At 71.5% G+C, this 85,845-nt stretch carries 66 protein-coding genes, 1 pseudogene and 1 riboswitch; of the genes and pseudogenes, 47 read left to right on the top strand and 20 right to left on the bottom strand.

All coding sequences use genetic code 11. The features are described 5' to 3' along the window. Positions 1 to 182: 182 nt before the first annotated feature. The 5 genes from ACIRJR_RS35180 to ACIRJR_RS35160 all read right to left on the bottom strand — a co-directional run bounded on the left by ACIRJR_RS35180 (position 183) and on the right by ACIRJR_RS35160 (position 4,260). Positions 183 to 1,340 carry a cytochrome P450 gene (locus ACIRJR_RS35180; protein ID WP_403788521.1) on the bottom strand — a complete coding sequence of 386 codons (1,158 nt, stop codon included), beginning with the start codon at positions 1,338 to 1,340 and terminating at the stop codon, positions 183 to 185. A gap of 92 nt (positions 1,341 to 1,432) precedes the next feature. Beyond that, positions 1,433 to 1,678, bottom strand: coding sequence for a phosphopantetheine-binding protein (locus tag ACIRJR_RS35175; protein WP_403788519.1), 246 nt, complete (start codon positions 1,676 to 1,678; stop codon positions 1,433 to 1,435). After that, positions 1,675 to 2,376, bottom strand: a complete 702-nt coding sequence (locus ACIRJR_RS35170; protein WP_403788517.1) for a hypothetical protein — start codon at positions 2,374 to 2,376, stop codon at positions 1,675 to 1,677. The genes ACIRJR_RS35175 and ACIRJR_RS35170 overlap by 4 nt, the downstream gene beginning before the upstream one ends. 49 nt (positions 2,377 to 2,425) lie before the next feature. Beyond that, on the bottom strand, positions 2,426 to 2,695 hold the full coding sequence (locus ACIRJR_RS35165; RefSeq protein WP_403788515.1) for a phosphopantetheine-binding protein: 270 nt from the start codon (positions 2,693 to 2,695) through the stop codon (positions 2,426 to 2,428). Beyond that, on the bottom strand, positions 2,692 to 4,260 hold the full coding sequence (locus ACIRJR_RS35160; RefSeq protein WP_403788513.1) for an AMP-binding protein: 1,569 nt from the start codon (positions 4,258 to 4,260) through the stop codon (positions 2,692 to 2,694). Before ACIRJR_RS35160 ends, ACIRJR_RS35165 begins: the two co-directional genes overlap by 4 nt. 414 nt (positions 4,261 to 4,674) lie before the next feature. On the opposite strand from ACIRJR_RS35160, the gene ACIRJR_RS35155 reads away from it, so the two are divergent. Next, positions 4,675 to 5,652, top strand: a complete 978-nt coding sequence (locus ACIRJR_RS35155) for a ketoacyl-ACP synthase III family protein (RefSeq protein ID WP_403788511.1) — start codon at positions 4,675 to 4,677, stop codon at positions 5,650 to 5,652. Positions 5,653 to 5,735: 83 nt separating this feature from the next. On the opposite strand, the gene ACIRJR_RS35150 is transcribed toward ACIRJR_RS35155, so the two are convergent. The 4 genes from ACIRJR_RS35150 to ACIRJR_RS35135 all read right to left on the bottom strand — a co-directional run bounded on the left by ACIRJR_RS35150 (position 5,736) and on the right by ACIRJR_RS35135 (position 10,127). Continuing rightward, positions 5,736 to 6,494 (bottom strand): thioesterase II family protein, encoded by a 759-nt coding sequence (locus tag ACIRJR_RS35150; RefSeq protein ID WP_403788509.1) that lies wholly within the window; start codon positions 6,492 to 6,494, stop codon positions 5,736 to 5,738. 19 nt (positions 6,495 to 6,513) lie between these two features. Then, positions 6,514 to 7,800, bottom strand: coding sequence for an MFS transporter (locus ACIRJR_RS35145; RefSeq protein ID WP_403788507.1), 1,287 nt, complete (start codon positions 7,798 to 7,800; stop codon positions 6,514 to 6,516). Positions 7,801 to 7,915: 115 nt separating this feature from the next. Then, positions 7,916 to 9,178, bottom strand: a complete 1,263-nt coding sequence (ectB, locus tag ACIRJR_RS35140; RefSeq protein WP_403788505.1) for a diaminobutyrate--2-oxoglutarate transaminase — start codon at positions 9,176 to 9,178, stop codon at positions 7,916 to 7,918. Positions 9,179 to 9,227: 49 nt separating this feature from the next. Then, complete coding sequence (locus tag ACIRJR_RS35135; protein WP_403788503.1) at positions 9,228 to 10,127, bottom strand: cupin-like domain-containing protein; 900 nt, start codon at positions 10,125 to 10,127, stop codon at positions 9,228 to 9,230. Between the two features lie 516 nt (positions 10,128 to 10,643). Between ACIRJR_RS35135 and ACIRJR_RS35130 the strand changes: the two genes are divergently transcribed. From ACIRJR_RS35130 to ACIRJR_RS35085, 10 genes are all read left to right on the top strand, one after another. After that, a complete protein-coding gene (locus tag ACIRJR_RS35130) occupies positions 10,644 to 11,021 on the top strand; it encodes an MbtH family protein (protein WP_403788501.1) in 378 nt (125 codons plus the stop codon). Between the two features lie 119 nt (positions 11,022 to 11,140). Next, a complete protein-coding gene (locus tag ACIRJR_RS35125; RefSeq protein ID WP_403788499.1) occupies positions 11,141 to 12,724 on the top strand; it encodes a DUF885 family protein in 1,584 nt (527 codons plus the stop codon). Positions 12,725 to 12,733: 9 nt separating this feature from the next. Next, entirely contained in the window at positions 12,734 to 13,579 is an 846-nt protein-coding gene (locus ACIRJR_RS35120; protein WP_403788497.1) for a formylglycine-generating enzyme family protein, read from the top strand. 34 nt (positions 13,580 to 13,613) lie between these two features. Further along, entirely contained in the window at positions 13,614 to 14,564 is a 951-nt protein-coding gene (gene sbnA, locus ACIRJR_RS35115; RefSeq protein ID WP_403788495.1) for a 2,3-diaminopropionate biosynthesis protein SbnA, read from the top strand. A 2-nt stretch (positions 14,565 to 14,566) separates the two neighbouring features. Continuing rightward, the gene (locus ACIRJR_RS35110; RefSeq protein WP_403788493.1) at positions 14,567 to 15,751 is read left to right on the top strand and encodes a cytochrome P450; all 1,185 of its coding nucleotides are present in this window, start codon (positions 14,567 to 14,569) and stop codon (positions 15,749 to 15,751) included. Continuing rightward, positions 15,748 to 22,116 (top strand): amino acid adenylation domain-containing protein, encoded by a 6,369-nt coding sequence (locus ACIRJR_RS35105; protein WP_403788491.1) that lies wholly within the window; start codon positions 15,748 to 15,750, stop codon positions 22,114 to 22,116. Before ACIRJR_RS35110 ends, ACIRJR_RS35105 begins: the two co-directional genes overlap by 4 nt. 2 nt (positions 22,117 to 22,118) lie before the next feature. After that, positions 22,119 to 25,184: an amino acid adenylation domain-containing protein gene (locus ACIRJR_RS35100; protein ID WP_403788489.1), complete on the top strand. Its 3,066-nt coding sequence runs from the start codon at positions 22,119 to 22,121 to the stop codon at positions 25,182 to 25,184. 5 nt (positions 25,185 to 25,189) lie between these two features. Next, positions 25,190 to 25,453: a phosphopantetheine-binding protein gene (locus ACIRJR_RS35095; protein ID WP_403788487.1), complete on the top strand. Its 264-nt coding sequence runs from the start codon at positions 25,190 to 25,192 to the stop codon at positions 25,451 to 25,453. Then, positions 25,450 to 31,800: an amino acid adenylation domain-containing protein gene (locus tag ACIRJR_RS35090; protein WP_403788485.1), complete on the top strand. Its 6,351-nt coding sequence runs from the start codon at positions 25,450 to 25,452 to the stop codon at positions 31,798 to 31,800. The genes ACIRJR_RS35095 and ACIRJR_RS35090 overlap by 4 nt, the downstream gene beginning before the upstream one ends. Next, the gene (locus tag ACIRJR_RS35085) at positions 31,797 to 34,106 is read left to right on the top strand and encodes a penicillin acylase family protein (RefSeq protein WP_403788483.1); all 2,310 of its coding nucleotides are present in this window, start codon (positions 31,797 to 31,799) and stop codon (positions 34,104 to 34,106) included. Before ACIRJR_RS35090 ends, ACIRJR_RS35085 begins: the two co-directional genes overlap by 4 nt. Before the next feature lie 72 nt (positions 34,107 to 34,178). Here the strand turns inward: ACIRJR_RS35085 and ACIRJR_RS35080 are convergent, their stop codons facing one another. Then, positions 34,179 to 34,946, bottom strand: coding sequence for a thioesterase II family protein (locus tag ACIRJR_RS35080; protein ID WP_403788481.1), 768 nt, complete (start codon positions 34,944 to 34,946; stop codon positions 34,179 to 34,181). Between the two features lie 79 nt (positions 34,947 to 35,025). Between ACIRJR_RS35080 and ACIRJR_RS35075 the strand changes: the two genes are divergently transcribed. The 7 genes from ACIRJR_RS35075 (at position 35,026) to ACIRJR_RS35045 (ending at position 44,124) form a co-directional block, all read left to right on the top strand. After that, entirely contained in the window at positions 35,026 to 36,048 is a 1,023-nt protein-coding gene (locus ACIRJR_RS35075; protein ID WP_403788479.1) for an ornithine cyclodeaminase, read from the top strand. Between the two features lie 168 nt (positions 36,049 to 36,216). Next, positions 36,217 to 37,932 carry a DUF885 domain-containing protein gene (locus ACIRJR_RS35070; protein WP_403788477.1) on the top strand — a complete coding sequence of 572 codons (1,716 nt, stop codon included), beginning with the start codon at positions 36,217 to 36,219 and terminating at the stop codon, positions 37,930 to 37,932. A 115-nt stretch (positions 37,933 to 38,047) separates the two neighbouring features. Next, the gene (locus ACIRJR_RS35065) at positions 38,048 to 39,346 is read left to right on the top strand and encodes a trans-sulfuration enzyme family protein (RefSeq protein ID WP_403788475.1); all 1,299 of its coding nucleotides are present in this window, start codon (positions 38,048 to 38,050) and stop codon (positions 39,344 to 39,346) included. Between the two features lie 77 nt (positions 39,347 to 39,423). After that, entirely contained in the window at positions 39,424 to 40,284 is an 861-nt protein-coding gene (locus tag ACIRJR_RS35060; protein ID WP_403788473.1) for a hypothetical protein, read from the top strand. Positions 40,285 to 40,302: 18 nt separating this feature from the next. Then, positions 40,303 to 41,724, top strand: a complete 1,422-nt coding sequence (locus tag ACIRJR_RS35055; protein ID WP_403788471.1) for a lysine N(6)-hydroxylase/L-ornithine N(5)-oxygenase family protein — start codon at positions 40,303 to 40,305, stop codon at positions 41,722 to 41,724. Further along, complete coding sequence (locus tag ACIRJR_RS35050; protein WP_403788469.1) at positions 41,721 to 43,517, top strand: amino acid adenylation domain-containing protein; 1,797 nt, start codon at positions 41,721 to 41,723, stop codon at positions 43,515 to 43,517. The genes ACIRJR_RS35055 and ACIRJR_RS35050 overlap by 4 nt, the downstream gene beginning before the upstream one ends. Continuing rightward, the gene (locus ACIRJR_RS35045) at positions 43,510 to 44,124 is read left to right on the top strand and encodes a TOPRIM nucleotidyl transferase/hydrolase domain-containing protein (RefSeq protein WP_403788467.1); all 615 of its coding nucleotides are present in this window, start codon (positions 43,510 to 43,512) and stop codon (positions 44,122 to 44,124) included. Before ACIRJR_RS35050 ends, ACIRJR_RS35045 begins: the two co-directional genes overlap by 8 nt. A 291-nt stretch (positions 44,125 to 44,415) precedes the next feature. On the opposite strand, the gene ACIRJR_RS35040 is transcribed toward ACIRJR_RS35045, so the two are convergent. The 4 genes from ACIRJR_RS35040 to gcvT all read right to left on the bottom strand — a co-directional run bounded on the left by ACIRJR_RS35040 (position 44,416) and on the right by gcvT (position 48,832). Continuing rightward, complete coding sequence (locus tag ACIRJR_RS35040; protein WP_403788465.1) at positions 44,416 to 45,801, bottom strand: L-serine ammonia-lyase; 1,386 nt, start codon at positions 45,799 to 45,801, stop codon at positions 44,416 to 44,418. A gap of 156 nt (positions 45,802 to 45,957) precedes the next feature. After that, the gene (gene glyA, locus ACIRJR_RS35035; RefSeq protein ID WP_403788463.1) at positions 45,958 to 47,217 is read right to left on the bottom strand and encodes a serine hydroxymethyltransferase; all 1,260 of its coding nucleotides are present in this window, start codon (positions 47,215 to 47,217) and stop codon (positions 45,958 to 45,960) included. 19 nt (positions 47,218 to 47,236) lie between these two features. Next, positions 47,237 to 47,614, bottom strand: coding sequence for a glycine cleavage system protein GcvH (gcvH, locus tag ACIRJR_RS35030; protein WP_403788461.1), 378 nt, complete (start codon positions 47,612 to 47,614; stop codon positions 47,237 to 47,239). A 90-nt stretch (positions 47,615 to 47,704) separates the two neighbouring features. Next, positions 47,705 to 48,832: a glycine cleavage system aminomethyltransferase GcvT gene (gene gcvT, locus ACIRJR_RS35025; RefSeq protein WP_403788459.1), complete on the bottom strand. Its 1,128-nt coding sequence runs from the start codon at positions 48,830 to 48,832 to the stop codon at positions 47,705 to 47,707. Positions 48,833 to 48,999: 167 nt separating this feature from the next. Continuing rightward, a riboswitch (glycine riboswitch) is annotated at positions 49,000 to 49,097 on the bottom strand. A gap of 173 nt (positions 49,098 to 49,270) precedes the next feature. Between gcvT and ACIRJR_RS35020 the strand changes: the two genes are divergently transcribed. The 11 genes from ACIRJR_RS35020 to ACIRJR_RS34970 all read left to right on the top strand — a co-directional run bounded on the left by ACIRJR_RS35020 (position 49,271) and on the right by ACIRJR_RS34970 (position 61,218). Next, the gene (locus tag ACIRJR_RS35020) at positions 49,271 to 49,969 is read left to right on the top strand and encodes an AAA family ATPase (RefSeq protein ID WP_403788457.1); all 699 of its coding nucleotides are present in this window, start codon (positions 49,271 to 49,273) and stop codon (positions 49,967 to 49,969) included. Positions 49,970 to 50,206: 237 nt separating this feature from the next. Then, complete coding sequence (locus tag ACIRJR_RS35015) at positions 50,207 to 50,980, top strand: enhanced serine sensitivity protein SseB (protein WP_403788455.1); 774 nt, start codon at positions 50,207 to 50,209, stop codon at positions 50,978 to 50,980. A gap of 234 nt (positions 50,981 to 51,214) precedes the next feature. Then, the gene (locus ACIRJR_RS35010; protein WP_403788453.1) at positions 51,215 to 51,967 is read left to right on the top strand and encodes an enhanced serine sensitivity protein SseB C-terminal domain-containing protein; all 753 of its coding nucleotides are present in this window, start codon (positions 51,215 to 51,217) and stop codon (positions 51,965 to 51,967) included. A gap of 356 nt (positions 51,968 to 52,323) precedes the next feature. Further along, positions 52,324 to 53,316 carry an ABC transporter permease gene (locus ACIRJR_RS35005; protein WP_403788451.1) on the top strand — a complete coding sequence of 331 codons (993 nt, stop codon included), beginning with the start codon at positions 52,324 to 52,326 and terminating at the stop codon, positions 53,314 to 53,316. A gap of 44 nt (positions 53,317 to 53,360) precedes the next feature. Then, complete coding sequence (locus ACIRJR_RS35000; protein ID WP_403788449.1) at positions 53,361 to 55,121, top strand: ABC transporter substrate-binding protein; 1,761 nt, start codon at positions 53,361 to 53,363, stop codon at positions 55,119 to 55,121. A gap of 90 nt (positions 55,122 to 55,211) precedes the next feature. Further along, positions 55,212 to 56,201 (top strand): ABC transporter permease, encoded by a 990-nt coding sequence (locus ACIRJR_RS34995; RefSeq protein ID WP_403788447.1) that lies wholly within the window; start codon positions 55,212 to 55,214, stop codon positions 56,199 to 56,201. Further along, on the top strand, positions 56,198 to 57,283 hold the full coding sequence (locus tag ACIRJR_RS34990; RefSeq protein WP_403788445.1) for an ABC transporter ATP-binding protein: 1,086 nt from the start codon (positions 56,198 to 56,200) through the stop codon (positions 57,281 to 57,283). Before ACIRJR_RS34995 ends, ACIRJR_RS34990 begins: the two co-directional genes overlap by 4 nt. Next, positions 57,280 to 58,623, top strand: coding sequence for an ABC transporter ATP-binding protein (locus ACIRJR_RS34985; RefSeq protein WP_403788443.1), 1,344 nt, complete (start codon positions 57,280 to 57,282; stop codon positions 58,621 to 58,623). Before ACIRJR_RS34990 ends, ACIRJR_RS34985 begins: the two co-directional genes overlap by 4 nt. 18 nt (positions 58,624 to 58,641) lie before the next feature. Continuing rightward, a complete protein-coding gene (locus ACIRJR_RS34980) occupies positions 58,642 to 59,313 on the top strand; it encodes a trimeric intracellular cation channel family protein (protein WP_403788441.1) in 672 nt (223 codons plus the stop codon). 51 nt (positions 59,314 to 59,364) lie between these two features. Continuing rightward, on the top strand, positions 59,365 to 60,231 hold the full coding sequence (locus ACIRJR_RS34975; RefSeq protein ID WP_403788439.1) for a thioesterase family protein: 867 nt from the start codon (positions 59,365 to 59,367) through the stop codon (positions 60,229 to 60,231). 21 nt (positions 60,232 to 60,252) lie between these two features. Beyond that, on the top strand, positions 60,253 to 61,218 hold the full coding sequence (locus tag ACIRJR_RS34970) for a helix-turn-helix transcriptional regulator (protein WP_403788437.1): 966 nt from the start codon (positions 60,253 to 60,255) through the stop codon (positions 61,216 to 61,218). Here the strand turns inward: ACIRJR_RS34970 and ACIRJR_RS34965 are convergent. After that, positions 61,190 to 62,023, bottom strand: a complete 834-nt coding sequence (locus ACIRJR_RS34965) for an alpha/beta fold hydrolase (protein WP_403788435.1) — start codon at positions 62,021 to 62,023, stop codon at positions 61,190 to 61,192. The genes ACIRJR_RS34970 and ACIRJR_RS34965 overlap by 29 nt on opposite strands. A 10-nt stretch (positions 62,024 to 62,033) precedes the next feature. Next, the gene (locus ACIRJR_RS34960; protein ID WP_403788433.1) at positions 62,034 to 62,657 is read right to left on the bottom strand and encodes a TetR family transcriptional regulator; all 624 of its coding nucleotides are present in this window, start codon (positions 62,655 to 62,657) and stop codon (positions 62,034 to 62,036) included. Positions 62,658 to 62,761: 104 nt separating this feature from the next. Here ACIRJR_RS34960 and ACIRJR_RS34955 point away from each other — a divergent pair, with 104 nt between their 5' ends. Further along, positions 62,762 to 62,917, top strand: a complete 156-nt coding sequence (locus ACIRJR_RS34955) for a hypothetical protein (RefSeq protein ID WP_329233091.1) — start codon at positions 62,762 to 62,764, stop codon at positions 62,915 to 62,917. 16 nt (positions 62,918 to 62,933) lie between these two features. Continuing rightward, complete coding sequence (locus ACIRJR_RS34950) at positions 62,934 to 63,377, top strand: DUF4190 domain-containing protein (protein WP_403788431.1); 444 nt, start codon at positions 62,934 to 62,936, stop codon at positions 63,375 to 63,377. A gap of 37 nt (positions 63,378 to 63,414) precedes the next feature. Here the strand turns inward: ACIRJR_RS34950 and ACIRJR_RS34945 are convergent, their stop codons facing one another. Beyond that, positions 63,415 to 64,008, bottom strand: a complete 594-nt coding sequence (locus ACIRJR_RS34945; protein ID WP_403788429.1) for a TetR/AcrR family transcriptional regulator — start codon at positions 64,006 to 64,008, stop codon at positions 63,415 to 63,417. A 147-nt stretch (positions 64,009 to 64,155) separates the two neighbouring features. Here ACIRJR_RS34945 and ACIRJR_RS34940 point away from each other — a divergent pair, with 147 nt between their 5' ends. Together ACIRJR_RS34940 and ACIRJR_RS34935 are read left to right on the top strand one after the other, a co-directional pair. Continuing rightward, positions 64,156 to 65,982, top strand: a complete 1,827-nt coding sequence (locus tag ACIRJR_RS34940; protein ID WP_403788427.1) for a protein kinase — start codon at positions 64,156 to 64,158, stop codon at positions 65,980 to 65,982. Between the two features lie 117 nt (positions 65,983 to 66,099). Beyond that, positions 66,100 to 67,269 (top strand): cysteine desulfurase family protein, encoded by a 1,170-nt coding sequence (locus ACIRJR_RS34935; protein WP_403788425.1) that lies wholly within the window; start codon positions 66,100 to 66,102, stop codon positions 67,267 to 67,269. Here the strand turns inward: ACIRJR_RS34935 and ACIRJR_RS34930 are convergent. Then, positions 67,262 to 67,948, bottom strand: coding sequence for an N-acetylmuramoyl-L-alanine amidase (locus ACIRJR_RS34930; RefSeq protein WP_403788423.1), 687 nt, complete (start codon positions 67,946 to 67,948; stop codon positions 67,262 to 67,264). The genes ACIRJR_RS34935 and ACIRJR_RS34930 overlap by 8 nt on opposite strands. A gap of 61 nt (positions 67,949 to 68,009) precedes the next feature. Here ACIRJR_RS34930 and mnmA point away from each other — a divergent pair, with 61 nt between their 5' ends. Further along, positions 68,010 to 69,143 (top strand): tRNA 2-thiouridine(34) synthase MnmA, encoded by a 1,134-nt coding sequence (gene mnmA, locus ACIRJR_RS34925; RefSeq protein ID WP_403788421.1) that lies wholly within the window; start codon positions 68,010 to 68,012, stop codon positions 69,141 to 69,143. A gap of 224 nt (positions 69,144 to 69,367) precedes the next feature. Here mnmA and ACIRJR_RS34920 read toward each other — a convergent pair whose 3' ends face one another. Both ACIRJR_RS34920 and ACIRJR_RS34915 read right to left on the bottom strand, forming a co-directional pair. Next, on the bottom strand, positions 69,368 to 70,168 hold the full coding sequence (locus ACIRJR_RS34920; protein ID WP_403788419.1) for an alpha/beta fold hydrolase: 801 nt from the start codon (positions 70,166 to 70,168) through the stop codon (positions 69,368 to 69,370). A 62-nt stretch (positions 70,169 to 70,230) separates the two neighbouring features. Next, the gene (locus ACIRJR_RS34915) at positions 70,231 to 70,566 is read right to left on the bottom strand and encodes a DUF427 domain-containing protein (RefSeq protein WP_403788417.1); all 336 of its coding nucleotides are present in this window, start codon (positions 70,564 to 70,566) and stop codon (positions 70,231 to 70,233) included. Between the two features lie 65 nt (positions 70,567 to 70,631). Here ACIRJR_RS34915 and ACIRJR_RS34910 point away from each other — a divergent pair, with 65 nt between their 5' ends. From ACIRJR_RS34910 to ACIRJR_RS34850, 13 genes and pseudogenes are all read left to right on the top strand, one after another. Continuing rightward, positions 70,632 to 71,171 carry a TIGR00730 family Rossman fold protein gene (locus ACIRJR_RS34910; protein WP_403788415.1) on the top strand — a complete coding sequence of 180 codons (540 nt, stop codon included), beginning with the start codon at positions 70,632 to 70,634 and terminating at the stop codon, positions 71,169 to 71,171. A gap of 50 nt (positions 71,172 to 71,221) precedes the next feature. Then, on the top strand, positions 71,222 to 71,911 hold the full coding sequence (locus ACIRJR_RS34905; RefSeq protein WP_403788413.1) for an SDR family oxidoreductase: 690 nt from the start codon (positions 71,222 to 71,224) through the stop codon (positions 71,909 to 71,911). Between the two features lie 107 nt (positions 71,912 to 72,018). After that, the gene (locus tag ACIRJR_RS34900; RefSeq protein ID WP_403788411.1) at positions 72,019 to 73,044 is read left to right on the top strand and encodes a methionine synthase; all 1,026 of its coding nucleotides are present in this window, start codon (positions 72,019 to 72,021) and stop codon (positions 73,042 to 73,044) included. Between the two features lie 39 nt (positions 73,045 to 73,083). Next, positions 73,084 to 75,279, top strand: a complete 2,196-nt coding sequence (gene ligA / locus ACIRJR_RS34895) for an NAD-dependent DNA ligase LigA (RefSeq protein ID WP_403788409.1) — start codon at positions 73,084 to 73,086, stop codon at positions 75,277 to 75,279. Between the two features lie 316 nt (positions 75,280 to 75,595). Next, entirely contained in the window at positions 75,596 to 77,731 is a 2,136-nt protein-coding gene (locus ACIRJR_RS34890; protein ID WP_403788407.1) for a putative bifunctional diguanylate cyclase/phosphodiesterase, read from the top strand. Positions 77,732 to 77,968: 237 nt separating this feature from the next. Beyond that, a complete protein-coding gene (gatC, locus tag ACIRJR_RS34885) occupies positions 77,969 to 78,265 on the top strand; it encodes an Asp-tRNA(Asn)/Glu-tRNA(Gln) amidotransferase subunit GatC (protein ID WP_014153935.1) in 297 nt (98 codons plus the stop codon). A 5-nt stretch (positions 78,266 to 78,270) separates the two neighbouring features. Further along, positions 78,271 to 79,773, top strand: a complete 1,503-nt coding sequence (gene gatA, locus ACIRJR_RS34880; RefSeq protein WP_403788405.1) for an Asp-tRNA(Asn)/Glu-tRNA(Gln) amidotransferase subunit GatA — start codon at positions 78,271 to 78,273, stop codon at positions 79,771 to 79,773. 5 nt (positions 79,774 to 79,778) lie between these two features. Further along, entirely contained in the window at positions 79,779 to 80,012 is a 234-nt protein-coding gene (locus tag ACIRJR_RS34875) for a hypothetical protein (protein ID WP_329239023.1), read from the top strand. Between the two features lie 16 nt (positions 80,013 to 80,028). Next, entirely contained in the window at positions 80,029 to 81,537 is a 1,509-nt protein-coding gene (gatB, locus tag ACIRJR_RS34870; protein WP_403788403.1) for an Asp-tRNA(Asn)/Glu-tRNA(Gln) amidotransferase subunit GatB, read from the top strand. 185 nt (positions 81,538 to 81,722) lie between these two features. Beyond that, positions 81,723 to 83,834: a phosphocholine-specific phospholipase C gene (locus ACIRJR_RS34865; protein WP_403788401.1), complete on the top strand. Its 2,112-nt coding sequence runs from the start codon at positions 81,723 to 81,725 to the stop codon at positions 83,832 to 83,834. A 125-nt stretch (positions 83,835 to 83,959) separates the two neighbouring features. Then, a pseudogene (locus ACIRJR_RS34860) lies at positions 83,960 to 84,383 on the top strand (MMPL family transporter); the annotation flags it as partial. Beyond that, entirely contained in the window at positions 84,361 to 84,915 is a 555-nt protein-coding gene (locus ACIRJR_RS34855; RefSeq protein WP_403788399.1) for a GNAT family N-acetyltransferase, read from the top strand. The pseudogene ACIRJR_RS34860 and the gene ACIRJR_RS34855, both read left to right, overlap by 23 nt. A 50-nt stretch (positions 84,916 to 84,965) precedes the next feature. Further along, positions 84,966 to 85,628: a hypothetical protein gene (locus ACIRJR_RS34850; protein ID WP_403788397.1), complete on the top strand. Its 663-nt coding sequence runs from the start codon at positions 84,966 to 84,968 to the stop codon at positions 85,626 to 85,628. Positions 85,629 to 85,845 lie beyond the last annotated feature (217 nt).

The raw sequence follows: 85,845 nt of genomic DNA, 5'->3' as shown, positions 1-85,845 counted from the left end.
AGGAACCCCTCGCCTTCACCAAGGCGTTCGGCACCTTCGGGTAGCCGGGCTCCCCTCGACCACCACCGCGACGCGGGGGCCCCCCCCCCCCCCCCCCCCCCCCCCCCCCCCCCGCCGGCGGCCCCCCCCCCCCCCCCCCCCCCCCCCCCCCCCCCCCCCCACACCTCTGTCCGTATCGCGGGTCAGACGGGAGAGATCTCCACGGGCAGCGAGCGCATGCCGTTGACCGCCCAGGTGGAGTGCCACACAGGCCGGCTCGCGAGCGTCAGCGACACCCCGGAGCGGGTCAGTTCCGTGAGCAGCGCCCGCAGCAGCACGCGTACCAGGGCGGCGCCCAGGCAGAAGTGCATGCCGCCGCCGAGGGACAGGTGCGGGTTGGGGCTGCGGGACAGGACCAGCTCCCCGGATCGGTCGAAGACGGTGGCGTCCCGGTTGGCGGAGGGGATCCACACCGCCACCGCGTCCCCGGCCCGGATCGTGGTTCCCGCCAGTTCGGTGTCGTGTACCGCGGTGCGCATCACATGTGTGGCCGGTGCGGTCCAGCGCAGCAGTTCGTCCACCGCGGAGCTGTAGTCCACCCGTCCCTCGCGCAGCTCCGCCCACGCCGCCGGGTGCTCGATCAGAGCCAACAGGCCGCCGTTCAACGCGTGCTGAACGGTCTGGCTCGCGGCCACCACGATGTTGTCGCAGGTCAGGACGATCTCCTCGTCCGACAGGGGAAGGCCGTCCGCCCGCGCTGCGAGCAGGGTGTCGATCAGATTGCGGCCGGCTGCGCCCCGCGTCGTGCCGAGCGCCCCCAGGAAGTAGGTCATCACATCGTGGTGCCCGAAGGAATCGTGTTCCGCATCGTCCACGGAGCGGCGCGTGGCATCGAGGATCAGGGGTATGTCCTCCACCGGTATGCCGAGGATCTCGGCCTGCACCGCGAGCGGGAACCTCGCGGCCACCTCGGTGGCGAAGTCGCCTCCGCCCTGCGAGCACAGACCCGTCAGGAGCGAGCGGGCCACCTCGTGGGCCAGCGCGCTCAGCCCCTCCACGGCACGGGGTGTGAACATCCGGGCAACGGCCCGGCGCAGATCCGTGTGGCGCGGCGGATCGGTGAGGACCGGCATTCTGCCGGCGCCGGGGTAGGGAGCGGCGTTGTCGTCCGCGCGCAGCAGCGCCCCGCGGGTGGAGGTGAATGTCTTCCAGTCGTGCAGCACCTGCTTGCCCGCCGTGTGGCCGACCACGGCCCAGTGCTCCGCGCCGGTCCGCGCCACCTGGTGGTGTACGGGACCAGCCTCGCGCATGGCCCGCCAGACCTCGTGCGGATTTCCCTCCGAGTACAGCGCTGGATCCAACAGATCGACCGTCAACGAAACGGACAAGGCTGCCCCCTGCTTTCGATGGCCCGGAAAAACTCGTGGTGGTGTGCGGAGCGGCTCACACCGGGTCAGGCACGCTGGACGACCCCGGGTTCATGGCCCAGGGCGGCGGTGAAGTCACCGAAGCGGGAATTGTCGAACAGCACCTTCACCGAGATCGAGGTTCCCTGGCGGCCGTTGATGGTCGCGATGATGCGCAGTGCGGCGAACGAGGTACCGCCCGCATCGAAGAATTCGGTGTCGTCGTCGACGACGGTGTCGAGCACTTCTTCCCAGACCGTCCGCACCGCGGACCGCAGGTCATCGCCGGTCATATGTGTTGCCTCCTCATCACCGTGGCCAGGAACGACGCAGTGCCGCTCCTCGCCGCTTCGTGGGCCGTGAGACCGGCCCGGTCACTGTCGATACGCAGGGTGGTCAGCTGCCCCGAGGGGAGCCAGCCGTGGTGGTCGGAATGTTCGCGGGAGAGGACCTGCAGCATGGGCCCGACCGGCCCGTCGGGCAGTGCGCCCCGTGCCGCGAGCAGGTAGGAGAGATACGAAAGGTGCTGCCGGACGAAGTGCGCCGCCGGTTCGGCGATCACGTCACCGCTCAGCCCTTGGGCTCGCAGTGCCGTGTCGACGCGCCGTTTCAGGTCCGCGCGCACGGAGTCGAGGAACTGCATCGGTTCGGAGGGCAGTTCATCGAACGGCAGTGGTTCCTCGGAGCCCCCCGGCACCTGGGCGACCGCGTCGGCATAGGCGCGCGCGATGTCGTCGTCGGTGGCGGGCATCGGATCGAAGAGGACCAGGGGGTTCGGCCGTGCGGACCGGTGGGCGAGGTGCACCGCGATCGCCGAGGCGGCGCAGTACGCCAGGATCGGCTCGGGACCGACGTCGAGCCGGGCCGCGTACGCGGGGCCGGTTCCCTCGACCGGCAGGGGGTCGTCGAGCAGACCGACCATGCCGTCAAGGCCCAGCGCGGTGACCGGCGCCTCCGGCCGGCGCCCCGGATAGTCCAGGATCCTCAGCAACGTCCGTGTCCTTCCAGCTCCTCGGCGGTCATCGCCGCCTTGCGTGACCTCACCGGACCCGCTCGTCCGCCAGCCGGGCCACGTGACCCGCGAAGTCCGCAAGCACCGGGTGATCGAGGAGGAGCTGGGCGGGGACGTCGATGTCCCACTCGCGGCGCACCGAGGCGGTCACGAGCACCGCCTGGAAGGAGTCGCCGCCCGCGGCGAAGAAGTCGTGGTCCGCCGCGGTGACCTCGATGCACAGTGCGGCCGACCAGATCTCGGCGATGCGTCGCCGGTAGGGCGTGGTGGCGTCGTCCAGGGCCGGTTCGGCCGTCATCGTCCACCTCCGGGCGTCAGGGACCGCGCGACCGAGCTGCGGTCGATCTTGCCGCTCGGGGTGTGGGGCAGTCCGGGGATCACGGTCACCGAGGCGGGCACCGAGGCCTCCGGTAGCAGTTCGGCCAGCGCCGCGCGCAGGTCGCCGGGTTCGGTCTCGCCGGGGTGCAGGGTGACGGCGGCCCGCAGCTGTCGCGAACCGGGGACCGGTTCGACGGCTGTGCAGACCGCGGTGGCGACGCCGGGCTGCCGCATCAGGCAGGCCTCGATCTCGAGGAGGTTGACGCGTACACCGCGGATCTTGACGTCGTGGTCCAGACGGTTGAGGAACTGCACGAGACCGTCCTCGACGCGCACCAGATCGCCGGTGCGGAACGCGCGGGTGTGTCCCTGGGGAGTACGCGCGACGGTGACGAAGCGCTCGGCGTTCAGTTCGGGCCGGTCGAGGTAGCCCAGGGAGACCGGGGCACCGGCCACCAGCAGTTCACCGGTGGCCGGGGACTCCGCGTCACCGGGGTCCACCAGCAGCTCGCAGCCCGGAAGCGGCAGGCCGATGGGCGGCACAAGCGGCCATTCGGCGGGGTCGTGGGGCAGCGTCCAGGCTGTCACCACGTGGGTTTCGGACGGACCGTAGTGGTTGTTGAGCCTGGCCCGGGGGAGCGCCGTGAACAGCGCCTTGATCGGCGGTGTGCACAGCAGCTGTTCGCCCGCCGTGTTCACCTCCAACAGCGAGAGCCCGAGGTCGCCGTCGTGCGCCGAGGCCGCCACGGCCAGCATGTGCAGGGCGACGTAGGGAAGGAAGAGCCGCTCCACGGCTTGGTCCGCCAGCCACTTCAGCAGGGTGAACGGATCGCGTCGCAGCGACTCGGGGGCGATGACGAGGGTGCCGCCGTCGCACAAGGTGCCCAGGATCTCCTGGAAGCTCACGTCGAAGTTCAGGGGAGCGAACTGTGCGGTCCGCAGTGCCGGCCGGACGGAGTCGCCGCGCTGCCAGGCCACCAGGGGGTCAAGGCAACTGTGCTGAATCGACACGCCCTTGGGCAGGCCGGTCGACCCGGAGGTGTAGATGACGTAGACCGGGAGGTCCGGCCGGCAGGCCACCGGCCGGAAGCCGTCGCCGCCGGCCCCGGCAGCGTCCTCGATGGCGAGGGTCGTGATCCCGCCTGCCATCACCGGCGAGGGACCGTCGTGCAGCAGCAGGCTCGCGCCGCTGTCACGCAGCATGAAGTCGAGGCGGCGCACCGGGTAGGACGCGTCCAGCGGCACACAGGTGGCGCCGACGGCGATGGTGGCCAGCAGAGCTGTGATGGTGGGTGCGCCGCGCGCGCCTGTCACCGCGACCCGGCTGCCCGGACCGATGCCGTGGCGGCCGAGGGATGCCGCGAGCGCGCCGATCCGGTCCCACAGTTCCTCGTACGTCAGCCGGGTCGCCCCGTCGATCACGGCGAGCCGTCCGGGCCGCCGTTCCACCGCACGGACCAGTCCGTCGAGCAGGCACCCCGGTTCCGCGGCACCGCCCCACAGCGTCAGTGGTCGTGCTGTATCCGCCTGCTCTGCTTGGCACATGTGGACTCCCAACGTGCGACGGCTGCCGTTGCCGTCGTCGAGGCTGTTCGTGGCGGTCCGCTCGCGGATCGCGAGGACCTCTTCCCTGACTGAGTCTCAGCTCTGCCGCCCGGGCGGCACGCGGCCCGTTCCGCACGCCCTCCGGCCGGAGGGGACGGGGGAGGGGCACCCGGGGCGCGGTGGGACCGGCTCCCGTTCCCGGCGTGGTCCGTCGCGGGATCGTACCTCCGGGCCCACCGCCCGGTGAAGGCGCGCACGACGAGCGTGAACACCGCGCGGGCGGACGCGCTCCGCCGGTGCCGGACGGACGTTGCCGGGGCGGGACGCGCGCCATTACGGTCGCAGCCGATCACGCCCAGAACCACCACCCTGATGACTTCCGGAGGCTGTTTCGTGCGTTGGGACGATGTGTATGTGCGGTCCTGTGCTGTGGTCCTGGGGGAGCGCGAGTCGGTGGCGGACGCCGTGGCCGCCGGCCGGTACGACCCCGCCGTCCGTGAGGCGCACGGCTACGCGTCGATAGCGGTCGCGAGCGGTGGTTGCGCCGCGGACATGGCTGTCGAGGCCGCGCGGAAGGCTCTTACCCGGTCCCCCGCCGACCCGGCCGAGATCGGCCTGTTCGTCCACGCCTACGTGGACGAACAGGGCCCGGAGGGAGTGGCCGAACCGGCTTCCTACGTCCAGGGCATGGCCCACGACGGCCGGGCTCGGGCCTTCGGACTGCGGCAGGGATGCAACGGGGCGCTCGCGGCGCTGGAGGTCGGCGCGATGTACGTCTCCGCCGGCCGTGCGGCGGTACTGACCTCGGCGGACAAGTACGCGAGAGAGGGGGACCGGTACCGCGACGACCAGGGCGCGGTGGCCGCCGACGGGGCAACCGCCATGGTGGTGGGCGGCGGGAGCGGCGTTGCACGGCTGCTCGCCACCGAGATCGTGGGGGACGGCAGGTTCAGCGGGCTCACCGGACTCGACGCCGCCCGGTTCGAGGATCGCCGCGCGTACCTCCGTGCGCAGCGTGCACGGGTCATGTCGATGATGCAGACGATGACCGAGGCGAAGCGTGACTGTGTGCGGGGCGCGCTCGCGGACGCCGGTCTCGAGGCCGGCGACATCAAGCACTGGCTTCTCCCCTACACCGGACGTTTTCTGGTCGACGAAGACTTTCTCGCCGAGTTCGGAATCGACGAGAAGTGCACGACCTGGGAGCTGGGGCGCACCGTCGGTCACCTCATCAGTGGCGGCGACTCGTTCGTCGGACTGACCCACCTGCTGGAGACGACGGCCGTCGAGGCGGGCGACCGGGTCGTCATGCTGGGCGACTCCACCGGGTTCAGCTTCGGCTGCGCCGTTCTGGAGGTCCTGGCCCGGCCGGCGTGGCAGGCCGACGGCTGACGCCGGCCGGTCCGGGCACGCCGGCCCATGACGAAGCACCCCCTCACCGCGCTCGGCGGACGAGGGGGTGCTTCGTCGTGGTGTCAGCCCGCACGCAGCGGCCCGATCGCCGCGACACGATCCGTGATGACCGTGCCGACCTCGCCCCACTGGCCGTCGAGGTAGAAGTGCTTGCCGGTGAACACCCGCAGGCCGAACAGGCCGGCGGTGTGGCGTGCCCACCCACGGGCGTCGTCGATGGACACCACCGGGTCGTCGTCCCCGGTCAGCGACATGACGGGACAGGCCAGCACCGAGTCGTCGCGTCGGTGGGTCCGCAGCATCCGGTAGTCCGCGCGCAGCGCCGACAGCACCAGAGCACGCATTTCCGCGTTGTCCAGCAATCTCATGTCGGTGCCGTTCAGCAGGGCGAGGTCCGCCATCAACTCCTCGTCGTTCCGCGGGCGCGTGTGCGGGGGAAGCGGCAGGCCCGGTGGCCGCGCTCCGGACGCGAACAGCGTCAGCGGCGCGATTCCCTCAGCCTCCAGGCACTTGGCCACTTGGAAGCCCAGCAGCGCGCCCATGCTGTGTCCGAACAGCACCACCGGCCGGTCCGCCACCCGGCGCACCGCGTCGAGCGTGCGCTCGGTCAACTCCGTGAAGTCGGTGACGTACCGTTCGCTGACGCGGTCCATCCGCCCGGGATACTGCACGGCCAGCAGCTCGGCCGCGGAAGACAGCGCCGCAGCCAGGGGTCTGAAGTAGTTCGCCGACCCCCCGGCGTGCGGGAGGCATATCACCCGCACCGCCGCGTCGGGCGCCGTCCCGAACCGGCGGATCCATTCGCCTTGTCCCTTGACCATGACTCCTCGTTCGGTCGGCTCACGCACTGGTGAGCTGGGGGACGGCCGGTCCGGTGATCTTTCCGTCGGGAGCACGCCGGACCGCGCGGATGCCGGGCACCAGCGGGGTGAGGCCGCACGGGACGACGATCATCACCGTGGCGATCAGCAGAGCCTCGGCCTGACCCGCCTGGGCGGCCAGTGGGCCCACCAGAGCAAGGCCCAGCGGCGCGGCGACGGTGGAGATGAGCCAGTCGTAGGACTCGACCCGGGACATCACCTCGACGGGGATCAGCTGCTGCATCGACGCCTGCCACAGGGCGTCGAGGAACAGCGTTGACGCACCGCTGACGAAGGCCGACCCGACCACGCACCACAGCGGCATCGGCACGGCCAGCGCCAACAGGGGCAGCGCGGTCAGGACCAGCGCGAGGTTACCGACGACCAGAGGGCGGCGCGGCTCCAGCTTCAGTGCGACGAACCCGCCCGTCAGGGCGCCGGCCGCGAAGCCCGACACGACGATGCCCCAGGCGGACGGCCCGCCGAGGGACTCGTTCGCGATCGCCGGGCCGAGCACGTAGTAGGCCGCGACCGCGAGGTTCTGCAGCATGTGGACGATCATGTTGAGCCAGAGCCACCGCCGGACGGACAGCTCGCGCCACCCGGTGCCCAGATCGCGCCAGAACGTCTCGGCTGCGGGAAGGGTGCGCGGTGCCAGCCGCAGCATCCCCAGCGAGACGGCGCTCACAATGAACGTGACGGCGTCGGCCGCCAGGACCAGGCCCGGTCCCCACCAGGCGATCACCACGCCGGCCAGCGCCGGGCTCAGAACCGTGGAGGCGCTGATGCAGAACGACATCAGCGCGTTGCCGCGCTGGAGTTGTTCCGCGGGCACGATCTCCGCCATCAGCCCTCTGGACGCCGGGCCGAAGAACGCCTGGGCGCCACCGAAGATCGCGGCGCCGACGGCCAGATGCCACACCCTGGCCGTGTCGGTAACCAGGAGAGCCGCCAGCGCCAGCTGCGCGGCCGCGCGGATCAGGTCGGACGACAGCATCAGGACCTGGCGGCGCAGTCTGTCCGCCCACACCCCGCCGATCAGCGAGAAGACGACCTGCGTAAGGACCTGCGCGGTCATGACCAGCCCGATGTCGGTCACCGAGCCGTCCACCGCCAGCACAGCGAAGATCAGCGCCACCTTGGTCATCCCGCCCCCGGCGGCCGAGACGGCCTGTCCGATCCACAGGATGCGGAACTCCCGTATGCGGAGCGGCTCCAGAGCGCGGGTCCGGGCGAGACGTTTGCTGTCGCTCCCGCTCTGTGTCATCAGCGTGCCTCCCGTCGGGCCGGCACGTGCCGCTGGCAGCGAGCGGGATCGATGCGCGGTGGGTTCACAAGCGGATTCCTGTCTGAGATCGCTGTCGTGCCGACAGCCGGAACGGTCATGATCGTGCTCGAGCAGTCCGCCCGGCGACCGCGCGCACGGACTGTTCGAGGATGGAGAGCCCCTCGTCGAGTTCGGCGTCGGAGGCGGTGAGCGGCGGCAGCAGCTTGACCACCTCGTCCCGCGGACCGGCGGTCTCCACCAGCAGGCCCCGTGCGAACGCCTCGTCGGCGACCTCGTCGGCCAGTCCCTCCCCGACCACCAGGCCCTGGATGAGGCCGCGGCCGCGGGTGGACATGCCGAGACCGGGGTGTGCCTGCGCGATGTCGTGGAGGGCGTTCGACGTCCACTCGCCCCTGGCGCGCGTCGACTTCTCGAGCGCGTCGTCCCGCCAGTAGGCGGACAGCGCAGCCGTGGCGGTGACGAACGCCGGGTTCACACCGCGAAACGTGCCGCTGTGGGCACCCGGCTGCCACACGTCCAGCTCCGGCCGGACCAGGGTGAGCGCGAGCGGCAGCCCGTATCCGCCGATCGACTTCGAGAGGCAGATCAGGTCCGGCACGATGCCCGCGTCCTCGAAGCTGAAGAACGGGCCGGTCCGGCCGCAGCCGGCCTGGATGTCGTCGACGATGAGCAGGATCTCGTGCCGGTGACACAGGTCCGCGAGTGCGCGCAGCCACTCGGTGCTCGCCACGTTCACCCCGCCCTCGGCCTGCACGGTCTCCACGATCACCGCGGCCGGCCGGTCCAGCCCGCTGCCCGGGTTGGCCAGGAGCTGCGCCAGGAAGTCCGGCCCGGACCGGCCGTCCTGGCCGTCGAACGGCACCGGGGTGGCGCCGGTCAGCGGTATCCCGGCGGCCCGGCGGTGGGCGGGGTTGCCCGTGACCGCGAGTGCGCCGAGCGTCGCCCCGTGGAACGAGTTGGTGAAATGCACGACCTCGCTGCGGCCGGTGACCGTGCGGGCCAGCTTCAGAGCCGCCTCGACGGCGTTGGCGCCCCCCGGACCCGGGAAGATCACTTTGTGGTCCAGGCCCCGTGGCCGCAGCACGACCTCGACGAGCGTGTCGAGCAGGTCGTGCCGTGCGGTGGTGAACATGTCGAGCGCGTGGGTGACGCCGTCGTTGCCGATGTAGTCGAGCAGCGCCCGCTTGAGCACCGGGTTGTTGTGGCCGTAGTTCAGCGAACCGGCTCCGGCGAAGAAGTCGAGCCAGCTTCGTCCTTCATCGGTGTGCAGGCGGCTGCCGGTCGCGCGGGAGAAGACGACCGGCCAACGCCTGCTGTAGGAACGCACGTTCGACTCGTGCTGATCGAAGATGCTCATGGAAGCCCTTCTGTGTACGAGGAGTGGCGCGACCGGGGGCCGGCCCTTGTCAGGAGATGTAGGAGTAGTACGAGCGCAGGCCCGGCATGAGCAGACCGCGCGGCAGCCCGGCTACGACCCCGAGCGCGAACAGCGAGTTGTACCGCAGGTTCCTCAGTGGCATGCCTTCGCGCACCGCGGCGACGCCGCGCAGGGCGCTGGCCCGGTCGTGCCAGTCGATGTTGAACGAGATCGACGCTCCCGGGGAGATCACCTTGTGCAGGGTCCCGGGTGGCATGTAGAAGACGTCGCCCGCCTCGACGTCGCACGTCAGTACCGTCGCGTCGCGGAAGTGCGGATACCGGTCGAGGTCGGGGTCCTCCGGGTCGACCGCGGCCCAACGCCAGTTGTAGGTGTAGCACTTGCCGCGCTCGGCGTCGGCCACCATGACGAACCGCTTGGATCCCTGGACCTGGAAGAACAGGTTGTGGGTGAGCAGGGTGTCGAAGTGCAGCGGAGTCACCGCGCGCGCGGGTCCGACGAAGAACTGCGTGAACTTCCACCACTGGTCGCGGAAGAACGCCGGGAAGTAGTCGACGGGGAACGGTTCAAGGTCGCGCCGAAGCTCCGGAAGCATGGAGAGCAGCGGTACGTCGTGCAGATAGCCGGGGGGATCGCCGGCGTCGCCCCCCTGGGCGACCGATGCCTCCCACTCGGCGAGTTGACGGGCGTAGTCGCCGAGCCGGACGACGGCGGTGCGGCCTGTGGAGACCGTGCCCACCTTGACGCGTACCCGCTGCTCGGGGGCCACCGTGCCGAGGTGGGCAGCCGACCAAGTGGACACCGCGGGCATGTGTACGGCCGCGCCACGCATCACCACCGGCCTGCGCCCCATGTACGTGGAGCGGAACTCCTCCGGGCTCAGCTCGGTCCGCACATCCACGGGTACCGGTGGGGCCGTCGTTGTCACTGACATCTCCTATTCGTCGTCCTGGCAGGGGCCGCCGGCACCCGTGCGGGCGCCGTGGCGACCGGAGTCCGCGCCGGCCGCTGTCCAAGTGAGGCGCGGCATCGGTCGAACAGAGGCAGGACCGCCGCTCGGGGACGCCCCGTGTTCGGGCGGACCGCTTGGACGGCTTCCGCGCGGCTCGTAACCTTCCGGATCGGGGAGCGCGAGTTCGGTCGTGGCGGTTACTCCAGCTCCTTTTCCAGAGCCTGACGGAGTACCTGTACCGAGGGGCGAGCATTCCCACGCCCGGTCATATGGTCAAGGGAAACCGGGTGTGCCCCACCGGTTGAGCACCCAACCATTTTCCGTTTCTTGACACTGTTAATCGGCCTGACCTAGCTTCCATCCGGTGGAACTTGCGAGAATGAATCTCTCGCCTGATCAAATGGACGTCAGCCGAATGTCCGACAGCATCTCCCGCAGGCAGCACATCCCGCCAATCCCTCACCGGGGCCGACAGTAGGGGACCTCTATCCGATGTTTGACGACGAGAACACCCAGTACCTCGTGGTGATAAATGGCGAGGAGCAGTACTCGATATGGCCGGCGGTTCGTGACCTGCCGAATGGCTGGGCTTCGGTGGGAGACCCCCGCCCCCGCCGGGAATGCCTCGATCACATCGAAAGAGTGTGGACCGACATGCGACCGAAGAGCGTGCGCAAGGCCCTCGAAAACTCCGGATCTCTCACTGCACAGGGAAGTCGAATGGTACTCTCGCAACTGGTTGACGCCGACGATCTCAAGGCTATGTCGCCCGAGGAACTCCGTAATATGCTGGCCAACCTCGACGACGACGTGATCTACGGCGACGACGGGAACATCATCGAGCCCAACCCGGGTAACGGGGCGGCATAGCCGGAATATCCGGCTCGAATTCCGTGACGCACGTACGCGTCCCTCCTCCGCACGTCACCGGCCCACTGTTCTCCGAGAAAAGTGACATGACGTCTGCTGCCCTGAATTCCGTTTCTGCTGTGGTCGACCACATCTTTGAGCGCTATCCGCAGGTGGCTCGGCGGGCGGGCCGTCACGATTTCGACGCCCGGCTGCCGGCCGTACTGCCCGACGCGCTCTGCGATGTGGACCGCCTGCTGACGGCGGTCCGTGCGCAGCTCGACATCCTGCCCGAGAATGCGGATCCGGAGGTGCGGGCGGACCTCGGTACGGCGATGCGGGTACTCACCGACGAGCGGTTCCGCATCGCCGAGCTCGGCCGGCCTCACCGCGGGCCGGAGCTGTGGCTGGCCGAAGCCGACGTCCACGGGTACCTGCGGGGCGACTACGCGCCGCTCGACGAACGCGTCGGGGCGCTGTCCCGCCATCTCGCGGGGCTGCCGGACTTCCTTGCCGCAGCGGAGAGGACGTTCGGCGACACCCTGCCCGCGGGCGAGCGGATCAGCGGGATCGAGAACGCCAGGTCCCGCGCGGCGTCGGTGGCGAACCTCGCCGCCCAACTCGTCGCGGTCCGGCCGGAGGTAGCCGGCGACTCACTGCTGCGGCTGGCCGACGCGGCCCGCGTCGCGTTCCTGGGCTTCGCGGACGCCGTCGCGGCCACCCGGCCGATCCGGGCGGTCCACGGTCCCGAGCGACTCGCCGCCTACCTGGAGGCGGCCGAGGGGATCGACATCCCGGTGGAGGAACTGCTCGCCGAGGCCGAGGCCGAGGTGCGCCGCCTGGTCGCCCGCCTCGACGCGCTCGCCGCACGACTGGGGGTGAGCTGCAGGGAGGAGGCGTACGGACTCATGAACGCGCGGCTGCCCGCCGGACCGGTGGTCACCGCGCTGTCGGGGATCATCGAGCGGCTGCGGGAGTTCTGGGCCGAGCAGGACGTCGTGACCCTCACCAACCGGTACGGTCTCGACATCCGTCCCGCCCGCGACGCCGCCACCTCCGCCGCGGTCGTCTTCGACCACGCCGGTGTGCTCGAACCGGTGCCGCAGCCTCACGTGCTGCACGTTCCCGAGCCGCGGGACCCCGCCGCACTGCGCGACTATCTCAACGAGCCGATGCTCGAGATGATCGCCGTGCACGAGGCCGTGCCCGGCCACTACCTGCACTACGAAGCCACTCCTCGGCAGGCCGGCGTGATCCGCAGGTGTGTGCCGTGGTTCCCGGGGACCACCGAGGGATGGGCCCACTATGCGGAGGAGTTGGCGATCGAGCGCGGCCTCGCCGAAGGCCGCCCGCTCGTCGAGGTCGCCGCTCTGCGCCACGCGCTGGAGGCTGCCACCCGCCTGCTGGTGTTCCTCTCCCTCCACTCCGGACGCCGGAAGTTCGGAGCGGCCGCCGCCGAGGCCGCCACGCTGTGCGCGTGGTCACCCGAGCGAGCCGGCCGTGAGGTGCTGGCCGTGGTCGCGAACCCCGCCGGCGCCATGTACACCCTCGGCAAACTCCACATCCGGCGCTGGCGCGAGAGGGCCGGCGTGAGTGATTCGGCCGCCGAACTGAAGTCCTTCCACGACCGGTTGCTGCGCTGCGGCAGCGCGCCCCTGTCCGCCGTATGGCGCTATTACCTCGACGGCCGGCTCGTTCCGGCCGCCTCCACCACCACGACATAAGGAGAATCCGTGACTCAGCTGACGGCTGAACCGACCCTCGCCGAGGCACTCCCCGCGGACTACTGGGTCACCATTCCCGCCGGCCCCTTCACGATGGGCTCCGACGAGCTGCGGGAGGACGGCAAGCCACGCGCCGCCGCGCCGGAGCACCACGTCGAGGTGGCCGAGTTCCGCATGGCCAAGTACCCCGTGACCGTGGCCGAGTTCCGCCGCTTCGTCGAGGCGACCGGCCATGTGACCGACGCGGAGAAGAAGGGCAGGAGCTGGGTCTGGATCGGCGACCCCAGCGTCGTCGTCCCCGACCAGGACTACCTGTGGAAGAACATCGACGGCGCGTCCTGGCGCACCCCCCACGGCCCGGAGTCCACCCTGGAGGGCAAGGACGACCACCCGGTCACCCACGTCAGCTCCCTCGACGTCGCCGCCTACTGCGCGTGGTCCGGTACGCGGCTGCCGACCGAGGCCGAGTGGGAGAAGGCCACCCGCGGCACCGACGGCCGCCGTTACGCCTGGGGCGACGAGGAGCCCACCGCCGAGCACTGCAACCACACCATGAACGTGGCCGACACCACCCCCGTCGACGCCTACCCACAGTCGGCCGGGCCGTACGGCGTCGTGGACCTTACCGGCAACGTCTGGGAGATCACCGCCAGCGCCTTCCACCACTACCCGTACGACGCGAGCAAGCCCGGTCGCGTCATCAAGACGAAGGAGGGAGAGGTCGAGCTGGGCGTGATTCGCGGTGGTTCGTTCTACAACAACTGCGACCCCCGCGGCTGCCTGGCATGGGTGCGGATCTACAACCTGCCCGACTACAGCTGCTACGACATGGGCTTCCGTGTCTGCGCGCGTTGACCAAGGACGCACAGACAGGCAGCTGCTCGCCCGAGTGGAAACGCTCCTGGACGATCTGCCCAGGACCCCGGTCGTGCGGCTGCCGCACCCGGGCCTCCAGCTCTACGCCAAGATGGAGCTGGAGAACCGGACGGGCAGTGCGAAGGACCGGGCCGCGATCTGGATCCTGCGCGAAGCGGTGCGGCGCGGCGATATCACCCGCACCACGACCGTGGTCGAGTCGTCGTCCGGCAACTTCGCCCTCGCCCTGGCCTCGTTCCTGAACGAACTGGGCGTGCCGTTCGTACCGGTGCTGGACCCGAACGTGAACGCGGCCACCGAGCGGACGCTGCGGAGGCTGTGCGCGCGAGTGGAAAAGGTCACCGAGCCCGACGGCACCGGCGGCTATCTGCTGAGCCGGCTCGCACGGGTCAGCCGGCTGCGCGCGGAACTCCCGGACGTGTACTGGCCGAACCAGTACGCCAACGCGGACGGCGCGCACGGTCACTACGAGCTGACGGCGCGGGAGTTGCTCGAGGACGTCGGCCGGATCGACTACCTCTTCGTGGGTGTCGGCACCGGCGCGACCATCAGCGGGCTTTCGCGCCGGCTCGGCGAGGAGCACCCGGACGCCACCGTGGTCGCCGTCGACGTCGAGGGCTCGGCCATCTTCGGCGCCCCGGCGGCCCGCCGGCGCATCCCGGGCATCGGCTCCAGCATCCGGCCCCCTCTGATCGACGGCGCGTGGATCGGGCAGGTGGTTGTGCTGTCCGAGCGGGACGAAGTGACGGGCTGCCGGAACCTGCTGCGCGATCACGGGATCTACGCGGGCGGCTCCACCGGCTGCGTCTACGCCGCGATCACGCGCTACTTCGACGGACACGAAGGCCCGGAGCCGGTAGTGGCATTCCTGTGCGCCGACAGCGGCAACCCGTACGCCGACACGGTCTACGCGGATCAGTGGGTCGCCGACCATCTCACACCGGCAGCAACCGAGGGAGCATGAGCGTGACGACGAGCACGTGGACGCCGCCACCCGCCGACGAGGCCGCGCTGACCGACTGGCTGCGTGTCCGCGACCCGGTCACCCGGGCCCCGGGAACCGGCGGATGGCACGTCTTCGGCCACCCCGAGGTCAAGGAGGTGCTCGCCGACCACGGCTCGTTCTCCAACGCCGTGGTGCGGCCGGTGCCCGAGGACTCGCCGATGCGCCTCTACCGCACCGGCAACCTGACCTGGATGGACCCGCCCCGGCACCGCAACCTGCGGGGCCTGGTGAGTCAGGCGTTCACCCCCCGGTGGGCCGCCGAGCTCGAACCGATGATCCGCGAGACCGTCGAGACCTTCCTGGCAGGCCTGCGCGGCCGCGACGAAGTGGCCTTCGTACGGGACTTCGCCTCACCGGTCGTGGCCACGGTCATCGCCCGCATGCTCGGCGTACCCGAGAAGGGACAGCGGCTCTTCCAGGAGTGGTCGAGGAGTCTGCTGGCGCTCGCCGACCCGAGTGCCGAGGGCAACGGGCTGCAGAAGGTGCTCTCCCTCACCCAGGTCGCCGAGGCGTATCTGCACCAGTTCGTCGCCAAGCGGCGTGCCGCGCCCACCGACGACCTGACCAGCAAGCTCATCGCGGCGGAGATCGAAGGCGAATGTCTCGGCGACGACGAGACCGCCGGGCTGATCGCACTTCTGATGTCCACCGGCCAGGCCGCGACAATCACCCTCGTGAACGCGATGATCGTCCTCGGCCGCCACCCCGAGGCCGTCGCCACGCTGAGGGCCCGGCCGGACCTGCTCGACTCGGCCATCGGAGAGGTCATGCGCTACCGCTCGGAGACCACCCGAGTGGAACGCAGGACCGTCCGGGACACCGTGATCGGCGGACACGTGATCCCGGCCGGCGAATCGGTGTCGGTCTGGATCGCGGCCGCCAACCGGGACCCGCGGGTCTTCAGCGACCCCCATATTTTCGACATCGAGCGCACGACCAGTCCGCACATCGCCTTCGGGCACGGCATCCACTACTGCCTGGGCGCACCGCTGGCGCGCCTGGAGATCCGCATCGCCTTGCGTGCACTGCTCGACTCCACCCTTGACTTCACGGTCGACCCGGCGGGCACCCGCCTGCTCGACCCACGTCTCATGTTCGGCGCGAGTGAGGCGACCATCCGGTTCGCGTGGAAGGAAATGCAATGAAGGGGTACGTCCCGGGCGGGCTGGTCGCACGGCTCGCCGCACACGCGCAGGAGTCGACCGGCAAGCCGGCGCTGTCCATCGCGTCGCTCGGCGGCGGCCCACGCGTCGATCTGACCTACGGACAGCTGTGGGGCCGCTCGCTCGCGGTGGCCCGCGCCCTTACCGAGCGGGTACGGCCCGGCTCGCGCGTGCTGCTGCTGTTCCCCACCGCACCTGAGTTCGCCCCCGCCTTCCTCGGCTGTCTGGCCGCGGGGGTGATCGCCGTGCCCGTGCCGCTGCCGGTCGACGACGGCACCCGGCGCCGCGTGCTGAACGTGGCCAGGGACTGTGATGTCTCGCTCGTTGTCTCGCTGTCGTTCGTCCGGGATCTTGCTCTGGCCGGGGAGGACGCGGAACTGCGGGCTTTCGCCGAGGCCCAGGAGTGGCTGCTCGCCGATCTGATCGAGCCCGACACCGCCGACGACGGCGCGGACCTGCCGACGGCGGCCGCCGACGACGTCGCCTTTCTCCAGTACACGTCCGGCTCCACCAGTACCCCCCGCGGTGTGGTCGTGACCCACGGCGCGCTGATGCACAACGAGGCGGCCATCCAGCGGTCGTTCGGCGTCACGCCGGACTCCACGATTGTCAGCTGGCTGCCCCTGCACCACGACATGGGTCTCATCGGCGCGATGCTGCAGCCCCTCCACACCGGCGCCAAGGGCGTCGTCCTCGATCCGTTGTCGTTCATCCGACGCCCCGCGAGCTGGCTGGAGACCATCAGCGCCGAGGGAGCCGACATCAGCGGCGGCCCGAACTTCGCCTACGACCTGTGCGTGCGCAAGGTCACCGAGGAGGAGAAGGCCGGGCTCGACCTGTCCCGCTGGCGCGTCGCGTTCAACGGTGCCGCCCAGGTCTACCCCCGAACCCTGCGCGCCTTCACCGAAGCGTTCCGCGACACCGGGTTCCGCTCCTCGGCGCATCTGCCCTGCTACGGCCTGGCCGAATCGACGCTGCTGGTCACGACCGTGGCCCCGGCCGTCTCCCGGACCTTCGCGGACGGCCGGGAGCTGACCGCCTACCGGCTGCCCGACCACGCCGACGTGCGGATCATCGCCCAGGACGGCGACACCACGCTCGACGCCGGCCAGGTCGGCGAGATCGCCGTCGCGAGCGACAGCAACGGCGACGGCTACTGGGGCGGGAAGAGCTTCGGGACTCATCTGCGCACCGGTGACCTCGGCTTCCGCGACAACGACGAACTGTTCGTGGTGGGCCGTGCCAAGGACCTCATCGTCCAGCGCGGCCGAAACATCTACCCCGAGGACCTGGAGGCCGACGCGGGCACCTGCCACCCCGAGGTCCGGCCCGGGCGCTGCGCCGTCTTCGGCGTCGACCACGACGGCGACGAAGCGGTCGTGGTCTGCCAGGAGGTCGGCGCCCGCACCCCGGCCGCGCGGTACGCGGAGATCGCCACCCGGATCCGCGCCACCCTGTCGCGCGTCCACGGCGTCACCGCCCGCACAGTCCTGATCGTGCCACCCGGCACCATCACCAAGACCTCCAGTGGCAAGGTCCAGCGCTACGCGGCCCGCCGGCGCCACCTCGACGCCGTACTGCCGGTCCTGCACGACGACACGCTGGACGGACGCGCCTCCTCGCTCACGAACCTGCTGACGGGCCACTCCCTGACCGATGCGCTGCGCCTGCACATCGGATCCCTGCTCGGTCTCGCGCAGCCCCCGTCGGCCGACGCCGCCCTCGCCGACCTCGGCGCCGACTCGCTGACCGCGGTCCGTCTGCGGCACGACCTGGAAGAGGCGCTCGGCGTCGTCCTGCCGCCCACCGTCGCGCTGCGCGCGGAGTCCATCGACCGGCTCTCCGCCGCGGCCTCGGCCGCCGCGACCTCGCCGGCGGCCCCCGCCGTCGCGGCCGACGGTGTCGACAGCTATGTGCTCACCCCGTCCCAGCGCGCCGTGTGGTTCCTGCACCGGGCGGTGCCGGACAGCGGCGACTACAACGTCACGCGCGCCTTCCGGGTCACCGGGACCGTCGACGCCGGGGCCTTCCGCGCGGCACTGCGCGCCGTGGCCACCCGCCATCCGAGCCTGCGTCTGGTCATCACCACGCATGACGGCGCCCCGCACGCGGACGTGCGCGACACCTGCGCTCCGGAGGTCGAGGTCACAGACGGGCGCGGCTGGACCGACGAGCGGACCGCAGCCTGGTACCGCGACATCGCGACCCGTCCGTTCGACCTCGGCGCCGGCACCCCGCTGCGCGCAGCGCTGCTGCGGCGGGCGGACGACTGGCTGTTCGCGCTGTCCCTGCACCACATCGTGTGCGACGTGTCGTCCTTCGCGATCGTCGTCGCCGACCTGGCGGCCGCGCTGCGCGGCGAGCACGCCGACCCCCACCCGCTGCCGGCCCCCGTCGCGCCCGTCGAGCACGGTGACTTCTGGCGGTCCGAGCTCGACGGCGAACTGCCCACCCTCACCCTGCCCGACCTCGGCCGTCCCCGGGCCGGAGCGCCCCGTGAGTCCCTGGCTTTCCAGGTACCCGGTACCCGGCTGACCCAGTACGCCCGCGAGCACGGACTGACGCTGCACAACCTCCTGCTCGCCGCGTACCAGGACCTGCTGCACCGGCTGTCGGGCCAGCCCGACCTCATCGTCGGCGTGCCCACCGCCGGCCGCACGGACCGGTCGCTGGCCGGATGGGTCGGCCACCTGGTCAATGTGGTCCCCGTGCGCTCCACCCACCGTCCGGAGACGCCGTTCGACGAGTTCGCCGCAGCGACTCACCGCCACGTCCTCGACGTGCTGGACCACGCGGACACGCCGCTGTCCGACATCGTGCGGCTGGTCAACCCCGACCGGGACACCGCCACGGCCACGGTCTTCCAGGCCATGTTCACCTGCTACACGGCTTCGCTGCCCGGCGCGGCCGGCATTGTGACGGGAGACGAGCACGCGGAGCTGGCGGCGGGCGCCGTCGTCCTGCACGGCCATGCGGTCCCCGACCACACCACGCAGTCCGACCTCGGGTTGAACGTGGCCGTCCGCGACGACGTGCTGGACTTCCAGCTGCAGTACGACCCCGCATCGGTCTCCCGGCACCAGGCCGAGCTGGTGGCCAGGACCCTGCCGGTGCTGCTCGCCGGCGTCGGCGCGGGGACGCCGGGCCCGCTGCCCCTGCTCGCCGAGGACGAGGCCGCCGCGCTGATCGCCCGTGGGACCGGCCCCGGCGTGCCGCGCCCGGGGAACTACCTCGACTCCTTCGAGGCCTGGGTCGACCGCGCTCCCCACAGCATCGCCGTCGACGACGGACGGGTCCGGCTGACCTACGCCGAGCTGGACGCCCGTGCGAACCACGCGGCCGAGCGGCTGCGGGCCGCCGGCGTGGCCACCGACCGTACCGTCGTGATGAGCGCCGACCGATCCGCCGACTACCTGGTTGCCCTGGTCGCCCTGCACAAGGCCGACGGCGCCTACGTGCCGATCAGTCCGCGCGAAGCGCCCCGGCGGGCCGAGGCGATGGTCGACTCCGTCGGCCCCGCCGTCATCGTCGCCGGACCCTCGGGCCGCCATCTGTTCGGCGACCGGGAGGTGTTCGATCTCGCCGAGCTGGTGTCGGGCGCCACCGGCGTCCGGCCGCCGCGCCTCTGCCACGACCACGCCACCTCGACGATCATCCACACCTCCGGGTCCACGGGTGTGCCCAAGGCCGCCGTCTCCACCAACTACGGCGTCACCAACCACATGTGGCAGATGGTCGAGCAGTTCGGGCTCACCGAGCACGACTGTGTGGCGCAGACCGCCCCGGTCTCCTTCGACATCTCCGTATGGCAGTTGCTCACTCCGCTGATGACCGGCGGTCGCGTACGGGTCGTGCCCGAACCGGACTCGCAGTCCCCCGCGAGCCTGCTGAAGGCCGTCGTCGACGGCGGTGTGACCATGCTGGAGCTGGTGCCCTCCAACATGATGGCGCTGCTCGACGCGGGCTTCGCCGCGACGCCCGGCGCCCTGCGGGTGATGCTGTCCACGGGCGAGAGCCTCACCCACGACGTGCTGCGTCGCTGGACACGGGAGTTGCCCGGCATCCCGGTGTTCAACGCCTACGGTCCCGCCGAGTGCACCGACGACGTCACCGCCGGATTGTGCGCGGCCGGCCCCGGCGCGCCGATGACCACCGCGGTCGGCCGTCCGCTCGCCAACACCACCGTGCATGTCCTCGACGAGCACCTGCGGCCGGTGCCGCCCGGTGTGGTCGGCCTGCTGCACATCGGCGGCGGCGCGGTCGGCCGCGGCTACCGCGGGAACCCGAGGCGGACCGCCGAGATGTTCGTGCCGGACCCGTACGCGCCCGCCCCCGGCGGTCGGCTCTACCGCACCGGCGACCTCGGCCGCGTCAACGCCGACGGTGATCTGGAGTTCCTCGGCCGCGCCGACACCCAGATCAAGATCCGCGGCCAGCGGATCGAGGTCGGCGAGGTCGAGACCGCGCTGCGCCGGTGCCCCGGCGCCGTCGAGGCCGCGGTGAAGGTCCACCATGGGCCCGCGGGAGCCGCGCTCGTCGGGTACGTGTCCCGTCCCGGCGGGCCGCAGGGCCCTGCGACGGTGCTGGGCCCGGACGAGGACGAACACTTCCGCGCCCTCCTCGCCGACCTGCTGCCCCGGCACATGATCCCCACGATCATCGCCGAGTTCGGCCGACTGCCCCGGTCCAAGAACGGGAAGGTGGACTACCGGTCGCTGTCGTTCACCGCGCCTGCGGCCACGTCGACCACGGCAGACCTGGACGACCCGCTCGCCGCGGCCGTCCGGAACCTGTGGGCGGACCTGCTGGGACTCGACGCCATGGGCTGGGACGACAGCTTCTTCCAGCTCGGCGGCCATTCACTGCTCGCGCTCGCCATGATCGACCGGGTCAACGCCCTGCTCGACGTGCGGATGGTGGTCGATGTCGTCTTTGCCCACCCGCGGCTGCGGGACTTCGTCGGAGCCGTGCGCGCGGCCGACCCGGCCACCGCCGACCGGGTGCGGGACCGGGTTCCCGCGGACCCGTCGCGACCGGTGCCCGCCAGCGCCGCACAGCAGCGCTTCTGGTTCCTGCGCGAGATCGACCCCGACGCACCCACGTACAACATGCCGGGCGTGCTGCGGATGCGCGGGGACCTGGACGCGGACGCATTGGAGGCGGCGCTGCGCGAGACCCTGGCCGCGCACCCGGTGCTGCGGGCCGGGTTCGCCACCGCCGACGGCGAACTCACCTGGACCGCCCGCCCGCTCGAGGAGTTCGAGCTCGGCCGCATGGACCTGCGGGGCCCGGTGGCCGAGCTGGGTGACGAGGTCTTCGACCGACTCGTCGAGGACGAGGCCGCGGTCGTGGCCGACCTGCGCCGGGAGCTGCCGTTCCGTGCGCTGCTCGCACGGCTCGGGGAACGGGACTGGGGCCTGTTCGTCAACGTCGACCACATCGTGTGCGACGGCTGGTCCGTCGCGGTGTTCCTGAGCGAGCTGGCCGACAGCTACGACGGGCGGCGGCCTGCGGCGGCCGACTACGGATTCGCGGACTACTGCCTCGACGAGCGAGCCTGGCGGGACGGGCGCGACCGCGGTGAGACCGCGGCCCTGTGGCGGGACGTGGCCGCCCGTCCGGCCAGGCGGTCCGCACTGCCTGAGCGGGCCGTGCCGGCAGGGCCCGACGAAGCGCCGTCCGCCGGACACCGCGATGCCTTCGACGCGGACCTCGGCGCGACGGTGCGCGATCTCGCCGTCCGTACCCACACCACCCCGTACATGGTGTTCGCGACCGCGCTGGCCGCCCTCACTCACAGCGGGACGGACGAGCGTGAGCAGATCATGCTCGGCACCCTGATCGCCCAGCGCGACCGGCCCGAGTGGCGCCGGATCGTCGGCCCGCTGCTGAACGTCTCGGTGCTGGCCGTCGACCTGGCCCCGGCCGACTCACCGGACCAGGCGCTGGCCGCGGTCCGAGCGGGCGCCCTGCGGGCCTACCGATCGGCGCACGTGCCCTTCCAGGACCTGGCGCCGCTCCTCGCACCGGCCGACGGCGGTGACGGATCGCCGTTCGACGTGATGCTCGTGATGCAGCCGCCTTCCCGGCCCCTCGAACTGACCGGTCTCGACGTGACGGCGACCGATCTGGACATCGCCGCGGCCCCGTACCCGCTGCTGATCGACATCGAGGAGCGGGACGGCGGCTACCGGGTGACCTACCGCTACCGGACCGACCGGTTCGACGCAGCAGGCATCGAAGACCTGGCCCGTCGGCTGCGTGCCACGGTGCGCGCGCTGGCCGGTGCCGACGCGGCGTCCCTGGCCGAGCTGCTTCCCGTACGCGACCTGGTGGAGAGGACCTGATCATGACCGATCCGATCGCGAGCCCCGTGCTCACCCGGTTTGCCTCGTCGCGGCACGAGCGGCCCGAGGCCCCCGCCGTGGTGGCCGACGGCGTCACCCACACGTACGCGGAACTGGACGCCCTGGCCCGGCGGCACGCCGAGGCGCTGCGGGCAGCCGGCGCCGGGCGGGAGACCGTGGTGGCGCTGGTCGCGGACCGCGGCCCCGGGTACGTCGCGATGATGCTCGGCGTCCTGCTCGCCGGCGCGGCCTTCGTCCCGGTGGAGCCGAGCGTGCCGGTGCGGCGCGCCCGCCGGATGTGCGCCGACGCCACGGTACGGGCGCTCCTCGTCGAGCCGGGGCACGAAGCGTTCGCCGCCGAGGTCGTGGCCGGGCTCGACCCCCGGCCGAGTGTCCTCCTTGCCGCCACGGAGCCCGGCGGGCCGGATCCCCGTACGGCCCGGGAGACGGTGCGGCCGCGCGACGGCCTCGCGTACGTGATCTTCACGTCCGGGTCCACCGGTACGCCCAAGGGCGCGATGGTCGCGGACGGCGGCATGGACAACCACCTGGCGGCCAAGATCGCGGACCTGGGGCTCGGCCCGGCCGACGTCGTCGGACTCACCGCGCCGCTGTCCTTCGACATCTCCGTGTGGCAGACCCTCGTCGCGCTCACCGTCGGCGCACGGACCGCGGTGGCCGCGCCCCGCGACATCTCCGAGCCGGCCGAGCTCGTGGCGTGGGTCCGCCGGCACGGAGTGACCGTACTGGAGATCGTGCCGTCCTTCCTCGCCGTGCTCACCGCACAGCTCGACGACGATCTGCGTGCCGGGCTGTCCTCGCTGCGGTGCCTCGTCGCCACCGGGGAGGCACTCCCGGGCGCGGTCGCCCAACGCTGGTACGAGCACTGCCCGGACATCCCGATCGTCAACGCCTACGGCCCCACCGAGTGCTCCGACGACGTCACCCACCACGTGGTGACCGCCGCCGAGAGCGCTGCCCGGTCCTGGCCGTCGATCGGCCGGGAAGTGCTCAACACCCGGCTGTTCGTGGTCGACGCGGAGGGCCACGAGGTGCCGGACGGCACCGAGGGTGAACTCCTGGTCGGTGGCCGCGGGGTCGGGCGCGGCTACATCGGCGACCCGGTACGCACCGCGCTGACCTTCGTCCCCGACGGACTGTCCGGGGCGCCCGGCGCACGGCTGTATCGCACCGCCGACCGCGTGAGCCGTGCCGTCGACGGCACCATCGACTTCCACGGCCGCCGCGACCGGCAGGTCAAGATCCGCGGCCACCGCGTCGAGTTGGGCGATGCCGAGGCCGAGCTGCTGCGGGTGCCCGGCGTCCGGTCGGCCGCCTGTGTGTTCACCGGAGGGCGGCTGCGCGCCTTCGTGACGATGGACGCCCCGACCGACGTGGCCACTGCCGTGCGCGCATCCGCCCCGCACTACCTTGTCCCGCACGAGGTGACCGTGCTGGAGCGGCTGCCCGTGAACACCTCGGGGAAGACCGACCACCGGGCACTTGCGGTCCTGTGCGCCGACGATCCCGCCGCGGACACCGGCGCGGCCATCGCCCAGGAGCTCGACCTCGACGCGGCCCGCGAACTGGTGGCCGAAACACTCGGCGTGGCCGTGACAGGCCCGGACGAGGACTTCTTCACCGCGGGCGGCGACTCGCTCCTCGCGATGACCCTGGTCGCGGGTGCCCGCGCCCGGTTCGGCGCGGAGGGCACATCGCTGCGGGCGTTCCTGTCCCGGCCGACCCCACGAGGTCTCCTCGCCGCTGTGGAGGCCGCGGAACCGGTGACCCGTGGCGAGGAACCGCGCGCTGTGGGCGCCGTGTCCTCCGGACAGGAACGGCTGTGGTTCTTCGAGCAGTTGCACCGCCGCAAGGCGCCCAATCTGCTGATGCTCTCCCTCGACCTGTACGGCCCGCTCGACGAGGAAGCGCTTCAGCACGCGCTGGCAGCCGTCGTCGCCCGGCACGAGCCGCTGCGCACCGCCTTCACCCAGGAGCGCGGCGTCCCGAAGGCCGTTTTGCGGCCCGCTGCCACGTTCCTCCTGGAGCCGGGCACCGCGGACGGGTTCGAGATCTCCGCCCGCACCCCCGAACCACCGCTGGCGCAGGCCCGGCTGGAGCGGATCGCCGACGACCACCACGTCCTCGCGATCGCCCTGCACCACTTGATCGCCGACGGCTGGTCCCTGGAGGTGCTCAAGCGGGACATCGCCGAGTACTACGAGCGGGCCCTGGCGGGCGACACCAGGGTGTCCCTGCCCCGCACCGCGTTCTCGCACTACGTCGCCGCCGAACGCGCCTGGCTGGAGAGCCCCGACGCCGAGGAGTGCACGCGGTACTGGACCGGGGAGCTGGCGGGTGCCCCCGGCGCTCTCGACCTGCCGCTCGACCGGCCCCGGCCGGCCAAACCGACCTTCGAGACCGACCACACGGTCACCCTCCTCTCGGCGGACGACACCAAGGCGCTCGCCGAGACGGCCCGGGCCCACGGCGCCACGCCGTTCATGGCCGTGCTCGCCGCCTCGTACGTCGTGCTGCGCGAGGCGACCGCGACCACCGACCTGGTGCTGGGCATCGACTCGGTGAACCGCTCGTGGCCGGGCAGCGAGGAGCTTGTCGGCACGTTCGTCAACCAGCTCCCGGTACGGCTCGCGCCCGGCGCGGCACCGTCCTTCGGCGACCTGCTGGACCTGGCCCGGCGGCAGGTGCTCGGCGCGCAGGAGCACGACCGGCTCCCCTTCCACACGATGGTCGCGGCGGTGAACCCGCCGCGCCGCCCGGGCCGGTTCCCGCTGTTCCAGGTGAAGGTCACGCACCAGAGCGCGTGGCGCACCGGGATGCGGATCGGGGCCCTGCGGATCGAGCCGCGCGAGCTGGCCGACCCCGTGATGGACCTCGACTTGATGATCGACGTCTCCGGCGAGAACGACCGGCTCCGGCTGGAACTCCTGTTCTGGCCGGAGACGCTCGACTCCGCGACCGTCGCGGCCTGGGCGCGGGCGATGGCCGACGTGCTGCGCGCCGGCGCGGCCCAGCCCGATGCGGTACTGACTTTCGGCGAAAGGTGATGAAGGTGTCGACACAGAATCAGGTCGCCGCGGTCTGGCGAGAGTTGCTCGAGAGGGAGACGGTCGCCGTCGACCAGGACTTCTTCGAACTGGGCGGCCACTCGATGCTGGCGGTGCAGGTGCTCTACCGGCTCACCGAGGTGACCGGTGTCGAGCTGGCGCTCGAGGACTTCTTCGAGCTGGGCACGGTCGAGGAGGTCGCCGCCGAGCTGGACCGCCTGCGCACCGACCGCCGCTCCGCCGAGCCGGTCTTCGAGGGGGAGCTGTGAGCGCGCGGGACGTGCTGAGTCGCCTGGACGACCTCGGCGTGACCCTGAGCCTCGTCGACGACCGGCTCCGGTACCGCGGCCGGGGCGAGGAACTGTCCGCCGAGCTGCTGGCGCAGATGAAGCTGCACCGGGAGGACCTCATCGGTCTCGTCGGCCGACGCGAGGGACTGACCTGGCCCCCCGCTTCGGGCGCGGACACCGGCCCGCTGACGGCCGCTCAGCGCTCGTTGTGGGCCACCGCGTACTTCGCCGAGGACGGCACCTACAACCTGTGCGGGGCGCTGCGCCTGCACGGCCCGCTCGACCAGGACGCGTTCGTCACGGCGCTGCGTGACCTGCACGAGCGGCACCCGTCGCTGCGCACCGTCTTCCCGGTGACAGACGGCGAACCCCGGCAGAGGGTCCTGTCGTCGGTGGAACCCCCGCTGACCGTGGCCGGCGCGGCGGACCTGGAGGCCTGCCTGGCCGAGTGCGCGCGCCTCGCCGACCTGCCCCTGCCCATGGACACGGCCCCGCCGGTGCTCATGCGTCTGTTCCGGCTCGCGCCGCAGGACCACGTCTTCTTCTTCGTCCTCCACCACGTGATCGCCGACGGCACGTCGTTCGGCCCGCTCCTCGACGATCTCGCCCGCTGCTACGGCAGCCGGATCGCGCGGCAGCGGCCGCCCGCCCCCGCCGGGGACGTCGCCATGGCCGACTACGCCCGCTGGGAGGCCGAGCGGGTCGCCCACGCCGATCTCACCTCCGCCCGCCGGTACTGGCGGGAGACGTTCGACGACGCGGAGCTGAGCGGCCTTCCGCTGCCTCCGCTGCTCGACGGGGCCGCCGCCGGGCGCGGCCACGCCCACCGCGTGGTCGTCCCGGCCGGCGCCACTGCCGCGGTGCGGCAGATCGCCGAACGGACCCGCTCCGGCGTCTTCACCGTGGTCACCACCGCCGTCGCGGTCGCGCTGTCCCGCTACACCGGGCGCGAGGACCTGGTGGTCGGCATGCCCGTCTCGCGGCGCGACCGCACCGGCCTTGAGCGGGTCGTGGGCCTGCTGCTCGACATGGTCCCGGTCCGGCTCGATGCCGGCCACGCCCCCTTCGCCGACCTTGTGCGGCGGACCCGGACGGCCGTCCTCGGCGGTGTCCGGCACGCGCCCGTACCCGAGGACGTCCCCGCCGCCCGGTCCGCGTTCAACGTCATCGTCACCGACCTCGGCACCGCGCTGCCCGCGCCCGACTTCCCCGGCCTGGCGATCGAGCATGTCGAGGTGGCACAGGTCGGCGCCAAGTACGGGCTGAACTTTCTGGTCCGCGACGAAGGCGAGACCCTCACGCTGTACGTCGAGGCGGATCGCCGGGCCGTGGCCGACGCGGACGTCGAGGCGATCGCGAGCACCGTCCTCGCGGTGCTGGCCGCCGCCGGCGCCGACCCGGACGCCCCGGGCACCGCGCTCGCCGCCGGAACCTTCGGTGCCGCCGCCCCCGGCGCGCTCGCCGCGCCCGCCCGGCAGCCGCACGCCGGCGAATCGCTGACCGGCCGCCTCGCCGCGACGGCCCGTTCCCGGCCGGACGCGATCGCGGTGAGCGCACCCGAGGGCGAGCTGACGTACGCGCACCTGTGGGCGCGGATCGAAGCGACCGCGGAGGGCCTGCGGGCGCGCGGGATCGGCGCCGGGGACGTGGTGGCCGTCTCGCTGCCGCGAGGCCTTGATCTCGTCGTCGCGATCATCGGCGTGATGGCTTCGGGGGGTGCCGGCCTCGTGCTGCACGAGTCCTGGCCGACGGCGCGTGTGACCGACATCCTCACCGACTCCGGCGCCCGCCTCACCATCACCGATGACGCGACGGTGCCCGGGGAGCGGGCCGCCCCCGCCGAACTAGCGGTCCCGGCGGCCCGGACGCGGCTCGCCCACGTACCCGCCCATGCCGTGGCCTATGTGATCTACACCTCCGGTTCCACGGGCCGCCCCAAGGGTGTAAGGGTCACCCATCGGAACGTGCTGAGCCTGCTCGACGCGACCGCCGACGGCTACGGACTCGGCCCCGACGACGTGTGGACCCTCTTCCACGCCTGTTCGTTCGACGTGTCGATGTACGAGATGTTCGGCTGCCTCGTGCACGGCGGCAGGCTCGTCGTGGTGCCGCGCCTGACGACGTGGGAGCCGGAGGAGTTCGCCGAGCTGTGCGCGCGCGAGCGGGTGACCGTGCTCAGCCAGACCCCGTCCGCGCTGACCGTCATGCTGCCCGCGCTCGCCGCGCGGCCCGACTCCACCGAGCATCTGCGGTACGTCCTGTTCGCCGGCGAGGCGCTGGACCGGCGGCTGGTCGAGCGCTGGTACGAGGAGGTCGGGCACCGCGCCGAACTGGTCAACATGTACGGGATCACAGAGACGACGGTGCACGCGTCGTGGCGCAGGCTGCGGCCCGAGGACACCCGGACGGCGGAGTCCGACATCGGCACGCCGCTGCCCGGTACCGCGCTGCACGTGCTGAACGACGACGGAGTACCGGTCGCCGACCGGTGTGTCGGCGAGATCTACGTCGGCGGTCCGCAGGTCAGCGACGGCTACCTCGGAAGACCCCGGGAGACGGCCCTGCGGTTCCTGCCCGACCCGTTCACCCCTGTCCCGGGCGCCCGGATGTACCGCTCCGGCGACCTCGCCCGACGCAACGGGACCACCCTGGCCTACCTCGGCCGCCGCGACCAGCAGGTACAGGTCAACGGCTTCCGGGTGGAACTCGCCGAGATCGAGGCGGCACTCTGCACACGGCCCGGAATCGCCGCGGCCGGTGTCGCGGTCGGCACGGACGACAGCGGTGCGCACCTTGTGGCCGTCGTGGTTCCCGAGGCGGGTGCCACGCCCGAACCGGCGAAGCTGCTGGCCGCGGTGCGCTCGACGCTGCCCCGCTACATGGTCCCTCGAACCGTCGTGGTGGTCGACAACCTGCCCCTTACCCACAACGGCAAGCTCGACCGGCGGGCCGTGGTCGCCGCCGCAGCCACCGCCCCGGTGCCCGGGTGCGTGCCGTCGGCGCCGGGTGACACCGCTCCGGCCGATCCGTCCGAGGCGCTGCTGCTCGACGTGTTTCGCGATGTGCTCATGGATCCGTCCGTCACCACCGGTACCGACTTCTTCGACGTCGGCGGCGACTCCATGCGGGCGATCCGCGTGGTGGGCCTCGCCAAGAACCGGGGCCTGGACCTGACGGTGAGGGACGTGTACGCCGCGCCGACGGTCGCCGCCCTCGCGCCGCTCGCCGGAACCGGGGGAGCGGAACGGACCGTCCGCGAGCCGTTCTCGGGCCTGCCCGCCGGTGGCGTCTTCCCACCGGACGTCGTCGACGCCTATCCGATGACCGCTCTGCAGTCGGGGATGGTGTACCACCAGGAGATGACGCCGGACGCCCGCGTGTACCACATCATGCTGAGCTACCGGGTGCGCGGCGTACTGGACCCGGGGGCCTTCCGGGCGGCCGCGCAGGCCGTCACCGACGCTCATCCGGTGCTGCGCACCAGCTTCGACCTGGCCGGCGAGCTGGGACCTGTGCAGCGGGTGCACACCGGTATCGAGGTGCCGTTCGTGTTCGAGGACCTGACCGGGCTCGATGCCGAGGGTCAGGAGGAGCGCATCCGGCAGGTCGTGGCGCGCGAGACCGCCGAGGACTTCGACCTGTCCCGGCCGGGCTTGTTCCGGCTCGTGGGAATCGCCACGTCCGCGACCGACTACCAGCTGATCTTCACCCACAACCACGTCATCCTCGACGGCTGGTCGGTGAACGTCTTCTTCGAGGACCTGCACGCCCGGTACCTCGAACTGCTCGACGCGGCGGGTACGGTGACACCGCGGCCGGTTCCGCCCGCCGGCTTCGGCGACTACGTGGCCCTGGAACAGCGGGCGCTCGCCGATGAGGAGAACCAGAGGTTCTGGGCCGGACGTACCGCGGGCCGGACCCGGCTGATCGCACCGGAGCGGTCGGGCACGCCCGTGATGCGACAGTTCCACGTGGATCTTGCGGGCCGCCTCGACGATCTGCGGGCCGTCGCCGGCCGGCTCGGTGTGCCGGTGAAGACCCTGTTGAGCGCCGCGCACCTGCGGGTCGTGTCCTGGCTGACCGGCTCCGACGAGGTGACCACGAGCATGGTGTTCGGCTGCCGGCCCGAGATCTCCGACGCCGACCGCGTGCTCGGTCTCTTCCTCAACCAGCTTCCCCTGCGGGTCGCGCTGGGCGAGCAGTCGTGGGCGCAGCTCGCGGCAGGCTTGCACGAGGAGGAGCGGGAGATGATGCAGCACCGCTGGTACCCGAACGCGGCGATCCAGACCGCGCACGGCGCGGAGCCTCTGTTCGACTCCAGCTTCAACTTCACCGACTACCACGACACCCGCCGGATGATCGGTGCCGGCGGACTGGAGCTGTTGGACTCGCAGGAGCTGGAGTCCACGCATTACACGTACAGCTCCGCTTACACCGTCGACGTCCGCACCCAGGAGTTGCGGCTGCTGATGGAGTACGACGCGGCGGCGCTCCCGGAGAGCACGATGGTCCTCGCGGCCGAGGCGCACCGCAGGTCGCTGGCCGCGATCGTCGAGGACGCCGGGCAGCCCTTCCGCGCGACGCCGCTGCCGGGCATCGCCGACCTGGCACGTCTGCTGGCCCCCGGCGCCGCCGACGAGGCCGGGTCCCCCGCGCGGGCGCTCGCCCCGCTCGTGCCCAGTGTCCCCGTCACTGCCCCCGTCACCACCCCGGCGGGCACCCCGAAGCCCGTCCGCGCTGCGGTGGAGGCCGAAGTCCGCGCGATCTGGGCCGAGGTCCTGGGCATCGCGGACATCGACGCGGAGACGCCGTTCTTCGACGCGGGCGGCGACTCGCTGACCGCCATGCAGGTGGTCAGCCGGCTCCGGGCCCGCCACGGCGCACTGTCGATGCGCGCCTTCATGGCCGAGCCCACGATCGCGGGCGTGGCGAGAGCCCTGGGGGGCGGCACGGCCCCGACGACGCCGGCCACGGCACCCGCGGCCGCCGGGCCCGCGTCCCGCCACCCGCTCTCCCGCGCCCAGCGCCAGATGTGGGACGTGGCCGGCCGGCTCCCCGGCATCGGACTGTTCGCCATGGCGGGTGCGCTGCACGCCGAGGGGCCCCTCGACATCGCGCTCCTGGAGCGGACCTTCGCTGAACTGGCGGCCCGTCACGAGGCGCTGCGCACCCGCTTCGAGGACACTGGCGACGGCCCGGTCCAGGTGGTCGAATCCCAGGTCACGATCCGGATCGACATCGAGGACCACACGGCCGACGGGCATCCGGCCCGTCAGTGCGAGCAGCGCATGGCCGCCGCCGCCCGAACGGCGCTCCCTCTCGACCGGGCTCCGCTCCTGCGCGTGGTCGTGCACCGGATCGGCGAGGACCAGCACGTCGTCTTCGTGAATGTGCACCACATCGTGTGCGACGGCCGGTCGCTCTCGGTGCTGCTGTCCGAAGCCGCCCGGATCTATCGCGAGATCGCCGCCGACGGCGCACCCGCGCCCCGGCCGGTTCCCCGCGGCAGTGGCGCCCTCGCCAGGGACCGGGCCCACTGGCTCACAACCGACGAGGGCACGCGCCAGCGCCAGTTCTGGCGCGACCGGCTCGCCCCGCCGTTCCCCGCGTTCGCCGACGGCCCCGGCAGCCGCTTCGCCGAGCTGAACACCCAGGCCTCGTTCGTGCAGCGGCTGCGGTCGGCAGTCACCCGGACGACGCTCTCCGCCGATGACGTACGGACGGTGCGCGCCGCGGCCCGCGCCCACAGCATGACCGACTTCATGCTGGTGCTCGGCGCCTACGCCACGACGCTGCGACAGTGGAGCGGCCGGGAGGACATCCGCATCGCCACCATGCTCGCCAATCGCGTCGAGCCGGGCATGGACGAGGTCGTCGGGCTCGTCACCAACACCGTCGTCCTGCGGATGCGGCTGGACGACACTGATCCGGTCGCGGTCGGGAGGCAGGCCCGAGAGGTCTGTATCGACGCCTTCGACAACCAGGAACTTCCGTTCGAGGAGGTGCTCGCCGACCTGCGGGACCGGTGCCCCGACGAGGGGCCGGTGTTCGAGGCGGTGCTCGTCGGACAGGAGGAGGTTGCCACCGTCGCGCCCGACGAGGGCCTCGTCTTCACTCCCTACGCACCCGGCCGCGACGTGCTGGGCGCCCAGGTCGTGGCCACCGAGTCCGGCTTCGTCCTCGGGCTCGTGCCCGCCGGCGACACCCTGGTGCTCGAACTACGCTTCAAGCCCGCGAGCACGCCGAAGGAGCTGGCCGCCGAACTGCTCCACGCGATCACGACCGCCGTGCAGGACGCCGCCACCGCCCTGCTGGAGACCTCGTGACCTGCCCGGCGCACCGTCCGCGCCTGCGCCGCCTGTGGCGGCTGCCGACAGTCCGGGTGGTGGGCGCGGCGGGCCCGGCCTCTGTGCTGCTCGCCGTCGTGCTCTTCCCGTGGCCCTGGGCGTCGGCGGCCGTGCTCGTCGCGGGCGCGGCCGGCATCGCCGGTTATCTGCATCGCAACTGGGGCCGGGTCGCAGTTGAGCGGCGGTTGCTGCGCGCCCTGAGGGACTCGGCCCCGCGCTGCCCCGGTGACATCGAGGTGCCCACGCTGACCGCGCCGGTGCAGGTCGAGTGCGGTGGCGACGGTGTCACACGGATCACCGCGCGGACCTACCACGACGCGATCCGCGCCCTCGGCTACGCGATGGGCCGTGACCGCGGATTCCAGCTCGACCTCGTGCGCCGGACCGGGGGCGGCAGGCTCTCGGAGGTGTGGGGCAGGACGGCGCTGCCGGTGGACACCGTGTACCGCCGCCTCGGGCTCGACACCGCCGCCCGGGTCGCGGCCGAGCAGCTCGCCGAGCCCGAGCGGGAACTGCTGACAGCGTTCGCCGACGGGGTCAACGCTGCCTACGCGCACGACACCCCGTTCGAGTGCAGCTTCCTGTCGTACCAGCCGCAGCCGTGGCGGGTGGAGGACAGCGTTCTCACCTCGCTCGTGCTGTCGCATTCGCTGTCCTGGAACGAGGACGCCAAGCGGGCGGAGGCGGTCGTGCGCCGCGCGCTGCCCGCACCCGTCGCCGAGTTCCTGCTGCCTGGCGGGAGCGCCGCGGGCCCGCCCCCCGGCCTGGCACGTCACCGCGCCGAGCAGGTCACCGACGACCTCCTCGCCCTGGACAGCGCCATTCCAGGCTCCAACTGCTGGATCGCGCCCGGGGACGACGGGCCACTGCTCGCCAACGACCTGCACCTGGCCCTCGGCGTGCCCAATGTCCTGTACGAGGTCGACCTCGCGTGGCCCGGCACCCGCCTGCGCGGCCTGGCCAGCCCGGGCCTGCCGGTGGTCTTGTCGGGCACCAACGGACGGATCGCCTGGGGTGTCACGAACCTCACTGCCGACGTGCTCGACCTCGTGCCGGTCGAGGAACAGGACCTGCGGACGCGGACGGAGGAGATCCGCATCCGCGGCCGCGGGCCGGTCACCGTGGACGTCACCACCGTCGGCACGATGCCGGTCGCGCCCGACGCGCTGAGCGGGGAGAAGGTCGCCGTCCGCTGGGCGGGGCACGATCCGCGCGCCGCAGACCTGCGGTTCCAGCGGCTCGCCCACGCCTGTGACGTCGACGAGGCCGTCGCGGTCCTCGACGACGCCCACGGGGTCGCGCTCAACGTGCTCGTCACGGACCGGAACCGGCTGACGCACGTGGCGACGGGGCTGCTGCCCCGCCGCCCGGCCGGCAGCCCGCGCGGCGAACCGGCCGACGGCCACCTCACCGGTAAGGAGCGCCCCCGGATCGTCGAACCCGCCGACGGTGTCCTCGTCTCGGCGAACGACGGCGCCCTGCCCGAGGACGAGTTCCGGATCGGCCTCGACCTGGACCCGGGCCATCGTGCGCGCCGCATTCGCGCGGTCCTCGGCGCGGCCGAGCGGCACGACGCGGCGGGTATGCGCGCGCTCCAGCACGACGTCACGGCCGCTCTCTACCTGCCCTACCGGGACCTGGCGGTCTCCGCGCTCCAGCGCGGTGATCCGGTCCGGGCCCTGCTCGCGGAGTGGGACGGCACCGCGGCGACCGGCTCGCGTGCGTTCGGTGTCCTCGTGCGCCTGCGCGACATCCTGGCCCGGCGCGTCCTCGCCCCCTACGTGGTGGTCTGCCGCGAGCACGAAGCCTCGTTCCGTTTCCCGTTCCGGGACTACGACCGTCCCGTGCTCGCGATCCTCGGCGCCCGTGATCCGGCACTCCTGCCCGCCGGGACCAGCGACGTGGACGGCTTCGTCGCCGACTGCGTGCGGGCGGCGCTGCCCGCACGTCCGCAGAAATGGGGCCGGCTGAACAGGGTCGGCTTCCGGCATCCCCTCACCGCACTCGCGCCGTGGGCGGACGGGCTGCTGGGCATCCGCCCCCGCGCACAGGCCGGAACGTTGCACACCGTGCGCACCGCCGTGCCGGGCTTCGGCGCGGCCGGCCGGGTCGTGGTCACGGTGGACGACGTCGTCACCGCCGAATTGCCCGCCGGTCAGTCGGGGCATCCGCTGAGCCGGCACTACGCGGACCGCCACGCAGGGTGGGCGAGCCCGGTGCCGCTGCGGACACGGGCCCGCCGGACCGGCTGCCACCATGCGCTGCGGCCTCTGGAGAGCCGCTGAGGTGGCCGGCGGATAAGAGCGTGTGGGCGGCGTGGGACACCCGCCGCCCGCGGCCCGACCGGCCACCCACTCCTACTCGGACGGGCTCCCGGCCACCGGACCGAGGTCCCGACGGATCTCGGCGAGCAGGGCCTCGGGCGCGGAGAGGAACGCGAAGTGGTCGCCGCTCAGCTCGACGGACCGGCAGTCGACCGACACGTCCGGCCAGCCGTCCATGAGCTTCGTGGGAATCTCGGTGTCCTCGGACCAGCCGATCGCCGTGATCCCCGAATGGACGATGATCCGGCCGGGGGAGTACCGCCGGTTCGCCTCCAGATCGTCGGCGAGGACCGTCAGGCCCATCTCGACGAGCGGGCCACTCGGCTCACCACCGAGCGCGGTGATGATGCGGCCCAGTTCGGCACGGAGCCCGTCGCGGCCGAGCGCGAAAAGCCGGCTGTACGGCCCGTCGTGCGGCGCAACCTGTCCCGAGACGAAGATCCGCTGGGGCAACGGGAGCCCGACCGCGGCGAGTTGCCGGGCCACCTCGACCCCGGGAAGCGCCCCTCCGCAGTGCCCGAAGAACGCGAAGGGCCGGTCCAGATAAGGCCGCAGGTACTCGACGAGGTCCCGCGCCATGTTCTCGTACGTGCCGTAGTGCGGCTCGGCGATCCGGTTCTGCCGGGCCGGCGGCTGGATCAGACAGACGTCGATCGCCCCGATGCGCCGAGGCCACGCCTGGTACATCGAGGCGCCGCACCCCGAGTAGGGAAACAGGAAGAGCCGGGCCGCTGCGTCCGGGTCCGGGGTGCGCAGGAGCCAGCGCGGAGGCTTCTTGGTGCGAGGTCGCGGAGATGTCATGCGGGCGACCGTAAGGGAGCCCGTCCGAGCCCCTCAAGGGGCGCAAGTTCCCATGTTCCGAAACGAGAGGAAGCAGTCCATGCGAGCCGAACCCAGACCTCTGCGGTACCTCGACGGCGCCACCGTCAGGTCGCTGTGCGCGGAGATCGACCCGCTCACCGCGGTCACCGAGGCCTTCCTCGGAGTGCGCGCGCACCGGTCCGGCGTGGCGGCCGAGGCGGCGCTGCGCTGGCAGGCCCCCGACGGAGCCGCGGCCCGCAGCCTGGTCCTGCCCGCCTGGCACGAGGGCGCGTACGGATGCAAGGTCATCAACGCCAGCCTGGGCAATCCGGACCGGGGCCTGCCGCGTGCCGCCGGTCTGATCCTGCTCTTCGACAGCGAAACGGCCGAACCGGTCTCCGTCATGGAGGGCGCGCACATCAGTGCGCTGCGCACCGCGGCCGTCTCCGTCGCCGCGCTGCGCGCCGTCCGCCCGCTGTCCACCGTGGACCGGGTGGCCCTGCTGGGGTCCGGCGTACAGGCACGCACGCACCTGGGTCTGCTCGCGGCGCACGGCGCGGTGAAGTCGGTCAGCGTCTTCGACCTGTCGCCGGCCAGAAGCCGGGCATTCGCCGAGGACCTGCGCACATCGCTGCCCCAGATCGAGTTCGAGATCGCGGCCGACCCCGAATCGGCGGTCCGTTCGGCCCCGGTCACCCTCGCCTGCACGACGACCACGACCCCCTACGTCCCGCTGGCCTGGCTGCCGGAGGGTTCCGTCTTCGTCAACGTGTCCCTCGACGACGCCGCCGAGGACGTACTCCTTGGCGTGGAGCACCTGTTCGTCGACGACTGGCACCTCGTCAGCGAGGACGACACCCGCCTCCTGGGCCGCCTCGCCGGTGCCGGGCGGGCCACCGGTCCGGGGACGGAGGCGCCGGGGGCCCGGCAGGTCGACGCTGACCTCGCCACACTGCTGGCGGGCGCCTACGAGCGCCCGATCACCTCCACCGACCGTACGGTGATCAACCCCTTCGGCATGGGCGTCCACGACGTGGCTCTCGCGACCCGCGTCCACTCCCTCGCCCGTGACAAGGGCGCCGGAATGCTCCTGCCCCGCTGACCACCGCGTTCAATCCGGCCTTCATTGACCGGCCGATCGGGCCGGGCCAGTCTGTTTCCCGGCGGTGCGGCGCACCGCGTTTTCCAAGGCCGTTGCGTGGTCCACGGCGAATCGCCGTGCTCCCGGACAGTGCCGATGACCGAACGATTCAGGGTGGGGTGGAGACACATGGGCGACGACATGTCTGCCGGCTCCCGTGCGGTGCGCGAGGTGGCGGATGCCTACGTCACGCAGCTCGCCCGGGTGGAGCCGGGCATCGCCACGTGGCTGGGGGTTCCGCAGGGCCGGGGCGAGATGCCCGACCTCTCGCCGCAGGGCCGGGCCCGCATGGACGATGTGTTCCGCACGTCCCTGCGTGATCTGGACCGGGCGGAGCGGGCCGCGGCCGGCGCCCTGTCGCCCGAGGAGCGACGGTGCGGGCGCCTGCTGCGCGAGCGCCTGGAGGCCGACCTGGCCATCAGTGTCGACGACGAGTACCTGCGGGAGATCGTCAATGTCTTCGGCCTGCAGCAGCGCGTCCAGGACATCTTCCAGCTGATGCCGACGAAGACCGCGGACGACTGGACCGCGGTCGCGCGCCGGATGAGTCTCGTCCCGCGGATGCTCGACGGCTTCCGCGAGTCCCTGGCCCAGGGTCTGGAGAAGCGCACCTTCGTCGCGGCCCCGCGACAGATCCTGGTCATCGCCGACCAGCTCGACGCCTGGAGCCGCGACTGCGACGGCCGAGGCTGGTACGCGGGTTTCTGCGAGGCCGCCGACGTGCCGCCGGCACTGCGGGCCGAACTCGACACCGCGGCCCGCAACGCCGCGGCGGCACTGTCCGGACTGCGGGACTGGCTGCGCGCCGACCATCTGCCCGCGACCGAGGGCCGCCCCGACGGCGTGGGCGCCGACCGGTACCGCACCTGGGCGCGGTTCTGGACGGGCGCCACGCTCGATCTGCGGGAGACCTATGCCTGGGCGTGGGAGGAGTACCGAAGAATCCGGGCCGAGATGCGGGCCGAGGCCGCGTCCGTGCTGCCGGGGGCCACCGCCGTCGAGGCGATGCGCCATCTCGACCTCAACAGCGAGGCCGTGGAAGGGGTGGAACCGGTGCGGCTGCGCCTGCAGGCCTGGATGGACCAGGCGATCGACGACCTCGACGGCACCTACTTCGATCTGGCCCCTCCCGTGCGCGTGGTGGAAGCCGCCATCGCGCCGACGGGCACCGGCTCGGCCGCCTACTACACCCCGCCGAGCGTCGACTTCACGCGCCCCGGCCGTACCTGGCTGCCCACCCAGGGCCGTACGCGCTTCCCCCTGTGGAACCTTCGCAGTGTCTGGTACCACGAGGGCGTACCGGGCCACCATCTGCAACTCGCCCAGTGGCGGCATCTGGGAACCGAGCTATCGACGTACCAGTCGGCCCTCGCCAGCATCGACGCCTGTACCGAGGGCTGGGCCATGTACGCGGAACGACTGATGGACGAGCTCGGCCACCTGCGCACCCCAGGCGAGCGCCTGGGCTTCCTCGACTGGCAGATGCTGCGCGCCGTGCGGGTCCTGGTCGACATCGGGGTGCACCTGTCCCTGGACATCCCGAAGGACGCGCCGGTCTCCGCGGGACAGAGCTGGACCCCCGGCCTCGCGCGGGAGTTCCTCGCCGCCCACAGCGGACAGTCCGCCGAATACCTCGACAGCGAGGTCAACCGCTACCTCGGCCTGCCCGGCCAGGCGATCTCCTACAAGCTCGGGGAGAAGGCCTGGATGGACGGCCGGACCGCGGCCGCGGCGGCCCACGCGGAGCGCGGAGGAAAGCTGGACCTGAAGTCCTGGCACTCGGCCGCGCTGTCGCTCGGTCCGCTCGGTCTCGACGACCTCCAGGACGAGCTGGCCCGGCTCTAGGCCGCGCCCGCGAAAACCCTCCTGCCCCGCAGACCACCAGTTCACCGCAGCACTGTGACGGAAAGGAAACAACCGTGAGCAACGGGCCGACGCGGGTGGAAGACGAGGCGCTGTTGTGACGGGCGCCCGATTCACGACCCTGGCCGTCAGCGGCGCCTACGACCATGCGGAGTCGGCCCACCACCTCGGTGCGCTGAGCGAGCCCGCGCACCTGGCCACTGCGCAGAGTTTCCCGTCGATGGAGGCGATGCTCGCCGCCACCGCAGAGGACGGCGATGGCTGGGTGTACACGCGGCGGGGCAACCCGACTGTCCGCATCCTGGAGCACACCGTGGCGGCCCTGGAGGGATACCGGGTCGACGCCTCGGTGAGCGCCGCGCTTACCGCGACCGGGATGGGCGCGATCACCCTGGCCACGATGCCGCTGTTGTCCGCGGCCGCCGGTGACAGGCCCAACATCGTGGCGTCGCCGCAGTGTTACGGCTCCACCACCATGGTCTTCGACAAGCGGTACGGGCAGGAACGCGGAGTCGATGTGCGCTGGGTCGACGACCCGCTGACGATGGGGGACTGGGCCCGGCACATCGACGAGCGGACCCGGTTCCTCTACGCGGAGGTGCCGTCGAACCCGACGGTCCAGCTCGTGGACATCCCCGCGCTGTCGGAGCTGGCCCGGGCGGCGGGGGTCCCGCTCATCGTCGACGCGACCCTCGCCACGCCCGCCCTGCTCCGTCCGCTGGCGCTCGGCGCGGACATCGTGGTGCACTCGCTCACCAAGGCGGCAGGCGCCAGCGGCCGGAGCATGGGCGGAGCGGTGATCGCCCGGCACGGTCTGGAGCTGCGTGGCCAGCCCGCGGAGCTCTCGGCGGACTACGCGGGACACCTGCGCCGCGGTCCGCTGCGGGACATGGGCGCGGTCATCAGCCCGTTCAACGCGTGGACGATCCTCGCCGACATCCGGGAGCTGCGCGGCCGGGTGGACGTCATGTCCCGCACCGCGCTCGAGGTCGCACGCCATCTCGAGGGCCACGCCGGCGTCGTCGAGGTCTTCCACCCCGGACTCGAGAGCCACCGGTCGAACCACATCGCCAAGCGCGACATGTGGCTGGTCGACAGCGAACTGGACGGGGGAGAGGCGGAGAACCGGTTCGGTTTCCTTCTCTGTTTCCGCCCGGCCGGCGGCGTCCGGGCCGCCCACGAGGTGATGGACCGGCTCGCGCTCGTCTGGCGGGCGAACAACCTCGGCCAGGTCAGGAGCACGGCCACGATCCCCGGCGCCACCACACACAAGCAGGCCGCGGACGCCGACCCGGCCCGGGTTCCGGTGCCGCCGGACATGGTCAGGCTGAGCATCGGCATGGAGCACTTGGACGACATCGTCGCCGATCTCGACCAAGCGCTCCGAGCGCCGTGAGATCCCGTGACACCCCTGACGGACCCCATGGCTCCGGCCGTTTGCCGGGCCGAGCTGGCAGTAAGGAGACAGTGGAATTGGACGCTGCGTTGACCTCTGTGTACAAGACCCGGCTGGCGCTGATATCGCCGCCGCGCACCGGGTCGACCGCCGTGGCGCGGCTGCTGTGGCAGCACCCGGCGGTGACCCACCATTGCCACGAACCCTTCGAGGCCTGCTACTGGGGCGACCAGGGTCCGGAATCCGTCGAGAGCATCCTGGCCAACCCCATGGAAGTCGCGTCCGGCCGCCGGGTCGCGCTGGCTGACGTGCCGCACGGCGGCGGCCTGTTGATGAAGGAGATGAGTTTCCAGCTCAGCGAGGCCCAGTTCGGGCAGCTCGTCGGGCTCGCCACGGCCGCGCCGGTCTTCGTGATCTGCGACCCCCGTCTGTCTACCACCTCCCGGCTGCGGATCGTGCGCCAGCTCAACGGCGCGGAGACCTTCCCGGTCTTCGAGAGCGGCTGGCAGTCGCTGCGCGAGCAGATGGAGCAGTGCCGGTCACGGGGCGTCCCGTACGTGCTCGTCGACTCCGACGACCTGCGGGCCGACCCTGCCGGACTCACGGCCGCTCTGATGGCGGCGCTCGGGTTGCCCCCGGTCGTCGGTCTCGAGAGCTGGGCCCCTCGCCCCGGCTTGCAACTGGTCTCGCCCGAGGTGGGCGCCCTGATGAGCGACGTCCGCAAGGGGGACGACCCCTTCTACCGCAAGGTCCTGGGCAGCAGCGGAATTCAGCCCCGGGCCGAGGTCCGCTGGGAGCGAGAGGAAGAGATCATCGCCGCCGCCGGCCTCGCGGGCGACGTGGCGAAGTGGCGCTACTGGTACGAGGAGATGCGGGCGGACCCGGCACTGATCGTCGGCCGGTCCGCGGAACGGGAGAACAATGCTGACGCGGGATGACGCAATCCGAGGTGCCGCATGACTGATCGATCCGACGTCCAGGCGACCGCGCCGACCTCCGAACCCGTGGATGTGCTCGGTGTCGGGTTCGGACCCGCGAACCTGTCGCTCGCCATCGCGCTCCAGGAGGAGCAGCCGGGTACGCGCGCCTTCTTCCTGGAAGCCGCGGCCCACCCGGTGTGGCAGGGAGGGTTGCTGCTGGACGGTTCCAACATGCAGAACCATCCCAATCGGGACCTCGTCACCCTGCGCAACCCGCGCAGTCGTTACAGCTTCATCAACTACCTCTTCGAACAGGGCAGGCTCATCGAGCACTTGAACCTGCCCCTGGAGTTCCCGCTGCGCAAGGAGTACGCGCAGTACATCGACTGGGTCACCCGGCAGTTCCGGCCACAGGTCGCGTTCGGCGCGCGGGCGACGGACGTCGCCGTGTCCGGGACCGGCGGCACCGCGGAGTACGTGGTGACGTGCGCGGACGGGTCGCAGCACCGGGCCCGGTCGCTGGTGGTGGGCACCGGCCGAACCCCGTTCGTCCCCGAGCCATTCACGGGTCTGGCCAGCCCCCGGGTGTGCCACCTCACCCGCTACCTGCACACCGTGCGCGAGCTGACCGGCGAGCCCCCGCGGTCGATCGCCGTCATCGGCGGCAGCCAGAGCGCCGTCGAGATCGTCCTCGATCTCGCCCACCGCTTCCCGCACGCGAAAATCGTCAACTACGTGCGGAAATTCGGGCTGCGGCTCAAGGACACCAGCCCGTTCAGCGAGGAGGGCTTCTTCCCCTCGTTCACGGACTACTACTACCGGGCGGACCGGGCGAGCAAGCGCGAGCTCGACGCGTACATGCGGCCCACCAACTATTCGTCGGCCGACGCCGACGTCCTGCACCATCTGTACGCGCTCATGTACGAGCAGCGCCTGGACGGCGACCAGCGGGTGTTCGTCCGCGGCAACAGCGCGATCAGGACCGCCGAACCGGTCGGGACCGGAGTGCGCCTCGAGGTGGAGGAGGTGCACACCAGGGAGGTGTCGACGGACCAGGCGGACCTGGTGATCCTCGCGACCGGATTCCGCGACCTCGGACCGGGAGAGCACCAGGAGCCGTATCCGGCGCTGCTGGCCGGCGTGATCGACCGCTTCCAGGTCGACGACGACGGCCATCTGGTCGTCGAGCCGGACTACCGGCTGCGGTCCCACACCGACAGCACACCGCCGCTGTTCCTCAACGGACTGTGCGAATCGAGTCACGGCATCGGTGACGCGGGGTCGTTCAGTCTGCTGTCGCTGCGTGCCGAGACCATCCTGAACGGTCTCAGGAAGGCGGGTGGGACGGCTCCTGCACCGGACGTGGAAGCGTATGCGTGGGAAACCGAGGCCTTCGACCTCGCCGGCTCCCCGGAGCGGCAGCTCGAAGCGGCGTTCGACAAGGGGAGCATCCGATGACCATCGACAACTGGCGGAGCGCGAGCATCACGGATCTGTTCGACGAACAGGTGCGCCTTCGCCCTGAGGCGATCGCTCTGCGCTTCGACGGCGTCAACATGAGCTACGCGGAACTCGACCGGCGGGCCGATCTGCTGGCCCGGCAGCTGCGCGGGCTCGGCGTCGGCACGGAGAGCGTGGTCGGCCTGTTCGTGGAGCGCTCGTTCGAGATGGTCGTCGCGCTCGTCGGCATCCTGAAGGCGGGCGGCGCCTATCTGCCCGTGCACCAGAACGAGCCCCCCGAGCGGTTCCGGTACATGCTCGAACAGGCGCAGGCACGCGTCCTGCTCACCCACGACCGGCTGAGCGACCGCGTGCCCGAGATCGACGGCACCGTGGTCAACCTCGACCACCCGTGGCAGACGGACCCCGCCCCGGGACCGATCACCCCCGGCACCGGCCCCGACAACCTGGCCTACATCTGCTACACCTCCGGATCGACCGGCATGCCGAAGGGCGTGGCCGTACGGCACAGTGGGGTGGTGCGGCTGGTGCAGGACGGCGACTACGCCTCGCTGACCGCGGACGAGACATTCCTGCAGTTCTGCTCGCTGCGCTTCGACCCCTCCGCCTTCGAGATCTGGGGCTCCCTGCTCAACGGCGCCAAGCTGGTCGTCTATCCGCCGGGCACGGTGGCGATGCACGAGCTGGCCGCGTTCCTGGAACAGGAGCGGATCACCACGCTGTGGCTGACCACGGGCCTGTTCCACCGGCTGGTCGACGACCACCTCGACAGCATGGCAGGACTGCGCCAGATGCTCGGCGGCGGAGAACCGCTGTCCCCTCTGCACATGAACTCTCTCCGCGAGGCCTACCCGGAGCTGTTGATCGTCAACGGCTACGGCCCCACCGAGGACACCTGCTTCACGTCCTGTCACGTCATCGACGACCGCATCGGTGACAGCGTCCCGATCGGACGCGCCGTCACCGACACCCGCCTGTACGTCCTGGACGAGAACCTGGAGCGGGTCCCCGAGGGCGAGTGGGGTCTGCTGTACACCGGCGGCAGCGGTGTGGCCCGCGGTTATGTGGGCCGCCCGGCGCTCACCGCCGAGAAGTTCGTGCCCGACCCGTTCGTCCCCGGCGAGCGGATGTACAGCATCGGCGACATGGTCCGTCTCGACGCCCGCAGTGCGCTGGAGTTCCGCGGACGCATCGACGATCAGGTCAAGGTCGACGGCTACCGCATCGAACCCGGTGAGGTCGCGGCGGCCCTGTCCGGGCTGCCGGATCTGAAGGAGGCCGTCGTACTGGCCCGGGAGGACGTCGTGCCCGGACGGAAGATCCTGGTGGCGTACGTCGTGCCGAGCGGCTCCGCCGAGGGGCTGGTGCCGAGGTTGCGGCTGGCCCTGCACCACAGACTGCCCCGGTACATGCACCCGTCCGTCATCGTGGTCATGGAGGAGTTCCCGCTCACGCTGGGCTCGAAGACGGACCGGCGGGCGCTGCCGGCCCCCGCCCATCTGCCGCGGACCGTGACCACGTCGTTCGCGGCCCCGCGTACTCCCACCGAGGAGTTGCTGGCGGACCTGGTGGCCGACGCGCTCGTCCTCCAGGAGGTCGGTATCGACGACGAGTTCTTCGAGATGGGCGGCAACTCGCTGTCGGGCATGGATCTCCTCGCCCGGATCAGGACCCTCCTGCACGTGGACCTGCCGGCGGCGGAGTTCTTCGACGACGCTACGGTGGCCGGACTTGCGGAGCTGGTCGAGCGGCATACCGTCAGAGCACGAATGGATGTGTCTGTTGGCTGATATGAGGTCCTTCCGGGACGCGATCACCTCGTGGGCGTGGGGCGGTCCCGCCGCCCCGGCGTACGAGCTCGCCACGCTGCTGCCCGTCCGCGGGATCGTTCTGGTGGAAGGGCCGAGCGATGTCGCCGCGGTCGACGCGCTGGCGCACGGCTACGGCCGGGACCTGGCGGAGGAGGAGATCTGCGTCCTGGCGATGGGCGGCGCCATGAACGTGGCCCGCTTCGTCGACCGCGCCGGACCCAAGGGCCTGAACGTGCAGCTGACGGGTCTGTGCGACGAGGGGGAACGCGGCTACTTCGCCCGCGCCTGGGCGCGGGCCGGGCTGGAACCGGACTTCTTCGTGTGCGATGTGGACCTGGAGGACGAGCTCATCCGCGCTCTCGGGGTGGAACAGGTGACGGAGCTCGTCCGGCAGCAGGGCGACCTGCGCCCGCTGCTCACCTTCCAGTCCCAGCCCGCCCAGCGGGAGCGCAGCACGCACCAGCAGCTGCGCCGGTTCATCGGGACCAAGAAGGGCCGGAAGATCCATTACGGCACGGTGCTGGTCGAGGCGCTCCCGCACGAGCTCGTGCCCCCGCCGCTGCGGGACCTGATCGACTTCGTCTGAGGCAGGGGGCGGTACCCGCTGCGGTCCTTGCGCCCCACAGGCGGCCGGGGGGGGGCATGCGGACCTCGGTCAGAATCGGCGGCTCCTCAGGAGCGACCTCACCGCGCTGAACCTGGCCTGTTCGCCCAGCCGCAAGGGCGCCTGGCCGGCCCGGGAGGCAGCCCTGCACCCCCCCAGGAACGAGGCAAAGGAGAGATGGCCCAGGGAGGCTCCAGGGACTTTCCGCCGCGTAGGCAGGGAAGGCCCTGACAGCGCTGGAAGATACAAACGCACTGGTCAGGGCCCGTCCGCCTAGCACTCGATGATGTTCACCGCGAGCCCGCCCCGCGCCGTCTCCTTGTACTTGACGGACATGTCCGCCCCGGTGTCCTTCATGGTCTTGATGACCTTGTCCAGGGAGACCTTGTGGCTGCCGTCGCCCCGCAGCGCCATCTTCGCCGCCGTGACCGCCTTCACCGCCGCCATGCCGTTGCGCTCGATGCACGGGATCTGGACGAGGCCGCCCACCGGGTCGCAGGTCAGGCCCAGGTTGTGCTCCATGCCGATCTCGGCGGCGTTCTCCACCTGCTCGGGGGAGCCGCCCAGGACCTCGGCCAGGGCGCCGGCGGCCATGGAGCAGGCGGAGCCCACCTCGCCCTGGCAGCCGACCTCGGCGCCGGAGATGGAGGCGTTCTCCTTGAAGAGCATGCCGATGGCGCCGGCGGCGAGCAGGAAGCGGACGACGCCGTCCTCCTTCTCGGCATCGGTGCAGCCGTCCGCGGCGAAGTTCAGCCAGTAGTGGAGGACGGCGGGGATGATGCCCGCCGCGCCGTTGGTCGGAGCGGTGACGACGCGGCCCCCGGCCGCGTTCTCCTCGTTGACGGCCATCGCGTAGAGGGTGATCCACTCCATCGCGTGCGCCAGGGGGGCGCCCTCGGCGCGCAGCTGCCTCGCCGAGTTCGCGGCGCGGCGGCGCACCTTCAGGCCACCCGGCAGGATGCCCTCGCGGGACATGCCGCGCGCGATGCAGGCCTCCATGACGCGCCAGATCTCCAGGAGGCCGGTGCGGATCTCGTCCTCCGCGCGCCAGGCCTTCTCGTTCTCCAGCATGAGGGAGGAGATGGACAGGCCTGTCTCGCGGGCGAGGCGCAGCAGCTCGTCACCGGTGCGGAAGGGGTGCCTGAGGACGGTGTCGTCCGGGATGATCGGGTCCTCGCCGGCGACGGCGTCCTCGTCGACGACGAAGCCGCCGCCCACGGAGTAGTAGGTCTTCTCCAGCAGCGGGGCGCCGTCGCGGTCGTACGCGAGGACCGTCATCCCGTTGGCGTGGTAGGGCAGGGCCTTGCGCCGGTGCAGGACCAGCTGCTCGTCGGCGTCGAAGGGGATCTCGTGCACGCCGAGCAGACTGATGCGTCCCGTGGAGCGGATCTCCTCGACGCGGGCGTCCGCGCCCTCGACGTCGACCGTGCGGGGCGACTCGCCCTCCAGGCCGAGCAGCACGGCCTTGGGCGTGCCGTGGCCGTGGCCCGTCGCTCCGAGAGAGCCGTAGAGCTCGGCCCGTATCGAGGCGGTGTGGGCCAGCAGGCCCTCGTTCTTGAGGCGGCGGGCGAACATGCGGGCCGCGCGCATCGGGCCGACCGTGTGGGAACTGGACGGGCCGATACCGACCGAGAAGAGGTCGAAGACCGAGAGGGCCACGGGAGTACTCCTAAGGCGTTGGTGGACGTCGTTGTCCGCCGGGTGGTGCGGGGACGGGCCGGTGGGCCCGGGTACGCGGGGCAAAGGGGTGGGGGCACCGCGCACACCCTGTTCAGTGTGCGCGGTGCCCCCACCCGGCGTGCAAATCGTGGGTGACTACTTGACGCCGGGGTACAGCGGGAACTTCTCGGCCAGCGCGGCCACGCGGGCCTTGAGGGCCTCGGCGTCGTACGCGGGCTTCAGCGCTGCCGCGATGATCTCGGCGACCTCGGTGAAGTCCTCGGCCTGGAAGCCACGGGTGGCCAGGGCGGGCGTACCGATGCGCAGGCCCGAGGTGACCATCGGGGGCCGCGGGTCGTTCGGGATGGCGTTCCGGTTGACCGTGATGCCCAGCTCGTGGAGCCGGTCCTCGGCCTGCTGGCCGTCCAGCTCCGAGTTGCGCAGGTCGACGAGGACCAGGTGGACGTCCGTACCGCCGGAGAGGACGGAGACACCCACCTCGGTGACGTCCGGCTGCACCAGGCGCTCGGCGAGGACGCGGGCGCCGTCCAGGGTGCGCTGCTGGCGCTCCTTGAACTCCTCGGTCGCCGCGACCTTGAAGGAGACGGCCTTGGCCGCGATCACGTGCTCCAGCGGACCGCCCTGCTGACCGGGGAAGACCGCGGAGTTGATCTTCTTGGCGAGCTCCTGCGTCGACAGGATGACGCCGCCGCGCGGGCCGCCGAGGGTCTTGTGCGTGGTGGTCGTGACGACGTGGGCGTGCGGCACCGGGTTGGGGTGCAGACCCGCGGCGACCAGGCCGGCGAAGTGCGCCATGTCGACCATCAGGTACGCGCCGACCTCGTCCGCGATGCGGCGGAAGGCGGCGAAGTCCAGCTGGCGGGGGTAGGCGGACCAGCCGGCCACGATGAGCTTCGGCTTCGACTCCTTGGCCAGGCGCTCGACCTCGGCCATGTCCACGACACCGGTGTCGTCGACGTGGTACGGGACCACGTTGTAGAGCTTGCCGGAGAAGTTGATCTTCATGCCGTGGGTCAGGTGACCGCCGTGGGCCAGGTTCAGACCCATGATCGTGTCGCCCGGCTTCAGCAGCGCGAACATCGCGGCGGCGTTGGCCTGCGCACCCGAGTGCGGCTGGACGTTCGCGGCCTCGGCGCCGAAGAGTGCCTTGATGCGGTCGATCGCGATCTGCTCGACCACGTCGACGTGCTCACAGCCACCGTAGTAGCGGCGGCCGGGGTAGCCCTCGGCGTACTTGTTGGTGAGGACGGAGCCCTGCGCCTCCATGACCGCGACCGGAGCGAAGTTCTCCGAGGCGATCATCTCGAGGGTGGACTGCTGACGGTGGAGCTCGGCGTCGACGGCGGCGGCGACGTCCGGGTCCAGCTCGTGGAGGGAGGAGTTGAGAAGCGACATCAGTTAAGTCCCTAAGGTCTCAGTTGCCGGAGAACGCGGTGTACCCGTCGGCGGAGAGAAGGTCGTCCGGCTCCTCCGCGACGCGCACCTTGAACAGCCAGCCGCCCTCGAAGGGAGCGGAGTTCACCAGCGACGGGTCGTCCACGACGTCCTGGTTGGCCGCGGTCACCTCGCCGGTCACCGGCGAGTACAGGTCGCTGACCGACTTGGTCGACTCCAGCTCACCGCAGGTCTCGCCCGCGGTCACCGTGTCACCGACCTCCGGGAGCTGGGCGTAGACGACGTCACCGAGCGCGTTGGCCGCGAACTCGGTGATACCGACCGTGGCCACGCCGTCCTCGAGGGCCGACAGCCACTCGTGCTCCTTGCTGTACCGCAGCTGCTGGGGGTTGCTCATGACCTGAATTCTCCTGTACGCGGGGGAGTGCTGATGAACGGTGGTCTTACGGTGTGAGACACGACTGCGTCACGTGCGCGGCGCGCCGTGTCACTTCCGGCGCTTGTAGAAGGGCAGCGCCACGACCTCGTACGGCTCGTGCGTGCCCCGGATGTCGACCCCGACACCCTCGGTGCCGGGCGCGGCGTGCGCCGCGTCCACGTAGGCCATGGCGATCGGCTTGCCCAGGGTGGGCGACGGCGCGCCGGAGGTGACCTCACCCACGACCTCCCCGCCGACGACGACCGGGAAGCCCGCCCGCGGGACCCGGCGGCCCTCGGCCACCAGGCCGACGAGCTTGCGGGGCGGCGCGGTCTCCGCCCGCTCCGCCGCGGCGGTCAGCGCCTCGCGGCCCACGAAGTCGCCCTCCTTCTCGAACTTCACGACCCTGCCCAGCCCCGCGTCGAAGGGGGTCAGCGAGGTGGTCAGCTCATGGCCGTACAGCGGCATGCCCGCCTCCAGGCGGAGCGTGTCGCGGCAGGAGAGCCCGCAGGGGATCAGCCCGTACGGCGCGCCCGCCTCGGTCAGGGCCCTCCACAGCTGCTCGGCGTGGGCGGGGGCGACGAAGAGCTCGAAGCCGTCCTCGCCGGTGTAGCCGGTACGGGCGATGAGCGCGGGGACACCCGCGACGGTTCCGGGGAGACCCGCGTAGTACTTCAGTCCGTCCAGGTCGGCGTCGGTGACCGACTTCAGTACGGCCGGGGAGTCGGGGCCCTGGACGGCGAGCAGCGCGTACGCCTCGCGGTCGTCCCGCACCTCGGCGTCGAAGCCGCCGGCGCGCTCGGAGAGGGTGTCGAGGACGAGCTGGGCGTTGCCCGCGTTGGCGACGACCATGTACTCGCTGTCGTCCAGGCGGTAGACGATCAGGTCGTCCAGGATCCCGCCGTCCTCCGCGACGATCATCGTGTAGCGGGCCCGCCCCACGCCCACGGTGGCGATGTTGCCGACCAGTGCGTAGCTCAGGAAGACCGCGGCCTGCGGTCCGGTGACGGTGATCTCGCCCATGTGCGACAGGTCGAAGAGTCCGGCCCGGGTGCGTACGGCGTTGTGCTCGTCGCGCTCGCTGGCGTAACGCAGCGGCATGTCCCAGCCGGCGAAGTCGGTCATGGTCGCGCCCAGGGACCGATGCAGGGCATCGAGGGCGGTGCGGCGGGGGGCGGCGCTCGGGGCAGTGCTCATGGACATGGCTCCAGGGCATGACGACAGGGGGTGGTTCCCTCCCCATCTGTCATCGGAACCTGAGAGGTTCGCCGAGAGTCCCTGAACGGGTCCCGACGGATTCGGTCCCGCCGGGGTCGGCTTGCACCTTGGGTGGAGCCGCGCAGCGGCCCGCTTTTCAGATCTGCCTCATCCACGCGGTACGGGGCCTGAGAGATTCAAGGGAGGAACTTGCTCCTTCGGCGCCCGGTGCACACGGTGACCGGGACTCTCCCGCGCGGATTCAAACGGCCGGTATGCAGTTGGCGGGGTCATCATCGCACGCATTGGGGGAGAGTGGGGCGTCCTCGTCCGTTCGGGCGCCGGGAGCGACACGTACGGGCGGAAGCGGTTGTGCCGCATTACCTTTTCTTTACACTTCTTGGGCAGGTCAGTGGGTGAATCGGCAGGGGGAAGACGATGACGTTGCAGCGCTACGCGAGCACCGCGGGGGCGGCACGCGGTGCGATGCCCCGGCAGCCGGGCGCGCCCGCCCGCGAGCTGACGGCGGGGTGCGCGCCGGTGGTGCGTGACCTGCGGGGCGAGGGCGGGCGCGGGACGCGTGGGCTGGACTTCGCCGCCGGTGACGTGGTGGTGGTGTCCGGGCTGCCCGGCAGCGGGAAGTCGACGCTGATCCGCCGGGCCGTCCAGGAGCACGCCATCGACTCCCAGGACACCAGGGACCGCTGGGCGGCCGTCCTGCCCGGCTTACTCCCCTACGCGCTCTACCGCCCCCTGGTGCGCGTCGCGCACTACGCCGGGCTGTGGCGGGCCCTCAGGTCCGGCGGCTCCGTCGTCGTGCACGACTGCGGCACGCAGGCGTGGGTGCGGCGATGGCTGGCGCGCGAGGCCCGGCGCCGGGGCAGCACCCTCCATCTCGTCCTGCTCGACGTCACCCCCCGGGTCGCCCGGCAGGGGCAGCGGGAGCGAGGGCGCGGAGTCTCCGGGTACGCCTTCGCCCGGCACCGGCGTGCGGTGGGCCGGCTGCTCCGCGACACCGAGAGCGGCCTGCTGCCGCCGGGGTGCGCCTCGGCGGTCCTGCTCGACCGCGAGACGGCCGCCGCGATCGACCGGATCTCCTTCCCGGAGTTCCCCGAGGCGCGCCTGCCGCAGGAGTAGGGCTCCCGGGGCGGGCTGCCGAGGGGGAGCGTGCCGCACGGTTCCCGGATGTGCGGAAGGCGGGAATCCGGGCGTCACCGTTCGCATACGCACAGTTCGCGCCGGGCCGGCCGGCTGTCCGGAATCTGGACGGCACGGTGGGCATGTGCCCCGCTCCCGCCTGCGGCAGTGCCTTCGCGGCGCGGGCCGGTCTAAGGTTTCTGCCGCACAGCATGGCGAGAAAGGGACACAGACACCGTGGACATTCCGGCTCAGGCACAGGCCCCGTATCCGTCCGGGGGATGGCCGGCCAACGAGCTCGAAGAGGTGCTCAGCGCCTCGCTCGGCGTGCCCGGCTCGGGCGGGCGGCTCGTGGAGGTGCTCGGCCGCAGCCAGGTCTGGGTGCCGCTGCCGAACGGCGGCGGGCCCGACAGCGTCGGCCTCGACCTGCCGACCCTCGACATCGAGGGCGGTGCCTACGTCCCCGTCTTCAGCTCCGAGGCGCAGTTCCTCCAGTGCGTCGGCTCCCATCTCTCCTTCACCGTCGCGCCCGCGCGCGAGTTCGCCCGCGGGCTCCCGCCGCAGCTCGGCATCGCGGTCAACCCGGGCGGCGCGGTCGGGATACCCCTGCCGCCGCCGGCCGTCGCCGAACTCTGCCGGGCAGGGCGTACACCGCTCGACGGTCCGGCGAGCGGTGGCCGGGTGCGGCTCCACGAGCCGGACTGGAAGGAGGATCCGGTCGACTTCCTCTCCGCGGTGTCCGCCGAATTCCGGGCGACCGGCCTGGTGAGCACCGCGCGCAGGGCGCTGGCCAGCGTCGAGGGCGACAGCCCCGCTCTCTTCGTCGGTGTCGAACTGGCCGTCATGGACGCCGCGGCCCAGGGGGTTCTGCTGGACGCGCTGGGCCGTGCGCTGGGCCGGGTCCAGGTGCCCTGGCCGGTCAATCTCCTCCTGCTCGACGTGGCGCAGGACCCGGTCGGCGACTGGATGCTCGGGAAGGTGCGCCCGTTCTACCGGCGCGAGGGGCTCTGAGAGCGGAACCCCCACCGCCACGTGGCGTCAAGCCGGTGTCAACGGCGGCGCATAAGCTGGTTGGATGACGAGACCGCCCCGTGTGCCCGGGAGCGGTGGCACAGCACCGTGAGGCATGCGGGAACAGCGGATCGAAGAGGGGCGGGACCCAGGGTGAGTGCGTCAGGCATGGGGGCGGCCGACGGGGTATCCCCTGCTGGATCGGGACCGGGAGCACGCGGAGAGGTCGAGCACGTGCTGCGCCAGGTGACCCCCGGGCGGCTCGACGCCTACGAGGCGCTGCTGCGGTCCCTGGCGGACGGCCAGGTCTGGATGCTGCTCTGGCACGGCACGGCGGGCTCCCCCGACGCCCAGTACGGCAACATGGAGGTCGGCGGCCTGGGTTACGCCCCGTGCGTGACCTCAGCCCAGGAACTCGCGGCGAGCGGCTGGAACAGGGCCCACGAGGTCACCACCGGCCGCGACATCGCCCGCGCGCTCTTCCCCGACCGCTGGGGGATCTGGCTCAACCCGCACGCCCCCGACGGCGGTGTGGGCATCCCCTGGCTGGACCTGCGCCGTATCGCCACGGGCCTCGACCGGATGCCCGCGGGGCCGCTTCGGCTCTCCGAACCCGCCGTCGAGATCCCGCAGTTCTACGCGCTGCTGTCGCAGAACGCCCACCGGACCCCCGCCGTCCGCGCCCTGCGGCGCGCCTGGGTGCAGCCCGCGCTCGGGGTCCCGTACCTGGCGATCGGCCTGGACCTGTACGACACCGGCCGGCCGTCCGTCGACGCCGTCCGCGCGATGATGCAGCAGTCGATCGGCGTGGTCCCCGACGGCCTGCCGGTCTCCACGGTCTCGATGTCCGACGAGTACGACCCGGTCGCGATGTGGCTGCACGCCAACGCCCGGCCGTTCTACGACCGTGAGGCGCACGCCCCGGCGCCCGCCGCACCCGGCTACGGCTACCCCCCGGCCACCGGCCAGGCACCGCGCGCCTACTGAGGCGACGTCAGCCGGTGCCGGGAGCGCCGGGGTAATTGGGTACCTGTTCCACGCTGTTGGGCGTCATGTCCGCTATAGCGGATTAGCGACCGAGAGGTCCGCTCAGCAAGCACGGTTGTCCGGATAACGGAAGCCCCTTGGCAGCATCACGTTTGAGCAAACATTCCCCGTCAGGTCTGGCGGGTGATCGCAAAGTGGTTGAAGACTCACTACAGCAGGTGCTCCATGCCCGGCGTATCCCTCCTTCAAACAGGGTTCGCCGGTCGCGCACCGCCACATGAACCACATGTTGAAACGAGCCGCTACAGCGGCGGTCACAGGCCGGTCACCGTCGGCCGAGAGGGGTCCCCAGCGCAATGACGGCACCGATCGAGACCACCGGGGCGGACGCGCGGCCCGAAACGGTGCTGGAAGGCGCCGGACGCAAGGAGATCGAGGGCCGCTCGCTCGGCCGCATCGCCTGGACGCGCTTCAAGCGGGACAAGGCCGCGATGGCCGGTGGCATCGTTGTCGTGCTGCTGATCCTCACCGCGGTGCTGTCCAAGCCGCTGCAGTCCCTCCTCGGGCTCGACCCCAACGCGTTCAACCAGAGCCTGGTGGACCCGGTCCTGCTGGCGCCCAAGGGCGACTTCGGCGGGATCAGCTGGGACCACCCGCTCGGTGTCGAGCCGCAGACCGGACGCGACATCCTCGCGCGCATCCTCGAAGGCTCCTGGGTCTCCCTCGTGGTGGCCGTCGGTTCCACGCTCCTGTCCGTCGTCATCGGTGTCGTCATGGGTGTCGTGGCCGGCTTCTACGGCGGCTGGGTGGACAGCTTCATCAGCCGCCTGATGGACACCTTCCTCGCCTTCCCGCTGCTGCTCTTCGCGATCTCCATCTCCGCCTCCCTCCAGGGTGAAGCGTTCGGGATGGAAGGACTCACCCTGCGGATCGCGGTCCTGATCTTCGTGATCGGCTTCTTCAGCTGGCCCTACATCGGCCGTATCGTCCGGGCGCAGACCCTGTCCCTGCGCGAGCGGGAGTTCGTCGAGGCCGCCAAGTCGCTCGGCGCACGCGGCCCGTTCATCCTCTTCCGCGAGCTGCTGCCGAATCTCATCGCGCCGATCCTGGTCTACGCGACACTGCTGATCCCCACGAACATCCTCTTCGAGGCATCCCTGTCCTTCCTCGGCGTGGGTATCGCGCCGCCGCAGGCGTCCTGGGGCGGCATGCTCACGCAGGCGGTCGACCTCTACGAGGTGGACCCGATGTTCATGGTCATCCCCGGCATGGCGATCTTCCTCACCGTGCTGGCCTTCAATCTGCTGGGGGACGGGCTGCGTGACGCACTCGACCCTCGTGGCAAGTAATCGCGGCAGTGCCGCACCGGACTAGCGAGGGGGCTTTCCTCAGCATGCAGAACAGAAAGACAGCAGCGGCCATAGCCGTGGCCGTGGCGGTATCGCTCGGCGCATCGGCGTGCAGCAGCAGCGACTCGGGCGGTGACAGCAACGGCGGTGGGGGCAACGCCAAGGCGGACGCCGCGCTGTCGAGCATCGTCAACGCCTCCGACAAGAAGGGGGGGACGGTCACGTACGAGCACTCCAGTGGCCCGGACTCCCTGGACCCGGGCAACACGTACTACGGCTGGGTGCAGAACTTCTCCCGCCTGTACGCCCGTTCCCTGGTGACCTTCAAGCCGGCCGCCGGCAAGGAGAGCCTGGAGGTCGTCCCCGACCTCGCCACGGGCCTCGGCAAGGCCAGTGACGACGCCAAGACCTGGACCTACACGATCCGCAAGGGCGTGAAGTTCGAGGACGGCACCGAGATCACCTCGAAGGACGTCAAGTACGCCGTCGAGCGCTCCAACTTCGCGCCGGAGGCACTGTCCAACGGCCCGACGTACTTCAAGGCGTACCTCGAGGGCGGCGACAAGTACAAGGGTCCGTACAAGGACAAGTCGGCCGAGGGCCTCAAGTCCATCGAGACGCCGGACGACTACACGGTCGTCTTCAAGCTGAACAAGCCGTTCGCGGACATGGACTACCTGGCCGCGTTCTCGCAGACCGCGCCGATCCAGCAGAAGGCCGACACGGGCGCCAGCTACGTCCAGAAGATGGTCTCCTCGGGTCCGTACAAGTTCTCGGCGTACGACGAGAGCAAGGGCGCGACGCTCGTCCGGAACCCGGAGTGGGACCCGAAGACGGACCCGATCCGCAAGGCGCTCCCGGACAAGATCGAGCTGAAGCTCAACGTCAACCCGACCACGGTCGACGACCACCTCCTCAACGACGTGAGCACCGCTGACGTCGCGGGCACGGGTCTGCAGTCCAAGACCCAGCCCAAGGTCCTGGTCAAGGCCGCGGAGAAGGCGAAGACGGACAACCCGTACGCCGGTGCCCTGCAGTACATGGCGCTGAACGTCAACGTGAAGCCGTTCGACAACATCGAGTGCCGCAAGGCCGTTCAGTACGCGGTCGACAAGCAGAGCCTGATCGACTCGATCGGTGGCTCGGTCAAGGGCGACCCGGCCACCACGGTCATCCCGCCGACCGTCGCCGGATACAAGAAGTTCGACCTGTACCCGACCGAGGGCAGCAAGGGCGACGCCGCGAAGGCCAAGGAGCACCTCACCAAGTGCGGTAAGCCCAACGGCTTCAAGACCACGCTGACGGCCCGCTCGGACCGTCCCGACGAGATCACCGCCGCCACGCAGCTCCAGGGCAGCCTGAAGGCGATCGGCATCACCGCCGAGATCAAGCAGTTCCCGGCGGACAAGTACTTCACCGACTTCGCCGGTGTCCCCGAGTGGGTCCACAAGAACAACGCGGGCATGATGATGATGCAGTGGGGCGCCGACTGGCCGACCGGCTTCGGCTTCCTCGACCAGATCGTCAACGGCTCGGCCATCAAGCCCTCGGGCGGCACGAACCTGATGGAGCTCGACGACAAGGGTGTCAACGAGGCCCTCATCAAGGGCATCGGCACGGTCGACACCACCGAGCGCAACGCCGCCTGGGGCGAGGTCGACCAGAAGGTCATGGAGAACGCCTCCCTCGTTCCGCTGGTCTACCGCAAGAACCTGCTCTACCGCCCGGACTCCGCGGCGAACGTCACGGTCACGGACGCGTACCTCGGCATGTACGACTACGTGTTGATGACCTCGACCAAGTAACACCTGTTCCTCGACAGCATCCCCTGAAAGGCAGGTGAAGGCGCCGGGCCGGCGGGCGTACCCCGTCCGCCCGCCCGGCGCCGCACGGCTGTGGCTGCGTACATCATTCGACGCGTATTCGCCGCGGTGTTGCTGCTGCTGGTGGTCAGCGCAGTCACGTTCGCGATCTTCTTCCTCGTTCCCCGGCTCGGCGGCCAGACCGTCGACTCGATGGCCGCCCAGTACGTCGGGAAGAGTCCCGACCCCGACGTCATCGCCGCGGTCAAGAAGAACCTGGGGCTCGACCAGCCCCTCTATCTGCAGTACTGGCACTTCGTCAAGGCCATCGTCGTCGGCGCCGAATACCAGTTCGGTCCCGAGCCGGTCACCTGTCACGCGCCGTGCTTCGGCTACTCCTTCAAGACCCACACCGAGATCTGGCCGCAGATCATCGACCGCATCCCGGTCACGCTGTCGCTGGCCGTCGGCGCGGCCGTCCTCTGGGTGATCTCCGGTGTCGCGACCGGCGTGGTCTCCGCCCTGAAGCGGGGATCGGTCTTCGACCGCCTCTCGATGGGCGTGGCCCTCGCGGGTGTCTCGCTGCCGATGTTCTTCACCGGCCTCGCCGTGCTGGCGCTGTTCGGCAACGGTGACTACGTGCCCTTCACCCAGAACCCTGCCGAGTGGGCCGGGGCCCTGGTGCTCCCCTGGTGCACGCTCGCCCTCCTGTACTCGGCGCTCTACGCCCGGCTCACCCGCGCGGGGATGCTGGAGACGATGAGCGAGGACTACATCAGAACCGCCCGGGCGAAGGGGCTCAAGGAGCGCAAGGTCGTCGTCAAGCACGGACTCCGCGCTGCGCTCACCCCCCTCATCACCATCTTCGGCATGGACTTCGCGCTGCTGCTCGGCGGCGCCGTCATCACCGAACGTGTCTTCTCCTTCCAGGGCATGGGTGCCATGGCCATCGAAGGTGTGACCAAGGCCGACCTGCCCAAGGTGATGGGCGTGACGCTCGTCGCCGCCTTCTTCATCGTCATCTGCAACCTGCTGGTGGACCTCGTGTACGCCGCGATCGACCCCCGGGTGAGGCTCTCATGAGCGACGCAATCAAGAAGGACTCCCCGGTGGCGGACGTTCCGGCCCCGCGGTCGGGCGACGACGGGCACTTCCTGTCCGTACGCGACCTCAGCGTCCACTTCGACACCGACGACGGTCTGGTCAAGTCCGTCGACGGCGTCAGCTTCGACCTGAAGGCCGGCCAGACGCTCGGCATCGTCGGCGAGTCCGGCTCCGGCAAGTCCGTGACCTCTCTGGGGATCATGGGTCTGCACACCTCGGAGCGGGCCCGGATCGGCGGGGAGATCTGGCTCGACGGCGAGGAGCTCATCGGCGCCGGTCCCGAGCGCGTACGGCAGCTGCGGGGCCAGAAGATGGCCATGATCTTCCAGGACCCGCTGTCGGCCATGCACCCCTACTACAGCATCGGCGCACAGATCGTCGAAGCCCACCGGGTGCACAACAAGGTCGACAGGAAGACCGCGAAGAAGCGCGCGGTCGAGATGCTCGACCGCGTCGGGATCCCCGAGCCGCACCGCCGCTACGAGGACTACCCGCACCAGTTCTCCGGCGGCATGCGCCAGCGCGCCATGATCGCGATGGCGCTGGTCAACAACCCGCAGCTGCTGATCGCGGACGAGCCGACGACCGCCCTCGACGTCACCGTCCAGGCGCAGATCCTCGACCTCATCCGCGATCTCCAGAAGGAGTTCGGCTCCGCGGTGGTCATGATCACCCACGACCTCGGCGTCGTCGCCGAGATCGCGGACCACCTGCTCGTGATGTACGCGGGACGCTGCATCGAGCGCGGCAGCGCCGAGAAGGTCTTCTACGAGCCCCAGCACCCCTACACCTGGGGGCTGCTCGGCTCGATGCCGCGCATCGACCGGGAGCAGACCGAGCGGCTGATCCCCGTCAAGGGCTCGCCGCCCAGCCTCATCAACGTCCCGTCGGGCTGCGCCTTCCACCCGCGTTGCCCGTACGCCGACGTCCCGAAGGACAACATCACCCGCACCGAGCGTCCTGAGCTGCAACTGGTCAGCGACGGGCACTACTCCGCGTGCCACATGTCGCGTGAGCAGCGCGACCGGATCTGGACCGAAGAGATTGCGCCGAAGCTGTGACTGATCTGAACGAGAAGACTCCCGCGTCTCCCGCGGCGGGGTCGGAAGGGTCCGGGTCCGAGCCGCTCCTCAAGGTCGAAGGCCTGGTCAAGCACTTCCCGATCACCAAGGGTGTGCTGAGGCGCAAGGTAGGGGCGGTCAGGGCCGTGGACGGGCTCACCTTCGACGTGCGCCCCGGGGAGACCCTGGGCGTCGTCGGCGAGTCCGGCTGCGGCAAGTCGACCATGGGGCGGCTGGTGACCCGTCTGCTGGAACCGACCGGCGGCACGGTCGAGTTCCAGGGGCGCGACATCACGCACATGTCCGCGGGACGGCTCCGGCCGATGCGCCGCGACATCCAGATGATCTTCCAGGACCCGTACGGCTCGCTCAACCCGCGCCACACGGTCGGCGGGATCGTCGGCACCCCCTTCCGGCTCCAGGGCGTGAAGCCCGAGGACGGCGTGAAGGCGGAGGTGCAGCGGCTGCTGGAGCTGGTGGGGCTCAACCCCGAGCACTACAACCGCTATCCGCACGAGTTCTCCGGCGGCCAGCGTCAGCGCATCGGGATCGCCCGGGCCCTCGCGCTGAAGCCGAAGCTGGTCGTCGCGGACGAGCCGGTCTCGGCGCTGGACGTGTCGATCCAGGCGCAGGTGGTGAACCTGCTGGACGACCTCCAGGAGGAGCTCGGCCTCACGTACATGATCATCGCGCACGACCTGTCGGTCATCCGCCACGTCTCTGACCGGATCGCGGTCATGTACCTGGGCAAGATCGTCGAACTGGCCGACCGCAACTCGCTGTACGAGGCGCCGATGCACCCGTACACGAAGGCGCTCATGTCCGCGGTGCCGGTTCCGGACCCGCGCCGGCGCGGTGCGAAGAGCGACCGCATCCTGCTCAAGGGTGACGTGCCGTCGCCGATCTCGCCGCCCAGCGGCTGCCGCTTCCACACCCGGTGCTGGAAGGCGACGCAGGTCTGCAAGACCACCGAGCCGCCGCTGCTCCAGCTGAAGACCGGGCACCAGGTGGCGTGCCATCACCCGGAGAACGGGGAGGACCAGGCGCCGGGCGACGCGCCGCTCGTCGCGGACGTCATCACGGTGAAGTCGACCGGTGCCGCGGAGCAGGCGGGGAAGTCCGCCGGGCCCGTGGAGCCGGAGGCCGCTGGGGAGCCCGCCGCGTCGGGTGAGGCCGCCGGGCCGGTGGAGCCCGTCGCGCCGGGCGAGGCCGATGACGCACCCGCGACGGAGTCGGCGGCGGCCGAGGCGCCGGAGCAGCCCGCCGGGTCCGCCGCCGACGAGGACGACAGGGCCGCCGCCGCACCGTCCGCGACCGCGGAGGACGAGCCGAAGAGGTAGTACCGGCACAATTGCCCGGTGCTCACCGAACTCTTCACCCCCTCCGTCCAGCACGCGCTCGACATCGTGGGAATCTTCGTCTTCGCGATCTCGGGCGCCCTGCTCGCCGTACGCAAGAACTTCGATGTCTTCGGCATCGCGGTCCTCGCGGAGGTGACGGCGCTGGGCGGAGGGATCTTCCGTGACGTGATGATCGGCGCGATCCCTCCGGCGGCCTTCACCGACCTCGGCTACTTCCTCCCCCCGCTGGTCGCCGCCGGCCTGGTCTTCTTCCTGCATCCGCACGTGGAGCGCATCCAGGTCGGCGTCAACGTCTTCGACGCGGCGGGCCTGGGGCTCTTCTGTGTGTCCGGCACGATCAAGGCGTACGAGTACGGCCTCGGCCTCACCTCCTCGGCCGCCCTCGGGCTGGCCACCGCGGTCGGCGGCGGTGTGCTGCGCGACGTCCTGGCCAACGAGGTGCCCTCGCTGCTGCGCTGGGACCGCGACCTGTACGCCGTGCCCGCGATCGTCGGAGCCACGATGGTCGTCCTCTGCATCCGGTTCGACGTCCTCAACGCCTACACCAGCGGCACCGCCGTGATCACCGGGTTCGTCCTGCGGCTGCTGGCCATGCGCTTCCACTGGCGGGCCCCGCGCGCCTACAACAGGCGGTCCGCCACCGAGGAGGAGAGCCCCGTCGTCATCTGACGGCAGCAAAAAGCTACCGCTCAGTAATGCGATCGGTGTACCGTGCATGCCATGGCACAGGCAGCAGCGCAGGAGTCGCGCGCAGTACAGGCGACCATCGGTGACAGCGAGTTCGACCGCGACACCGCCGTCACGCTCCGGGAGGAGGGCGTCTACGACGCGGAACTCTCCGCGGGCTGGACGATCATCCGCGCCGTCAACGGCGGCTATCTGCTGGCCATGCTGGGCCGCGCGCTCGGTGAGGCGCTCCCGCACTCCGACCCCTTCTCCGTCTCGGCCCACTACCTCACGGCCTCCGTGCCCGGCCCCGCCGTGATCCGCACCCAGGTCGTCCGCACCGGCCGCACCCTCTCCACCGGCGAGGCCTCGCTCTTCCAGTTCGCGGAGGACGGCTCGGAGATCGAGCGCATCCGGGTGCTGGCCACCTACGGTGAGCTGGACGGTCTGACCGGCGAGATCCGTACGACCGCCCGGCCGCCGGCCATCCCGCCCCTGGACCAGTGCCTCGGGACGAGCGACGGCACGGCGCCGATCCCCGGCAGCTCCGCCATCACCGAGCGGCTCGACATCAAGCTCGACCCTGCGACGGTCGGCTGGGCCGTCGGTGCCCCCTCGGGCAAGGGCGAGATGCGGGGCTGGTTCGGGCTCGCGGACGGCCGCGACGCGGACCCGCTCTCCCTGCTGCTGACCGTCGACGCCCTGCCGCCGACCTCCTTCGAGCTGGGGCTGAAGGGCTGGACGCCCACCATCGAGCTCACCACGCACATCCGCTGCCGTCCCGCCCCCGGGCCACTGCGCGTCTCCATCACCACCCGCAATCTCGCGGGCGGCTTCCTGGAGGAGGACGCGGACGTCTGGGACAGCGCCGACCGCCTCGTCGCCCAGTCCCGCCAGCTGGCCCGCGCCCCCCGGGGCTGACCCCCGCGCCATGATGGTGCGGTGAAGTCCGACCGGCTGCTCTCCGTCCTGCTGCTGCTCCAGACCCGCGGCCTGGTGCCCGCCGGTGACCTGGCCGAGCGCCTCGAAGTCTCCGTACGCACCATCTACCGGGACGTCGAGGCGCTCTCGGCCTCCGGCGTGCCCGTCTACGCGGAACGCGGGCGGAACGGCGGGATCGCACTGCTGCCGGGATTCCGTACGGACGTCACCGGGCTCACCGCCGACGAGGCGCGCTCCCTGTTCGTCCTCGCCGCACAGGGGGTCCACTCGGCACTCGGACTGGACGCCGCTCTGGGGTCGGCGCTGCGCAAGGTGATGGCCGCCCTCCCGGCCCCGCACCGCCCCGCCGCCGAACAGACCGGCCGCCGCATCCTGGTGGACCCGGTCCGCTGGATGAGCGGACCGCAGGACGCCGTCGACGTGGGCGAGCTGCACGACGCGGTCTTCGCCGACCGGAGGCTGGTGCTCCACTACCGGCACAGCGGTACGGACACCCCGCGTGCCTACACCGTCGATCCGTACGGCCTCGTCGTGAAGGCGGGCGTCTGGTACCTGACCGCCGACCTGGACGGTGAACCCCGGCTCTTCCGCGCGGACCGGGTGGAGCGGGCGGTCCTCACCGGGGAGCCCGTGGTGCGCAGGGAAGGCGTGGAGCCCGCCGGCGTCTGGGAGGAGCTGCGCCGTCAGGTCGAGGACCGGCAGGGGGACGTGCGGCTCCGGGTACGCGTCCACCGCTCCAGGCTGGACCTCTTCGTGCGTCTCCACGCGGGGGTGCTGACCGGCCGCCCGGAGCCGGAGCCGGCGGGGGAGTGGCTGCTCGCCGGGCTGGCCGTGCCCGAGCTCGGGTGGGTGCGTTCCCTGCTCTCGTTCGGCCCGGACCTCGAAGTGCTGTCGCCCCCGGAGGCCCGCCGCCTGCTCGTCGAAGCCGCCACCGCGGTCACGGAGCTGTACGCAGGAAACGGGTGAGCGCCGCGGTGAGCTCGGCGGGAGCGTCCTCCTGCACGAGGTGCCCGGCCCCCTCGATCAGCCGCAGCTCGGCGCCCGGGATCATCCCGGCCAGCTCATGGCCGCGGGCGACCGGGATCCAGGTGTCTTCCGTGCCCCAGCAGACGAGCACCGGCAGATCCAGCTCCCCGTACCGGTGCTGGATCTCGTCGGTGAACCGCTGGTCGTTCTGGGCGATCTGCCGGTAGAACGCGGGCTGCCCGGTTTCGGTGCACCAGGGGGCGACCAGGCGGTCCAGTACCGCCGGATGCAGGCCCGGGTGGCTGGCCGAGCCGACGTACTCGGTCACCAGTGCGCGGTGCAGGCCGGGCGGCAGCTCGCCGAAGACCTCGGCGCTGCCGCCCAGCAGCCGGTAGGCGGGAGACCCCCACGGAGCCAGTGCCACCGGGTCGACGAGGGCCAGGCGCCGGTAGCGGGCGCCGTGCAGGAGGTGGGCGCGCAGGGCGACGCATCCCCCGAAGTCGTGGGCCGCCACGGCTGGTTCATCCAGCCCCCAGTGGCCGAGGAGCTCGGTGAGCACCCGGGCCTGGGCGCGCAGCGACACGTCCTGGCCGGTGTACTGCGCGGAGGCGCCGTAGCCCGGCAGGTCCCAGACGTGGACCCGGTGGTCCTGCGCCAGCCCCCGGGCGATACCGCGCCAGACGTACGAGGAGAAGGGTGTGCCGTGCACCAGGACGACGGGCGGGGCGCCCTCGGGGCCGAGTGCGGCCCAGCGCACCTCGCCCGTGGGGCCGGCGAAGGTCCGGTCCAGCGTCCAGTCGCTCATGGACACGACCCTACGGCGTGTCCAGCCAGTGGGTCCGTCCCAGAGTGACCAGGCGCAGCCGGCGCCGCGCCATCCGGACGACCTCCCGCTCGCCCTCCGGTCCCGCGTCCAGCAGTGCCGACGCGGTGAGGACCATGTGGTCGACGTACAGCCCGCCCAGCATCAGCAGGTCCTCCGGGTCCCAGCCCGCCGACTCCGGCTCCGCGCCGAGGACGTGGGCGACCTCTTCGGCGAAGCCGTGCAGCTGGGCGGTGATGGCTTCGCGGACCCGGCGGACGCCGCCGTGCTGCTCGCGGGCGATGAAGCGGAAGTGGGCCGGCTGCGCCGTGACATGACGGGCTATCAGTTCGACGCTCCGGTCGAGCCGCTCCTCGCTGTCCCCGGTGTCGGCGAGGATCGCGCCGATCATGCCGTGCAGGCTCCCCAGGGTCTCCTCGACGAGCGCCACGCCCAGGGCCGCCGTGCCGTCGAAGTGCCGGTAGAAGGAGGTCGGCGTCATCCCCACCGCGCGTGTCACCTCACGCAGGCCCAGGCTGCTCAGGCTCTGATGCTCCAGCAGCTCCAGCGCCGCGTCGAGCAGCGCCTGGCGCGTCTTCAGCTTCTGGGCCTGGCGGACGCCTGTGGTGTGACTCATGCCATTCAGTAAACAACCGTTCTCCGAGTCCTGGAAGGGGTACGGGGTCTAGACTCGTTAGTCAGTGAACAGTCGTGCTCTCAAAGCTCGCAGAAAGGCCGGACATGTTCGTGCTCGTCGCCGCCCTGCTCCTGCTGGGGGTCGTCCTCGGAGCGGTCGCGCATCTCCCGCTCCCCGTGGCCCTGGCCGCCGCCGCCGTGATCGGTCTCTGGCTGGCGGTCTTCGGCGCCCGTGAGCGCCTCGCCCGCCGCACCCGCTGAGGAAGGAGTCCACGTCATGGCATTCACCACCGCTCGCACCGCTCCGCGTGACACCCGATCCGCCGACGCCGCTCCCGCGGGCCCGTCGCGCGTCGACCGGTCGTCCGGGGGGCAGTCGTCGACCCGTCAGCCGTCCACCGGCCAGTCGGCTTCACGACCGGCCTCCCGACCGGCCTCCCGACCGGCTTCCGGACCGGCCTCCCGACCGGCTTCCGGATCGGCTTCCCGAGAGGCCGACGGGCTCGCCGTCGCCTCGTTCGTGCTCGGGCTGCTCGGCCTCCTGGTGATGAACATCGTGCTCGGGCCGGTCGCCATCGTCATGGCGCTGCTGGCCCTCGCCCGCTCCACCGCCCGCCGCGGCCGAGCCCTGCTCGGGCTGTGCCTCGGAATCGCCGACCTGGTCGTCCTCGCCGTGCTGGTCACGGCCAACGGCACGGTCTCCTGGAGCCTCGCCGGCTGAGTGCGCCCCGGGCCGAGCGGTTCGCTCGGGACCGGGGTCACGCCCGGACCGACCGCCAGATCCGCTCCGGCAGGAGGCGAGCCGCCTCGTCGAGGTCGACGTCGTCGATGCCCGACAGCGACCGGCGGGCGACGGCGACCACAGGGCCCAGGACCAGGGACTCGATCAACGGCAGCGGAAGAGGGGCCAGCTCCCCGGACTCCACATGCAGCCGGATCCAGCCGCCCATGTCGGAGACCCTTGCCTCCTGGGCGTCGCGGAGTTCCTTGCCCTGGGCCATGCCCTTGCGGTCGGAGAGCGGGGAGTGCAGCAGCAGGGCGGGGCCCGCGTGCTCCTGGACGAAGGTCAGGTAGGCCTCCACGGCGGCGGCGATTCCCGCACGCGCGCCGTCGGCACCCCGCAGGGCCTCGGCCAGCCCGCCGAGCAGCCGGTCCAGCCAGCGGTGGCTGAGGGCACCGACGAGGCCGTCGAGGCTGCCGAAGTGGTGGTAGAGGCTGCCCAGGCTGACACCGCTGGCCCGGATGACCGCGTTGACCGTGAGGCCCTGCTCGCCCGACGCGACGAACACGCGCAGTGCGGCGTCCAGGAGCAGGTCCGACGTGACTTCGCCGCGGTGCTGCTTGGGGCTCATCGGGTGACCGTCCCTGTGGTTCGTGAGGCGGGGCTCTTCCGCGGTGAACATCTAGAGCATTTTTCTAGAAAGTGCCTCCGCCTCAAGTATCCACTGGCCAGACTGCCCGTGGTACGGATCGGTGTGTCACGGGGAGACGGTGCGGGCGTGTTGGATCTGGCAGGTAGTGGGGCCAAGCCGCTGGACGTGGAGGATCCACGGCAGATCGGAGGGATCCCTCTCGCGGGCCGGCTCGGCTCCGGGGGGATGGGGCGGGTCTATCTCGGGGTCCATGAGGGACGCTATGTCGCCGTCAAGCAGGTGCTGCCCTCGATCGCGGGCGAGGACCAGGACTTCGTCCGCCGCTTCGGGCACGAGCTGGACAACCTCTCCCGGCTGCCGGCGGAGGCCACCGCACCTCTGCTGGCCAGTGACCGCGACGCGAGGCCCCCGTGGCTGGCGACCGCGTACGTTCCCGGGCTCACCCTGAGCAAGGCCCTCGAGCTGAACCGGGGGCCACTGGACGCGGGCACCCTGTGGCTGCTGATGCGCGAAGCCGCCGCGGGACTGGTTACCGTGCACGAACTGGGCATGGTGCACCGGGACCTCAAGCCCTCCAACGTCATGCTGACGGTCGAGGGAGCCACGGTCATCGACTTCGGCGTCGCCCGCGCCACCGATCAGAGCCAGCTGACCAGAAGCGGCATGGTGGTCGGCACGCCCGCCTACATGGCCCCCGAACAAGCGACGACGAGGCGGGACCTGAGCGGGGCGGCGGACGTGTTCGCCCTGGGGTCGGTCATCGCGTACGCGGCCAGCGGCACACCTCCCTTCGGAGAGGAGTCCGGCCCTGCCGTGCTCTACCGCATCGTGCACGAGGAGCCCGACCTGGGGGCGCTGCGGGAGCTGGACCCCGGTCTCGCCGACGTCGTCGCGGACTGTCTCGCCAAGGACCCCGAGGCCAGGCCGACCGCCGCCGGGCTGCTTCGGCGTGCCACGGAGCACGGGCCGTTCACGGCCCCCCTGTGGCCGGAGTCCATCAACGGGGACCTCGCTGAGAAGGCCGCCTTCGCGGCCCGTGTCCAGGAGATCGAGCTCCCGCCGCCCGTGTCCGTGGAGACGATGGGACCGGGGCGGAAGCCGCGCCCGGAGCCCCGCGAACGGCGGCGGCGCACCCGCGTGTTCTTCGCCGTCGTGCCCGTCGTGGTGGCCGTGGGCGGAGCGACACTCGCCGTCCAGCTGCTGCCCTACACCTTCGGCGCGGACGAGCGCGTCGCCACCGGGCCGTCGGTCTCCGCCACGGCTCCGGCCGCGCCCGGCGCTTCCTCCGCCGGCGCGAGCCCGTCCGGCTCGGCGTCGCCGGGGGAGTCGCCGAAGGCCAAGGAGAAGGGGGAGCAGGGCAAGGGCGGGGACAAGAAGCCCGACGGCACGTCCGAGCCGGTGCCGGAAGCCGGGGGCGGCCCCGGGGACGCCTCCGACTCGTCGGGCGGCTCCGGCGCGTCGGGCGGTTCCAGCGGGTCCGGATCCTCCAGCGGGTCCGGCACTTCCGGAGGATCCGACGGATCCAGTGGCTCCGGCGGTTCCAGCAGCTCCGGCGGGTCCAGTGCCACCGGGGGGTCCGGCTCCGGAGGAACCGCGCCCTCCGGTAACCACCGCTATCGCAACGGCGGGAACGGCAAATGTCTCGCCGCCCCGTTCAACGGCTACCCGAGCACCGGCACCTGCGACGGCTCGGGCACCGTCTGGAGCGTCCGGAGTGTGTCCGGCGGATCCTTCCAGCTCGTCCATGAGTCGGGCAGGTCGTGCCTCAGCGCCGGCGCCGGAGGCATCCTGCTGCTCTCGAGCAACGAGGACGCCTCACGCCAGTGGCGAGCGGGGTCGGGCGGCACCTTCGTGAGCGTCGGCACGGGCGGCTGCCTCGGAACGGGGAACGGCGGCGGCCTCCTGGCGAGCAGCTGCTCGGGAGCGACGGCGCAGCGCTGGACAGCCGTCTGAGCGCCGGTGGGGCCCTCGCCCGCGGCCTCCTCCGCCCTGCCGCGGACGGGGGGCCCGCTGCGCCGAGCGACGCGGGCGGCACGCGCCGCTCCACGGGCTCGTAGAATCGTCACCACCATGGCTTACCTCGACCACGCCGCGACCACGCCGATGCTTCCGGAGGCGATCGCGGCGATGACCGCGCAGCTCGCCGTCACCGGCAACGCGTCCTCCCTGCACGCTGCCGGGCGCCGGGCCCGCCGTACCGTCGAGGAGTCCAGAGAGACCCTCGCCGACGCGCTCGGCGCGCGCCCCAGCGAGGTGGTCCTGACCTCCGGCGGCACCGAGGCCGACAACCTCGCGGTGAAGGGGCTCTACTGGGCGCGCCGGGACGCCGACGCCCGGCGCACCCGCGTCCTCGCCAGCCCCGTGGAGCACCACGCGGTCCTCGACGCCGTGGACTGGCTGGCCGAGCACGAGGGCGCCACCGTCGAGTACCTCCCGGTCGACGCGTACGGCCGGGTGCACCCGGAGGCGCTGCGCGAGGCGCTCGCCCGCAACCCCGACGACGTGGCCCTGGCCACCGTGATGTGGGCCAACAACGAGATCGGCACCATCATGCCGATACGTGAACTGGCGGAAGTCGCAAACGAGTTCGGTGTCCCCATGCACGCCGACGCGGTGCAGGCGTTCGGGCAGCTGCAAGTCGACTTCGCCGGCTCCGGGCTGGCCGCGATGACGGTGAGCGCGCACAAGACAGGCGGCCCGTTCGGCATCGGGGCGCTGCTGCTCGGGCGCGACCACACCCCCGTACCGGTCCTGCACGGCGGAGGACAGGAGCGGCACGTGCGCTCCGGCACCCTCGACGTACCCGCGGTGGCCGCGTTCGCCGTGGCGGGGCAGCACGCCGCCGACGGGCGGGAGAGCTTCGCCCGTGAGATCGGCGCGCTCAGGGACGAGCTGGCCGCAGCCGTCCTGAAGGCCGTCCCCGACGCCCTCCTCGGCGGCGACCCCGCCCCCGGCGGGCGGCTGCCCGCCAACGCCCACTTCACCTTCCCCGGGTGCGAGGGGGACTCCCTCCTTCTGCTGCTCGACGCCCAGGGCATCGAGTGCTCCACCGGATCGGCGTGCACCGCGGGCATCGCGCAGCCCAGTCATGTCCTGCTGGCCACCGGCACCGACCCCGCCCTGGCACGCGGCACACTGCGCTTCTCTCTCGGCCACACCTCGACCGCACAGGACGTCCAGGACGTCGCACGGGCGATCGGTCCGGCCGTCGAACGGGCCAGGACGGCGGGGCTCAGCTAGCGAGCGACCCGGCCGTGGACGCCGCGCGCACCAGCTTCATGTAGCGGGGCCAGTCCCAGTGCGGTCCGGGATCGGTGTGGTCCGTCCCGGGCACCTCGATGTGCCCGATGATGTGCTCGCGGTCCACCGGGATCCCGTACCGCTTGCATATCGACGCCGTCAGCCGCGCGGACGACTCGTACATCTCGTCGGTGAAGTCCTGCGGGCGGTCGACGAACCCCTCGTGCTCGATACCGACGCTGCGCTCGTTGAACGAGCGGTTGCCCGCGTGGTACGCCACGTCGAGCTCACGGATCATCTGGGTCACCCGGCCGTTCTGCCGCACGATGTAGTGCGTCGCCGCCCGGTGCGCCGGGTCCTGGAAGACCTTGACCGCGCTCGCGTAGCTGCCCTGGGTGACATGGACGATCACCCGGTCCACGCCGTAGTCGTCGGGGCGGTCGGCACGGCGCCAGTTCCCCTCGGAGGCCGCGATCCACCGGGCCGGGGTGTAGTCCAGCTCACCCGCCTCGCGCGGCTTCTCCACGCCCGGCACCCGCCACCAGACGCGCCGGATCTCCTCCGCGGCCAGCACGGCCGTGCCCGCCGCCGCGACACCGCCGCCGATGAGCAGCGACCGCCGGCTGATGCCGTGACCAGGAGTTCTACCCGCTCCACCGGCACTCCCGTTGTTCCCCATGTGCTCCTCAACGCTTATCGGCGAGCATTCCGTTCCCGGCGCCCCGTACTCTGGTGAAGCTATGACTGAGACCTCCCAGCGCCCCCTCCGTGTGCTCGCCGCCATGTCGGGCGGAGTCGACTCCGCCGTCGCGGCGGCCCGAGCCGCCGAGGCAGGCCACGACGTGACCGGTGTGCACCTCGCCCTCTCCGCGAACCCCCAGTCCTTCCGTACGGGCGCCCGCGGCTGTTGCACCATCGAGGACTCCCGGGACGCCCGCCGCGCGGCGGACGTCATCGGCATCCCGTTCTACGTCTGGGACCTCGCGGAACGCTTCCGTGAGGACGTCGTGGACGACTTCGTCGCGGAGTACGAGGCCGGGCGCACGCCCAACCCCTGCCTGCGCTGCAACGAGAAGATCAAGTTCGCCGCGCTGCTCGACAAGGCGCTGGCGCTCGGCTTCGACGCGGTGTGCACCGGCCACTACGCCACCGTCGTGCTGAACGACGACGGCACCCGGGAGATGCACCGCGCCTCGGACATGGCCAAGGACCAGAGCTACGTCCTCGGTGTCCTGGACGAGAAGCAGCTCGCCCACGCCATGTTCCCGCTCGGCGACACCCTCACCACCAAGGACGAGATCCGGGCCGAGGCCGAGCGCCGGGGCCTGGCGGTCGCCAAGAAGCCCGACAGCCACGACATCTGCTTCATCGCCGACGGCGACACCCAGGGCTTCCTGGCCGGCCGCCTCGGCGGCCCCGCCGAGGGCGACATCCTCGACGAGTCGGGCGAGAAGGTCGGCACCCACGAGGGCGCCTTCGGCTTCACCATCGGCCAGCGCAAGGGACTGCGGATCGGCCACCCCGCCCCCGACGGCAAGCCGCGCTACGTCCTGGACATCTCCCCGGTGAACAACACGGTGACGGTGGGCCCGGTGGAAGCCCTCGACGTCACCGCCCTGACCGCCATCAGGCCCCGCTGGTGCGGCACCCCGCCGTCCGGCCCCGGCACGTACACCGCCCAGCTCCGTGCCCACGGCGGCGAGACCGAGGTGAGCGCGGAACTGCTCGACGGAACACTCCACGTCACCTTCACCGAGCCGGTCCGCGGCGTCGCCCCGGGCCAGGCGGTCGTGCTCTACGACGGGACGCGGGTCGTCGGGTCCGCCACGATCGCTACGACGGTCCGCCGGGAGAAGGCGTCGGCCACGGGCTGACGCGCGGACGTGGCAGGGGCCGCGTCACAGGCGCCGGGTGCGGATCGTCCGCATGCGGTGTACGTGAGACGGGGCCGGCTCGTGAGCGCTTCCCGCCCACCAGGCGATCGCGCCGCGCCCCGTCGCCATGAACCCTCGGCCCGGAGCAGTCCGGTGCACCGGCTTCGGCCGGGAATCGCCCCGCCGCGCGTCCGACCCCTGTACGGACGCGGCGGCGAGGCGGCTCAGGACGCCCGGCCGGCGAACACGTCCCTGGCGAAGAAGTCCGCGAGCACCGGCGCGATCGCGTGCGGGGCCAGCTCGCGGGTCTGACCGGTCAGGGTGCGGTGCCTCGCCCGGGGGATCGCGGCGGCGAGGGCGAGAGTCGTCTCGTGCGCCTGTGGCGTGCTGAAACCGCCGGTCACCACCAGGGTGCGCGCCGTGACGGAGGCCAGCCGCCCGGTCGGGACCGAACCGTCGCCCAGCAGGGCGTCGTCGTAGGCGAGGGTGTGGGCCAGCGCCTCGAGGCCGGGCCAGAGCGGGGCCCTGCGCATGCGGGCGATCATCGCCTCAGGGACCCCCGTCCGCGACAGGTACAGCTCGACGGCGCCGCCCCGGTCACCCGCCGCCAGCAGCCGGTGCAGCGAGGCGGTGCACCGGGACTTGTACAGGAGGCCGGCGGGGCCCGGGGTGTACGGCGGTTCGTAGACCGCCAGGAGGTCCACCGGCAGCCCCGCCGCGTGCGCCTCCAGAGCCAGGGCCCCGCCCGACAGCATCCCGAACAGCGAGACGCGCTCACCCGTCGCGGCCGCGACCGCCGCCAGGTCCTCGATCTCGCGGCGGAGCGAGTACGGCCCGCCGTCCCCGCTCGCCCCGCGCCCGCGGCGGTCGTACGTGACGACCGTGAAGCGCGGGGCCAGCAGAGCGGCCAGCGGCGCTCCGTCGGCCGCGGTGCTCAGAGCCCCGCCGACGAGGATCACCGGCGGCCCGTCGCCGCGGCGGCGGTACGCGATCGACGTGCCGTCACGGGAGAGAGTCTTGTCCATGTGAGGGTGGACCGCCGTACGCCGCGAAACTCATCGCATCGGCGTGAGAATGTTTTTGACGGTCAGTCGGGGACGAGTTCCGTGGAGTAGAAGCAGAAGTGCCCCTTGATCGCGGCGACCTGTTCCTTGGGCTCCGGGTACGCCCAGACGAGGTCCGCCGCCCCAGGCAGCGACCAGTACGACGCGTCGCCCTTGAACGGACAGTGCGTACGGGTGTCCGAAGGCGTCAGCAGCTCCGTACGGACGTCCTCGGGCGGCAGGTAGTAGCGGTCGGGGCAGCCCGTCTCGCGCAGCACCAGCGGGCGGCGGCTCTCCGCGAGCACCTGCCCGTCGTGCACCGCGCGCACGTGCACGGCGGCCTGTCCGACGGTGATCGTGTGTCCTGTGAGAGAGGTCATACAGGGTTCAGCCGTGGCGCGGGCCGCTTTCTTCCCGTGTCCGCGACCCGCCGTACGGTGTCCGTATGAACATCTGCGTCTTCCTCTCCGCCGCCGACCTCGACGACCGCTACACCGTGCCCGCCCGTGAATTCGCCGAACTGCTGGGCAGGGCCGGGCACACCCTCGTCTGGGGAGGGTCGGAGAGCGGCCTCATGAAGGTCGTCGCCGACGGTGTCCAGGAGTCCGGCGGGCGGCTCGTCGGGGTGTCGGTGGACTTCCTGGCCGCCAAGGCGCGGACGAACGCGGACGAGATGGTGATCGCCAAGGACCTGGCCGAGCGCAAGGCGCTGCTCCTGGAGAAGTCCGACGCCATCGTGATCATGGTGGGCGGCACGGGCACGCTCGACGAGGCGACGGAGATCCTGGAGCTCAAGAAGCACGGCAAGCACACCAAGCCCGTCGTCCTGCTGAACACCGCCGGCTTCTACGACGGCCTGCACCAGCAGTTCCTGCGCATGGAGGACGAGGGCTTCCTCCCGCTTCCGCTCACCGAGCTGGTCTTCTTCGCCAAGGACGGCGTCGGCGCGCTCGCCCACATCGAGGAGTCGGCCGGCCTGCAGTGAGGCGGGACCGGCGGTGAGGCGGACACCCGCGGTGGTGCGAGCATGAGGGCATGCCTACTCATCTCATCACCGGCGCCGGTTCCGGCATCGGCGCGGCCGTCGCGCGCCGCCTGCTGGAGCGCGGCGACGAGCTCGTGCTGCTGGCCCGCGACGCCGGACGCGCCAAGGAACTGGCCGCGCTGCACCCCGGCGCCCGCACCCTCGTGGGCGATCTCGGCAACCCCGACCGGCTCTCCTGGGCCTTCGGGCAGCAGACCATGCCCGACCGCCTCGACTCGCTGCTGCACATCGCGGGCGTCGTCGAGCTCGGCACGATCGGGGACCTCACCCCCAAGGCCTGGCACTTCCAGCTGAACGCCAACCTGGTCTCCCCGGCCGAGCTGACGCGTCTGCTGCTGCCGCAACTGCGTGTCGCCCAGGGCCAGGTCGTCTTCGTGAACTCCGGCGCGGGACTCGCCGCGCACGCCGAATGGGGCGCGTACGCGGCGAGCAAGCACGGGCTCAAGGCGCTCGCCGACTCGCTGCGCCACGAGGAGCACGGCAACGGGGTCAGGGTCACCTCCGTCTATCCCGGCCGCACCGCCAGCCCCATGCAGGCCAAGGTCCACCAGCAGGAGGGCAAGGAGTACGACGCCTCGCGCTGGATCGACCCTGAGTCGGTGGCCACCACGATCCTGCTCGCGCTCGATCTGCCCCGGGACGCCGAGATCAACGACCTGACGGTCCGCCCCGGCCGCTGATCCCGTCGGCCCGTCGGCCCGGTGGCCCGTCCCGGACGCCGGGCCGGCCGGCCCTACGCCGCCCCCGGCGGCCGGGACCCCGTGCCCCGGGACCGTAGGCTTTCCGCGTGAGCGAGAAGAGCGGGTTCAGCGCGAGTGCAGCCACCGGGATCGGGTCCATGCCGGGAGGAGACGCCCGGGAGGCGGCGAAGACCGTCACCGGGTCCTTCGCGGACGGCCAGGGCATGCCGTATCTGGCGGAGCTGCCCGCGCGAGGCCCCGGCGCGGACATGATCGGGCGCACCGTCGGCCTGCTCACCGAGATGTACGGCCACGTCGAGCCCAGCGGCTGGCGGATCAGCGACCGCCCCGGCCGCGACACCCGCCGGGCCCGCTCCTGGCTCGGCGAGGACCTCGACGCGCTGGAGGAGTTCACCCAGGGCTACGAGGGGCTCCTCAAGGTCCAGGCCGTCGGGCCGTGGACCCTGGCCTCCGGGCTGGAACTGCGGGGCGGCGAGGCCATGCTCGGCGACCCCGGGGCCTGCCGCGACCTGGCGGGCTCGCTGGCGGAGGGGCTGCGCTCCCACCTGGCCGATGTGCGGCGCAGGGTCCCGGGCGCGGAGGTCGTCCTCCAGCTCGACGAACCCTCCCTGACCGCCGTACTGCTGGGGCGGGTCAGGTCGGCGAGCGGCTACCGCACCTACCGCGCCGTGGACCGCCAGATCGTCGAGGGGACGCTGCGCGACCTCCTCGCCGTCAACGGAGAGGGGCTCAAGGCCGTCCACTCGTGTGCCCCCGAGGTGCCCTTCGCGCTGCTGCGCCGTGCCGGGGCGGACGCGGTCTCCTTCGACTTCTCCCTGCTCACCGAGCGTGAGGAGGAGGCGATCGGGGAAGCCGTCGAAGGCGGCACCCAGCTCTTCCTCGGCGTGGTTCCCGGCACCGACGCCGCCTCGACCGCATTGTCGGACCCGGGCGGTAGCGTCAAGGAGGTCAGGACGTTGTGGAGCAGGCTGGGGCTGAATCCGGGGACTCTCAGCGAGTCCGTCGTGATCACCCCGTCCTGCGGGCTGGCGGGAGCGTCACCCGCGTACGCGCGCGCCGCGCTCGCCCACTGCGCCCGGGCGGCGAAGTCGCTCGCGGACAACCCTGAGTAACGGGTCGCGGAGTCAACAGGGCAACGGGAGGAACAGGCGATGGCCGGCGAACAGCAGGCGCAGCAGCTGACCGGAGTGCCGGCGGAGGTGCGGGAACAGCACGCGCTCCTCGCCGAGCAGATCGAGGAGCACCGCTTCCGGTACTACGTGAAGGACCAGCCGGTCGTCGACGACGCCGAGTTCGACCGGCAGATGCGCGCGCTGGAGGCGATCGAGGACGACCACCCCGAGCTGCGTACCCCCGACTCGCCGACACAGAAGGTGGCGGGGCCCTACACCACGGAATTCACCTCCGTCGAGCACCGTGAGCGCCTGCTCTCGCTGGACAACGCCTTCGACGACGAGGAGCTCGCCGCCTGGGCCGAGCGGGTGGCCAAGGACGTGGGCAGGGGCGGATACCACTTCCTGTGCGAGCTCAAGGTGGACGGCCTCGCCGTCAACCTCACCTACGAGCACGGCAGGCTGACCCGCGCGGCGACCCGCGGCGACGGCCGGGCGGGGGAGGACATCACCCCCAACGTCCGTACGATCGCGGAGATCCCGCTCCGCCTCAAGGGCGACCGCGTTCCCGAACTGGTCGAGATCCGGGGCGAGGTCTTCTTCCCCATGGAGGCCTTCGAAGGGCTCAACGCCCGGCTGGTCGAGGCGGGCGACAAGCCCTTCGCCAACCCGCGCAACGCGGCGGCGGGATCGCTGCGGCAGAAGGATCCCAAGGTCACCGCCACCCGCCCGCTCCACATGGTGGTGCACGGCATCGGCGCCCGCGAGGGCTTCGACATCGACCGGCTCTCCCAGGCGTACGACCTCCTGAAGGAGTGGGGCCTGCCGACCGCCAGGCACAACAAGGTGGTCCGGTCCCTCGACGAGGTGCGGGAGTTCATCGCCTGGTTCGGTGAGAACCGCCAGTCCGTCGAGCACGAGATCGACGGCGTCGTCATCAAGCTCGACGAGATCCCGCTCCAGGGAAGGCTGGGCTCGACCTCGCGCGCGCCCCGCTGGGCGATCGCCTGGAAGTACGCCCCGCAGGAGGTCAACACCAAGCTGGTCAACATCCGGGTCGGCGTGGGACGCACCGGCCGGGTCACGCCCTACGCCCAGGTCGAGCCCGTCGAGGTGGCGGGCTCGGAGGTCGAGTTCGCCACCCTGCACAACCAGAACGTGGTGAAGGCCAAGGGGGTACTCATCGGCGACACGGTGGTGCTCCGCAAGGCGGGAGACGTCATCCCGGAGATCCTCGGGCCGGTCGTCGACCTGCGCGACGGCGGCGAGCGGGAGTTCGTCATGCCGTCCGAATGCCCCGAGTGCGGGACGGCACTGCGCCCCATGAAAGAGGGCGACATCGACCTCCGCTGTCCCAACGCCCGTTCCTGCCCGGCCCAGTTGCGGGAGCGTCTGGCCTACCTCGCAGGCCGCAAGTGCCTGGACATCGACCACTTCGGGTATGTGGCCGCCGCAGCCCTCACCAAGCCGCTGGAGCCCGCCGAGCCGCCCCTGCTGGACGAGGGGGACCTCTTCGGGCTGACGGTGGAGCAGCTGCTGCCGATCCGCGCGTACGTCCTGGACACGGACAGCGGACTTCCCAAGCGCGACCCGAAGACGGGCGAGGAGAAGATCGCCACGGTCTTCGCCAACCAGCAGGGTGAACCCAGGAAGAACGCCCTCGGCATGCTGGAGGGCATCGCGGCGGCCAGGCAGGCCCCGCTCGCCCGGATCCTCACCGGGCTGTCGATCCGCCACGTGGGTCCGGTGGCCGCCGTCGAACTGGCCCGGCAGTTCCGGTCCGTCGACCGGATCGACGAGGCGTCCGAGGAGGAGCTGGCCGCCGCGGACGGGGTGGGGCCCATCATCGCCGCCTCGGTCAAGCAGTGGTTCGCCGAGGACTGGCACCGCGAGATCCTGCGCAAGTGGCGGGAGGCCGGGGTCCGGATGGAGGACGAGGGCGCGGGCGAGGACGAGGGGCCGCGACCGCTGGAGGGGCTCACCGTCGTGGTCACCGGCACGCTGACGGCGCACACCAGGGACGGAGCCAAGGACGCGCTCCAGAACCTCGGGGCCAAGGTCACCGGATCCGTCTCGAAGAAGACCTCGTTCGTGGTGGTGGGCGACAACCCGGGCTCCAAGTACGACAAGGCGATGCAGCTGAAGGTGCCCGTCCTCGACGAAGGGGGTTTCGCCGTGCTGCTGGAGGAGGGGCCGGACGCGGCCAGGGAGGCCGCTGTTCCTCCCGAGGCCTGATCGAGGCGCGATCGAGACGCCGGGCGGTGCGTGGCGGCTGCCGGGAGGGGAAGTAAGCGGACGAGGCGGACGGGAGCGGGGTCCGGGGGCCCGTCCCGGCCCGCGGACATCACCCGTTCGGCGCATATCAGACCGACCGGGGTGTCAGGTCCGCATTCGGGCAAGACCTGTAGAGCGCTGCCCGTGGCGGCCCTCGGCGGCCTACTGTTGAACGAGCACCTGCTGTGCCCGGCCGCGTGGTGGGATTTGGGTCGTGGTGGCATGGGAGCGGGGGCCACCGTGGGACATCGGCACCGCCGGCTGTGAGAGGGACGGAATGAAACCGACCGAGAGCGCCGCAACGGTGTCGCGGCTGCAAGGTTTCGCGGGCCTCACGTCAAAAGTGGGCGCCGTCGTCGTGGCGGTCGCCACGGTGCAGCTCGCGACCGGGTTCTACCGGACGGTCGACGACGGCCACGCGCTCTTCCCCGCCGGCACCGCGGGCTGGTCGCTCGCCGTGCTCACCGGGATCATCGTCGGGCACCTCGTCGCGCTCGGGCGCGACCGCTGGTGGGGCGGCACCGGCTCCGGTGCCGCCCTCACCCTCGCCGTGCTGCTCCTCTACGGCTGGGTGGCCGCCGGACTCGTCAGCCTCGTCGTCGTGGTGCTCGTCGGCACGGCCAGGCGCCACCGGTGGTGGCAGGGACTGCTGCACGGGGCGGTGGACATACTCGGCATAGGGGCGGCCGCGCTCGTCCTCTCCGCCTTCGGCGACGTGCCGACGGTCGAGACGCCCTGGCGGCCACTCCACTGGGGCATCGGCGCCGTACCGGAAGTGCTGCTCGCCGCCGGTACGTACCTCCTCGTCACCCGTGTCCTGCTCTGGTACGCCAGGGCCTCCCAGGGCGGCGGGCTGCCGACGATCGCCCGTACCGCGCTGCTGCGCCAGGGCCTCGTGGCCGTCGCCCTGCTCGGTATCGCCCCGCTGATCTGTGTGGTGGCCTCGGCCATGCCCGTGCTGCTGCCGCTCTTCGCCGTCCCGCTGATCGCCCTGGACTCCACGCTCTGGATCGCCCGGGCCAGGGCCGAGGAGCAACTGCGGGACCCGCTGACCGGCCTGCCCAACCGTCAGTGGCTCCTGGAGAGGACGTGGACGGCCCTGGAGGAGGCCGACAGTACCGGCACCCGCTCCGCCCTCGTCCTCATCGACCTCGACCGCTTCCGGGCCGTCAACGACACCCTCGGCCACCTCGCCGGGGACCGGCTCCTCCTCCAGATCGCGGAGCGGCTGCGGCTCGCCCTGCCGCGTGGCGCGGAGGCCGCACGGCTGGGAGGCGACGAGTTCGCCGTGCTGCTGCCGACGGCGGACTCGACCACCAGCGCCCAGCGAGTCGCCCGCCACCTGGTCGCCGCGCTCTCCTCGCCCCTCGACCTCGACGGTCTGACCCTCGTGCTGGAGGCGAGCGCGGGCGTAGCCGTGCACCCCGACCACGCGCTGGACGCCGAAGGGCTGCTCAGACGGGCGGACGTGGCCATGTACCAGGCCAAGCGCGACCGTACGGGCGTGGAGGTGTACGAGTCGAAGCGGGACAGCAACACCCCGGACCGGCTCGGTCTGCTCGGTGACCTGCGCCGCGCCCTGGACGCCCGGGAGGTGGAGCTCCACTACCAGCCGAAGGTCCGCTTCGACGGTCAGGTGGCCGGCCTCGAAGCGCTCGTGCGCTGGGTGCATCCCGAGCGCGGCCGGGTCCCTCCGGACGAGTTCATCGCGATCGCGGAGTCCTCCGGGCTGATGCCGCACCTCACCGAGTACGTGCTGGAGACGGCGCTGGCGCAGGTGGCCCGGTGGCGGTCGCAGGGACTGTTCGTCCCCGTCGCGGTCAACGTCTCGCCGCGCGACGTCCACACCCCCGGCTTCGCGGGCAGTGTCGCGGCCCGCCTCGCCCGGCACGGGGTTCCGGCCGGTGCGCTGCAGCTGGAGATAACCGAGCACGTCCTGCTGGAGGACCCGCAGCGGGCCGCCGACACCCTGGCCGGACTGACCGCGCACGGGGTGAAGATGTCCCTCGACGACTTCGGCACCGGTTACTCCTCCCTGGTGCATCTGCGGAAGCTCCCGGTCAGCGAGCTCAAGATCGACCGCTCCTTCGTGGCACGGCTCGCCGTGGACAACGAGGACGCGGAGATCGTCCGCTGCACCATCGACCTGGCCCACTCGCTCGGGCTGATCGTCGTCGCCGAGGGCGTCGAGGACGACGAGACCTGGGAGCGGCTGCGAGACCTGCACTGTGACGCGGTGCAGGGATGGCTCGTCGCCGCGGCGATGCCGCCGCAGGAGACGACGGCCTGGCTGCGGGCCCGGGGCGAGCACGGGTGGCGGCGCCCTTCGGAGCTGCAGGCCCCGGCCGCGGCGCCCGCACTGGAACACAGACCCGCCGGGCGCGCCCTGAACCCGGGCCCGGCCACGGCCTGAACGCGTCCAGGCCGTGGCCCGATGGCCCCTGGGCCACGGCGGTGCGGGTGTGCGTCGGGTTGCCTGAGCACGTACGAGCGGGTGGCCCGAGTGCGTGCGAGCCGTGCCCCGAGTGCGTGCGAGTCGTGGCCGTTTTGTCCTCAATCGGCGAGCGGGCTCCCTCCGCCCGCCGCCGAGGCCTCCGGAGACCCCATAGGATTGGGCCAAAACCACACACCAACCCCTGAGGATCGCTGCATGCCTGGCATCACGCGCGAGGAGGTCGCCCACCTCGCCCGGCTGGCGCGTCTGGAGCTGAAGGGCGAAGAGCTCGAGCACTTCGCCGGTCAGCTCGACGACATCATCGGCGCGGTCGCCCGCGTCTCCGAGGTCGCCGACCAAGACGTACCGCCGACCTCCCACCCGCTGCCGCTGACGAACGTCATGCGCGCGGACGAGGTCCGTCCGTCGCTCACCCCCGAGCAGGCGCTCTCCGGCGCCCCGGCCCAGGAGCAGCAGCGTTTCAAGGTGCCGCAGATCCTGGGGGAGGACTAACAGCCATGACGGACATCAGCACCATCATCAAGCTCACCGCGGCCCAGACCGCCGCGAAGATCGCCTCCGGCGAGCTGACGGCCGTCGAGGTCACCGAGGCCCACCTGGCCCGGATCGACGCCGTCGACGAGAAGGTCCACGCCTTCCTGCACGTCGACCGTGAGGGCGCGCTCGCGCAGGCCCGCGCCGTCGACGCCAAGCGGGAGGCGGGCGAGAAGCTCGGCCCGCTGGCAGGCGTCCCGCTCGCGCTGAAGGACATCTTCACCACCCAGGACATGCCGACCACCGTCGGTTCCAAGATCCTGGAGGGGTGGGTCCCGCCGTACGACGCGACCCTCACCACGAAGCTGAGGGCGGCCGACGTCGTCATTCTCGGCAAGACCAACATGGACGAGTTCGCCATGGGGTCCTCCACCGAGAACAGCGCCTACGGCCCGACCGGCAACCCCTGGGACCTCACCCGCATCCCGGGCGGCTCCGGCGGAGGCTCCGCCGCCGCGCTCGCCTCCTTCGAGGCACCGCTGGCCATCGGCACGGACACGGGCGGCTCCATCCGCCAGCCCGCCGCCGTCACCGGCACCGTCGGCGTCAAGCCGACCTACGGCGGCGTCTCGCGCTACGGCATGGTCGCCTTCTCCTCCTCCCTCGACCAGGGCGGCCCCTGCGCCCGTACGGTCCTGGACGCGGCGCTGCTGCACGAGGCGATCGCCGGACATGACCCGATGGACTCGACGTCCATCGACGCACCGGTCCCGCCGGTCGTCGAGGCCGCGCGCAACGGCTCCGTCCAGGGCATGCGCGTCGGTGTCGTCAAGCAGTTCGCGGGCGAGGGCTACCAGGCCGGCGTCGTCCAGCGGTTCAACGAGTCCGTCGAGCTGCTGAAGTCCCTCGGCGCCACGGTCGTCGAGCTGGACTGCCCGTCCTTCGACCTCGCGCTCTCCGCGTACTACCTGATCGCGCCGTCCGAGTGCTCCTCGAACCTCGCCCGGTTCGACGCCATGCGCTACGGGCTGCGGGTCGGCGACGACGGCACGCGCTCCGCCGAGGACGTCACCGCCCTCACCCGTGAGGCCGGCTTCGGCGACGAGGTCAAGCGCCGCATCATCCTCGGCACGTACGCGCTCAGCTCCGGCTACTACGACGCGTACTACGGCTCGGCGCAGAAGGTCCGCACCCTCATCACGCAGGACTTCGAGAAGGCGTTCGAGCAGGTGGACGTCATCGTCTCGCCGACGACGCCCACCACCGCCTTCCCGATCGGCGAGCGCGCCGACGACCCGATGGCGATGTACCTCGCGGACCTGTGCACCATTCCGACCAACCTCGCCGGCAACTCCGCCATGTCGCTGCCCTGCGGCCTGGCCCCGGAGGACGGCCTGCCGGTCGGGCTGCAGATCATCGCCCCCGCCATGAAGGACGACCGGCTGTACAAGGTCGGAGCCGCCGTCGAGGCCGCCTTCGTGGAAAGGTGGGGACACCCGCTGCTTGAGGAGGCTCCGTCACTGTGAGTGCAATGACCAAGAAGGCCAAGAACTTCAAGAAGTCCAAGTCCGGCGTGTACCTGTCGCTCGGCACCACCGCCTTCGGCGCGCTGAGCGTCGCGAAGCAGGCCAAGCTCGCCCGGTCGGAGAACGACACCCTCCGGCTGATCGACGCCGCCGTCTCGGCCGCGGCGATCGTCACCGGTCTGGCGATCCTCTACCGCGAACTCAAGCGTCTCGGCGACGACGACGTCCTGCTGGGCTGAGAGGGAAAGTTTCACCGTGACTGTCATTGACCTGGAGTCGTACGAGGACGCCCTCGCGACGTACGACCCCGTCATGGGCCTTGAGGTCCATGTCGAGCTCGGCACCAAGACCAAGATGTTCTGCGGGTGCTCCACCGAGCTCAAGCAGGGCGCCAACTCGCAGACCTGTCCGGTCTGCCTCGGACTGCCGGGCGCGCTCCCGGTCGTCAACGAGATCGGCGTCGAGTCCGCCATCAAGATCGGGCTCGCGCTGAACTGTGAGATCGCCGAGTGGTGCCGGTTCGCCCGGAAGAACTACTTCTATCCGGACATGCCGAAGAACTTCCAGACCTCCCAGTACGACGAGCCGATCGCCTTCGACGGCTATCTGGACGTCCAGCTGGAGGACGGGGAGATCTTCCGCGTGCAGATCGAGCGCGCCCACATGGAGGAGGACACCGGCAAGTCGACTCACGTCGGCGGAGCCACCGGCCGCATCCACGGCGCCTCCCACTCGCTGCTCGACTACAACCGTGCGGGCATCCCCCTCATCGAGATCGTCACCAAGCCGATCGAGGGGGCCGGCGCACGCGCCCCGGAGGTCGCCAAGGCGTACGTCGCCGAGCTCCGCGAGCTGATCAAGGCGCTCGGCGTCTCGGAGGCCCGCATGGAGATGGGCCAGATGCGCTGCGACGTCAACCTGTCGCTGCGTCCCAACGGCACCGAGACCTTCGGTACGCGCTCCGAGACGAAGAACGTCAACTCGCTGCGCTCCGTCGAGCGGGCCGCCCGCTTCGAGATCCAGCGCCACGCCGCGGTGCTGAACTCCGGCGGGACGATCGTGCAGGAGACCCGGCACTTCCACGAGGAGGACGGCTCCACCACGGCCGGCCGCATCAAGGACAACGCCGAGGACTACCGCTACTTCCCCGAGCCGGACCTGGTTCCGGTCGCCCCTTCGCGTGACTGGGTCGAGGAGCTCCGCAAGGGCCTTCCCGAGCTGCCCCGGCTGCGCCGTAAGCGGCTGAAGGAGGAGTGGGGTGTCAACGAGCACGACATGCAGTCCATCCTCAACGCCGGCGCGGTCGACCTGATCGTCGCCACGACGGACGCGGGGGCCCCCTCCGACCAGGCCCGCAAGTGGTGGATGGGCGAACTCGCCCGGAACGCCAACGAGACGGGCCGCAGCCTGGACGAGCTGCCGGTCACCCCGGCGCAGGTCGCCCGGGTGGCGGAGCTCGTCGCCTCCGGCGACCTCAACGACAAGCTGGCGCGCCAGGTCCTCGAGGGCGTCCTCGCGGGCGAGGGCGACCCGGACACCGTCGTCGAGAAGCGCGGCCTGAAGGTCGTCTCCGACGAGGGCGCCCTGGGCACGGCCGTCGACGAGGCCATCGCGGCCAACGCGGCGATCGCCGACAAGATCCGCGGCGGCAAGGTCGCCGCGGCCGGCGCGCTGGTCGGGGCGGTCATGAAGGCCACCCGGGGCCAGGCGGACGCGGCGCGCGTGCGCGAGCTGATCCTGGAGAAGCTCGGCGTCGAGGGCTGACGTCCGGCACGCCCGAGGGGCGGTGCACCCGTTGTCCGGGTGCACCGCCCCTCGCGTGTCACCCTCCGGTCGGCGGGTTCCGTGCCGGGCCGGCCCGACGTTCACCGCCAGGCCCCGCCGAGGTCTTCCCGCAGCCATCCGGCCTGACTAGTTTCCCGCCGTAGACACGGAATCGGGAGGCTCACTTGACCACGGACATGTCACGACGGCGGCTCTTCGCACTCGGTGGCGGTGCGCTCGGCGCCGCAGCGGCGGGATCGTTCCTCCCGCCGTCGCTCCAGGCGGCCCTCGCCGCGGGGCCCGTCGGCGGGAAGACCGGTGGTAAAGGGCTGGACGCCGTCGAGCACGTGGTGATCCTCATGCAGGAGAACCGTTCCTTCGACCACTACTTCGGGACACTGCGCGGGGTGCGCGGATTCGCCGACCGCAATGCGATCGAACTCCCCTCGGGAACGCCCGTCTTCGAGCAGCCCGGACCCCTGGGGACCACCGTGCTGCCCTTCCCCGTACGCGCGGCCGCCGAGACCCAGCAGAAGGACCTGCAGTACATCGGGGCCCTCGACCACTCCTGGAACGGCGGCGCCAAGGCGTGGGCCGGCGGCTGGATGAACGGATGGATCACCGCGAAGTCGGCCGCGACCATGGCCTACTACGACCGCCGGGACATCCCGCTGCACTACGAACTCGCCGACACCTTCACGGTCTGCGACGCCTACCACTCCTCGATCCACACCTCCACCAGTCCGAACCGCAACCACCTGTGGAGCGGCAGGACGGGCGAGGAGGCCGACGGCAGGCGGGCCGTGGGCAACGACGCCTACGACGAGGGAACCCACCCCGGATACGACTGGGGCACCTACGCCGAACGGCTGGAGAAGGCCGGGCGGAGCTGGAAGACCTACACCGAGTGGGAGAACTTCACCGACAACCAGATCGAGTTCTTCACCACCTTCAAGGCGATCGCCCGCAAGGCGCTGGTGAGGACCGGCGGGCACACCTACATGGAGTCCTTCTACGCGGCGGTCCGCGACGCGGACGAAACGGACGAGCGCGAGCGGCTGCTCGGCCTGCTCGACGAAGGCGTCGCCAGCCTGACACCGGCCGAGCGCAGCCTGTTCGAGCGCGGGCTCCGCCGGGTCCCGACGGGAACGCTCGCCGACGAGTTCGCCGAGGACGTGGCGGCGGGGACACTGCCCGAGGTCTCCTACCTGGTCCCCTCGGCCGTCGACTCGGAGCATCCGAGCGTCTCGTCACCGGTGCACAGCGCGACGATCGTCTACAAGATCCTGGACGCGCTCGGCCGGCACCCCGACGTCTGGCGCCGCACGGTCGTCCTCATCACCTACGACGAGAACGACGGCTTCTTCGACCACGTGCCGCCGCCGGTCGCCCCCGCCGAGGTCACCGAGGAGCAGTGGGAGGGCAAGCCGACCGGGCTCGGAGTACGGGTGCCCCTGCTCGTCGTCTCGCCCTGGACCGTCGGCGGACACGTCTGTTCCGAGGTCTTCGACCACACCTCCGTGATCCGCCTCCTGGAGCGCTGGACGGGGGTGAAGGAGCCCAACATCGGTGACTGGCGGCGCCGGGTCACCGGTGACCTCACCTCCGCCTTCGACTTCACCCGCGCACGGCGGCGGCCGGAGACCGAGCCCCCGGCCGCGATCCCACCCTTCGGCGGACGCTGGCAGCCGAAGCCGCCCGCCGTCCAGCACATGCCCGTCCAGGAACCGGGGAGCCGCCCCGCCAGGCCCCTGCCCTACCAGCCCGACGCGCAGGCGAAGCGCGTGGAGGGGGAGCTGCGGGTGGCACTCAGCAACACCGGCAGGTCCTCCGCGCACTTCGCGCTCTACCCCTACGCGCAGGAGTTCCCAGCTCCGCAGCACCGGGACGTCAGGGGCACCGCACAGTGGATCGTGCCCCTGACGGGGGAGGGGTACCGCTTCACCGTCACCGGCCCGAACGGCTTCCGGCGGGAGTTCGAGGGCGCGGCCGACGGGGTCGCCGAGGTCGCCTCCCGCATCGACGCCCGCGAACGCGACCTGCACCTCACGCTGCGCAACAACGGCCGGCGGACGCTGACCTACACCGTCCGGCCGCTCGGCTACGTCGACGAGGACGACCTGCGGGACTGGAGTCGCACCGTCAAGGTCAGGCCGGGACGCAGCCGTACCCTCGTGCACTCCGCGGCCGATGCCCACGGCTGGTACGACCTCCTGGTCACGGCGGACGGCGAAGGCTCCTTCCGGCGCAGGCTGATGGGGCACATCGAGAACGGCAGGGCGAGTGTCACCGGCTGAACACCCGGGAGGACGGGCCGGGGGCGAGGCCGCGCGTGAGCGGAGGTGTGACCCTGCCCACGAACGGGGCCCAGGATCACGGTTGGCTGTCGGAGTGACTGTTCTCAGGCCATGTGAGGTTTTCGCTGGAGACCTGGGACAACGGCCGGGCCGTACGGGCAGGGCTCGCGGAGACCGGCCGGGTGATCAACTCGGCCGCGGTGATCATGATCTCGGTTTTCCGCCTTCCTCGCCTTCGTGCTCAGCGGCGACCGCGGCATCGCGATGTTCGGCATCGCCCTGGCCGCCGCCGCACTCGACGCCCTCGTCCTGCGCACCCTGCCGGTTCCGGCCCTGATGCACCTGCTCGGCGGGGCGAACCGGTGGCTGCCCGCCCGGCTGGACCGGCTGCCGCCCCGCATCAGCACCGAGCCGCCGGACCCAGCGGCACCGCGTGCGAAAATCCCGGGGGACCGCGCCGACGACGCCGACCGACCGGTCGGGCAGCGCGTTCGCCGAGGCAGCACGAGGACCGAGGAGAGCCACTGTGTTCACGGTGTCACTGGGTGAGGACGGGGCGGAGCTCCGCCCGCTGGAACCCTGGCAGGCGGCGGAGTTCCTCGCCCACATGGACCGGGCACGCACCCTGGTGGACCCCTGGATCCCGTTCGCCGCGGCCGCCACGGACCTGGCCTCCGCGCGGGCGCTGCTCCAGCGGTACGCCGACAAGCAGGCGGCCGACACCGGACGGCTCTACGGCATCTGGCTGGACGGCACCCTGGTCGGCGGCGTCCTCTTCCGGATATTCGAGGCGCAGAACGGCAACTGTGAGATCGGCTGCTGGCTGGAGGCCGCCGCGGAAGGCCGGGGACTGGTCACCCGCGCCTCCCGGACCCTGATCGACTGGGCCGTCGACGTGCGCGGAATGCACCGGGTGGAGTGGGTCGCCTCCTCCGCCAACAGGCGCAGCGTCGCCGTCGCCGAGAGGCTCGGAATGACCCGCGAAGGTGTCCTGCGCGAGGCCTACCCGTACCGCGGAAAGCGTCACGACCAGGAGATCTGGGCCGTCCTGGCCCCTGAATGGCGTCACGCACGGGGCTGAGGAGCTCAGTGTTAAGGAGGTTCTCATACGGGCCCCCTAGCGTGCGGCGCATGAACACCACCCCCTCCACCCCGACCACTGACGACACCGAGGAGAAGAGGACGGCAGACGAGACCGCCGCCGCGCCTGACGTGACGAAGACGGCCGGCCCCACCGAGGACGCCGTACCGGAAGGCGTCGCACCGGGCGTGACACCGTCGGACGTGACCGCGATGGACGTGGACGCGACGGACGCGGCGGCGGAGGACGGCCTGGAGACCGACCTGGAGCCCGACCCCTTCGCCGAGGCAGAGGCCGCGGCTGCCTCCGGGGTCGGCACCGGAGCCGCGGCGGTCGTGTCCGCCGGGCTCGGCATCGTCTCGCTCTCCGGAGCGTGGACCGGCCGCGTCGCCGCCGAGCGCGAGACCCTGATGGGCCAGATCAAGACCTCCGGCGGCGGCAGCGCCGCCCAGCAGATCTCCGAGATCTACGGCGACGCCTGGCACAGCACGGCCCTCGTCAACGGCCTCTTCGCGCTGCTCGCACTGATCGTCGGCGTCTTCGTCCTGGTCCGCCCCGCCTTCGGCACCCCCTCGCTCCGTCCCCAGGCGGGCTGGGTCCGCTCCGTCGCCGTCGCGGGCATCACGCTCGGCGTGCTCGGCGTACTGATCTCCGTGGGCATGTACTTCGACCTGTTCGTCGCCATGCCGTCCGCCGCCGCTGCCGGAGGCTGAGGCCCCCGGGGGGCCGGCTAAGGCATCTGCCGCCCGGGCCTAAGGACCCCCGGTCGCAGAGATGCGGCACTCGCCCGATGCGGCGGCACCCCCTGGCGAACGAGAGTGGGGGGGGGGGGGGCGGGCCGGCGCCCCCCCACCCTGGACCGCAGGGGGTCGAACACAAGGGTAATGTAAGACAACCCCGAGGCCCCGCCCCCGCCCGGGAGGTTTGTGG

The sequence above is a fragment of the Streptomyces sp. NPDC102402 genome, assembly GCF_044765765.1.
In the GTDB taxonomy this organism is placed as follows: domain Bacteria; phylum Actinomycetota; class Actinomycetes; order Streptomycetales; family Streptomycetaceae; genus Streptomyces.
This window is presented reverse-complemented; position numbering and strand designations above follow the sequence as displayed.

Excerpts from the sequence above, each read along its gene's own strand:
- ACIRJR_RS35070 (WP_403788477.1), top strand. The coding sequence starts at position 36,217 with ATGGGCGACGACATGTCTGCCGGCTCCCGTGCGGTGCGCGAGGTGGCG.
- ACIRJR_RS35080 (WP_403788481.1), bottom strand. The coding sequence starts at position 34,946 with ATGACATCTCCGCGACCTCGCACCAAGAAGCCTCCGCGCTGGCTCCTG.
- ACIRJR_RS34850 (WP_403788397.1), top strand. The coding sequence starts at position 84,966 with ATGAACACCACCCCCTCCACCCCGACCACTGACGACACCGAGGAGAAG.
- ACIRJR_RS35005 (WP_403788451.1), top strand. The coding sequence starts at position 52,324 with ATGACGGCACCGATCGAGACCACCGGGGCGGACGCGCGGCCCGAAACG.
- glyA (WP_403788463.1), bottom strand. The coding sequence starts at position 47,217 with ATGTCGCTTCTCAACTCCTCCCTCCACGAGCTGGACCCGGACGTCGCC.
- gatC (WP_014153935.1), top strand. The coding sequence starts at position 77,969 with ATGCCTGGCATCACGCGCGAGGAGGTCGCCCACCTCGCCCGGCTGGCG.
- ACIRJR_RS34915 (WP_403788417.1), bottom strand. The coding sequence starts at position 70,566 with ATGACCTCTCTCACAGGACACACGATCACCGTCGGACAGGCCGCCGTG.
- ACIRJR_RS34875 (WP_329239023.1), top strand. The coding sequence starts at position 79,779 with ATGACCAAGAAGGCCAAGAACTTCAAGAAGTCCAAGTCCGGCGTGTAC.
- gatA (WP_403788405.1), top strand. The coding sequence starts at position 78,271 with ATGACGGACATCAGCACCATCATCAAGCTCACCGCGGCCCAGACCGCC.
- ACIRJR_RS34975 (WP_403788439.1), top strand. The coding sequence starts at position 59,365 with ATGGCACAGGCAGCAGCGCAGGAGTCGCGCGCAGTACAGGCGACCATC.
- ACIRJR_RS35130 (WP_403788501.1), top strand. The coding sequence starts at position 10,644 with ATGTTTGACGACGAGAACACCCAGTACCTCGTGGTGATAAATGGCGAG.
- ACIRJR_RS34955 (WP_329233091.1), top strand. The coding sequence starts at position 62,762 with ATGTTCGTGCTCGTCGCCGCCCTGCTCCTGCTGGGGGTCGTCCTCGGA.
- ACIRJR_RS34965 (WP_403788435.1), bottom strand. The coding sequence starts at position 62,023 with ATGAGCGACTGGACGCTGGACCGGACCTTCGCCGGCCCCACGGGCGAG.
- ACIRJR_RS34905 (WP_403788413.1), top strand. The coding sequence starts at position 71,222 with ATGCCTACTCATCTCATCACCGGCGCCGGTTCCGGCATCGGCGCGGCC.
- ACIRJR_RS34935 (WP_403788425.1), top strand. The coding sequence starts at position 66,100 with ATGGCTTACCTCGACCACGCCGCGACCACGCCGATGCTTCCGGAGGCG.
- ACIRJR_RS35000 (WP_403788449.1), top strand. The coding sequence starts at position 53,361 with ATGCAGAACAGAAAGACAGCAGCGGCCATAGCCGTGGCCGTGGCGGTA.
- ACIRJR_RS34945 (WP_403788429.1), bottom strand. The coding sequence starts at position 64,008 with ATGAGCCCCAAGCAGCACCGCGGCGAAGTCACGTCGGACCTGCTCCTG.
- ACIRJR_RS34990 (WP_403788445.1), top strand. The coding sequence starts at position 56,198 with ATGAGCGACGCAATCAAGAAGGACTCCCCGGTGGCGGACGTTCCGGCC.
- ACIRJR_RS35160 (WP_403788513.1), bottom strand. The coding sequence starts at position 4,260 with ATGTGCCAAGCAGAGCAGGCGGATACAGCACGACCACTGACGCTGTGG.
- ACIRJR_RS35055 (WP_403788471.1), top strand. The coding sequence starts at position 40,303 with ATGACTGATCGATCCGACGTCCAGGCGACCGCGCCGACCTCCGAACCC.
- ACIRJR_RS35175 (WP_403788519.1), bottom strand. The coding sequence starts at position 1,678 with ATGACCGGCGATGACCTGCGGTCCGCGGTGCGGACGGTCTGGGAAGAA.
- gcvT (WP_403788459.1), bottom strand. The coding sequence starts at position 48,832 with ATGAGCACTGCCCCGAGCGCCGCCCCCCGCCGCACCGCCCTCGATGCC.
- ACIRJR_RS34910 (WP_403788415.1), top strand. The coding sequence starts at position 70,632 with ATGAACATCTGCGTCTTCCTCTCCGCCGCCGACCTCGACGACCGCTAC.
- ACIRJR_RS35165 (WP_403788515.1), bottom strand. The coding sequence starts at position 2,695 with ATGACGGCCGAACCGGCCCTGGACGACGCCACCACGCCCTACCGGCGA.
- mnmA (WP_403788421.1), top strand. The coding sequence starts at position 68,010 with ATGACTGAGACCTCCCAGCGCCCCCTCCGTGTGCTCGCCGCCATGTCG.
- ACIRJR_RS34890 (WP_403788407.1), top strand. The coding sequence starts at position 75,596 with ATGAAACCGACCGAGAGCGCCGCAACGGTGTCGCGGCTGCAAGGTTTC.
- ectB (WP_403788505.1), bottom strand. The coding sequence starts at position 9,178 with ATGAGCATCTTCGATCAGCACGAGTCGAACGTGCGTTCCTACAGCAGG.
- ACIRJR_RS34950 (WP_403788431.1), top strand. The coding sequence starts at position 62,934 with ATGGCATTCACCACCGCTCGCACCGCTCCGCGTGACACCCGATCCGCC.
- ACIRJR_RS34930 (WP_403788423.1), bottom strand. The coding sequence starts at position 67,948 with ATGGGGAACAACGGGAGTGCCGGTGGAGCGGGTAGAACTCCTGGTCAC.
- ACIRJR_RS35150 (WP_403788509.1), bottom strand. The coding sequence starts at position 6,494 with ATGGTCAAGGGACAAGGCGAATGGATCCGCCGGTTCGGGACGGCGCCC.
- ACIRJR_RS34960 (WP_403788433.1), bottom strand. The coding sequence starts at position 62,657 with ATGAGTCACACCACAGGCGTCCGCCAGGCCCAGAAGCTGAAGACGCGC.
- ACIRJR_RS35105 (WP_403788491.1), top strand. The coding sequence starts at position 15,748 with ATGAAGGGGTACGTCCCGGGCGGGCTGGTCGCACGGCTCGCCGCACAC.
- ACIRJR_RS34920 (WP_403788419.1), bottom strand. The coding sequence starts at position 70,168 with ATGGACAAGACTCTCTCCCGTGACGGCACGTCGATCGCGTACCGCCGC.
- gcvH (WP_403788461.1), bottom strand. The coding sequence starts at position 47,614 with ATGAGCAACCCCCAGCAGCTGCGGTACAGCAAGGAGCACGAGTGGCTG.
- ligA (WP_403788409.1), top strand. The coding sequence starts at position 73,084 with ATGGCCGGCGAACAGCAGGCGCAGCAGCTGACCGGAGTGCCGGCGGAG.
- ACIRJR_RS35075 (WP_403788479.1), top strand. The coding sequence starts at position 35,026 with ATGCGAGCCGAACCCAGACCTCTGCGGTACCTCGACGGCGCCACCGTC.
- ACIRJR_RS35020 (WP_403788457.1), top strand. The coding sequence starts at position 49,271 with ATGACGTTGCAGCGCTACGCGAGCACCGCGGGGGCGGCACGCGGTGCG.
- ACIRJR_RS35050 (WP_403788469.1), top strand. The coding sequence starts at position 41,721 with ATGACCATCGACAACTGGCGGAGCGCGAGCATCACGGATCTGTTCGAC.
- ACIRJR_RS35145 (WP_403788507.1), bottom strand. The coding sequence starts at position 7,800 with ATGACACAGAGCGGGAGCGACAGCAAACGTCTCGCCCGGACCCGCGCT.
- ACIRJR_RS35100 (WP_403788489.1), top strand. The coding sequence starts at position 22,119 with ATGACCGATCCGATCGCGAGCCCCGTGCTCACCCGGTTTGCCTCGTCG.